Genomic DNA, 112,629 nt, shown 5'->3' on the forward strand with positions numbered 1-112,629 from the left:
GTTCCGTGGGCAACGGATACCTCCGCTTCGCCGCTCTCGGCGACAGCACCACCGTCGGCCTCGGCGATCCGCTCCCGGCCGGCGGCTGGCGGGGCTGGGCCCGGCTCCTGGTCGAGTCGCTGCAGGCGTCGTACGACGTCTCGTTCTGCAACGTCGCTCTCTCGGGGGCGACGGCTGCAGTCGTCCGGGAGCAGCAGCTCGACCAGGCGCTGGCGCACCGGCCCGACCTGGCCTCGCTGCTCGTCGGGGTCAACGACACGCTCCGCTCCAGCTGGGACCCGGACCGGCTGCACGCCGACCTGAGCCACGTCGCCGGTGCGCTGGTCGACGGCGGGGCGACCCTGATGACCGTCCGGTGGCACGACCACGCCGCGCTGCTGGGGCTGCCGCGCGTGCTCGTGCGGCCGATGGCCGAGCGGATCACCCTCGTCAACGAGGTCTACGACGACCTGCACGCGACGTACGGGGGCCTGCGGCTCGACCTCGCGCTGATGCCCGAGGTGGTCGACCGGACCTGCTGGTCGATCGACCGCTTCCACCCCTCCGAGCTCGGGCACCGAGCGCTGGCCCGGGCATGGGCCGAGCGGCTGCGCGCCGTGGGTCTGGACCTCCCGTTGCCGAGCCTCGAGCTGGGTGGCGGCTGCGAGCCGAGCTGGCGCCGCGACGTCGCCTGGATGGTGACCGAGGGCGCGCCGTGGTTCGGCCGTCGGGCGCGGGACCTGGGGCCCTGGGCAGTGCGGAGGGCCCTCGCCGCCGCTCGGTAGGTTGGGCCCATGACCACCCGCGAGGACGGCCGCGCCGACGACGAGCTGCGGCAGATCAAGATCACCCGGAACTGGCTCGACCACCCCGCCGGCTCGGTGCTGGTCGAGTTCGGCAAGACGCGCGTGCTGTGCGCGGCCTCCGCCTCCGAGGGCGTGCCGCGCTGGCGCAAGGGCTCGGGCCTGGGCTGGGTCACCGCCGAGTACGCCATGCTCCCGGCCTCCACCAACACCCGCTCGGACCGTGAGTCGGTCAAGGGCCGCATCGGTGGCCGCACCCACGAGATCAGCCGCCTGATCGGCCGCTCGCTGCGTGCGGTCATCGACTACAAGGCGCTCGGCGAGAACACCATCCAGCTCGACTGCGACGTCCTCCAGGCCGACGGCGGCACCCGCACCGCCGCCATCACCGGCGCGTACGTCGCCCTCGCCGACGCCTGCGCGAAGCTCAAGGTCCCCGCCGCGCTCACCGGCTCGGTGGCCGCCGTCAGCGTCGGCATCATCGACGGCGTGCCCCGCCTCGACCTGCCCTACGTCGAGGACGTGCGCGCCGAGACCGACATGAACGTCGTGATGACCGGTGACGGCCGGTTCGTCGAGGTCCAGGGCACCGCTGAGGGCGTCGCCTTCGACCGCGCCGAGCTCGACGCGCTGCTCGCTCTCGCCGAGAAGGGCTGCGCCGACCTCACCCGGATGCAGCGCGAGGCGCTCTCGTCGTGAAGGTGCTCGTCGCCTCCCGCAACGCCAAGAAGCTCGAGGAGATGCGCCGCATCCTCGCCGAGCACATGAGCACCGTCGAGGTCGTCGGGCTCGACGACGTCACGCCCTTCGACGAGCCGGTCGAGGACCAGCCGACCTTCGAGGGCAACGCGCTGCTCAAGGCCCGCGCCGGCGTCGCCGCCACCGGCCTGCCCACCCTCGCCGACGACTCCGGCCTCTGCGTCGACGCCCTCAACGGCATGCCCGGTGTCCTCTCCGCCCGCTGGTCGGGCCCTCCGAAGAGCGACGAGCGCAACAACGAGCTCCTCCTCGCCCAGCTCGCCGACGTGCCGGACGAGCGTCGTTCGGCGCACTTCGCCTGCGCCGTCGCCGTGGTCCACCCCGACGGCCGCGAGCTCGTCGTCGAGGGCCGGATGGACGGCAGCGTGATCCGCGAGGTGCGGGGCAGCGGCGGCTTCGGGTACGACGTCCTGTTCGTCGCCACCGAGCGCCCCGGCCTGACCACCGCCGAGCTGTCCCGCGACGACAAGGACGCCATCTCCCACCGCGGCAGGGCGCTGCGCGAGGTCGCGCCGCTGGTGGCTCAGCTGCTGAGCTGAACCACGAACCGTCGATAGTCAAGAAACGCGCAAAGCCCGCCACCGCCGTCGCGGCTGCCCCTAAACTCCGGATCCGATCCGGGTTCCCTCGCTCCAAGGTGGCCGCATGTCCTTCTCGTCCCATCTGTCGCGACGGATGGGCGGCGGCACCCTGCTCGCCGTGGTGCTCGTCGGCAGCCTCGCCGCGTGCTCGGATGATGCCGCCACGGACGCGCCGGTAGCTGTCTCGTCCTCGGATGCGCCCGCCACGACGGCCCAGTCACCGGCCCCGAGCGACTTGCAGGCCCGTCCCGAGGCCCAGGCGGTACAGCGCTGGGCCTCGGCCTTCGCGGAGGTTGTGAACGCCGATCAGGACGACCTCGCGGCCGCCGTACCGACGATGACCGAGGCCGGCCTGGAGCGGATGGCGCTCTACACCCGGCGGGAGCGGGGGCGGTACTTCCCGGGACCGCTTCCCGTGACCGTCGTCGGCATCGCGAAGCCGAACGCCAAGGGCGTGACGCTGGTCCGCGCCTGCGTCTGGATCGCCGGATGGTCGCAGAAGTCCGCCTCCGATCCGCAGCGTGAGCCCCGCGAGGTGATCCCGGTCGTGATCGGAGTCGTGGAGCAGGACGGCGAGTGGCGGGTCGACGGCATGGGCGACCGGGAGAAGGGCAGCTGCGCAGGGGTCGAGGTCTCCGGTCAGGGGTCGGCAGGATGAGCACCGCGACCGCGCGGCGGATCCTGGCGGTCGTCTGCTCGCTCCTGCTGACGCTCGGCCTCGGCGCCTCCCTGAGCGCGCCCGCCGCAGCCGCCGCGGCGCCGGCCGACGTCCCGGGCACGATCTCCGGCACCGTGACCGACGCCGACACCGGCGGGGCGCTCGCCGGCATCCAGGTCATCGCCTGGTGCCACTACGACGACGACGGCGACGGCTATCCGTACTGGGACTGGTGCTGGGACGCGGTCACCGAGGACTCCGTCACGACCTTGACGGGCAGCGACGGCAGCTACCAGCTGGCCGTGCCGGCCGGGACCTACCGGATCGGCTTCGAGGACCCGCAGCAGCGCTACCTCACCAGCTACCACCCGCAGGCCGACCGCGTCGGCGAGGCCGACGACCTCCTCGTCGCGGCGGGTGCTCTCGTGCCGGGCATCGACGCCGCCCTGCACCGGGGCGGTCTGATCGCGGGCACGCTCACGAGCTCCGACGGCCAGCCGCTCGCCGAGGCGGACGTCGAGGTCTACCGCGAGAACGACGGCGACCTCGCGTACGACGAGTACTATGGCTACACCGAGGAGGACGGCAGCTACTCGGTCGGTCCGCTGCCGGACGGTGAGTATCGCGTCGGCTTCTTCGCGTGGGATCACGTGAGCGAGTACTACGACGACCGGTCGAGCCTGCAGGCGGCCGATCCGCTCACCGTGGCGGATGCCGCGACGCTGACCGCCGACGCGGTGCTGAGCCCCGGCGCCTCCATCTCCGGCGTCGTGACCGACGAGACGGCTGCGCCGCTGGAGGACATCCAGGTGCGGCTCTACGAGTACGACGCGGACTACGACTACTGGGACTGGACCCGCTCGACCTCTACCGACGCCGAGGGCCGCTATGCCCTGCGCCGCCTCACGCCGGGCACGACCTATCGTGTCGGCTTCTCGGCTTACGACGGCGCGCACGTGCGCGAGTTCTACGACGACGAGCAGAGCGTCGAGCAGGCCACCGACATCGTGCTCGCCGACGAGCAGCAGTTCACGGCGAGCGCCGCGCTCGCGCGCGGTGGCCGGATCTCCGGTCAGGTCTCCGGCGCCGACGGGGAGCCGTTGTCGGATATCAGCGTCGAGGTCTACCGCGAGGTCTCCGGAGAGGTCGTGGCGGAGGAGTTCTACGGCTACACCGACGAGAACGGCTCCTACGAGGTCGGCGGGCTGCCCGACGGCGACTACCGGGTCGCCTTCCTGCCGTGGGACGACATCCACGCCAGCGAGTACTACGACGACCAGCCCACCCTCGCGCAGGCCGAGGTGCTGCACCTGGCCGGTGGCTCGAGCGTCGTCGCGGACGCCGAGCTGGGACTGCGCGGCTCGATCACGGGCCAGGTCACCGACGAGGACGGCACGCCGCTGGGGGGCATCTCGGTGCAACTGCACACCGGCGTCCCCGGGGGCGACGACGGGGGCTCGACGAGCTGCTGCTGGGAGACCGAGGCCGACGGCAGGTACCGGATCCCGGTCGACCCTGGCCGCTACGCACTCGAGTTCGAGGACCACAGCGGCGTCCACGTCAGCGAGTTCTACGACGACCAGCCGAGCCTGGAGCAGGCCACCGGGGTCGTGGTGGCCGGCGACGAGACCGTCGTCGCCGACGCCCGGCTCGCGCTGGGCTCCTCGGTCACCGGCACCGTGACCGCCCAGGGCGGCATGCCGCTCGGCGACACCTCCGTGACCGTCTACCGCTACGAGCCCGTCTACGACTACTGGTACTGGTGGGACAGCACCCACACCGACGCGCAAGGGCACTACGCGATCGGCGACCTCACCCCCAGCACGCCCTACCGGTTGCGCTTCCACGCCACCGACGGCCAGCACGTCGACGAGTACTTCGACGACCGGACCAGTCTCGAGGAGGCCACCGACATCGTGCTCGGCGAGCACGAGACGTTCACCGCGGACGCCGAGCTGAGCACGGCGGGGCGGGTCACCGGCACCATCCGGGACGAGGCCGGCGACCTGCTCGGCGATGTCTCGGTCTCCGTCTACCGACAGGCCACGACCGGCGACGACTGGTCGTGGGCGGGCAACGCCTGGAGCTCGGACGGCAACTATGCGGTCGGTGGTCTCGGCTCGGGTACCTACCGGGTCGAGTTCGCGCCCAGCGACGGGCTCCACGGCACCGAGCAGTACGACGACGTGAGCGTCGTCGTGGGTCAGGACACCACGGTCGACGCCGTGCTCGAGCTGCGGTACGGCGCGATCTCGGGCGTCGTGTCCGACGACAGCGGACCGCTCGCCGGCATCTGGGTGAGCGCCCAGTCGTCCGGCGCCTACCGCTCGGCGCTGACCGACGAGGACGGGCGGTACCGGATCGACCAGCTGCCGCCTGCCGACTACCTGCTGTACTTCGACGTCAGCAACGAGGACTTCCACAGCCCGGAGTACTACGACGACGCGGAGGGCTACGACCAGGCCACGCCGGTCGCCGTCACGCTCGGCGCGACCGCCACGGCCGACGCGAGCCTGGCGGTCGTCGGCGGCGCCCTCGCCGGGACCGTTCGCGATCCCGACGGCACACCCCTGCGCGGCGCCACGGCGATCCTCTACCGCGACGACGGCGGCTCGTGGAACTCCGTGGCCTGGAGCTCGACCGACTTCGAGGGCCGCTACCGCTTCCGCCGGCAGCCCGAGGGCACCTACCGCGTCGGGCTCGCCCCGAACGACGACGTCCACCTGGCCGCCTTCCACGGTGGCGCGGACCTGGCCGGGGCCAGTGACGTGGTGCTGCGGCTCGGTGAGGTGACGACCATCGAGACCAGCCTCCCGGTCGGCGCGGCGATCAGCGGCGTCGTGACCGGCTCCGCGAGCGAGCCACTCGAGGATGTGGGTGTCACCGCCTACCGGGTCGACCCTGACACCGGCGCTCCTGAGGCGTTGCTCACCAGGTACACGTCGGCGGACGGCACCTTCCGGATCGGCGCGCTGCCCGCCGGCACGTACCGGGTCGGCTACCGGCTCGAGGAGACCCACGCCGCCGAGTACTTCGACGACGCCGGCTCTCTCGGTGACGCCGAGGACCTGGTGCTCGCCCTGGGACAGACGGGCACCGCGAACGCGGTCCTCGCGCCCCGGATCGAGAACCTCACGCCGCCGACGATCCAGGGCGTCGCGCGGATCGGCGAGCCGCTGAGCGTCGACGTCGGCACCTGGAGCTACCCGGACGCGAGCTACACCTACCAGTGGTACCGGAACGGGTCCGTGCTGTCGTCGGCGACCGGCTCGACGTACACACCCACCAATGACAACGCCTGGTTCTACGGCACCGACCTCGACGCCCAGATCAGCGTCCGGGTCACCGCGACCAAGCTCGGCCACCTCCCGCGCGAGGCCTGGGCGGCGGCGGTCGGACCGGTGCAGAAGGGCATCATCACCCACCTCACGCCGCCCGCGATCAGCGGCACGGTCCGGGTGGGGGAGACGCTGAGCGTCGCAGGCGACACCTGGCAGCCGGGATCGGTGAGCCGGAGCTACACCTGGCTGCGCGACGGCCAGCCCACCGGCGTCACCGGGACCAGCTACCCGCTCGCGGCCGCCGACCTCGGCGCACGGATCTCGGTGCGGACCACGGTCGCCAAGGACGCGTACGTCACCACCTCGCAGGACAGCGCCGAGACCGACCCGGTGGCCCTCGGCGTCATCGACAACCTGAGCCCGGCGACGGTCACCGGGATCCCGCGGTCCGGCGAGACCCTGACCGCGGACGTCGGCAGCTGGCGTCCCGCCGAGGTCACGCCGGAGTACCGGTGGCTGCGCGACGGCGAGCCGGTCGCCGGCGCGACCGGACCGACGTACCTGCTCACCGAGGCCGACGCGACCCACCGGGTCGCGGTCGAGGTCACCGCGACCAAGACGGCGTACGCGCCCACCAGCTCGACCTCTCCACAGAGCGCACGAGTGACCCACGGCCTGATCGCCGCCACGACGAGCCCGTCCGTCAGCGGCGTGACCCGGGTCGGCGAGGAGCTCAGCGTCGACCCCGGCACCTGGAACACCGCCGACCTCAGCCTGGCCTATCAGTGGCTGCGCGACGGCGAGCCGATCGGCGCGACCGGGGCGACCTACCGGCTCCGGGCGGCCGACCTCGAGCACCGGATCTCGGTCCGGATCGACGCCACCCGTGCCGACTACGACCCCGGCTTCGCGACCACGGCCGAGGTCGGCCCGATCGCGCCCGGACAGTTCACCAGCGTGGCCGCGCCCGCGGTCGAAGGCACCCCGCAGGTCGGGGTCCGGCTGACCATCGCCGGCAATGGCTGGGACCCGACGCCGGAGGAGACCGCCTACCAGTGGCTGCGTGACGGGACGCCGATAGCCGGGGCCACCGGCACGTCGTACGTGCCCGGGCCCGTGGACGTCGACGGCCGGATCGCGGTCGAGGTCAGCGTGAGCAGCGATGCCTACGAGCCGGCCGTGCTGCGCAGTGTCGAGTCGGCTCCGGTGGCGCTCGGCGCGCTCGACAACACCGCCGTGCCCGAGGTCAGCGGCACCGCGCGGGTCGGCGAGACGCTGAGCGCGACGGCCGGCGGCTGGGCTCCGGACGGCGTCACGACGACCTACCAGTGGCGCCGTGACGGCGCGCCGATCCCCGGCGCCACCGCGGCGACGTACCCCTTGGTCCCGGCCGACGCGAACGCCCGGATCACGGTGGCGGTCACCGCCACCCTGGCCGGATATGCGCCCGCGGAGTCGGCGAGCGCCGCGACCGCGCCGGTCACCTACGATGTCGTCGCCAATGTCACCCGCCCGACGGTCACCGGCACCGCGCGCGTCGGCGAGACGCTGAGTGCCACCGACGGCACCTGGACCCCGACCGGCACCACGCCGGCCTTCCAGTGGCTGCGTGACGGCACCCCGATCCCGGGGGCCACCGCCCGTACCCGGGTGCTGCGCGCTGCGGACCTCGGCGCCCGGATCAGCGTCGAGGTGACCGCGTCGCGGGACCAGTACGACCCGGCCCGGGCCACCTCCGAGGAGACCGTCGCCGTGACGCCCGGTGCGCTGGCCAATGTGACCGCGCCCACGATCCTCGGCAGCACCCGGGTGGAGCGGACCCTGACCGTCGACCCCGGGACCTGGGCGCCAGTCTCGGTCGAGGGCTATGCCTACCAGTGGCTGCGCGACGGCAGCGCGATCGACGGCGCCACCGACGCGACCTACGTCCTCACCGACGACGACCTGGACGCCGAGATCGGCCTGCGGGTCACCGCGTCGAAGGCCGGCTACGACTCCGCAACGGCGACCGCGCCGCCGACGTCCGCGATCCGGCCGGCCGACCACGCCCCGACCGTCGAGGTGACGGTTGCGCCCGGACTGACCGGGGCGGCGCCGTACGCAGCCCGGATCGAGATCGCCGCCGACGACCCGGAGCACGACCCGTTGACCTACCGGGTCGAGCCGGGGGACGGCAGCGGCGCGCTGACCGGCGGCATCGTGGAGCCGGTGCAGGCTGTCGACCACGTCTTCGCGACCGTCGGCTCCTTCGCGGTCCGGGTGCTGGTCAGCGATGGTGAGAACACCACGACCCGGATCGTGAGGGTCACCTCGCTGTTGCCCGAGCCGCTCGTGGCGGTCGGGGGTGAGCCGGTCGCCGCGGTTGCCGGAACGCCGGTCACCCTGGACGCGGGCGCCTCCCGGCCGGCCGCGCTGATCGACTCCTACGAGTGGGACTTCGGCGACGGCGCCCATGGCAGCGGCGTCGCCGCACGGCACACCTACGCGAGCGCGGGCACCTTCCCGGTCACCCTCACCGTGACGGCCGGCACTGAGGTCGCCACCGCCACCACGACGGTGACGGTCAGCAAGACACCGGTCACGCCGGGACTCCAGGTCACGATCCGGGACGGCGACGCCCTGCTGTCGGGGGCCCAGGCCTCGGTGCGGATGCCCGACGGCACCCGGATCAGCGGCGTCACCGACGGCTCCGGGGGCATGACCCTGCACGGCCTGCCCGACGGGTCGACGGCCGTCGACGTCTGGGCGCCGGGCTACCTGCCCGCGACAGTCACGGCGACGCTGAGCGACGGTGGCGGCAGCCTCGACGTCTCCCTGGTCCGCGGGGACGTCGGCTCGGCGGTGCTCGAGTCCCACCCGCTGACCCTCGACGAGCTCTGGGACCGCGGCATCGACCTGGACGCCGCGGAGAACCAGCACATCTTCGAGGCCGAGATCCGGCTCCACTTCGTCGTGGAGGAGCCCGACGAGCCCGGCACCTACCAGCCGCAGTCCCTGCCGGTCACGCTCACGGCGGTCGAGGGCGGCGGCTACTACCTGGGCTGCTCGGGCGGCTGCCCGGGCGGTGGCGGCGGTGGCGGTGGCTCGCTGGTGCTGGGCGGCTCGACGTACACGCCGCGGATCACCGTCGTCGAGGGCGCCCCGATCATCGAGTGGCTGGTGATCCCGGTGCGGGGATCGTGGGCCAAGGAGTTCTTCGACGTCTCGATGATCGTGCAGAACCTCGGGACCGGCGGAGCCACCTTCCGTCCCGGCCTGGCGACCCTCGACCTCCCGTCCGGGCTCGCTCTCGCGACCACCTGGGACGGCCAGCAGCAGACCCTGACCCGCACGGTTCCGGCCATTCCGGCCGGCGGCAGCCAGACGATCAGCTGGACCGTGCGCGGCGACGAGGAGGGGTTCTACGACCTCGAGGCGACCTACGACTCGGTGCTGGACCCGTTCGACGCGCCGCTCACCCTGGTCGCCCGCAGTGAGCATCCGCTGCACGTGTGGGCGGGATCCGCCCTGACGCTCAGCGTCACGGTCGACGGCGAGGTGGAGCGCTGGATGCCGTACCGGGTCACCACGACCCTGACCAACAGCACCTGCGCCGCGATCGGCCCCGGTTGCGACGAGGTCGGGCCGACGCTCTACAACGTGCGACTCGCCCTCGGAGAGCGACCCGAGAACGCCCCGGCCGACCAGGCCCGCTACGTGTACGGACCGAACGAGCAGACCCAGGACGCCGCGATGATCCTGCCGCCCGGGGCGTCCGTCCAGGTCGACACGATCGTCATGCCCGGTATCGGCACCGACGACGACGATCCCGCCGGAGCGCCCATCGGCGACGTCGAGGCGATCAAGGAGAAGGTCGTGCGGGTGATGCAGCTCGACACGGCGCAGAGCATGCTGACTCAGACCGCTGGCACCCCGATCAACATCGATGACGAGATCCATGTCCACGACGGCCTGACGCCGCACACCCGCCTCGACATCGACAAGGTCGACGACGGCGCCGAGGAGCGGATCGAGCTCGACTGGGACCCGGTGAGCCTGCCGGGGAAGACGGTGACCGGCTACCGCGTCTACACCCGCGACTCGCTCACCGGCGGATCCTGGCGGGTGCTGCCCGCGGGCGTCAGCTCGACGACCTGGCCCGCCGGGACCACGCAGGCGTCGTATCCGTTGGGGACGCCGGGCCTGGGCGGCTACTTCACCGTCATCGCGGTCTACGCCGGCGGCACCCTGGCCACGCACCGGCTGGTGTTCGGGCCCGCGAAGTACGTCGCCCTGGGCGACTCCTTCAGTGCGGGCGAGGGCGTGCCCGAGTTCAGTGCGGGCTCGGCCACCGACATCGACTCCACGGGCGGGCCCGCGACCTGGGAGAAGGCCTGGGCGCTGGTCACCGGCGACCAGGCGGGCAACACCTGCCACCGCTCCAGCCGTGGCTCCTACTCCCGGCTGCTGTCCGCCGAACCCGAGCTCTCGTCGTGGCTGGCGCCGGCGCGGTTCGCGGCTTGCAGCGGCGCGGTCACCAAGGACCTCGTGGAGCCGAACCCCGACAACGAGAACGAGCCTGCGCAGACCGACTCCCTCAGCGAGGCCACCCGCGCGGTGACGATGACCATGGGAGGCAACGACGCCGACTTCGGCGGCATCATCAAGGCCTGCCTGAACCCCCTGCAGTCGTGCGCGGCAGACCTGTACGGCAACTCCGGCGTGCGCTGGGAGTGGCTGGCGCGCACCGAGGTCGAGCTGAACAAGGGCTTTGACGTGGTCACCAGCGCGGCCGACGTGCTGGCGGAGTGCCCGCTCGAGACGGCGAGCGTCATCGGCATGGCCAAGTGCGGCATGGCGATCCGTGACTACTACCTCGCCCTCAAGCGGGCCACGGGCGACCGCGACCGGGACGCGTCGGCCCTGTTCGTGTACGCCGACGTGTTGCGCAAGAGGCTCGAGGCGTCGTACGAGAAGGTCCTCGCGGAGGCGCCCAACGCCACCCTCTACGTCGCCGACTATCCCAGGCAGCTGAGCGCGGGCCGCGCGTCGAAGGCGTGCGAGGTGACGCCCTTCGGCGATCTGAGCGTGATCGACCCGGTCGAGGGCGTGCTGCTCAACGGCTTCGTGGACCAGCTCAACGAGGAGATCGCGGAGGCGCTCGAGAACGTGCGCGCGCGACACCCGGACCGGTCGGTGATCTACGTGCCCGTGGCGGAGGAGTTCGCCGGCCACGAGCTGTGCGTCGACGGCGAGCTGAACCCCGACAGCGCCTTCAACCCGCTGATCAACGACGTGCTGAGCTGGCCCGACGCGTACGGCAAGGTCGCCTACTCCTTCCACCCCAACGCGCTCGGTCAGGAGCTGTATCGCGATGCGTTCCGGCAGGCGATGACCGGTCAGACCCGCAAGCTGGTCGAGATGGAGACGTCCTCGATCACCCCGGCGCAGAGCGAGGTGCCGCCCTTCACCGACGGTGTCGTCGCCCGGGTCCGCCATGCCGAGGTGACGCCGGTCGCGATCTCGCTGCTCGGCCCCGACGGCCAGGTCGTCCACGCGGGTGACCCCGGCACCACCTCGGGTGACGAGAACGGCGTCACCTGGCTCCGGCTGGCGGACCCGGCGCCCGGACTGTGGCGGGTCGAGGTCGAGCTCGCGGACCCGGCCCCGGCGGCGAAGGGGGCGAGCGAGCGCGGCCTGCTCGCGACTGCCCTCGCCGCGGACGAGCCGGTGGCACCCACGCTGGTCGAGGTCGAGCTGTCGGTCGAGGCGTCGCCGGACGCTCCGGTCGCGTCGGCGACCCTCACCGGGCCGACGAGCGGGAGCTACCGCTTCGACGCCTCGGGCTCCCACGGCCGCGGCGACGAGCAGCTGAGCGTCGACTGGTTGTTCGCCGACGGCGCCACCGCCACGGGCCGCGTCGTCGACCACGCCTTCGCCGCCGGCATCGAGCCCTCGGCCCTGCTCACCGTCACCACCGCCGACGGTCGGTCGGCCTCGGTCGACGTCACCCTTGCCCCACCCCCGGCGCCCGCGCTGGTGCCCGTGGGCGACCCGTCGGTGACGGCCGACGTGGCGGAGGGCGACCCGGTCGTTCCCGGTGTCGTGCTCACCGCTTCGGGCGACTGGATCCCGCAACCCGCCGGCACGACCTTCCGCTGGCTGCGCGACGGCGACCCGATCTCCGGAGCCACGGCGTCCACCTACCGGGTCACCGCCCAAGATGCCGGCCATGCCCTGCGGGTCGAGATCACGGCCAGCCGTGAGGGCTTCGAGCCGGGCGAGGCCCGGAGCGCGGCGCTCGCCGTACCCGAGGAGCCGGTCGAGCCGACCGTCACCAACACCGTCCTGCCGGTCATCAGCGGCACTCCAGCTGTCGGGCAGACCCTGACCGTGTCGCCGGGCTCCTGGACGCCGGCGGACGTCGTACTCAGCTATGCCTGGTTCGCGGGCGCGTCCCCGATCCCGGGCGCCAGCGGACCCACCGCCACCAGCCTGCTGCTCACCGCGGCGCAGCAGGACGCGGTGATCACGGTGCGGGTCACGGCGACCGTCGGCGACGTGTCCCAGGCCGTGACGACGGTGGGCACGCCGGCGGTGCGCGCGGCGGGTGGTGGCGGCGGTGGCGTTGGGCCCACCGCCGGCCCGGGCAGCGCGGCGTGCACGGCGGCGACCCAAGCCCTGAGCACCGCACAGGCCGTCCTCGCCGACGTCAGTCAGCGGCTCAAGAGCGCCAAGGCCAAGCTCAAGAAGGCCAGGAAGGCGCGCAGGACAGCGCAGGTGACCAAGTTGAAGAAGAAGGTCGCGAAGCTGAAGAAGAGCCGGACAGCCGCCCACGCGACGGTCACAACCGCCCTCGGATCGGTGGGCTCGGCCTGCTGAGGCGGGCCGAGCCTCGTGCCGAAGGCGGGACTCGAACCCGCACACCCGAAGGCACGGCATCCTAAGTGCCGCGTGTCTGCCAGTTCCACCACTCCGGCGTGAGCGGGACGAGTCTAGGGTGCGGACATGCCGACTGACCTCGACGCCCTCGTCGCGACCTACGAGGACCTGCACCGCCACCCCGAGCTCGGCCGGCAGGAGCACCGCACGTCCGGGATCGTGGCCGAGCAGTTGCGCGCCCTCGGGTACGACGTCACGACCGGTGTCGGCGGCACCGGCGTCGTGGGCGTGCTCGAGCGGGGCCAGGGGAGCACGGTGCTGCTGCGGGCCGACATGGACGCGTTGCCGGTGCTCGAGGACACCGGGCTGGCGTACGCCAGCACGGCGACGGCGACCAACGCCGCCGACGAGACGGTGCCGGTGATGCACGCCTGCGGGCACGACATCCACACGACGTGCCTGCTGGGTGCGGCGGCCGAGCTGGCCGGTGACGAGGGATGGCAGGGCCGGCTGCTCCTGGTGTTCCAGCCCGACGAGGAGGGTGGGGGCGGGGCGCAGGCGATGGTCGACGACGGCCTGTTCGAGCGGTTCGGTACGCCGGACGTGGTGCTCGGGCAGCACGTGGCGCCCGTCCCGGTCGGGGTGCTCGGCGTACGCCCCGGCCCGGCGTTCGCCGCGTCCGACGCGCTGCGGATCACCCTGTACGGCTCGGGCGGGCACGGCTCGCGGCCCGAGGCCACCATCGATCCGATCGTGATGGGGGCCGGGCTCGTGCAGCGGTTGCAGACGGTGGTCTCGCGCGAGGTCGCGGCCACCGACACCGTGGTCGTCACGGTCGGCTCCTTCCACGCGGGGTCCGCGCCCAACGTCATCCCCGACAGCGCGGTGCTCGGGCTGAGCGTGCGCACCGCCGACGAGCGGGTGCGCGCGAAGGTGCTGGCCACGATCGAGCGGATGATCCGGGCCGAGGTGGTGGCGGCAGGGGCGACCCGGGAGCCCGAGATCGAGGCGCTCACGTCGTTCCCGCCCGTCGTCAACGACGAGGCGGCGTGCGAGCGGGTCCGGGAGGCGTTCGGCGCCGCGGCCCGCTGGGTCGTGGTCGACCCGGGACCGGTCACCGGCAGCGAGGACGTCGGGATCCTGGCCGAGGCCGCGGGGTCGCCCTGCGCCTACTGGCTGCTCGGCGGCGCCGACCCGGCCCTGTTCGCGGGCGCGACGAGCGTCGAGCAGATCCGCGGCCTGGTCGCTGACCTGCCTTCGAACCACTCGCCGCGCTATGCCCCGCTCGCCGGTCCCACGCTGGAGTCCGGCGTCGCCGCACTGGTGACCGCGGCCCGTTCCTGGCTGTCCTGAGCGCGCGCCACCGCGGCGGCGTACGCGTAGACGCACATCAGCGCCACGAACGGCCACACCACGCCGAGCACCACCGAGGGCACGGTGTTGAGCACGACGAACGGCACCGGCACCACCACGAACAACAGCGCCGCGACCACCGCGCCGATGGTCGTGAGCAGCAGCAGGCCGAGCGCCAGGACCGGCACCAACGTGGCGAAGGAGTGCCGGATCAGCCGGACGCTGCGGGGCAGGCCGGCGAAGCCGCGCCGCCGCTCCAGCACGACCACCGGCACCAGCAGCACCCCGGCCGTCAGCACCACCAGCGCCAGCGGCGCGAGCACGATCGAGGTCGTGAGGCCGACCACGAGCAGCGCGGTCACCAGCAGCGCGGGCAGGCCTGCGCCGAGCCGCCGCAGACTGGTGCGGTAAGCCGCGCGCAGGTTCACCCGCGCCCCGAGGCCCTCCTCGTCGAGGACCTGCACCACCGCCGCCAGCGCGCCGGCCGACACCGGCAGTGAGGCGGTGCCGATCAGCACAGCCAGGGCACCGACCCAGCCCGGGACGGGGCTGGAGACGGTGACGCCCTGGAGCACCGCAGCGAGCACGTTGAACAGTGCCGGGGGAGCCATCGCCAGCGCGAACAGCCCGGGCCGCTCGCGCAGCACGTCGAGCGACGCGGCGACCACCTGCCCGGCCGAGCGGCGGATCCGCAGCGGCAGCGCGGTCGTCGCCCACGACGTACGACGCACCAGCCAGCCGACCGCGAGCAGCGCGGCGACCAGCACGACCAGGCCGCGCCACGGGTCGTCGACGTACCCGCGGAACAGGTCGCTGCCCTTGCCGACCAGGTCGCAGTAGGTCTCGGCGACCGCACTGCTGGTGGCGCCGCCGCCGGGCACCTCGATCGAGGAGTCGCGCGCCTTGGCCGACCACGAGAACGGCTTCGCCCAGGACTGCTTGCGGTTCGGCCCGGTCGGCCCGGCGTAGAACCGCTTCGGCCCGACCTCGCCGTAGTGGCCCTCGTAGGAGATCCACGGGTACGCCGACCGGGCCAGTGCCGGGTCGGACGGGATCGAGCGCACCTCCGCTCGTACGGCGTCGTGCTCGCCGGCCGTGGTGTCGCACCCGAACCCGGTGTTGGCGGTGTTGCCCATGAACACACCGGCGGAGAACTGGTTGGCGTGCGAGCCGGCCGAGACGTAGACCACCGGGTGGGTCGCGTCGTCGACCTCGAGCTTCTCCTCGCCCCAGCGGGCCTTCTCCGAGCCGTAGTGCTGGGAGTAGACGACCAGGTCGGGGTCGAGGTCCTCGGCCAGCGCGGACGCGGCGTCAGGCGCCGCGAACTCGAGCTGGATCCGCTCCCAGTCGGTCTCGTGCTTGTTGTTGTAGTCGTTGAACGCGTAGAAGAAGAAGTACTGCAGCGCGATCCGGTCCCCGATGCCCTTCTGGGTCGCGACGTGCGCATAGATGGTCGGCTTCGTGCCGCGCCACTGCCGCTCGGCCCAGCGCTCGTAGTCGCAGCCCGGCGTCAGCGGGTTGCCCGGCAGGTCGAGCTCGTAGCCCGGCAGCCCGGCCGACACGTCCTCGGCCGACGGGCCGACCTTCACGAGGTCACGCGAGGTCCACGGCCCGCGCAGCGCGACCGTCGGGTTGTCGAAGAGCACCTCGACGGCGCTGGGGGAGTAGGGCTCGCCCGGACCGCAGGCATGGTCCTGGCGCACCAGCATCAGGACCGGCGCGAACCTCTCCGCCAGCGCCTGCTCCGCGGCGGGGTCGTCGTCCGCGTCGGCGCGGGCGGGCGCTGCCGCGAACAGCAGGGTGAGCACCGGCGCGGCCAGCAGGCAGCGGAGCAGCCGCCGACCCCGCGGGCTCACCTCAGCCCGACCCTGAGCCCGGCCCTCAGTCCGTCCACGTCCAGGCGCTGAGGATGTCGTCGAACTTGGTGAGCACGTCGTCGTCGCCGTCCTTGAGGGAGACGGTGATGGAGTACGCCGTGTCGCCGCTGATCACGAGGTAGGACCGCTGCGAGACGTCGATGCCGTTGTCGTTGGTCCGGCTGATGTCGACGCCGAGCGCCGTCTCGCCACCGATGGTGGTGTCGTCGATGTCGTTGGTGGTGGCGGTGTCGTCGTCGGCGACCAGCGCCGTCTTCCAGTCGTCGGCGAGGTCGGAGGGGTCGGTGCTGCCGTACGACGACTGGGTCTCCACGATCACGTTGCCGCGGGCGGTGTTGAAGGTCGAGCCCCAGATGAACACCCGGTCGAGCGTGCTCAGGCCGGGGTTCTGCGACGTGAAGTCGTCGGTGCCGTCGATCCAGCCGGAGGGCAGCTCGGTCTCGTAGCCGGTGCCGGTGGCGACGTTGCCGCTCGGCTCGTCGGTCGTGTCGTCGGTCGGGTCCGCGGAGGCGCTGGTGGCCTCGGTCGACTTGCTCTTCGTGTCGTCGGCCTTCTTGTCGCTCCCGCTGTTCGCGACCGCGATGATGCCGATGATGCCGGCCACGACGACGACCAGCGCCACCGCGATCGCGCCGACGATGAACCCGGTGCCGGACTTCTTCGGCGGCGTCGGCTGGCTCCAGGAGGTCGCTCCGGGCGCGCCGTACGACGGCTGCACGGGCTGGTGCGGCGGCGACATGATCGGCTGCTGCTGCGCGGGAGCCGCGAAGGGCTGCTGGACCGGCGAGGTGACCGGCGGCTGGCTGGGCGCGGTGCCGCCGGGTCCGTGGCTCGGCGGGGCCGCCGTACCGGCCTCGGGGTCGAGCCCGGTCACCAGCGACTCGGGCACCTTGCCCAGCGCGAAGCCGAGGACCGCGATCGCCCACTGGCAGCCGCGCACGTCGGCGCTGCCGCGGTCGCGGGCCAGGCGCTGACCGGCGGACTCGACGGCGTCGCCCGGGCGGGCTCCGCTCTCGAGCATGGTGACCAGGCCGTCCAGCGCGCCGAGCCGGACCGCGTCGGTGAGCAGGTTGATGGTGCCGCTGGACGCCTGGCCCTCGTCGAGGTAGTCGTCGAGGGAACCGCGGAACGCGGTCGCGTCGCGGAACAGCGCGGTGCCGTGGTCGCGGGCGAGCTCGGCGAGGGACTGGTGCAGCTTCATCGGGTGTCCTTCAGGTACGGGCAGGTGCGGGGAGATCAGGCGGGCGGGACCGGGAGCCCGAGGTCGCGGCGCAGCTTGGCCACGTGCCCGGTCGCCTTGACGTTGTACTGGGCGAGCTCGACGGTGCCGTCGGTGTCGATGACGAAGGTCGAGCGGATGACGCCCTCGACGAGCTTGCCGTAGAGCTTCTTCTCGCCATAGGCGCCGTAGGCGCGGTGCACCGCCAGCTCGGGGTCGGCGAGCAGGGTGATGGTGAGGCCGTCGCGCTCGCGGAACTTCGCCAGCTTGGTGGTGGTGTCCTTCGAGATGCCGACCACCGTGTAGCCGGCACCCTGGAGGGCGTCGAGGGAGTCGGTGAAGTCGCAGGCCTGCTTGGTGCACCCGGGGGTCATCGCGGCCGGGTAGAAGTAGACGATCACCTTCCTGCCCTGCTCGAGGAGCTCGTACAGGTTGACCTCGCCACCCTGGTCGGAGGCGAGGGAGAAGTCCGGTGCGCGGTCGCCCGCTGCCAGCCTGGCCTGGTCACTCAAAGGGGTGGCTCCTCTCCTGATGGGCAGGTGCTGTTGCAACTGCCATGCAATAAGGTGGTCGTGCTCGTGACCATCTAACTACCCCGGTGCCGGGCGACCGAACACCGGATCGAGGCAGGTTCATCCATGCACGTCCCTGACGGCTTCCTCGACGCCCCGACCTCGGTCGCGACCGGCGTCGTCGCCGCGGCCGGTGTCGGCCTCGCGCTGCGCAAGGCACGCGCCGAGCTCGACGACCGCACCGCGCCGATGGCCGGTCTCGTGGCCGCGTTCGTGTTCGCGGGCCAGATGATCAACTTCCCGGTCGGTGCCGGCACCAGCGGGCACCTTCTCGGCGGCGCGCTCGCCGCCGTCCTGGTCGGGCCGTGGACCGGGGCGCTGTGCATCAGCGTGGTCCTGCTCGTCCAGGGCCTGTTCATGGCCGACGGCGGATTGACCGCGCTCGGCACCAACATCACCCTGATGGGCCTGGTCGGCGTCTTCGTCGGGTACGGCGTCTTCCGCCTCGCGCTCGCCGTGCTGCCGAGCAAGCTCGGCTCGGTGCCGGTCGCGGCAGGGCTCGGCGCCCTGATCTCGGTCCCCGCCGCCGCGACGGTGTTCAGCGTGCTGTTCGCGATCGGCGGCACCGCCGACATCGCCGCCGGCAAGGTGTTCGCGGCGATGATCGGCTGGCACACCGTGATCGGCGTCGGCGAGGCCCTCATCACCGGGCTGGTCGTCAGTGCCGTCGTCGCCTCCCGTCCCGACCTCGTCCACGGCGCGCGCGGGCTCGCCGGCCGTCGTCCGCTGCTCGACCAGGAGGTCGCCGCGTGAAGACCAGCACGAAGACCAGCACGAACAGCCGCCGCTTCCTCGTGATCGGCTTGTTCGTCGCCCTCCTCGTCGCGGGCATCGGCAGCTACTACGCCAGCAGCCACCCCGACGGGCTCGAGTACGTCGCCGGCAAGACCGGCTTCATCGACTCCGCGGAGGAGCCCGTCGACACCGGCAGCCCCTTCGCGGACTATGGGACCAAGGGCGTCGAGAACGAGCGCCTCAGCGGCGGCATCGCTGGCGTGGCCGGCGTGGGCATCACCCTCCTCCTCGGTGGCGGACTCTTCTGGGCGCTGCGCCGGCGCACCCCGGCCGAGCAGCAGGCCTGACGAGATGGGCGCGGGCCACGGCCACCGGCTGCACTTCCACGGGCACTCCGTGGTGCACCGCGCCCCGGCCCACCTGAAGATCCTGTTCCTGCTCGGGTTCGTGCTGACCGTCGTCGCCACCCCGCGCGAGTGGTACCCGGTCTTCGGCGGCTACCTCGCCCTCCTGCTGGGCGTGGTGCTGCTGGCCCGGGTGCCGCTGACCTACCTGCTGCCACGGATGGTGGTCGAGGTCCCGTTCCTGGTCTTCGCCGCGCTGATGCCGTTCGTCGCGGAGGGCCCGCGGGTCGGCGTACCCGTCGGGGGGTGGGAGGTCTCCCTCTCCGAGTCGGGCCTGCTGGCGGCCTGGGGCCTGGTCGTCAAGGGCACGCTGGGCGTGCTGGCCTCGCTCACCCTGGCCGCCACGACCGAGCCGGCGGACGTGCTGCGCGGCCTGCAGCGGCTGCGGATGCCCGACCTGATCGTGCAGATCATGGGCTTCATGATCCGCTACCTCGACGTCGTCACCGGCGACCTCGGGCGGATGATCACCGCGATGCGCTCGCGCGGCGTCGACCCACGCTCGCCGCGGCACTGGCCGGCGCTGGCGCGTACGCTCGGCGCGCTGTTCGTGAGGTCGTACGAGAGGGGTGAGCGGGTGCATCTGGCGATGTTGTCCCGGGGGTACGACGGAAGGCTCCCCGAGGCCGCGGGGCCTGTGGAGGCCGTGCGATGACGCCGGTCCTCGACGTCCAGCGCCTCGCGTTCGCCTACCCCGACGGGCAGCAGGCCCTGTTCGGGGTCGACCTGCACGTCCATCGGGGGGAGCGGGTCGCGCTGCTCGGGCCCAACGGCGCGGGCAAGACCACCCTCGTGCTCCACCTCAACGGCATCCTGTCCGGTGAGACCGGACACGGTGAGGGCAGTGTCGCGGTCAGCGGGCTGCCGGTGACGAAGAAGAACCTGGGTGAGATCCGGCGCCGGGTCGGCATCGTCTTCCAGGACCCCGACGACCAGCTGTTCATGGGCTCGGTTCGTGCCGACGTGGCGTTCGGGCCGGCCAACCTCGGCATCAGGGGCGCCGCCCTCGACAAGCGGGTGATGGACGCGCTCGAGCAGGTCGGGATGGCCGACTTCGCCGACCGGCCGCCCCATCACCTCTCCTTCGGCCAGCGGCGCCGGGTCGCGGTCGCGACCGTGCTGGCCATGGAGCCGGAGATCCTGGTGCTCGACGAGCCGAGCTCGAACCTCGACCCCGCCTCGCGCCGCGAGCTGGCCGACATCCTTCGCAGCCTCGACGTGACCCTGCTGATGGTCACCCACGACCTGCCCTACGCGCTCGAGCTCTGCCCCCGGTCGGTGGTGCTCAGCGACGGCCGGGTGGTGGCCGACGGGACGACGTACGACGTGCTCACCGACGAGGCCCTCATGCACGCCCACCGGCTGGAACTCCCATGGGGGTTCGACCCGCGCACCATCAGCATTGATAGCCTGCCCAGGTGAGTGAGACTCCCTCTGACATCGAGCGCGAGATCGAGGAGACCCGTGAGCGCCTCGCGGGCACGATCGACCAGCTGCTGTACCGCTCGCACCCCAAGACCATCGTGAGCCGCGAGGTCGCCCAGGTGAAGGCGTACTACGTCGACACCGCGACGGGGGAGCCGCGCACCGACAACATCCTCAAGACGGTCGGTGGCGTGGTCGGCGTGATCGCGCTGTTCGTCGTGCTGCGCAAGATCACCCACTGACCCTGCCCTGCAGGTGAGCACTCCCGTGTCCGACAAGACCCCCATCAAGATGCTGCACGACCGCATCCTGTGTGAGGCCGACAGCGAGGCCGGCGAGCGCCGGTCCTCCGGCGGCATCGTCATCCCCGCGACCGCCGCGATGGGCGCCCGGCGCCTGGCCTGGTCGCGCGTGGTCGCGGTCGGCCCGCACTGCCGCGCCGTCGTCGCCGGTGACAAGGTGCTCTACGACCCCGAGGACAAGGCCGAGGTCGAGGTCTCCGGCGAGGTCTACGTCGTCATGCGCGAGCGTGACATCCACGCGGTCGCCGCCGAGCGGCTCGGCGACGAGTCGGCCGGCCTCTACCTGTGAGCGCGCGCCAGTTTCACCGGTCAGCCGGTGAAACTGGCGCTTGGACGAGGAAGTTTCATCGTCCAAGCGGGAGTTCCACCGGTCGGCCGGTGAAACTCCCGCCGGCCCTGTGACGTAACTCACTCAGGTGGAACGCGTTGCACCTGACGTGCGCTCCCCACGTGTCCTGAGCCTGCTCGCCGCCGCCCTGGTCCTGCCAGCGCTCGCCGCGGCAGGTCCCGCCGACGCCGGGCCGGCGCCCGACACGGCCACGGCGGCCGCGGACCCGTCGTACCACGCCACGATCGCGATCACCGAGCACGGCATCCCGCACATCACCGCCGACGACTGGGGCTCCCTGGGCTACGGCAGCGGGTACGCCACCGCGCGCTCGTCGATCTGCAACCTCGCCGACACGGTGCTCACCGCGCGCGGCGAGCGCTCGCGCTACCTCGGCGCGAACGGCCGCTACCTCGACGGGGTCTCGCTCGACGCCTCGAACCTCCAGGTCGACGCCTTCGTCACCGACCTGCACAACCGCAAGGTCGTCGAGGGCCTGCTCGCCTCGCCCGCCGGCCCCAGCGCCCGGGCGCGCGAGATGGTCAAGGGCTACACCGCCGGCATCAACCGCTGGCTGCGCGACAACACGATCACCGACCCGGCCTGCGCCGACGCGACCTGGCTGAAGCCCGACGCCACCGAGCTCGACCTCTGGTACGGCGTCTACATGGCCAACCTGATCGCCTCCTCGGGCAACTTCGTCAAGGAGATCGTCGAGGCCGACCCGCCCACCCTGCAGGACCCGGGCCTGCCGGACCTCGGTCTGACGCTGCCGCTGCCGACGACCAAGGAGGAGGTGCCGGCGTACGCCGCGCAGCTCAGCGCCGACCAGCGCGAGGAACTGCTGCGCTCCCTGGGCCAGGACAGCGCGTTCGGCTCCAACGCCACCGCGATCGGCGGCGACGCCAGCTCGACCGGGCGCGGGTTGCTGCTCGGCAACCCGCACTTCCCGTGGGGCGGGCGCTACAAGTTCACCCAGCAGCAGCTGACCATCCCGGGTGTCTACGACGTCGCCGGCGCCTCGCTGATCGGCTCTCCGGTGGTCAACATCGGCTGGAACAAGGACGTCGCCTGGAGCCACACGGTGTCCACGGCCTACCGCTTCACGCCCTACGAGTACTTCACCCTCGGCCCCGGCCCGCTCTACCTCAGCGCCAACGGGCTGATCCGCAAGGCCGAGCGACGCTGGGTCGACGTCGAGGTCTTGCAGCCCGACGGCTCCGTGACGAACGTCCGCGAGGACCTCTGGCGCACCCCGCAGGGCTACGTCATCGACAGTCCCTCGCAGTTCATGGGCTGGTCGCCCCTCAGCTTCTGGGCGATCCGCGACGCCAACGCCGAGCACCTGCGCACCATCGACACCTTCCTCGGCATGGGCGAGGCGACCAGCGCGAGCGACCTGCTGCGCCGCCAGGATGCCGGCGGCGGCATGCCGTGGGTCAACACGACCGCGGCCGACCGCAACGGCGAGGTCCTGTACGCCGACCACAGCGTGGTGCCCAACGTCAGCAACGCGATGGTGACCCGGTGCCTGACCCCGGTCGGCCTGCTGCTCAAGTCGGTCGCCGGGCTGCCCGGCCTCAACGGCCTGCTCGCCGACGGTGCCTGCGCGTGGGGCACGGACTCCGACGCCCAGCGGCCCGGCATCTTCGGGCCCGGCAACCTGCCGGCCGTCGTACGCCGCGACTGGGTGATGAACGCCAACGACTCGTACTGGACGCCCAACGACAAGGTCCGCCTCGAGGGCTACGCCGGCATCATCGGCTGCGAGAGGTGCGCGCGGACCATGCGGACGCGGATGGTGCAGCAGTACGTCATCGACCAGCTGGCGGGCGGCGGCTCGGAGACGCCGGAGTCGCTGCGCGGGCACGAGTACGAGAACCGGGTCCGGGCCGCCGAGGTGATGCGCCAGGACGGCAGGCTGGACCAGGTCTGCGCGCAGACCGGCGAGACCGCGGCCTGCGCCGTGCTCGCCGCCTGGGACGGGCACTCCGACGTCGACTCGGTCGGCACCCACCTCTTCGAGGCCTTCGTCGAGCGCGCGCCGACCGGCGCCAACCTGTGGACCGTGCCGTTCAATGCAGCCGACCCGATCAACACGCCGCGCGGCCTGCGGACCGGGCCCGAGGTGGTCAAGGCGATGAAGGCGGCCATCGAGTCCGTGCGGGCGGCCGGGGTGCCGTTCGACGCGCCGTGGGGCTCGCTGCAGGTCGCGGGCGACCGGGGCGCGCCGGCATACCCTCTCGGCGGCGGTGACGGCGACCTCGCCGGCAACGCCAACGCCCTGGCCTCGCGGCACCCCGCGGGCAACACCGGCGCCTACAAGCCGGTCAGCTACGGCTCCTCGCACATCCAGGCGGTGTCCTACCTCGCCGACGGCAGCGTGGACGCGCGCACGATCCTCACCTACAGCCAGGACGAGGACCCGGCGTCACCGTGGTCGAGCGACCAGACCGCGCTGTTCTCGCAGGAGAAATGGGTGCGCTTCGCGTGGACGCCGCAGCAGATCGCGCAGGACCTGGTGCGGACCATCGACCTCGCGGGTTCGTGAACCCCCTAACCTCGGGGGCATGTCCGTCGAGGTGGAGAAGCGCGGTCCCGTCACCGTCGTGACGCTGTCACGTCCCGAGGTGCGCAACGCGGTCGACGCGGAGCACGCCCGCCTGCTGACCGAGGCGTTCACGGCCTTCGACGCCGACGACAGCGCCTCGGTCGCCGTCCTGCACGGAGCCGGCGGGGTCTTCTGCGCCGGGGCCGACCTCAAGGCGGTGTCCGAGGGCCGCGTCGACGTGGGCGCACCCGGCGACGGAGCGGACGCCGGCCCGGCGGGGATGGGGCCGACCCGGATGCTGCTGTCGAAGCCGGTCGTCGCAGCCGTGGAGGGTTACGCCGTCGCCGGCGGCCTCGAGCTCGCGGTGTGGTGCGACCTGCGGGTCGTCGACCCGGCCGCCGCGTTCGGCGTGTTCTGCCGACGCTGGGGCGTGCCGCTCATCGACGGCGGCACCATCCGGCTGCCACGCCTGATCGGCCACTCCCACGCCCTCGACCTCATCCTCACCGGCCGCGAGGTCGGCGCCGAGGAGGCGCTGCGGATGGGCCTGGCCAACCGGGTCTCGGCCCCCGGCGCAGCGTTGGCCGAGGCCGTGACCCTGGCCGAGCAGCTCGCCGGGTTCCCGCAGACCTGCCTGCGCGAGGACCGGCTGTCGTCGTACGGACAGCACGGCCTGGACCTCGACGACGCGCTGGCGCTGGAGTGGAAACACGGACTCCGCTCGCTGAGCGCGGATACCCTCGCGGGGGCGACGCGCTTCGCCGGCGGGGCGGGCCGGCACGGCGCGTTCGACGGCTGACGGGGCACGACAGGGGACAGGGGGACAGCGGTGGCGAACGGCCCGGGACGGGACCAGCGCGGACCGATGGAGCGGCTGGTGCGGATCGCCGCGATGCTGCAGGCGAACCCGCAGCAGGGGGTGAGCGCCGAGCGGCTCAACGCGGTGGCCGGCTTCCCCGACACGCCCGGCCACGACCAGCTCAAGCGCGACATCCGCCACCTCGAGCACCAGGGCTGGCGCATCGAGAACGTCGCACCGCCGGGCCAGCCGGCCTGGTACCGGATGACCACCGTCGACAACCGGCTGCGGGTGCGGCTCTCGCTCGGCCAGCAGGCGGCGTTGCGCCGGGCGATGCTGCTCGCCGACGACGGCGACCTGGTGCAACGCCTCGGTCTGGCGGCCGCGACCGGCGCGGGGGAGACCGCCGGCGCCACGCTCCATCTCCCCGTCCCCGACTCGCTGCGGCTCGTCGTCGACGCCGTCCGCGACCAGAGGCTGCTCCGGTTCGGCTACAAGGGGATCGAGCGCGTCGTGCATCCCGAGTCGGTCCGGACCGAGAACGGCGTGTGGTACCTGCGCGGGGTCGAGGACGCCGAGCGCGCCGAGGCTCCGCTGAAGACCTTCGTGGTGTCGCGGATGCTCGACGTCGACGTCGAGGACCCCGGCTCCGCGCGGCCCGTGCCGCCGACGCGGCACGTGGCGCTGCACCCGATGTCGTGGGAGATCGACCCGCCCGTCGAGGTCACCCTGCGTGCCGCGGCCGACTTCGAGCCCGACGTACGCCGGTGGCTCGGCGAGCCGGTCGCGGTCGAGACCGACGGCGACGACGTGCTGCTGCGCTACCGGGTCACGCACCGCGCCGCCCTGCACGCCCGGCTGGTCGAGCTCGACGACCGGGTGCGGGTCGAGGGCCCCGCGCAGGCCCGGGCCGACCTGGTCGCCTTCCTGGCGGCCGCACGCGGCGAGGAGGCCGGAGCATGAGCAACGTCCCGAAGTACGTCGTCCGGATCGCCCGGCTGCCCGAGGTGTTCGCCCGGCTCGCGGCCCACCCCGACGGGCTCTCCCTGCCCGACCTGGCCGAGGAGTTCGACACCACCGAGGCCGAGCTCCGCGAGGACCTGCTGGCCTTCTACACCGCCGACGTCGGCGGCGTGTGGGGGCTCTCACGGCCCGAGGTGCTGGAGTTCCTCGGCTCCGACGGGGTCACCGAGGACCCCGGGACCGCCGACATCGTGCGGCTGGTCTCCGAGAGCCCGATCGACCTCGGTGTCGAGTACGTCGACGCCGGCGAGCTCGGCCGCGTCCACGCCGCCGCCCAGGCGCTGCTCGACATCGAGCCCGACAACGCCGAGCTCGCCGAGGCACTCGACGTGCTCGCCCGCACCATGTTCGGCGAGGCGGCCCCCGACGACGCCGAGGTGCCCCGGGTCGCCGCCTGGAACCGCCTGCTGCCCGAACTCCGCCGTGCCCAGGACGAGCACCGGGCCGTCCGGATCGTCTACTCCCGGGCCTGGGAGCCTGGTGTCACCGAGCGCGAGATCGAGCCCTACCGGCTGGTGCAGACCCGCCGCGGTTGGGAGGTCGACGCCGGACCGGTCGACGACCAGGGCCGGATCCGCACCTACCTGCTCTCCAACATCCGCTCGGTCGACCTGCTCGACCGGACCTTCGCCGTACCCGACGACCTCGCCGACCACCTGGGCCGCCAGCGCGCGACCACCCGCGTGCGGGTGCTGCTGCCCCAGCAGTCGCGGTGGGTGGCGGACTTCTACGCCGAGCAGGTCACCTTCGTCGAGGACGACGAGCGCGACGTCGTGGTCGACCTGGACCTGCTCCCGCCCGTCGAGGACCGGGTCGGCCGGCTGCTGCTCACCGCCGGCCCCACCGCCACCGTCCTCGACCCGCCCTCGCTCGACACCGCCGGCGTGGTGCTCGCCGAGGAGCTGCTGGTGCACCACACGTCGTGAGGCGGCGCGGTCGCTTGTAACTAAGTGTTACGTCGCGAAAATCGCAGCAACAGTGCCCGGGTAGTGGCCACAGCACCGTGGTAGTCGGTGAGACGGCATGGAAGTGCAGGGCGCCGGCCGATGGCTCATCTACCTCGGTGCTCTGGCCACTACCTCGGAGCTGTGGTGCCCGATTCGGCGATGTAACACTTAGTTACAAGGCGGTCTGGCCCGTCAACCGCGCTCGACGTGCTCCTTGAGCTGGCGCAGCACGTTGGTCCAGTTCTCCCGCGACGGTGCCTCCTGCTCGCCCTCGGTGAGCGACTGCTCGACCGTGACGTCGGTGTGGTCGCCGCCGTCCCGCAGCGTCCACGTGACGTGGTGGTAGCTCTCGGGACGGTCCGGCTTGCCCGTCAGCGGGCTGAAGTGGGTGACGACGAGACGCCGTCCCTCATCGACCTCCAGCACCTCGCCCTTGTCCTCGAACGGGCGGCCGTCGTACTCGCCCCGCCAGGTGATCGGGGTGCCGGGCTCCCAGGTGGTGTCGACCTCGGCGCCGAAGAGGTAGGCGCGGATCTGCTCGGGCTCGGTGAGCGCCTGCCAGACCTGGGCGGGCGACGCGGAGACCTGGACGTGGGCAGTTGCGGTCGTGGTGTCCATGGCCCCGCGTTACCCGGACCGCGGTCCGGCAACCGGCCCCCACCGGCCTACCGGTAGCGTGGACACCGCAGCTCAGGACGCGGGCTGCGCCGGGGGTCGCTCGACCCCTCCGCGCAGCAGGAGCCCGCATGTCCGAGCAGGTCGAGGTCCAGGTCAGCGTCGACGGTCCACCCGTGCCCGGGCTGGTGCTCAAGTGGGACAGCCAGCGGCTCAAGGCGCTCGTCACCTACGAGGCCGAGGGGCACGTCCAGACCCAGTGGTTCCCGTCCGAGCAGGTGCTCCAGGTCGACTGAGCGATCCTCACCCGCCCTCCGGCGGCGGTACGGCGAAGTCCCGGTTCGCCGAGTCGACCACCTCCTGGGCGATGGCGCGCAGCTTGACGTTGCCGGTGCTGCTCGCGCGCACCAGGAACTGGAACGCGCGGTCCTCGGGGATGCGGTAGCGCTCCATGATGATGCCGACCGCGGTCCCGATCGCCTGCCGCGTGGTCACCGACTCGTTGAGCTGGTGCTCGTGCCGGGCCCGGCCGAGGGCGATCGAGGCGTGCGCGGCGAACAGCTCGGCGAGCTGGATCGCGTCCGGGTCGATCCCGGGGTTCGCCGAGTAGAAGTTCAGGCCGCCGAGCGTGCTCTCGTCGTTGTAGAGCTGGAGGCCCATCTGGGCGCTGAGGCCGAACCGGGCCGCCTCCTCGACGTACCGCGGCCAGCGCTGCTCGGCCGCGATGTCGTCCATGGTCGTGACCCCGCCCGACGTGATCGCGTCGTAGCAGGGACCCTCACCGAGCTTGTACTGCAGCTCGTCGATGTCCCAGACCAGCCGCCCGGTCCCCGACCGGGTCTCGATGCGACCGCCGCCGTGCGTGATCGAGATGCCGACGTGCTCGAAGCCGGGCACCGTCTGCTGGGCCGCCCGGACGATGGCGTCGAGCGTGTCGTCCAGCGAACGGTGGCTGTCGATCGAGCGGGCCGCCTCGGTGAGGGCGGACGCGATCCGGGTGCTGTCGTGGAGCACGGGTACCTCCTGGGAATCGGGCCTGGAGGTACCCGCCGGACCGGAGGTCAGCCCGGGCTCAGGAGGTCAGCCGGGCCAGGCACGCGAACCAGCGCTGGCCCTGGAGGAACGCCGTGCCGCTCGGTGGCAGCACGAACACGTCGTAGCTGCCCTTCGGGCGGGTGCCGCCGGTGTCGGCGTCGTAGCCGCGCAGCGTGTCGGCGGTGCAGGTGGCCGCGGCCTCGCTGTCCGCGTCGACGGCGTCGGTCGTCACGTCGTTCGTCGTCGCGGCGAGCTCCCCGACCGCGAAGGTGAACCAGTTGTCCTCGGCGCACTCGCCCTTGGTGGCGCTCAGCGCCTGGCCGATCTGCTGGACGCCGCTGTAGCAGGAGCCGAGCTCCGGGGCGCCGGTCAGCGGGTCGATCCCGGGGTCCTCGGCGACCGTCTCCGCATCCGGCGCCTGTCCGCGTGCCGTCGGCCCGGTGCCGTCGGTGGCGTCGGTGGCGTCGGGGGCGAGCAGGTAGCCGCCGAGGCCCCCGAGCCCGAGGCCGACGACGGCGGCCGCCAGGGAGATCGGCCACCGGCGCCGGGCCGGCGGGGGAGCGACCGCACGGGGGGCGGGAGCCGGTGGCCGCAGCTGGGTGAAGGCGGCCTCGGGTCCGCCCACCACGATCCCGTCCGTGTCGGTCGCGCCCCCGGGCCGGATCGCGCGCAGCGCCTCGTGGAGCTCGCGGGCCGTGGGGTAGCGGTGCGCGGCGTCGTACGCCGTCGCGGTGCGGATCACCTGCATCAGCGCCTCGCTGCCCGGCACACCCGGGTCGGGCAGCTCGGCGTGCAGGTTCGCGAGCAGTTGGTCGATCGGGACCGGGCTGCCGTCGACGGACCGGCGCGGCGAGGCGCCGCAGATCATGGCATGCAGCGTCGCGCCCATGGAGAACACGTCGGACTGCGGCGCCGGCGGCGAGAAGGAGAACGCCTCCGGGGACGCGTACGCCGGGGTCAGCGCCTCGAGGCTCACCGACGGGTCCTGGCCGGGCTGGGGAAGCGCGGCCAGCCCGAAGTCGGAGAGCCGGGGCGTGCCCCAGGCGTCGATCAGGATGTTGCCGGGCTTGATGTCGCGGTGCAGGATCCCGGCCTCGTGGGCGGCGGCGAGCGCGCTGGTGACCGCGAGCCCGACCTCGACCGCCTCGCCGGGCGTCATCGGCCCGTGCTGGGCGAGGTAGGTCGCGAGGCTGCCGTTCGTGCACAGCTCCATGACCAGGTACGGCCGGTTGTCGCGGGTCACGCCGACGTCGATGAGCGACACCACGTGCGGGTGCCCGCTGATCCGGCTCACCGCCGTGGCCTCGCGTACGAACCGCCGCCGGTTGGCGTCGTCGTCGAGGACCCGGTCGTCGATCTTCACCGCGACGTCGCGCTCGACCGCGAGCTGCCGCCCCCGCCACACCTTGGCGAAGCCGCCGCGACCGATCTCCTCGATCAGCTCGACGCCGGGCAGGAGGAGGGCACGCTGGGTCGGTTCCACGCCGGGAAGCGTAGGTGAGGCCGGGTGCGGGAGGGACGCCAGGCTCAGTCCGCGACGGGCTGGCGCCGGTGCCACCAGCGGACCAGGCCGGCCGTGCGGTCGGTGCTGCCGCTGTCGACTCCGGCACGCACGTAGCGCAGCCAGTCGGTGGGCCGGTTCGACACCTGCCCGAGGACGTGGAGCCCCGCGGTCCGCATCTGCCGGACCAGCCGCGGGGTCACGAACCGCGGGTCGAGGGACACCCCGTCGGCCGTCCTGCGGACCTGGCGGACGCTCGGCCGGAAGCGGTGGGCGATCCAGATCGTCGGTACGTCGGGCAGCGCCTTCGCGGCGCGGTGCAGCAGCGCGGGCCTGAACGACAGCAGTCGGGCGTCGACGTCGGCCAGGGTGTCGCGCAGGTAGTGCCAGGTCTTCCTGCGCCAGCCGGGCGCCAGCTTGAGCTCGACGAGCAGCCCGACCCCGAGTCGCCGCGCCTCGGCGGCGTACGACTCCAGTGAGGGGACCTCGCCGCCGTCGCGCAGCCGGCAGGACCTCTGGATCCGGGCCAGGGTCCGGGCGATGACCCGGCCACGGCAGTCGGTCGTGCGGTCCAGGCGGGCGTCGTGCATCACGACCAGGCGCCCGTCCGCCGTCGGGCGTACGTCGAGCTCGGCCCGGTCGGCGCCGAGGGCTGCGGCATGGCGCAGGGCGCGCAGGCCGTTCTCGGTGCGGAGGCGTCCGATCGCGCCCCGGTGGGCGACCACCTCGAAGGTGCGGACACCGGCCGGCGACGTGCCGGTCGGCGCGGGTGTCTCGTCGGCCCGGGCCGCCGTCGGGGCCGAGCCGAGGATGCCGAGGGCCAGCAGGGCGGCGACGAGCAGCGAGGTGGTGCGCACGGCTCTCCTGGGTCGATCGGGACGGGCACGCAGAAGGGGCCCGGTCTTGCGACCGGGCCCCTTCTGTTCGGTACGCCATCAGGGACTCGAACCCCGAACCCGCTGATTAAGAGTCAGCTGCTCTGCCAATTGAGCTAATGGCGCCTTGCGTCTGAACGCGAGATGGAACATTACCAGCGTAGTGCGATCCGGGTGAAATCGCCGATGGCTCATCCGGCGTCCTCCGCGTCCGTCAGCACCTCCCGCACCCGCCGGAGCAGGTCGACGGCAGCCTCGAGCTCGTCGGCCGTCGCGACCTCGGACGTGCGCTCGGCCCAGGCGATGCGCCGCGGCCGGATCCGCTCGAGGGCGCGGCGTCCCTCGTCGGTGAGGTGGACCAACGGCGCCCGGGCGTCGGTGGGGTCCGGGGCGCGGACGACCAGGCCGGCGGCCTCGAGCTGGGCCACGGACTCGTTGGCGGACTGGCGGCGCATGCCGCGGCGCCGCGCGATGCCGGCGACGCTGAGGGGGCCGTGGGCCACGGCGCCGAGGGTCAGCCAGCGCGACGCGGTCAGGCCGTCCTCCGCGACGATCCGGTCGCCCGCCCTCGTGAAGGCGTCGGCGAGCCGGAACACCTCGTCGACCAGCTCGACCAGCGACCTCGCGGCGGTCATGCGCTCTCGCTCAGGCACACCAGGTGCCCGTCGGCGTCGCGGAGCACGGCCATCCGCTCGCCCCACGGCTGCGGGGCGGCGGGATCGGCGACGGCACCGCCGGCCGCGACCCAGCGCGTGACGGTGTCGTCCAGGGCCGTGGTCGCGAAGCCCACGGCGACAGCCGTGTCCGACGCGGTGGCGGGCCGTTCGTGCAGCATCAGCTCGACCCCGTCGGCGCTCGTCAGCCAGGCGAGGCCCGGGGCTCTGCGCGCCACCTCGAGGCCGAGGGCGTCGGCGTAGACGGCGAGCGCCCGCTCGATGCTGGTCACGGAGACGACGATGCGCCGCAGGGTCACGGTCGGGGTCATGGTCCGATCGTGGGCGATTGACAGGCTCCTGTCAATCTCGCCGCCCGGTGGCCTCGAGCACCGCGTGCGCGGCGTTGTGGCCGCCCAGTCCGGACACCGCGCCGCCGCGGCGGGCGCCCGACCCGCACAGGAGCACGCCGGGGTGGCCGGTCTGCACGCCCCACCGCTCGCCGGGAGTCTCGAGCCGGGCCCGGGCGGGTGCCCACGGCCACTCGAGGTCGCCGTGGAAGATGTGGCCGCCCGGCATGGCGAGGTCGGCCTCGATGTCCTGCGGGATCTTCGCCTCGATGCAGGGCTCGCCGGCCGGCGTACGCAGCACGACGGAGTCGATCGGGTCCTCGAGCACGGCGTCGAGCGACGCGATCGCCCGGCGCAGCGCCTCGGCGCGCATCCCGTCCGGGTCGGCGGCGAACAGCCGGGCGGGCGTGTGGAGGCCGAAGTAGGTCAGGGTGTGGGTGCCGGGCGGTACGTCGCCGAGGATCGACGGGTCGGTCAGCGAGTGGCAGTAGACCTCGCCGGGCAGCGGGTCGGGCAGCTCGCCGCGCTGGGCGGCCGCCCAGGCCACCTCGAGGTCGGCGGCGGTCTCGGCGAGGTGCAGGGTGCCGGCGAAGGCGACCTCGGGGTCGATGCCGGAGCGCAGCCGCGGCAGCCGCGAGAGCAGCAGGTTGACCTTGAGCTGGGCGCCCTCCGGCTTGGTCGCGGGGTCCTCGTCCTCGCCGAGCAGGATACGCAGCACCCAAGGCGCCACGTTGGCCAGCACGTGCGCGGCCTCCAGCGTGTGCTCCCGGGCCCCGTCGTGCCAGGTCACCGTGGCCGGGTCGCCGGGCCGGATCGCGCTCACGCCGGCACCGGTGACCAGCTCGGCCCCGGCGTCGGCAGCCGCACGCGCCAGCGCGTCGGTGACCGCGCCCATCCCGCCCACGGGCACCCGCCACTCGCCGGTCCCGTTGCCGATCAGGTGGTAGAGGAAGCACCGGTTCTGGACCAGCGACCGGTCGTGCAGCGAGGCGAAGGTGCCGATGAGCGCATCGGTGCCGACGACGCCGCGGACCAGGTCGTCGCGGAACCGGCGCCCGATCGCCGCGCCGATCGGCTGCTCGACGACGTCGCGCCAGATGTCCGGGTCCACCTGCGCGCGGAGCGCGGCGTCGGTCGCGAGCGGCTCGGTCAGGGTGGGCGCGACGGCCCGCGCCAGCCCGGAGACGCCGTCGTAGAACGCCCGCCAGGCGGCGTACTCGTCGTCGGACCCGGTCAGCTCCCGGAAGGACGCCCGCGTGGCCTCGCCCTCGGCCCGCTCGACGAGCAGCCCGGTGGCACGACCCTCGCGCACCGTCGGGGAGTACGACGCCGTCGGCCGGCTCACCAGCCGCAGGTCGAGCCCCAGGTCGGCCACCACTCGCTCGGGCAGCAGCGAGACCAGGTAGGAGTAGCGCGAGAGCCGGGTCGGGAAGCCGGGGAACGCCTGCGCGGAGACCGCTGCACCGCCCACGTGGGCGAGCCGCTCGAGCACCAGCACCGAGAGTCCGGCCCGCGCGAGGTAGGCCGCCGCGGTCAGGCCGTTGTGGCCGGCGCCCACGACGACGACGTCGTACTTCCCCCTGGTCATGGCTCGCACTCTAGGGGTGCGGGAATGCCCCACGGTGCGTTATGGTTGACATGGCAACCAACCCGACCAGCCACCTGGAGGTGGATGCGATGCCCGCCATCACCGTCGACGACCTGACTGTCCTGCCGCGCCTGAGGACGCCGGGCCTCGGCGACCAGCCGCGCCCGGTCTGGCAGGTGACCACCGCTCCGCAGGGCTACGAGGGGGAGGGCTTCCCGGTGCGGCGCGCGTTCGCCGGTATCGACATGAAGCACCTCGACCCGTTCATCATGATGGACCAGATGGGCGAGGTGGAGTACGCGCCGGGTGAGCCGAAGGGCACGCCCTGGCACCCGCACCGCGGCTTCGAGACCGTCACCTACATCATCGACGGCGTCTTCGACCACCAGGACAGCCACGGCGGTGGCGGCAGCATCACCAACGGCGACACCCAGTGGATGACCGCCGGCAGCGGGCTGCTGCACATCGAGACGCCGCCGGAGTGGCTGGTCCAGGCCGGCGGCCTGTTCCACGGCATCCAGCTGTGGGTCAACCTGCCGAAGACCGACAAGATGAACGACCCGCGCTACCAGGACATCCGCTCCGGCGAGGTCGCGCTGCTCGCCAGCGACGACGCGGGATCGCTGGTCCGGGTCATCGCCGGCAACGTGGACGGACACGCCGGCCCGGGCTCGACGTACAGCCCGATGACGCTCGTGCACGCCACCATCGAGCCCGGCGCCCGGCTCGACCTGCCGTGGCAGGTCGACTACAACGCGCTGGTCTACGTCCTCAACGGCTCAGGCACCGTCGGTGCCACCGAGCCGAGCCCGATGCACACCGGCCAGACCGCTGTCCTCGGTGCCGGCGACTACCTCACGATCACCGCCGACGGCCGGCAGGAGAGCCGCTCGCCCAAGCTCGACGTCATCGTCGTCGGCGGCCAGCCGATCCGCGAGCCGATCGCGTGGGCCGGTCCGTTCGTGATGAACACCAAGGCCGAGGTGATGGCCGCCTACGAGGACTTCCAGAAGGGCCGGTTCGGGCTTCCGATCGGCGGCTGACCCAGGCCGTGCCTACAGCGCCTTGGCGAAGAACGCCTCGGCGTACGGGTTGTCGTTGTAGCGCTCCACCCGCGCGTAGCCGGAGCGCTCGTACATCGCGATCGCCTCGCGCAGGGTCCCGTTCGTGTCGAGCACGACGCGGCGGTGGCCCTGTGCGGCGGCGAGCGACTCCAGGTGGCGCAGCATCCGCGCGCCCAGCCCGGCCCCGCGCCAGTCGGCGTGAACCCACATCCGCTTGATCTCGGCCGTCTCGTCGTCGAGCACCGGGCGGATCCCGCCGTACGCGACCGGCTCGCCGTCCGAGGTCGCGATGACGTACGTCGCGCCCGGCTCGCGGGCGTCCGGCCCGCCCGGGTCGAAGCCGTCGGGGAACCGTGCGTCGAGCTCGGCGACGTAGCGCCGGGTCGCGTCCCGGGCCAGCGGGTGGTCGGTCGGCACCTCGTCGAGCCGGACGGTCGCCGCGCGCACCAGCAGGTCGGCGGTGCGCAGTGCCTCGGCCAGTCGCTCCTGCTGGCGCGGGGTCAGCGGTGCGACCAGGCTGGCGGCGCGTTCCTCCGAGCGGCGCTCGAGGTCGTCGTACGCCGCCTCGCCGGCGGGCGTGAGGCGCACGACCCGGCGGCGGCGGTCGTCCGGGTCGGGCTCGGTCGCGACCAGGCCCTCGGCCTCGAGGCGGCGCAGCAGCCTCGACAGGTGGCCGGAGTCGAGGTCGAGCCGGTCACGCAGTGCCCGCACGCTCACCGCGGGGGAGCGGCCGACCTCGAACAGCAGCCGCGACACCGCGAGCGGCCGGCCGGTGCCGAGGAAGGACTCGTCGAGCACGCCGATGCGTTGGGTGTAGGTCCGGTTGAAGCGGCGCAGCACGTCCGTGAGCATTCTCTGACTTTAGTCAGACAATGGCCGTGGGCCAACGGTGGGTGCGCCGAAAAGCGGTCCGACCCCGGTTCCAGCGGAACCGGGGCCGACCTCGTTGGGGTGAGTAACGGGACTTGAACCCGCGACATCTGCGACCACAACGCAGCGCTCTACCAGCTGAGCTATACCCACCATCGACTCTTGCGAGCCGGGGACGAGTGTAGAGGGTAGCGCTGCCGAATCAGGAATCGGTGCCGGAAACGTGGCCACCGAGGCCGGTGATCGAGCCGCCGTGCCGTGCGGCCGCGTCCTTGGCCGCGTCGGAGTCGGGGCCGGGCAGGGGAACGAAGACCGTGTCGCGGTAGTAGCGCAGCTCCTCGATGCTCTCCTGGATGTCGGCCAGGGCGCGGTGGTTGCCGCGCTTGGTGGGCGCGTTGAAGTACGCGCGGGGGAACCAGCGCTTCGAGAGCTCCTTGATCGACGACACGTCGACGATCCGGTAGTGCAGGAAGGCGTCGAGCTCGGCCATGTCGCGGGCCACGAAGCCGCGGTCGGTCGCCACCGAGTTGCCGGCGAGCGGGGGACGGCTGTCGGGGCCGCACTGCTCGCGCAGGTAGGTCATCACCTGCTCCTCGGCCTCCCGCAGCGTCACGCCCCGGTCGAGCTCGGCGAGCAGGCCCGAGGTCTCGTGCATGTTCCGGACGAACTCGATCATCTGGTCGAGTGCCTCCGCGGGCGGCTTGATGATGACGTCGACGCCGTCGCCGAGGACGTTGAGGTCGAAGTCCGTCACCAGTGCCGCCACCTCGATGAGGGCGTCGGCCCCCAGGTCGAGCCCGGTCATCTCGCAGTCGATCCACACGAGTCGTTCGTTCACGAGGGAGGACACTACGCGCTCGGCAACGCACCCGGGGCGTTCTCAGGAGCCGCTCAGCGGACCCGGCTAGCCTCACCGGCATGAGGGACACCGGTCGATCGACGCTGGCCTGGGCGGGTCTGGCGGCTCGTCTGGTGACCGGCGTCGTGTGGATCGTGGCCGGTGGGCTGAAGATCACCGAGCCGACCGCGAGCATCAACGCGGTGCGTGCCTACCAGCTGCTGCCGTCCTCGGTCGCCGAGGCGGTCGGGATCGCGCTGCCCGCCGTCGAGCTGGTCGTCGGGCTGGCGCTCGTGCTCGGTGTGTTCACGCGGGGCGCCGCGGTGATCTCGGCGCTGTTGTTCCTGGCGTTCGTGGTCGGCATCTCCTCGGTGTGGGCGCGCGGCATCGAGATCGACTGCGGCTGCTTCGGTGGCGGCGGGACCAAGGCGGGTGCGACGTCGGCGTACCCCTGGGAGATCGCGCGCGACGTCGCGTTGCTGGCCGCGTCCCTGCTCGTCGCGTCCCTGCGCCGGACCCGGCTGTCCCTCGACGCCCTGTTGTTCGTCCACCGGCCCGAGGAGCGGGCCACCGAAGGAGCTGTGAGCTGATGTCGTCCAACTCGAAGGCCAGTGCGCGCGTGCAGAAGGCCGCCGAGCTGCGGGCCGCCCAGAAGAAGAGGGAGGCCCGGCGCCGGATCCTCACGATCGGTGGTGTCGCGCTGGCGATGATCCTGATCGTGGGCGGGGCGATCGCCGTCAGCCTGTGGCAGCAGGACAAGGACCAGAAGAAGCTCGAGCAGGCGGTCAGTGCCGAGAGCGACTACGGCGTCGCGATCGGGCCGTCGGACGCGCCGCACGACGTCGTGATCTACGAGGACTTCCTGTGCCCGTTCTGCGGCCAGCTCGAGAAGGCGACCCGGGACGACCTCGCCCGGCTCGCCGCCGACGGCAAGGTGCGCGTCGAGTACCGACCCTTCGACCTGCTCAGCCGGCTCGGCGACTACCCGATCCGCGCGACCAACGCCTTCGCGCTGGTCCTGGAGAAGTCGGGAGCCGACGTCGCGAAGAAGTTCCACGACCTGCTCTACGAGAACCAGCCGTCCGAGGAGGACCCGGGCGCGGTGACGAACGACGACCTGGTGAACCTCGCCGTCGAGGCCGGGGCCACCGAGAGCGACGTCCGCGACGGCATCGAGAACCTCTCCAAGAAGAGCTGGGTCGACGAGGCGACCGCCGAGGCGTCCAAGGCCGGTGTCACCGGTACGCCGACGATCCTGCTCGACGGCAAGGTCTTCCAGGACGGCCGCACCGTGCAGGAGCTCGCCACCAACCTGGTCTCCGAGCTGGAGTGAGCCGACCCGGGTGACCGGGAGCGGTTCCGGCTGGCAGGATCGGCGCGTGCTGAGCAACTTCGTCGCGGGCCTGCCCAAGGCCGAGCTCCACGTCCACCACGTCGGCTCCGCCTCACCGCGGATCGTGTCCGAGCTGGCCGCGCGCCATCCGGGCACGGTCCCCTCGGACCCGGACCTGCTGCGCGACTTCTTCGCGTTCCGCGACTTCGCCCACTTCATCGAGGTCTACCTCGCGGTCGTCGACCTGGTCCGCACGCCCGAGGACGTCCGCTACCTCACCTACGAGATCGCCCGCGAGCTCCACGAGGGGCAGTCGGTCCGGTACGCCGAGCTCACCTGCACGCCGTACACCTCCGTGCTGCCCGACGATCCCGACCGCGGGATGCCGATCGAGGCCTACACCGAGGCGATCGAGGACGCGCGGGTCGCCGCGGAGCGTGACTTCGGCCTGGTGCTGCGCTGGATCTACGACGTCCCGGGGGAGTCGGGGGTCCCGGCCGCCGACGCGACCCTGGGCTTCGCGCTCGACCACGCGCCCGAGGGCCTGGTGGCGTTCGGGCTCGGCGGGCCCGAGATCGGAGTGCCGCGCGACTGGTTCGTCCCGCACTTCGAGGCGGCCCGGGCCGCCGGGCTGCACTCGGTCCCGCACGCCGGCGAGACCACGGGCCCGGAGACGATCTGGACCTCGCTGCGCGACCTCGGCGCCGAGCGGATCGGGCACGGCACCTCCGCGGCCGCCGATCCCGCGCTCCTGGCCCACCTCGCCGAGCACAGGATCCCGCTCGAGGTCTGCCCGTCCTCCAATGTCGCCACCCGTGCGGTCGCCTCGCTCGCCGAGCACCCGCTGCCGGCGTTCGTCGAGGCCGGTGTCGTGGTGACGATCAACTCCGACGACCCGCCGATGTTCGGCACCACCCTCAACCGCGAGTACGAGATCGCCGCCGACCTGCTCGGCCTCGACGAGTCCGGCCTGGTCGACCTCGCGCTCGCCGGGGTGGACGCGTCCTTCGCCCCCGACGACGTGAAGGGGCGGCTCCGGGCCGAGGTCGCGTCGTACGCCGCAGGTGCGCGATGAGCCGGTCGCCGTTCGAGCTGTTCGACATCGACTCCCTCCTGTCCGAGGAGGAGGTCGCGATGCGCGCCACCGTGCGCGCGTTCGTGGAGGCGAAGGTGCGCCCCCACGTCGCCGACTGGTACGAGTCGGCCACCATCCCCGCGCGGGACCTGGCGCTCGAGCTCGGCGGGCTCGGGGTGCTGGGGATGCACCTTGAGGGCTACGGCTGCGCGGGGACCAGTGCGACGGCGTACGGCCTCGCGTGCCTCGAGCTCGAGGCGGCCGACTCCGGCCTGCGCTCGCTGGTCTCGGTGCAGGGCTCGCTGGCGATGTTCGCGATCTGGAAGTGGGGATCGGACGAGCAGAAGGAGACCTGGCTGCCGCGGATGGCGAGAGGCGAGGCGATCGGCTGCTTCGGGCTGACCGAGCCCGACTTCGGCTCCAACCCGGCGGGGATGCGGACCCGCGCGGTGCGCGACGGCGACGGCTGGGTGCTGAGCGGCAACAAGATGTGGATCACCAACGGCTCGGTCGCCGACGTCGCGGTGGTGTGGGCGCAGACCGAGGAGGGGATCCGCGGGTTCGTCGTACCGACGTCGACGGAGGGCTTCTCGGCGCCGGAGATCAAGAAGAAGATGTCGTTGCGGGCGTCGGTGACCTCCGAGCTGGTGCTCGAGGACGTCCGGCTGCCCGGCTCGGCGGTGTTCCCCGACGTGCGCGGCCTGCGCGGCCCGCTGTCGTGCCTGGACGAGGCGCGGTTCGGGATCGTGTTCGGTGCGCTCGGTGCGGCGCGCGACTGCCTGGACACGGCGATCTCGTACGCGAAGGACCGGGAGATCTTCGACAAGCCGCTGGCGTCGTACCAGCTCACGCAGGCCAAGCTCGCCGACCTGTCGCTCGAGCTCGGCAAGGGGATGCTGCTGGCGCTGCACCTGGGCCGGCTCAAGGACTCCGGGCGCCTGGCGGCCGAGCAGGTCAGCCTCGGCAAGCTCAACAACGTGCGCGAGGCGATCGCGATCGCGCGGGAGTGTCGCACGATCCTCGGGGCGGCCGGGATCACGCTGGAGTACCCGGTCATGAGGCATGCCAACAACCTCGAGTCGGTGCTGACCTACGAGGGCACCAGCGAGGTCCACCAGCTCGTCATCGGCCGCGCGCTGACCGGCGAGGCGGCGTTCCGGTAAGCCTGGATCCGTGGACGGGCGCCGTAGCGAGCGGCGCTACGGGTGCGGGCTGGCAAGGCGCAGGCACGAGGGCAGTCTGGTTGCACTGTCGAGTGTCTGCAACGCCGCCAGGGCGTGCCCGTGGGGCCGCGTAGTAGGTGGCCGTTCGCGGATCCAGGCTAAGGACGAACGAGCCCCACGGGGCTCATACCTCCCGCGGGGCTGGTTCCTTTGTACGTCGGGCGCCGGGTCAGCCGGGGGAGGCGCGCCGCAGTCTCCGGGCGGTCGCGTACGAGTGCTCGCGCAGCTGCTCCACCCACGAGTACTGCTGCAGTCCCGGCAGCGGGTTGACCACCGGGTCGAACGAGACCTCGTCCTCGGGCGGCAGGGCCGTCTCCAGGGTCAGGTCGGCGAAGCGGTGCCACTCCCGGCCGACGGTGGCCCAGGACAGGTGGTAGCCGCGGACGTCGACAGGTTGCGCACCGATCACCAGCGGTCCCGCCGGGCTGCGGTAGGGCAGCAGCGAGGTGAGCGGCGTGTGCGCGCTCCATGCCGGTAGCAGCAGGTGGCGGGTCACCGGGTTCCAGCCGGTGCTGGCGAGCAGCAGGTCGCCGGACCCGGTCGGGCCCTCGCGCAGCCGCAGCGCGAGACCCTGGACGTCCGGCACCCGGCCGGGCAGCCCGACCGCCCGCGACACTCGGACCGTCACCTCGTCCTCGCCGGCCTGGTCGATCCACGGCACGCCGATCGGGGAGTCGGACCCGGCCCGGACCAGGCGGCCGGCGTACATCTTGCCCTCGGGATGCAGCGGCTTCTCCGACGGGGGGCGGAGCGCGGCGACTCCGCGGGTGAGGGTGGACAGGGCGTGGCCGGCCAGGTCGGCTGCGGCGTTGATCACGGAGCTCATGACCGGGGCGGTACCCGGTCGTGGGCTGCTCAGCGATCGCTATGCGCTGTGCAGGCGGGCCGGCGGCAGCGCCCGGGCACGCCAGCGGCCGCCGTCGTGGTCGACCTCGATCGGGTGCTCGAAGGTGCGGGTGATCGTCTCGGTCGTCACCGTCTCGGCGACCGGGCCGGCCGCGACGACCTGGCCGTGCGCGAGCAGCAGCGCGTGGGTCGTGGTGGTCGGCAGCTCCTCGAGGTGGTGGGTGACCAGCACCGAGGCCACCTCCGGCGCGGTGTGAGCCAGCCGGTCGAGGACCGTCAGCAGCTGTTCGCGGGCCGCCACGTCGAGGCCGGTCGTCGGCTCGTCGAGCAGCAGGAGCTGCGGCTGCGCGAGGAGCGCTCGGGCGATGAGAGCCCGGCCGCGCTCACCCTGCGAGAGGTGCGGCCAGCGGGCGTCGCGGCGGTGGGCGAGGCCGACCTCGGCGATCAGCTCGTCGGCAGTGCGGGCCTGCTCGTCGGTCGGCGCCCAGCGCATCGGCAGCTCGACGGTGCCGGTGATCCCGGTGAGCACGACCTGGTGCACGGTGAGAGCGGTCTGCAGCGGGTGGCGCGGGTTGACGTGCCCGATGTGGCGACGCAGCTCCTGCAGCTCGACCCGGCCCAGGCGCTTGCCGAGCACGTCGACCGTCCCGGACGTCGGGTGCACCTGCGCGCTGCAGAACCCGAGCAGCGTGCTCTTCCCCGCGCCGTTCGGGCCGAGCAGTGCCCAGTGCTCGCCCGCGCGGACGGTGAGGTCGACACCGTGCAGGATCTCGCTGCCGCCGCGGCGGAAGACGACGTCGGTGAGGTCGAGGACGGTGCTGCTCATGTCAGGCTCTCCTTGAGCGAGGTGAGGTGGGTGCGGCTCAGCAGGGCCGCGGACGCGGCGTCGCGTTCGGCGATCGCCCGGCACAGCTGGTCGTGCGCGTCGTGGTCGGTGACGTGGTCGAAGCCCGGTCGCAGCCGCAGCATCTCGACCATCGCGGCCCGGCTGCGCGGCACGAAGCCGTCGAACAGCTCGACCAGGACGGGGTTGTGGGCCGCCACCACGACGGCCCGGTGGAAGGCCATGTCGGCGTCGACGTGGGCCTCGATGTCGGTACGGCGCTCGGCCCGGTCGGCCAGAGCTCGCCGGATCGCGCGCAGCTCGGTCGGCGTACGCCGCTCGGCTGCCAGCGCGGCCGCCTCGGCCTCGATCGCGGTGCGCGCCTCGATCACCGTGACGATGTCGGCCCGCCGCAGCACGAGGTCCCAGTCCTCGCGCACGTCGAGCGCGGTGAGGAAGACCCCCGCGCCCTGGCGCGTGGTGAGCAGGCCGCGTCCCGCCAGCTGCCGGATCGCCTCCCGCACCGTCGAGCGCCCCACGCCCAGCTGCGGCGCCAGCGTGGTCTCCCCGGGCAGCCGCTGCCCGAGCCGCCACTCGCCCGCGCGGATCCGCGCGAGGAGCAGCTCCGCCGCCTGGTCGGCGAGCGGCTCGCGTCGTACCTGTGCGGGCATGGGCTGCAGCCTTGTCTACTTGTCTGAGGAGTGGCTGCGGAAAGGATACTCGACTTCGCCTGGCGTCGGGCGGGTGAGAGTGACCCAGCGGTCACCCTCGCCCACCCGACTCCTCGCTGGCGCCCCCGGCAGGATTCGAACCTGCGACCCAGGAATTAGAAGGCCCTTGCTCTATCCAGCTGAGCTACGGAGGCAGAGCGACGAGGGTACCGCTGTGACCGGGCGGGATCGGAATGCCGATTGCGGAATACCCCTAGGGGGTATTAGGTTCGCTCTTGTGAGGTCACACGGAACGGAGCAGCCATGAACCCCCGCAACGCCATCGCCGCCAGCGCCACCCTGCACTGCCTGACCGGTTGCGCGATCGGGGAGATCGCCGGCCTGATGATCGGCGCGGCGGTCGGCCTGTCGAACCTGCAGACCATGGCGCTGGCGATCGGCCTGGCGTTCGTGTTCGGCTACGCGCTCTCGTCGCTGCCGCTGGTCGGTGCCGGCATGGGCCTGGGCAAGGCGCTCAAGCTGGTCCTGGCCGCCGACACGATCTCGATCATCGTGATGGAGATCGTCGACAACGCGGTGATGGCCGCGATCCCCGGCGCGATGGACGCGGGTCTGGTCGACCCGGTCTTCTGGCTCGGGATGATGATCGCCCTCTCGGCGGCGTTCCTGGCCGCCTTCCCGGTCAACCGCTACCTCATCGACCGCGGCAAGGGCCACGCCCTCCACCACGGCGCCCACGGCACCCACGGCGCCGACGGCCACGCAGACCACCACGCAGACCACCACGCCCACGGATCGGAGCACCACGCATGAACGTCACCACCCTCGCCGCCGGCGTGATCGGCTTCCTGCTCGGCGGCCTGGTCGTCTCGACCGCCGCCGAGCTGGAGAAGGACGACGGGCCGGCCCACGGAGTGGACCGCCCCGCCGTCGTGCAGGTGCGCTGACCCGGCTCAGTGCCCGGCGATCGCCGCCGCCACCGCGTGGTGCACCTCGGGGTGGAACACCGACGGCATGATGAACGACGCGTTCAGCTCCTCGTCGCGCACGACGTGCGCGATGGCCGCCGCGGCCCGCAGCATCATCTCCATGGTCACCTCGGAGGCCCGGGCGTCGAGGAGGCCCCGGAACACGCCCGGGAAGGCGAGCACGTTGTTGATCTGGTTGGGGAAGTCGGAGCGGCCCGAGGCCACGACCGCCGCGAACCTGGCGGCGGCGGCCGGGTCGACCTCGGGGTCGGGGTTCGCGAGGGCGAACACGACCGGGTCGGCGGCCATGGACTGGATCCACTCGGGCTTGAGGATGCCGGGGGCGCTCACGCCGATGAACACGTCGGCGCCCTCGAGCACCTGCTGCAACCCGCCGGTACGACGGTCCCGGTTGGTCAGCGCGGCCAGCTCCTGGTGCGCCTCGGACAACCCGGCGTCACCCTCGACCAGCGCGCCGTGCCGGTCGATCACGACGACGTCGTGCGCGCCGGCGGCGAGCAGTAGCTTGACGATCGCGGTGCCGGCCGCGCCGCCGCCGGAGACGACGACGCGCGCCGTACCGATCTCCTTCTTGACCACGCGCAGCGCGTTGGTGAGAGCGGCGAGGACCACGATCGCGGTGCCGTGCTGGTCGTCGTGGAAGACGGGGATGTCGAGGCTCTCGCGCAGCCGGGCCTCGATCTCGAAGCAGCGCGGGGCGGCGATGTCCTCGAGGTTGATGCCGCCGAACCCGGGCGCGATCAGCTCGACCGCGCGCACGATCTCGTCGGTGTCCTGGGTGTCGAGGCAGATCGGCCAGGCATCGATCTCGCCGAAGCGCTTGAACAGCGCGGCCTTGCCCTCCATCACCGGCAGCGCGGCGCCGGGGCCGATGTTGCCGAGGCCGAGCACCGCCGAGCCGTCGGTGACGACGGCGACGGCGTTGCCCTTGATGGTCAGGCGGCGTACGTCGTCGGGGTTCTCGTAGATCGCCATCGACACCCGGCCCACGCCGGGGGTGTAGGCCAGTGACATGTCGTCGCGGGTGCGCAGCGGCACCTTGGAGGCGACCTCGATCTTGCCGCCGAGGTGGATCAGGAAGGTCCGGTCCGAGACCTTGTGGACCTCGACGCCCTCGACCGCGGCGACGGCGGCCTGGAGCTCGGCCGCGTGCTCGGCGTCGGCGGCCGAGCAGGTGACGTCGACGGTGAGGCGGTGCGCGCTCGAGTCGGCGACGTCGATCGCGGTCACCATCCCGCCCGCGCTGGCGATGGCTGTGGCGACCTCGCCCACGACACCGTGGTCGACGGTGGTGTGCAGGCGCATCGTGATGGAGTACGACGAGGCAGTGGCGGTCTTGGAGGGCACGGTCCCAGTCTCGACCCGCCCCGGGGTTACTCGGAAGTCGCAGGCAACCCCGGGCCGACGTCCCGGACTACTTCTGGTGCGTGTGGGCGACGTACACGTCGCAGGAGGCGTGCGCCGCGACGTCGCGCGCGATGCTGCCGAGCACCCGCCCCGCGATGCCCTGGACCCGCTTGTTGCCGACCACGATCAGGTCCGCGCCCAGGGCCTCGGCGGTCGCGACCAGCGCCTCACCGGGCTTGCCCTCCGCGGCGCCGCTCGTGATCTGGACGTCCGGGTACGCCGCACGCAGGGTCGTGGTGATCTTGGCGGCGACGTCCTCGGCATCCTTCTCGGAGCTGAGGTACATCGTGTCGCTGCCGATCTTCACGGTCTCCTGCTCGAACTTCCCGTAGGCGGAGACCACGTGCAGCCGCGCGCCCAGGGCACCGGCGAGCACGGCCGCCCGCTCGGCCGCCGCCGTCGCGGTCTCGCTGCCGTCCACCCCTGTCACGATCGTCTTGTCCGCCATCGCTCTCTCCTGTTCGCGTCTGCTGGGGGCACAACCTAGCGTGACGGGGGTCACATCACCCGCGCAGGGTGCCCATCCACTCCTCGATGGCGTCCGGCGTGCGGGGGAGGGCGGACGAGAGGTTCGCGACGCCGTCGGCGGTGACCACGACGTCGTCCTCGATCCGGATGCCGATCCCGCGCAGCTCCTCGGGGACGAGCAGGTCGTCGGCCTGGAAGTAGAGGCCGGGCTCGACGGTCAGCACCATGCCCTCCACCAGCTCCGCCTCGCGGTACGCCTCGGGCGCGGCCTGGCCGCAGTCGTGGACGTCCATGCCGAGCATGTGGCTCACGCCGTGCAGCGTCCAGCGGGCGTAGACCCGGGAGTCGGGGGAGAGCGCCTCGTCGACCGACACGGGAAGCAGTCCGAGGTCGTCGAGCCCGTGGGCGAGCACGTCCATGGCGGCGTCGTGCCCGGCGAGGAAGCGCTCGCCGGGGCGCAGCGCGGCCAGCGCGGCGTCCTGCGAGCGCAGCACCAGCGAGTAGAGGTCGCGCTGCAGCGGCGTGAAGGTGCCGCTGACCGGCAGGGTGCGGGTGACGTCGGCGGTGTAGAGGTTCGCGCCCTCGACACCCATGTCGAGCAGGATCAGCTCACCGGGTACGACGGCACCGGAGTTCTCGATCCAGTGCAGGGTCGTGGCGTGGGAGCCGTTGGCGACGATCGAGTCGTAGCCGAGGTCGTTGCCCATGGTGCGCGCGCGCCGGAAGAAGGTGCCCTCGAGCCAGCGCTCGCCGTGCTCGATCACGCGGTCCCACTCGCGCACGCAGTCCTCGAAGCCGAGCGCGGTGGCGTCGACCGCGGCCTGCAGCTCGGCGACCTCCCAGGCGTCCTTGACCAGGCGCATCTCGGAGGCGACCCGGGCCAACTCGGCATCGCGGGCCTCGTCGCCGGCGACCAGGCGGTCGACGCCGGCCGAGACGCCACGGTGCACGCGGGTCTTCGTGCCCTGTGCCAGGTCGGCCTCGAGCTGGTCGATGTGCTTGACGGTCAGCCCGAGCGCGGCCTCCAGCTCAGCGGCCGAGGGGCGCTTGCCGGCCCACAGCGCGCCGTACTGCCGGTCGCGGAAGAACTCGTCGCTGTCGCGCCCCGAGCGCGGCCGCGCGTAGAGCACCGACGAGCCGTCGGGCTCGACGACCAGCACGGCGTCGGAGGTGTGGTTGCCCGAGAAGTAGGAATGGGCCGTGTCGGCGCGGAAGCGGTAGTCGGTGTCGTAGGCGCGCACCTTGTAGCCGCCGCCCGGCAGCACCAGGCGCTCACCAGGGAACGCCTCGGCCAGCCGGGAGCGGCGTACGGCGGCCAGGTCGGCGACCGGGTGACGGGTGACGTCGTCCTCGCGCTCGTCCCAGCCGGTCCGCATGAAGGCGGCGTAGGCCTCGGGGACGGCCGGGTCGTGCTGCTCGGTCTTGGGGGCGTTCTGGGGGGTGTCGTTGGGGGTGTCCGCACTCACACCCCTCAATGTACGCTCGCTCACCTCACCGGCGATCGGGGGCGCGGGGACCGCTCCGGATAGGGTTCCCCCATGCCCGCAGTCCGCCGCAACAGCCTTGCCTTCACGGTCGTCGTGACCGTGGCGGTGGTGCTCGGCGCCCTGCTCACGCTGCTGATCCTCGCGCTGTCCGGCGCCCCGCGCATCACCCTGCTCGCCACCGCGCTGGCCGCGCTGCCGGTCGGGCCGGTGCTGGCGGCGTACCTCTGGCTGGACCGCTACGAGCCCGAGCCGCGCACGCTGCTCGTCGCCGGCCTCGGGTGGGGCGCCTTCGTGGCGACCATGGCCGCGATCGTCGTCCAGGGCCTCGGCGGCCTGCTGGTGGGCTTCACCGACACCCTCTCCCTGGCGTTCGTCGCGCCGGTGATCGAGGAGGCCAGCAAGGGCCTGTTCCTGGTGCTGCTGCTGTGGTGGCGCCGCGCGGAGGTCGACGGGATCCTCGACGGCATCGTCTATGCCGGCATGGTCGGCGTCGGCTTCGCGTTCACCGAGAACATCCTCTATCTCGCCGCGGCCTGGAACGGCACCGACGGGATGGGGCCCGGCGGCATCGAGGCGATCACCGGCACCTTCGTGGTGCGCTGCATCTTCAGCCCGTTCGCGCACCCGCTCTTCACCGCGTTCACCGGCGTCGGGATCGGCCTGGCCGTCTCCACCCGCCGCCCGGCGCTGCGCTGGCTGGCCCCGATCGGCGGCTACCTGCTGGCCGTCCTCGCCCACGCGACCTGGAACGGCTCCACGGTGTTCGGCTTCGGCAGCTTCGCGATCGTGTACGTCGTGATCATGGCGCCCGCGTTCATCGGCATGATCGCGCTCGCCTGGTGGGCGCGCGAGACCGAGGCGCACCTGCTGCGGGTCGCGCTCACCGACGCCGCCCAGCGCGGGCTGCTGCCCGCCACCGACATCGGCTGGGTCGTGAACCTGCGGGGCCGCCGCGAGGCCCGCCGCTTCGCCCGCCAGGCCGGCGGGCCCGACGCCGAGCGGGCGATGCGCGACTACCAGCAGGCCGCCATCGAGCTCGGCTTCCTGCACCACCGGCTGCTGCGCGGCACCGCGCCGGCCGACTGGCAGGTGCGCGGACAGGACTTCCTCGGTCGGATCCAGGCGGCCCGACCGCGGATCGCATTTCCCGGACAGGTGGTACCCCAGCGATGACCCTCGGCGCCGATCTCAACGAGACCTTCCTCGGGAGCAGGATGCTCACCGAGGTGGTCCGGCTGCACGGATCCCTCCTCAACGCGCCGCTGCCGCTCGACCTGCCCGGGGTCGGCGCGCTGCGCGTGGGCCGCGAGCACATCATCGAGCAGCTCGAGGACTACATCATCCCGCGGCTCACCGAGATCGACGCGCCCCTGCTCGTCGTCGTCGGCGGCTCGACCGGCGCCGGCAAGTCCACGCTGGTCAACACCCTCGTCGGCAGCCGGGTCACCGTCCCCGGCCTGCTGCGGCCCACGACCCGCTCTCCCGTCGTGGTCCACCACCCCGAGGACGGCCGTTGGTTCGGCGCCGACCGGCTGCTGCCCGAGCTGGCCCGGGTGAGCCAGCCGACCAACGACCAGTTCGCGATCCAGCTGGTCCCCAGCGCCGCCGTACCCCGTGGGCTGGCGATCCTCGACGCCCCCGACGTCGACTCGGTCGACGAGCGCAACCGTGAGCTGTCCTCCCAGCTGCTCGCCGCCGCCGACCTGTGGCTGTTCGTCACGTCCGCGGCGCGCTACTCCGACCAGGTCCCGTGGGACCACCTCAAGAACGCCGTCGACCGCAACACGGCCGTGGCGCTCGTCCTGAGCCGTACGTCGGCCGACGACGTCGCGACCGTCTCGGTCCACCTCGCCCGGATGATGGCCGCCCGCGGTCTCAAGGACAGCCCGCTGTTCGCCGTACCGCAGGGCGAAGTGAGCGAGGAGGGGCTGCTGCCGGCGTCGTACGGCACCGAGATCAACGGCTGGCTCGCCGCGCTCGCCTCCGACGCCGCCGCCAAGCGCGACGTCGTCAACCAGACCGTCGCCGGCGCGGTGCGCACCGTGACCCGCAAGGCGTTTCCGATCGCCGACGCCGTCGCGCTCCAGGTCGACGCGGTGGGCGAGTTGCTCACCCTGGCCGACCAGGTGTACGACGACGCACAGGCCGCGCTCCTGTCCGCTGCCGGCGACGGCACGCTGCTGCGCGGCGACCTGCTGGCCCGCTGGCAGGAGTTCGTCGGCAGTGGCGAGCTGACCCGCACCCTGGAGGCCAAGGTCGGCTTCGTGCGCGAGCGCCTGGTCAACGCGATCAAGGGCAAGCCGCAGCAGGCCGAGCGGGTGGGCGTCGCGATCGAGATGGGCCTCGAGGCGCTCGTCGCAGACCACGCCGAGCGCGCCGCGGCGACCGCGGCCGCCGCCTGGCGCGAGCGGTCCTACGGCGAGGCGCTGCTGAAGTCGACGACCGACGACCTCGCCCGGGCCGGACGCGGGCTGCGCTCGCAGGCCGAGCAGGAGATCCGCGCCTGGCACGACGAGCTCCAGGAGCTGGTCAAGCACGAGGCAGGCGACGCGCGGCACAGCGCCCGCTTCCTCGCCCTCGGCGCCCGCGGCCTCGCGGTCACCCTCGGTGTCGTGGCCCTCGCCGGACCCGACACCCCCGGCGCCTCCGGCGCCGCAGCCGAGTCGGTCCGGCTGGGCCGCACCCTGCTGGAGAGCACGATCGGCGAGTCCGGCGCGGCCCGCGTGGTCGACCAGGCCCGCGGCACGCTGGTGCGCCGGCTGACGACGTTGATGGGCGCCGAGCGTGCCCGCTACCTCGCGCCGGCCGCCCAGTGGGAGCTCAAGCCCGACGCGCCGGACCAGCTGCGCCAGGCGGCACGACGAGTCGACGACCTGCGGTTCGCCGCGGCCAAGAAGGGGACGGGTGGACACCTGTGACGGCACCGCAGACTGAGGAGACCGACGGCGGGATCCCCGGCGACCTCGCGACCCGGGGGACGCCGATCGCGGCGCGCGTCGACGGGCTCGGCGCGGCGGTCGAGGCCGCGCGCGGCCGGGTGGCCGACGCGCTGCTCGACGACGTCGCCGCAGCCGTCGAGAAGTCCACCGGCCGACTGCGCCTCTCGGCCCGCCACACGGTCGTCGCCATCGCCGGCGCCACCGGCTCCGGCAAGTCGTCGACGTACAACGCGCTGACCGGGCTCGAGCTCTCCTCGGTCGGCATCCGCCGTCCCACGACCTCGTGGGCCACCGCCGTCGTGTGGGGCAGCCAGGGCGCCGGCGAGCTGCTCGACTGGCTCGGCATCCCGCCGCGTCACCAGACGATGCGCGACTCGATGCTCGACACCCCCTCGGAGTCCGAGCTCGACGGCGTCGTCCTCCTCGACCTGCCCGACCACGACTCCACCGAGGTCGCCCACCACCTCGAGGTCGACCGGCTCGTGGCCGTCTCCGACCTGATGGTGTGGATCCTGGACCCGCAGAAGTACGCGGACGCGGCCGTCCACGACCGCTACTTCAAGCCGATGAGCACCCACCAGGACGTGATGCTGGTCGCGCTCAACCACATCGACACGGTGCCGGTCGAGCGCCGCCAGGCGATGGTCGACGACGTCCGGCGGCTGCTCGCCGAGGACGGCCTCCCCAACGTCCAGGTGCTGCCGATCTCGGCCCGGGAGGGCATCGGCATGGCCGAGCTCCGCGCCGAGATCCTGCGCCGGGTGCACGACAAGCGCAGCACCACCCTGCGCGTCGAGGCCGACATCGCCGCCGCGGCCGCTCGCCTGGAGCAGGCCGGCGGTACGACCCCCGTCCGGGAGCTTCCCGCCCGGCGGATCGAGGAGGTCGAGGACCGGGTCGCCGACGCCGCCGGTGTCTCCGCGGTCGTCGAGGGCATCGAGCGCACCGTGGGGGAGCGGGCGCGGGGCGCGGTCACCTGGCCGCCGCTCGCGCTGCTCGGCCGCGGCGACGACGAGGTACCGCGCGGCGAGCCCGCCGTCGCGCCGCTGGACCGGGCGGCGGTCGACACCACCGTCCGCGCCCTGGCCGACGAGGCGTCCGAGGGCGTCGGGCCGGCCTGGGCCCCGCGCCTGCGCGGCGCCATCGGGTCCGGGCTGGCCGCCACCGGCGACAAGCTCGAGAAGGGCCTGCAGGGCGTCGACCTCGGCGGCAGGCTGCCAGCCTGGGTGAGCCTGGTCCGCCTGCTCCACTGGCTGCTGCTCCTCACCGCCGTCGGCGGCTTCGCGTGGTGGATCGTCGCCGCCGTCCAGGGCGCGACCGGCGACCTCACGAAGGTCGCCGGCCTCCCGCTCCCGGCCGTGCTCGGCATCGGCGGGCTGGTGCTCGGCCTGGTGCTCGCGGTCGTCGGCCGGATGCTCGTGCGCGGCCTCGCCCGGCAGCGTGCCGACCAGGCCGACGAGCGGCTGCGCGGAGTCGTGCACCAGGTCCTCGACAGCGACGTGGTGCAGCCGCTGCGCACCGAGGTCGCGTCGTACACCGCCTTCCGGCGTGGTGTGGAGACCGCCCGCGGCTGACCACAGGCGTCCCTGCGGCCCCCGTCCGGGCCCTCGGTCATCCACAGCCGTCCCTCGCCGCATCTCCTGTCCACAGCCCGTGCCGGCGCCCGGGACCATCGTCGGGGCCGTGGCGTGGACTGTCCTCGACCGGCCGCTCCCGCGACCGGCACCGACGAAGGGAGATCCGATGAACCAGACCATGGTCACCGTGCAGGGCTGGATCGGCACGACGCCGATGCTCAGGGAGGTCGCCGGCGTGCCGGTGCTCAACTTCCGGCTGGGCTGCACCCCGCGCCACTTCAACCGCACCACCGGCTCGTGGGCCGACAGCGAGACCCAGTGGTACGGCGTCAGCGCCTGGCGCCGTCTCGCCAGCAACGCGGAGCCGTCGTTGCGCCAGGGCGACCCCGTCGTCGTGCACGGCAGGCTCGACCACCGGACCTACGTCAACAAGGCCGGGATCGAGGTCGTCGCGCTCGAGATCGACGCCGTCACCATCGGTCACGACCTCACCCGCGGCACGGCGAGCTTCGTCAAGGTGGCGGCTCCCGGCTCGGCCAGTGACCCCGAGCGCGACGGCGAGGTCGCCGCTGCGTAGATTTGGGGCGTGGCTGAATACGTCCTCTCCCTTCGCAACGTTCGCAAGGCCCACGGCGACAAGGTGGTCCTCGACAACGTCACGCTGTCGTTCCTGCACGGCGCGAAGATCGGCGTCGTCGGCCCCAACGGCATGGGCAAGTCCTCGCTGCTCAAGCTGATGGCCGGGCTCGACGTCCCCAACAACGGCGACATCGTCCGCGACCCCGACGCGACGGTCGGCATGCTCCAGCAGGAGCCGCCGCTGACCGAGGGCAAGACGGTGCTCGAGAACGTCGAGGAGGCGGTCGCCGACACGAAGGCCAAGATGAAGCGCCTCGAGGACGCCTACATGGAGATGGGCGACCCCGACGCCGACCAGGACGCGCTCATGGCAGAGACCGGCGAGCTGCAGACCGAGCTCGACAACATGAACGCGTGGGACCTCGACAGCCGCCTCGAGCAGGCGATGGACGCGCTGCGCTGCCCGCCGTCCGACGCGCTGGTCGACAACCTGTCCGGTGGTGAGCGCCGCCGGGTGGCGCTGTGCAAGCTGCTCCTCCAGCAGCCCGACCTGCTGCTCCTCGACGAGCCCACCAACCACCTCGACGCCGAGTCGGTCCAGTGGCTCGAGGGTCACCTCAAGAGCTACCCGGGCGCCGTCCTGGCGGTGACCCACGACCGCTACTTCCTCGACAACGTCGCCCAGTGGATCGCCGAGGTCGACCGCGGCTCGATCCACGGCTACGAGGGCAACTACTCGACGTACCTCGAGACCAAGAAGGAGCGGCTCAAGGTCGAGGGCGCCAAGGACGCCAAGCGCGCCAAGATGCTGGAGAAGGAGCTGGAGTGGGTCCGCTCCAACGCCAAGGCTCGCCAGACCAAGTCCAAGTCGCGTCTGGCCCGCTACGAGGAGCTGGCCGCCGAGGCCGACAAGGCGCGCAAGATCGACGCCGCCGACATCAACATCCCGCCGGGCCCGCGGCTCGGTGACGTCGTCCTCGAGGCCGAGCACCTCACCAAGGGGTTCGAGGACCGGATCTTGTGGAACGACATCTCCTTCACGCTGCCGCGCGCCGGCATCGTGGGCGTCGTCGGCCCCAACGGCGTCGGCAAGACGACGCTGTTCCGGATGATCACCGGCGGCGAGGAGCCCGACTCCGGCAAGCTCACCGTCGGTCAGACCGTGAAGATCTCCTACGTCGACCAGAGCCGCGGTGGCATCGACCCCAACAAGAACGTCTGGGAGGTCGTCTCCGACGGCCTGGACTTCATCAAGGTCGCCAACTTCGAGATGAACAGCCGCGCCTACGTCGCCTCGTTCGGATTCAAGGGGCCCGACCAGCAGAAGAAGGCCGGGGTGCTCTCCGGTGGTGAGCGCAACCGCCTCAACCTGGCGCTCACCCTCAAGCAGGGCGGCAACATGCTGCTCCTCGACGAGCCGACCAACGACCTCGACGTCGAGACGCTGTCCTCCCTCGAGGATGCGCTGCTCGACTTCCCCGGCTGCGCCGTGGTCACCTCCCACGACCGCTGGTTCCTCGACCGGATCGCGACCCACATCCTCGCCTGGGAGGGCACCGAGGAGAACGAGGGCGAGTGGTTCTGGTTCGAGGGCAACTTCGCGTCCTACGAGGAGAACAAGATCGAGCGCCTCGGCCTCGAGGCGGCCCGTCCGCACCGTGTGACGCACCGCCGCCTCACCCGCGACTGATCGACCGGTGACCACGGGCGGGGCGGCGGCCGGTCGCCCCTGCTAGGTTGGCCCCGATGGCGATGGGGCTCGCCGACAACCGCAGCACCTGCTGCTGACAGTCCCTACCTCTGCGACCGTGCCCTGCCCGGGCCCGACGAAGGTAGGCGACCCATGACGCAGCACCACCCCGAGCCCGTCGATCCCGATGTCGACCTCGGCTCAGCCGAACAGCGCACCGAGCTCGCCGCCCACCACCTGACCCTGGTGGTGATCGCGCTGGGCGGCATGCTCGGTGCGGCGGCGCGCCACGGGCTCGAGCTGGCCTGGCCGACCGGTCCGAGCGGCTTCCCGTGGGCGACCTTCGCGACCAATGTCGCCGGCTCCCTGCTGCTGGGCGCGCTGATGGTGGTGGTGCAGGAGACCCGGTCCGCGCACCCGCTGCTCCGGCCGTTCGTGGGGGTGGGGATCCTCGGCGGTTTCACCACGTTCTCGACCTACTCCGTGCAGGTCCGCGACCTGCTGGCCGGCGCCGATCCGCATCCGGGGCTGGCCCTGGCCTATCTGTTCGGCAGCGTCGCCGCCGCCCTCGTGGCGGTGGCCGCCGGGCTGGGGCTCGCGCGGCTGGCGGTCCGCTCCAGCGGCGGCGAGGAGGTGCGGTCGTGACGGCCTGGCTGCTGGTAGCGCTGGGCGCCGCGGCCGGGGCTCCGGCGAGGTATCTGCTCGACCGCCTCGTGCAGTCGCGGCACACCGCGCTCACACCGTGGGGGACGCTGACGATCAACCTGTCGGGTTCGTTCCTGCTGGGCGGCCTGTACGGCGGCGCGGCCGGTGCCGACCTGCTGCTCCTGCTCGGGACGGGCTTCTGCGGCGCGTTCACGACGTTCAGCACGTTCGCCTTCGAGACGGTGCGCCTGGCTGAGGACCGCGCGGTCGGCGCCGCGCTCGGCAACCTCGCCGTCACGCTCCTCGGCGGCCTCGGCGCCGCCTTCGTGGGCTTCGCACTGACCGCCTCGTGGTGAGCGCCTCGCTGAGGCGGCGCCGGGTCAGTGCCGGAGCTCGCGCTCCGGGTGGGCGCAGATCAGCTGGTCGCACACGGCGTTCATGACCCGGCCCAGCGCCCGGAGGTCGTCGGCGTCGACCAGGTCGACCAGCGAGCGGCGTACGGTCTCGACGTGGTCGGGCGCGGCCGTGCGGAGCACGTCGAGCCCGGCGTCGGTCAACCGGCAGTCGACACCGCGGCCGTCCTCGGGCGACTCCTCGCGCACGACCAGCCCGGCGGTCTCCATCCGCTTGACCGTGTGGGTCACCCGGCTGCGGCTGTGGGCGAGGGCGGCAGCGAGCTGGGCCATCCGCAGTGTGCCGCCGGCCTCGGAGAGGCGGACCAGGATCTCGTACTCGACCGCGGACAGACCGTGCTCGCGGCGCAGGTCCTCGTCGAGGCGGTCCAGGAGCAGGGTGGTGCCGAGCAGGAACGAGCGCCAGGTCCGCTGCTGGTCCTCGTCGAGCCACCGCGGCTCGTGGCCGGTCGCCAGGCGAGCAGCGGTCCCATCAGTCACCGGGTCAGTCTAAGTCCCGGCGCATCAGCACCCGCGGGTGTCCGCTGAGCACCGAGGTCGTGTCGGCGGCGTGGTGGAAGCCGGCGGCCTCGAAGTTGGCCCGCAGCCCGGCGTACGCCATCGTCAGGTCGACCTTGGCGCCGCCGTTGTCGAGCGGGTACGCCTCGATCGCCGGCGCACCCTGCTCGCGCGCGAAGGCGACCGCGCCCTCGATGAGGTGGTGGGAGATGCCCTTGCCCCGGTGTCCGGGCCGGACCCGGATGCACCACACGGACCACACGGGGAGGTCGTCGACGTGGGGGATCTTGCGGTTGCGGGCGAAGGTCGTGGCCGAGCGGGGTGCGACCGCGGCCCAGCCGACGGGGGTGTCGCCGTCGTAGGCGAGCACGCCGAGCGGTCCCTCCTCGAGCAGCTTGGCGACGAACTCGCCGCGCTCCTGCCCGCGCATCGGGTTGTTGATCGTCGATGGGATCCGGTAGCTCAGGCACCAGCACACGCTGGCGTCCGCCCGCTTCGGCCCGACCAGCGCCTTCACGTCCTCGAAGACGGTGGCGGGCCGTACGTCGATGCTCATGCCACCGGACCCTACGACTCCCCACCGACGCCGACCCGGCCCGGAGTGGCTCTGGATTCCCGCCGACCCGTCCCGGAGTGCCTCACAAATGGCGCCGACCCGGCAGAAAGTATCCGCAGGGAGGGGCACTTTCTGCCGGGTCGGCGCGGATCCCGCGTCACCTTCTGCCGGGTCGGCGCGGATCCGGGGCTACTTCGGGCCGGGTCGGCGGATCAGCTGAGGCGCTCCAGGATCATCGCCATGCCCTGGCCGCCACCGACGCACATGGTGATCAGGCCGGTGGACTTGTCGTGCCACTGCAGCGAGTTGATCAGCGTGTTCTGCAGGCGGGCGCCGGTCATGCCGAACGGGTGGCCGACCGCGATCGCGCCACCGTTGACGTTGAGCTTCTCGATCGGGATGCCCAGGTCCTCGGCGGACGGCAGCACCTGCGCGGCGAAGGCCTCGTTGATCTCGGCGAGGTCGATGTCGTCGATGGTCATGCCGGCATGCTTGAGCGCGTTGCGGGTCGCCTCGACCGGGCCGAGGCCCATGATCTCGGGGGACAGGCCGGAGACGCCGGTCGACACGATCCGGGCGAGCGGGGTCAGGCCCAGCTCGGCGGCCTTGGTGTCGGACATGATCACGACCGCGGCAGCGCCGTCGTTGAGCGCGCAGCAGTTGCCGGCGGTGACCACGCCGTCGGGGCGGAAGACCGGCTTCAGCTCGGAGAGCGCCTCGTAGGTGACGCCGGCGCGCGGGCCGTCGTCGGTGCTGACGACGGTGCCGTCGGCGAGGGTCACCGGGGTGATCTCGCGCTGCCAGAAGCCGTCGGCGATCGCCTTCTCGGCGAGGTTCTGCGAGCGTACGCCGAACTGGTCGAGGTCTTCGCGCTTGAGGCCGCGGATGCTCGCGACGTTCTCGGCGGTCTGGCCCATCGCGATGTAGATGTCGGGCAGCAGGCCGTCCTCGCGCGGGTCGTGCCACACCTGGCCGCCCTCGGCGTACTTCTCGGTGCGCTGCTGCGCGTCGGCGAACAGCGGGTTCTTGGTGTTGGGGATGTGGTCGGAGGTGCCGAACTGGAAGCGCGACACCGTCTCGACACCGGCGGAGATGAACACGTCGCCCTCACCGGCCTTGATCGCGTGGAAGGCCATCCGCGAGGTCTGCACCGACGAGGAGCAGTAGCGGGTGATCGTGGCGCCGGGGATCTCGGTGCCCATCAAGGTGGTGACGATCCGGGCCATGTTGTTGCCGGCCTCGCCACCGGGCAGGCCGACGCCGAGGTAGAAGTCGTCGACGTCCGTCGGGTCGAGCGCGGGGATCTTGTCGAGCGCCGTCTGCGCGATGAACGCGGTCAGGTCGTCGGGGCGGAAGTCCTTGAGCGAGCCCTTGTTGGCACGCCCGATCGGGGTGCGGGCGGCGGAAACGATCACGGCCTCGGGCATGGAGACTCCTCGGTACAGGTAGGGGTGGAACGCGCACAGCGTAGTGGCCCGGAACTGCAACCTGTTCCGGTCGTGGCGGACGCCACAAGCCCGTCCCTGCATGCGGAGCCCCGCCCCGCGCGGCGGCGCGGTCTGGAAGCATGACGGGGGTGCGGCACCGCTACGACTGCCCCCTGCGCTGGGGTGACATCGACCAGCTGAACCACGTCAACAACGTGAAGTACGTCGACTACCTCCAGGAGGCGCGCGGCGCGCTGCTGCACGCCTGCCGGACGGCCGCGGGCGTCGAGCACCACCACAACGACGCCTATGTCGTACGACGACACGAGGTCACCTTCCGCGCGCCGCTGCGGTTCCGGTTCCAGTCGGTCTCGATTGAGTCGTGGGTCAGCGAGATCCGCACGGCGAGCTTCACGCTCGACCACGAGATCTTCGAGGAGCAGCCCGACGGCACCCGCACCGTCTACCTGCGTGCCCGCACCGTCCTGGCGCCGTTCGTGCTCGCGACGGGTCAGCCGCGGCGCCTCGACGATCAGGAGCGCGCCGCACTGGCGCCGTACGCCGAGCTCGGCGACACCCGCTCGCGCCCGGTGCAGGTCGACGTGCCCCGCGAGCGGGCCGCGCACCACCCGGTCCAGGTCCGCTTCTCCGACCTCGACATCTACCGCCACGTCAACAACGTGAAGTACTTCGAGTTCTTCCAGGAGGCCCGGATCGCCTCGCTCGGGCGGTTGCGGCAGGGCCTCAAGGAGTTCCCGCGGATCGCGAGCGTGATCGCGCAGGCCGATGTCGAGTACGTCGCCCCGATCGTGCTGCGGCCGCAGTCCTACGACTGCTGGACGGTCGTGTCCCACATCGGCACCAAGTCGATGGTGCTCGAGTCCGAGATCACCGACGGCACCGGCGGCTCGGGGGAGGGCGCGGTGCTCGCGCGCTCGAAGGTGGCGCTGGTCTTCTTCGACACCGAGACCCAGCGCTCGGTGACCCCGGTCGACGGCTTCCGCGAGGCGATGATCGGCGTGCTCGGCGACATGGTCACGACAGCCGGGTGAAGTCCGGCTCCCGCCCCTCGGCGAAGGCGGCCAGCGCCTCGAGGTTGGCGGGACCGCCCATCAGCTCGGCGAACGCGGCGTTCTCACGGTCCCGGGCCGCGCGGATCGCGTCGCGGTGCGGCTCGGTCATGGTGCGCTTGACGGCGACCAGCGAGGAGATCGGCTTCGCGGCGAGCACCTCGGCGTGCCGGCGCGCGGTCGCCATCAGCTCGTCGGGTGCGCAGACCTCCTTCACCAGGCCCATGTCGCGCGCCTCGGCCGCGCTGATCCACTCCGAGGACAGCAACGCCCACGCGGCGTGCTGACGACCCACCAGCGCCGGGAAGAGGTACGACGAAGCCGCCTCCGGCGCGACGCCGAGCGAGGTGAACGGGCACTTGAGCCGGGCATCGTCGGACATGAAGCCGAGGTCGGCGAACCCGAGGATGGTCGCGCCGATCCCGAGCCCCAGTCCGTTGACCGCGACCACGAGTGGCTTGGGGAAGTCGACGAGCGCGTCGACCAGGCCGATGAACCCGTGCTTGCCGCGCGGGAAGTCGGGGTTCGTGGCGAGCTGGTGCATCTCGAGGAGGTCGGTCCCGGCGCTGAACGCGCGCCCGGCCCCGGTCAGCATCACCACCGCGACCGTGGGGTCCTGCGCCGCGGCGAGGAGCGCCTCCGCCGTGGCGTCGTACAGCTCCTCGTTGAAGGCGTTGAGCGCCTCGGGGCGGTCGAGGGTGAGGGTGCGGACCCGGCGGTCGTCGGACACGAGCAGCGTCATGCGCCCAGAATAGAATGCGTTCTATTCTGCCGGGCTACTCCGGGGCGAGATGGGTGCGCAGCCGCTTGAGCCCGCGGTGCCGGGCGACCCGTACGGCCACCGCCGTCATGCCGAGCGCCGCGGCGGTCGAGCTCACGTCGAGGTCGAGCACCTCGGTGCAGGCGATGACGTCACGCTCGCGGGGCGGCAGTGCGGCCAGGGCCTGGCGAACCCACTCGTCGGCGAGGATGCCGGTCTCGGGCCCGGCCACGGTCCGCTCGGCGTCCGCGGCCAGGGTGTCGAAGCCCTTGACCCGGGTCGCCGTACGACGCCCCGCGTTGGCCTTGTGCTTGCGTGCGATGCCGAACAGCCAGCCGCCGAAGTCGGACCCGGTGCCGTGGAAGTCGGCGATCTTCTCGGCGGCGACCAGCCAGGTGGCGGCGGCGATGTCGTCGGGTGCCTCGCCGCCGGGCGAGGAGCGGGCCTCGAGCCAGAGCAGCAGCCGACCGGCGTGGTCGCGATAGAGCTCGCGCCACGCTGCGGCGTCACCGCTCTTCGCGGCAGTGACGAGCTCGTCGTCGGCCCGCACCGGACGTGTCCCCACCCCTGTTGTTCTGGCGTGGTCCGGACCTTGCCCCGGACCGCGCGTCCCATTGTCCCGCTTGCGAGCCTGAAGCGGGACATTTCCTCGCGGTCAGTGCGTCGGTCGTTGCTGATCGTCCTGCCGGTCACCCTGTTGGTCACCCTGCTGGTCGTCCTGCTGGTCGTCCTGCTGGTCGTCCTGCCGGTCGCCGTCGCGGCCCTGGCTGCCCTCGCCGGGCGCCCGGTCGTGGCCCTTGGCCTTGCCCTGGGCCTTGTCCTTGTCGTGGCCCTTGGCCTTGCCCTTGCCGGCGGGCTTGTCCTTCAGGTGACCCTGGCCGGTCGCGTGGTCGGACTGGTCGCCGCGGGCCCGGTTCTCGTCGGCGTCGCCAGGGTCGACGGCGTGGTCGGACGAGGAAGAGCTGCCCGGCAGCCCCGGGGACAGGGGGCTGCCGGGCGTGGTGGTTACGTCGGAGTGTGGGGTTCCGACGTCTCCGGGACTCGGTGTGCCGGACGGTCCGATCTGGGACGGGCTGTCGGCGGGGGAGTGTGGGCCCCCTCCGCCGGTGGGAACGCCCGCTGCCCAGGTGGCGGCCGCGATGACGGCAACGGAGCCGGTCGCGAGCACCAGTCGGAATCCGGCCGACCGAGTCGATCGGGGGGCAGTCGCCTGCGACGTCGCACTCAGGTGGGCGAGCATGCCCAGGAACGCCGGGTCGGGCTCGAGCGTCGGTACGTCGACGCGGAGCCGGTCGGTGGCGCGTTCGGGGGTCATGGCCTGCTCTGCTGGTGGGGAAGAGGGGGAGACTGCTCTCACCGGGAACATGTCGCCACCCGAGCCCGGTGTTACATCGGTCCGGAAAAACCTCAGCCGGGGGTGTTCACCATGAACGTCGCCGCATGCGTGACGTACTCCCAGAACCGCGCGTCCTGCTCCGGGGTGAGGTCCACGCTGTCGAGGCCGGCCCGGAAGTGGCCCAGCCAGCGGTCCCGCGCCTCGAGGTCCACCGCGAACGGCGCGTGTCGCATCCGCAGCCGCGGGTGACCGCGGTTCTCGGAATAGGTGGTGGGGCCGCCCCAGTACTGCACGAGGAAGAGCAGGAAGCGCTCCTCGGCGGGCCCGAGGTCCGCCTCCGGGTACATCGGGCGCAGCACCTCGTCGGCGGCCACGCCCTCGTAGAACGTCGCGACGATCCGGCGGAAGGTCTCGAACCCGCCGATCTCGTCGTAGAAGCTCGTCTCGTCGCTGCCCGTGCTCACGTCGCCCATCATCCCTCGTCGGCCGTGGTGCCGCGGGCAGCGGCCCCCTCGCGCTCGTCGCGGTGCCACACGACCTGCTGGGCGTAGGGCACCTTGATGCCCTCGTGGTCGAAGCGCGCCTTGATCCGCTGGCGCAGCGCCCGCGCCACTCCCCACTGCTCGAGCGGTGCGGTCTTGACCATCACCCGGATCGTGACCGAGTCGGGCTCCATCATCTCCACACCGGTGACCTCGGGCTCCTCGATCACGACGTGGCTGTACTCGTCGTCGTCCCACAGGTCGTGGGCCACCTCGCGCAGGATCCGCTGCACCCGGGCCAGGTCCTCGTCGTACCCGACCCGGACGTCGACGACCGCGCGCGACCAGTTCTGGCTCTTGTTGCCGACCCGCAGGATCTCGCCGTTGGGGACGTACCAGACGGTGCCCTCGATGTCGCGCAACCGGGTCATCCGCAGCGTCACCGCCTCGACCGTGCCGTTGGCGTCGCCGACGTCGACGACGTCACCGACGCCGTACTGGTCCTCGATGAAGATGAAGATGCCGGCCAGGAAGTCCTTGACCAGCGACTGGGCGCCGAAGCCGAGCGCGATGCCGATGATGCCGGCGCTCGCGATGATCGGCGCGATGTCGACCCCGACCTCGCTGAGCACCATCGTGCCGACGATCGCCACGACGATGAACGTGATGATGCTCTTCAGGACGCCGGCCATGGTCGCCGCCCGCTGCTTGCGGCGGGCGGTCACGGCGCTCTCGACCCGCTCCGGGAGCACACCGCGCTCGGCGCGCCGCGCGATCCGGTCGACGACCCGGTGCAGGAGCCAGGCGATCACCAGGCCGAGCAGGACCAGGCCGATGATCGCGAGCGGCTTGCCGATGAGGACGTCGGACCACTCGGCGAGGCGGCGGTTCCCGGTCACGTCCCAGGTCAGGTCGCAGACCGTCTCTCCGTCGGCGCAGGGGCTGGTCGGATCGGCGATGGACAGGGGGAGGGCGAGCATCCGCCCAGTGTCCCAAAGCGACCTGAGCCCCCGTGCGGACACCACTACCGCACGGGGAAGCGGGAGCCGATAGCATGCGGCTCGTGACCAGCACTGCCGTACGCCGCCTGCTCGCCGTGTGCTCCCTCGTCGGGGTGAGCGCCCTGCTCGTCGTCGCCGGAGCGGGCTCCGCGTCGGCCGACACCCCGGAGCCGCGTCCCGGCAACGGGGCGGCCGGCTGGCAGGCCAAGCCCGACATCGACGTGCTGCACGCCTGGCTCTACCTGGGCGGTGTCCCGCTGCTGGTCTTCGTCGTCATCACGCTGCTCTTCGTCGCCCCGGCCCTGGCCCGCGGCGAGGACCTCAGCCTCGACGCCCTGGAGCCCGAGAACCAGTGGCTCGGCGGCCCGCGCAAGGCGGCCGGCGAGCTCGCCGCTCCCGACTCCGACGACTCCAAGGCCGGCGGCGCCGGCGGCAGCTGGTAGTCCGCGACCATGAGCACCACCGCCCTGACGGCGTCCCAGCGCGCTGCGCTCGACGTCACGATCCGCAACGCCGAGCAGCTGTGCCGTGCGGAGATCTCGGTCTTCGTCGGTGCCGCGAGCGGCGAGCCGCGCGACTTCGCGACCAGCCTGCACAACACCCTCGTGCTGCCCTCGCGCAGCATCCTGATCATGGTCGACCCCGACCGTCGCGTCGTCGAGGTCGTCACCGGCGGTCACGCCCGTGAGCGGTTCACCGACGACGAGTCGGCGCAGGTCGTGGCCGCGATGACCGCGACCTTCGCGACCGGCGACCTCGCCGGTGGCCTCACCCGCGGCATCGAGCTGCTGGGCGAGCTGGCCAAGGACTGACTCGGCCCGAAGTGGCCCCGGAATTGCGCTGACCCGGCAGAACTTTCTGCCGGGTCAGCGCGTCTTGCGAGCCAGTTCGAGCCGGGTCGGCGTCAGGCCCGGGCGTCGCGGGCCTGGGCGGCGATCGCCCGGGCGACGTCGGCGCGACCCTCGCGGACGTACCGGATCGCACCCGGGTTGACCGACTCGGCGTTCGCGGCCAGCCAGGCGTCGACGGTGGCGAGCGTGGCCGGGGTGGCGATCAGGCGCGGGAAGATGTGCTCCAGCGCGACCGAGGCCTTGTGGCTGCCGAGCCGCTCCCAGGTGCCGGCGACCTCGGCGAGGTAGCGCTCGACGTACGGCGCGAGCACGGCCTCCTGGCCGGCCTGCCAGAACGCGAGGACCACGCTGCGCTGGGTCTCGTTGGGCACCGACGGGTCGAGCAGTGCCTGGGTCCAGGCCCGCTCCTTGGCCTCGGCCGTGCCCTGCGCGGCGCGCGCGGCGGCGGACTTCTCCTGGCCGGAGATGGTGTTGTCGTCGGCCAGCTCGGCGTCGATGCGGGCGTCGTCGGCGCGGCCGACCCGGGCCAGCGCGGTGAGCAGTGCCCAGCGCAGGTCCTGGTCGACGGCGAGACCGTCGAAGGTGAGGGAGCCGTCGAGGATCGCCTCCACCTCGGCGACCGCCCCCTCGCTGGCCGCGGCGGCCGCGTAGCAGCGCGCGAAGGTCAGCTGGTGGTCGGTGCCGGGCTCGGCCGCGGCGAGCAGGCCGCGCAGGCCCTGCTCCCAGCGCGCCGCGAGGTCGGTACGACGAGCCGGGTCGCTGTAGAGCGTGACCGCCTGGGCGGCGTACACGGGGATCCGGCTGACGCCCCAGGCGTCGGTCTCCTGGCCGATGTTGCCGAGGACGAGCTCGACGAAGTCGGTCGCGGACAGCTCGGCGTCGCGGGTCATGTCCCAGGCGGCGCTCCAGATCAGCGCGCGGGCCAGCGAGTCGTCGAGGTCGGACAGGCGGGCGATGGCGGTGGCCCGCGAGCGCTCGTCGAGGCGGATCTTGGCGAACGCCAGGTCCTGGTCGTTGAGCAGCAGCAGCTCGGGCTGCGCCTTGCCGACCAGCTCGGCGAGCTCGGTGCGGGCGCCGTCGACGTCGACCTCGACGTAGTCGGTGCGCACCAGCCGGCCCTCGGGCGAGGAGTTGTAGAACCCGATGCCGACCCGGTGCCGGCGCAGCGTCGGGTGGTCGGCCGGCGCGGTCTGGTTGATCGCGAACGAGGCGTAGCTGCCGTCGGCGGCCAGCTCGAACGCGGGGGAGAGGGTGTTGGTGCCGGCGGTCTGCAGCCACTCCTGGGCCCAGCCGGTCAGCTCGCGGCCCGACGCCTTCTCGAGGGCGGTCAGCAGGTCGGAGAACTCCGTGTTGCCGAACGCGTGGTCGTGGAAGTACTGCTTGAGACCGGCCAGGAAGGGGTCCAGGCCCACCCAGGCGACGAGCTGCTTGAGCACCGAGGCGCCCTTGGCGTAGGTGATCATGTCGAAGTTGACCTCGACCGCGTGCAGGTCGACGTTGTCGGCCGCGATCGGGTGCGTCGAGGGCAGCGAGTCGGCGCGGTAGCCGGTCTGCTTGCGGGCGTTGGTGAAGCCGGTCCAGGCGTCGTCGTACGACGTCGCGAGGGCCTCGGCGTGGTAGCAGGCCCACTCGGCGAACGACTCGTTGAGCCACAGGTCGTCCCACCACTTCATGGTCACGAGGTCGCCGAACCACATGTGCGCCATCTCGTGCAGGATCACCGAGGCGCGGAACTCGTAGAACGAGCGCGGCTGGCGCGAGCGAGGGAGGTACTCGTCGCGCAGGGTCACGCACCCGGCGTTCTCCATCGCGCCCATGTTGTACTCCGGCACGTAGAGCTGGTCGTACTTGCCGAACGGGTACGGGTAGCCGAAGGCCTCCTCGAAGAACGCGAAGCCCTGCTTGGTCAGGGTGACGATCTCCTCGCGGTCACGCTCGAGGTAGTCCTTGAGCGACTGACGGCAGTAGTGGCCGAGCGGGATGGTGCCGCGGGCGCCCTCGTAGACGTCCTGCACCTCGTAGTAGTCGCCGGCCACGATCGCGGTGATGTACGTCGACATCGGCTTGGTCGCCGGAAAGCGCCAGATCGCGACACCGTCGGAGACCGGGGACGGCTCCGGGGTCGGGGCGTTGGAGACGACCTTCCAGTGCGCCGGAGCGGTCACGTTGAACGTGAACGGTGCCTTGAGGTCGGGCTGCTCGAAGGTCGTGTACACGCGGCGCGCGTCGGGGACCTCGAACTGCGAGTAGAGGTAGACCCTGCCGTCGGCCGGGTCCACGAAGTGGTGGAGGCCCTCGCCGGTGTGGGAGTAGGTGCAGTCGGCCTTGACGACGAGCACGTTCTCGGCCTGCAGGTCGGGCAGCGCGATCCGGCTGTCGACGTACGCCGTGGCGGGGTCGAGCGGTGCGCCGTTGAGGGTGATCTCGTGGATGGTCGCGTCGACCAGGTCGGCGAAGGTGGCCGATCCGGGCTGGCGACAGGTGAAGGTCAGCGTGGTCGTCGACCCGAAGGTCTCCACGCCCTCCTCGGTCGCGCCGGAGAGGTCGAGGTCGATCACATAGGACGTCACGTCGACGAGGGCGGCGCGGGTAGCCGCCTCGTCGCGGGTGAGGTTGGTGCCGGGCATGGCAGCCATCCTTGCACCCGGGTGAAGTTGTCGGACAATCGGAGTGAGGGGCGCGAACTACAACGCTGTAACTCGGGAAAGTCAACGCGACACGCCAGTGAATGGAGAGATTTTCGAGGTTTTTGTTGCGTTCTGGTGCTGTTGTGCCCGATGGTGTTCGGCATGCGCACACCAGGCCGGGCCGCGCGCTGGGGGACCACCACTGCCGCCAGCGCGATGTTGGCGTCGTACCTCGTCCTCGCCGGACCGTCGTCCGGCCCCCTGCAGCCGCCACTGCTCCCATCGGCAGGCACCACCTACCTCTGCAGCGGTTACGCCGACTGCGTCCGCGCCGGCTACTCCGACTCGGGGTACGGCGCCGCGAACGGCACGATGTACTGGCGGATGTACGCCGGCCACAACTGCACGAACTACGCCGCCTACCGGATGATCCAGGCCGGCATGCCGAACGTGCGGCCCTGGACGGGCGAGGGCAATGCCAGCCAGTGGGGACTGTCCATGGCCTCCATCACCGACCAGACGCCCAATGTCGGCGCCATCGCCTGGTGGGGCAAGTACTCCAACGGAGCCGGCTCCGCCGGCCACGTCGCGTACGTCGAGCGTGTGGTTTCGGCCGACGAGATCATCGTGTCCGAGGACGCGTGGGGCGGGACCTTCCACTGGCGCTCGATCACCCGGACGAGCGGGCGGTGGCCGACCGGGTTCATCCACTTCGTCGACCGGCCCGCCCCGACGCCGACGCCGACCCCCACGCCGACGCCGACCGGGAACGTCTTCACGCAGACCGCGACCCCGGTCGTGGCCGCCCCGCTCGTCGTCAACACCACGGTGAGCGCGACCGCCGGCGGCTGGTCCCCGACGCCGGCGGAGAACCGCTGGCGCTGGTTCGCCGACGGCGTGCGGATCGGCGACATCGTCACGCCCGACCTCGCGCTGACCCCCGACCTGGTCGGCAAGACGCTGAGCATGCGGGTGGTCGCGAAGTCGGACGGGTTCACGACCTACGTCTCGCCCTTCTACACGCTCGGCCCGGTCCTCGCCGGGATCGTCCACGCGACCGCGCCGGCCACCCTGAGCGGCACGCCCGCGCTCGGCCAGGTGCTGACGGCGGCGCCCGGGACCTACGACCAGCCGGACGCGGCGCCGGCGTACCAGTGGCTGCGCAACGGGGTCGCCATCCCCGGCGCCACCGCGGCGACGTACCAGCTCGCGGCGGAGGACGTCGGCTCGAGCGTCAGCGTCGAGGTGAGCGGCACCAAGGCGCAGTACGCGCCGGCGGTCGAGACCCTCACCGCATCCGGGCCCGTGACCAGTCCGGCCAATGTCATCCTCAAGACCAAGTCGAAGCACGGGCGCGCGATCGTCCGGGTGCGCGTGACCGCAGCGGGGAAGCTGCCGGTCACGGGCAAGGTGCTGGTCCGGATCGGCTCCTGGAAGCGCGAGGTCAGGCTGAGCGACGGCATCGTGAAGGTCAAGGTGCCGATGGCGCGCGGGACGAAGAAGGTGCGGGTCCGCTACCTCGGCTCGGCAGCCGTACCGGCGGCGCCGAAGGTGGTCGGGACCGTCCAGGTGCGCTGAGCCCTGTGCCGGCCGGGGAATGTCGGCGGCGGCGCGTAGGTTGGTGAAGCATGGCCGAGAACTCCACCCCCCACGTCGCCGACTTCTGGTTCGACCCGCTGTGCCCGTTCGCCTGGATCTCCTCGCGCTGGATCCTCGAGGTCGAGCAGGTCCGTGACATCGAGGTCCGCTGGCACGTCATGAGCCTCGCCTACCTCAACCAGGACCGGGACATCCCCGACGACTACCGCGAGATGCTGGCACCGGCGTGGGGGCCGGTGCGGGTGCTGATCGCCGCCCAGGAGCAGTACGGCGACAAGGTGCTCCGTCCTCTCTACGACGCCTTCGGGCAGCGGATCCACCTCGAGGGCCGCAAGCTGCACGAGCAGCCCGACGGCGGCCTCGCGCTGATCGCCGAGGTGCTCGACGAGGTCGGCCTCGACGCCGGCCTGGTCGAGGCGGCCACGGACGCGTCGTACGACGCCAAGGTGGCGGCCTCGCACCACGAGGGCATGGACGCGGTCGGCGACGACGTCGGCACGCCCACCATCCACATCGACGGCGCCGCCTTCTTCGGACCGGTGCTCTCGAGGATCCCGCGCGGCGACGACGCCGGGCGGCTGTGGGACGGCTGCGTGGCCGTCGCGTCGTTCCCCTACTTCTACGAGCTCAAGCGGACCCGCACGGGAGACCTCGACTTCTCCTGATCGGCGACACGCGGCGGCGGCGCTTCCGGGCGCCGGGGTCGATGACGCATGCTCGGGAGTCATGACGTTCTCGGACCCGTCCCTGCGCCGCCGCGACCTCGCCACGCTCGGGGCCGCGGCCGCGGTGCTGCCGCTGGTCGGGTTGAGCGCGGCCCCGGCCGCGGCGCGCCCCGACGGCCGGCTGCGGCTGCGTCCCGACGAGGGCGGGGTGGGGAGAGCGCTCGACGTCGCGCTCACCCCGGACCCGCAGGTCGCGGCGCGCGGCGCCGTGCTCCGGACGGCGGAGCAGCGCACCGACCGCTTCGCCCTGCTCGGCGTCACGTGGGCGGCGGGGTCCGGCCAGGTCCGGGTCCGGGTGCGTGGGGCCGACGGCTCGTGGAGCCCGTGGCGCGGGGTGCCCGCGCTGCGCGACCTCCCCGACCGCGGTACGACCGAGGCCCGGTCCGCCCCGGCCGGCACCGAGCCGCTGTGGGTCGGCGACAGCGACGGCGTCCAGGTCGAGGTGACCGGCGCCGTCGAGCGCCCGGTGCTCACCCTGGTCGACCCCGGTGACCACCCGAACGACCCGGTCGACGCGCGCCCGAAGCGGCACCGCTCGCTGCGTCCTCGCATCCGCAGCCGCCGCTCCTGGGGAGCCAAGGAGCGGTGGGCCACCGGCAAGCCGAAGCGGGTCAAGACCGTCGAGCAGGTCCACGTGCACCACACGGCGACCGGCAACGACTACCGCAAGCGCGACGTGCCCCGGATCCTGCGCGCGATCTACCGCTACCACACGAAGACGCTGGGCTGGTCCGACGTGGGCTACAACTACTTCGTCGACCGGTTCGGCCGGATCTGGGCCGGCCGCCGCGGCGCCGACGGCGACCGCGACACCCGCGGCGCCCACACGCTCGGCTTCAACCACACCTCGGTCGGGATCGCCGTCCTCGGCAGCTACCAGGAGGCCGCGCCCACGCCGAAGGTGCTCGTCGGCGTCGCGAAGATCGCCGCCTGGAAGCTGAGGAAGTACCACCGCGACCCGCTGGCGACCACGCCGGTGCTCTCGCACGGCAGCGACCTCTACCCCAAGGGCACGGTCGTCACGCTGCCCGTCATCGACGGCCACCGCGACACCAACGACACCGAGTGCCCGGGTCAGTACCTCTACGCCGCGCTCCCCGACATCCGGCTGCGGACCGCCCGACGGATCAAGCGGTCTCGCCGGTAGGTGCCGGCTGCTGCGCGACGCGACACACGGGCGCTGGCGGCGTTGGCGTCGCTCGATGGGCGGTCAGGCACGACTTCGCTCCGCCGCCTTGCCATCACCCGCGTCTCGCGCCGCTCGCGACGCCGTCACCCACCGGCGAGATCGCTTGGGTCGCGCCGCTGACAGCAGCCGGAGCGGACGACCCTAGGATTCAGGGCATGACGCACGTCCTCTCCGCTGTCGCCTGGCCCTACGCGAACGGCCCCCGCCACATCGGCCACGTGGCCGGCTTCGGCGTACCGTCCGACGTCTTCAGCCGGTACCAGCGGATGGCGGGCAGCGACGTCCTCATGGTCTCGGGCTCCGACGAGCACGGCACGCCGATCCTGATCGCCGCCGACGAGGCCGGGATGACCCCGCAGGAGCTGGCCGACAAGAACCACCGGCTCATCGTCGAGGACCTGGTCGGGCTCGGCATCAGCTACGACCTCTACACGCGCACCACCACGCGCAACCACCACGCGGTGGTCCAGGAGATGTTCCTGGGGGTCTACGAGAACGGCTACTTCGTCGAGCAGACGACGTACGGCGCCATCTCGCCCTCCACCGGCCGCACCCTGCCCGACCGCTACATCGAGGGCACCTGCCCGATCTGCGGGTACGACGGTGCCCGCGGCGACCAGTGCGACAACTGCGGCAACCAGCTCGACCCGCACGACCTCATCGACCCGCGCTCGAAGATCAACGGCGAGACGCCGGAGTTCATCGAGACCCAGCACTTCTTCCTCGACCTGCCGGCGCTGGCCGACGCGCTGCAGGCCTGGCTCGACGAGCGCGAGGCGACCGGCCTGTGGCGGCCCAACGTCATCCGGTTCTCCAAGAACATCCTCAAGGAGATCCGCCCGCGCGCCATGACGCGCGACATCGACTGGGGCATCGCGATCCCGCTCGAGGGCTGGCAGGACAACCCGACGAAGAAGCTCTACGTCTGGTTCGACGCGGTCATCGGCTACCTCTCGGCCTCGATCGAGTGGGCCCGCCGCAGCGGCGACCCGGACGCGTGGCGCGCCTGGTGGAACGACCCGGAGTCGCTGTCCTACTACTTCATGGGCAAGGACAACATCACCTTCCACTCCCAGATCTGGCCGGCCGAGCTGCTCGCGTACGCCGGCAAGGGGGCGCACGGGGGGAAGCCGCGCCAGTACGGCGAGCTCAACCTCCCGACCGAGGTCGTCTCGAGCGAGTTCCTCACGATGGAGGGCAAGAAGTTCTCCTCCTCGAAGAAGGTCGTCATCTACGTGCGCGACCTGCTCGCCCGCTACCAGCCCGACGCCTTCCGCTACTTCGTCGCCGCCGCCGGCCCGGAGAGCCAGGACTCGGACTTCACGTGGGCCGAGTTCGTGCGTCGTACCAACGACGAGCTGGTCGCCGGCTGGGGCAACCTGGTCAACCGCACCGCCAACCTGATCGCCAAGAACTTCGGCGAGATCCCTGCCGCCGGCCCCCTGTCCGCCGAGGACGAGGCCGTGCTCGCGACCGTCGAGACGTCCTTCGACACCGTCGGCGACCTGATCGGCCGGCACCGGCAGAAGCAGGCGATCGGCGAGGCGATGCGCGCGGTGGCCGAGGTCAACAAGTACGTCTCCGACTCCGAGCCGTGGAAGATCAAGGACGACGAGCAGCGGCTCGCCACGATCCTGCACGTGATGGCGCAGTGCGTCGCCGACCTCAACCTGGTGCTCAGCCCGTTCCTGCCGTTCTCGGCCAACGACGTCGACAGGGCGCTCGGCGGTGCGGGCGCGGTCGCACCGATGCCGGCCATCGAGGAGGTCACCGACCTCGACGACCCCGATCGCGGCTACCCGATCATCACCGGGGACTACGCCGGCTTCCCCTCCTGGGGCAGGCACCCGGTCGAGGTCGGCCGCGCCGTCGCCAAGCCGACCCCGGTCTTCGTCAAGCTCGACCCGACGGTCGTCGAGGAGGAGCTGGCCCGGCTCGAGAGCTGAGTGATGAGCCGTCGTCCCCGAGTGGTCGCCGTCGCCGTCGCGACGACGGTGGTCGTCGCTGCGCTCGGCGGTTTGGCGTGGGTGCGTGCCTCGTCGTCCGACGAGGCGGCCGCCGCAGCGAGGCGTTACGTCGACCTGGTCGCCTCGGGCGACGAGGACGAGCTCGCCGGCCTGGCGGCGATGACGGCGGAGGACACGGCTGCGCTCGACGATGCGGCCGGACTGCTGGCCGCCGCGGACGAGCGGATCGACGTCGTGTCCATCGGTGACCCCGTGGAGAGCGACGACGTGGTCGAGGTGGAGGTGCGCTACCGGCTCGCGGGGGAGGAGCACACCTGGCCACTGCGGCTCGGCAGAGTGGGCGACGACTGGCGCATCTCCTCCCCGATGGTGGGCTCGGTCGCCTGGGACGAGCCGGGCGTGCGGAACGTCGACACCGACATCCGTCTCGGCGGCAACGTGCTCGAGCGGCGGCCGAGGGTGCAGGACGGCGACGGTAGCGGGGAGAGCGTCCAGCCGCTCTACCCGGCCGTCTACGGCGCCGAGAAGCGGATCGACCCCTACTTCACCTCCACGCCCGCGCTCGTGGCGGTGCTGCCCGGTGCTCCCACGGCCGAGCCGTCGCTGCCCCTGGTGGCGACCGACGCCACCCGGCAGGCCCTCGCCGCGGACTTCACCGCGAGTGCGGACGCCTGCGGCGGCCCCGAGGCCTTCGCCCGGTGTCCCTTCTTCGACCTCGTGCAGACGGCTCGCGCCGGTGGTGACCCCTCTGCGCCGGGCTGGTGGCGGGGGCTCGTCGGGACGCCGACGGTCGCGGTCGACTCCGTCCCCGACGGCATCACGGTCACGGGCGCCTTCCGCTATGCCGCCCGCGGTGGAGTGCGCACGATGAGGTTCACCGCGACCGGTCAGATCGGGTTCGAGGCGGTGCGCCGGACGCCGACACTGGCCGGACTCGAGGTGGCGCAGGCCGACTGAGGGCTGCGCTCGCGGGACGTTCCCGGAAATGGGCTTGAGCCGACGCGGTCGCGGACGCGAGGATCGGCCATGCCCATCGAGCACGACGTCTGGTTCACCGAGGACGCGGGGGAGTTCCTCGCCCGGACGGGCGACCACCTCGCCCAGGAGCCGGTGACCGGCACCGTGGTGACGACGATCGCCCAGCGGATCCGTGAGACCGGTCGCGGCGGCCTGGTCCACTGCTGGTTCGCGGTGGTGACCGGCCCGGACGGCGCCATCACGGGGATCGCGATGAGGACGGCGCCGTTCGCGCCGTACCCCGTCTACCTGCTCGCGATGCCCGACGACGCGGTCGCGGCGCTGGCGGCGGCCGTGCTCGAGCGCGGGGAGGACGTAGGAGGAGCCACCGGCCTGCGGCCTGCGGCCGACCTGTTCGCCGCCGCGATCGCGGACGCGACCGGGCGGAGTGTGGCCAACGGCCTGCACCACCGGCTCTTCGAGCTCGGCACCCTCGTCGACCCGCGCCCGGTCCCCGGGCGACTGCGGCCGGTCCGCCCCGACGAGGCGGAGCTGGCGCTCGCGTGGGTCCAGCGGTTCTTCGCCGACGCCGACGAGCAGGCCGGTCGCCCGGCCGGGCACGACGGCGAGGCCGCGGCCTTCGGCATCGACGACGTGCAGCGCAAGCTCGCCGAGGACGTGCTGTGGTTCTGGGAGGACGCCGAGGGCCGGGTGGTGCACCTGATCGGCGCCAACCCGCCGGCGTACGGCGTGAGCCGGATCGGGCCGGTCTACACGCCGAAGGAGGAGCGCGGCCGCGGTTGGGCCGGTGCGGCGGTGGCCGAGGTGTCGCGGCTGCTGCGCGAGCGCGGCGACCGGGTGATCCTGTTCACCGACCAGGCCAACCCGACCTCGAACGCGCTCTACCAGGCGCTCGGCTACGAGCCGGTGGTCGACACCGTGCGGATCGACATCGGCTGAGTGCCCCTAGGTCGTGTCTCCCGCGTCAGCGCCTGCTACGCGGCGTTTCCGACTCGATCTGGCTGCGTTGGCGTCGCTCGACGTGCCATCCGGCACGCCATCGCTCCGCCGCCTTGCCAGATCGGCCGGAAACGCCGCTCGCGACGGCGCTGACGCGGGAGACACGACCTAGGGTGCGGGCATGGCCCTCCACCCCCAGGCCCGCGCGGCGATCGCCAACGCCGCCGGCGAGCTCGCCGTCACCGACCCCGCCTTCGACATCGCCGCCGAGCGCGAGCGGGCCCGGGCCGCCGCTGCCGGTCAGTCGGGGCCCGAGGTCGCCGAGGTGCGCGACGTCGACGCGGGCGGCGTACCGGCCCGGCTCTACCTCCCGGACGGGTACGACGCCGTGGTCGTCCACGCGCATGGAGGAGGGTTCGTGCTCAACGATGTCGAGGTGCACGACGCGGCGGTGCGGCGGTTCGCCGACATCAGCGCGATGGCGGTGCTGAGCGTCGACTACCGGCGACCACCGGAGCATCCGTTCCCCGCGGCGCCCGACGACCTGTCCGCGGCCGTGGCCTGGCTCGACGAGCAACCGGGACTGGCCGGGTTGCCGACCTTCGCCCACGGTGACAGTGCCGGCGGCAACCTCGCCCTGGTCGCCGCGCTGCGCCACCCCGGTCGCTTCGCCGGCGTCGCGCTGGTCTACCCGTTCCTCGACCCGACGGCGTCCTTCGACTCCTACCGCAGCGCCGCCGACGGGTTCGAGCCCGCGGAGGCCGCCTGGTACTGGCAGCAGTACGCCGCAACTCCGGCCGACCTCGAGCACCCCGATCTCGCGCCGCTGCGCTCCGATGCGCTCGGCACGCTGCCGCCGACCCTGGTCACCACGGCCGAGCACGACCCGCTGCGCGACGAGGGCGAGCACCTCGTCCTGCGTCTTGCCGAGGCGGGCGTCGAGGTGGTCGGCACCCGCTACCTGGGCCAGGTCCACGGCTACTGGCGCCACGCCGACGTCTTCGACGCCGCCGAGCCGACCATGTGGCAGGTGGCCGGCTGGATGCGGATGCAGGTCGGGCGGATCAGCCGGGGTCGATGACCTCGAGCGTGCCGTCGTCGCGCTGCCACAGGCTCGCGATGTGCAGCTGCCGGGTCCGGCCGACCTGGTCCCAGGCGTGGTAGATCAGCCGCAGCGACTTGTGGTCCACGAACGCCGACGCGCCGCCCGGACCGAGCCGCCCGGTCGAGGCGCTTGACATCAGCGGCTCGCCGCGGTTCTGGCGCACGCACGGTCCCTCGGGGCCGGCGCAGATCGCGTACCCGGTCGCGTAGTCGGCCCGCTCCCACGAGTTGCCGGAGTAGAAGAGATAGGTGACGCCGCGGAACTGGACCATGCTCGGGTTCTCGATGGTGTCCCCCTCCCACGGCCGGTCGAGGGTGAGCAGCTCCCGGGTCTGCGAGCCGTCGGCGAAGCCGGTGCCGTCGGCGTTGAGCCGGCGGACGAACAGGCCGGCAGGTCGCCGGTTCACGACCCCGGAGAACTTCCACAGCAGCCACGGCACGCCGTGCTCGTCGACGAAGACGTCGGGGTCGATGACGCCGAGCTGGGCCTCCTCGTAGCAGATCGGCTCGCCGACCGGCCGGAACGGACCGGCCGGGGACGGGCCGCGGGTCAGGCCGATGCAGTTGTGCCGCTGGCCGCCCTGGGTGCCCGCCGGTGCGGCGTACGCGGCCGTCCAGCCGTTGCCGACCTTGCCGACCCCCGGCGCCCACAGGTCGCGACCGCCGTCGCCGCTGCGCACCCAGCTCGCCACCTCGATCGGGTCGACCCGGCCGCCGCCGCTCGTCGCCAGCGGCGTCCACGTCGAGAGATCGCGCGAGGTGAGTGTCGGGAGTCGCAGGTGGGAGGTGTTGGTGGCGTAGGCGTACCAGCGGCCGTCGTACCGGACGATGTCGGGATCCGCGAACACCCCGCGGTACGCCGCCCCCGGCTGCCAGCGCGTGCTGCTCCCCGCCACCCGCACCGGCGCCGGCCGCCGTTGCGCCGGCAACTGCTGGGCCAGCCGCTCGGCGAGCTTGGCCAGGTCCTGCATCTCGCCGGCGAGCACGTCGCCGGGTAGCGCGGTCGGCAGCGCACTCGCCTCGGGGATGAGCGGAGCCTCGCTCGGCGTGGGCTTCGCGGCGGGGGAGTCGCCGGCGGCCGAGCACGCCGACAGCGCCAGCATCGCCGCGACCACTGCCGCTGCCAGTCCCCGACGCCCCACGCTTTCCTTCCCTCTCGCTGGTACACCCTAGATGAGTAAGTCCAAGGGATCGTGCAAGCGAGCGGCGCTCAACGCGTGCGCTGGCAAGGCGCAGGCGCGAAGGCATGCTGGGTGCACGTCGAGCGTCTGCAACGCAGCCAGCGTGCGTGGTGAGCGTCGCGCAGCGTGCGAGCCCTTGGACTTACTCATCTAGACTCAGCGACGCCATGAACGAGCCCGTAGCGCGCCCAGCCGAGACCTTCGACGAGGCCGAGGACGCCCTCCTGTCCCGGTGGCCCGAGACCCGGCTGGAGCCCTCGCTCGACCGGATCCGCGCCTTCACCGAGCTGCTCGGCGACCCGCAGCACGCCTACCGCTCGATCCACCTCACCGGCACCAACGGCAAGACGTCGACGTCACGGATGATCGACGCGCTGCTGCGCGCCCTCGACCTGCGCACCGGCCGGTTCACCAGCCCCCACGTCGAGAAGATGAGCGAGCGGATCAGCGTCGACGGGGAGCCGCTCGACGACGAGGCGTTCGTCCGCGCCTACAACGACGTGGCGCCCTACATGCCGCTGGTCGACGCCGCCGAGGCACACCCGCTCAGCTTCTTCGAGGCCGTCGTCGGGATGGCGTACGCCGCCTTCGCCGACGCGCCCGTCGACGTGGCGGTCGTCGAGGTCGGGATGGGCGGCTCCTGGGACGCCACCAACGTGATCGACGCCGACGTCGCCGTGGTGACGCCGATCGCGGTCGACCACGCCAACTACCTCGGCGGCACCGCCGTCGAGATCGCCCGCGAGAAGGCCGGGATCATCAAGCCCGGCGCGGTCGCGGTGCTGGCCCAGCAGAGCGCCGACGTCGCCGCGGTGCTGCTCGAGCGCGCGGCGGAGGTCGGCGCGACGGTCGCCCGCGAGGGCCTCGAGTTCGGCGTGGTCACCCGTGCCGCCGCCGTCGGCGGCCAGGTCGTCACCCTCCAGGGCCTGCGGGGTCGCTACGACGACGTCTTCCTCTCCCTCTACGGCGCCCACCAGGCGCAGAACGCCGCCACCGCCCTGGCCGCGGTCGAGGCGTTCGTCGGCGCCAGAGACGGGCACAGTGAGCCGCTCGGCGACGACATCGTGCGCGGCGCGTTCGGCGAGATCACCTCGCCCGGCCGGCTCGAGGTCGTGCGGCGCAGCCCCACGGTGCTGCTCGACGCCGCCCACAACCCGCACGGCGCCGAGGCCGCCGCGGCCGCGCTGGAGGACTCCTTCCAGTTCGACCCGGTCGTCGGCGTGATCGGCGTGATGGCCGACAAGGACGCCGAGGGCCTGCTGGCGGCGTTCGAGCCGCACCTCGCGCAGGTCGTGGTCACCCAGAACTCCACCGAGCGGGCGATGCCGGCCGACCAGCTCGCCGTCGTCGCGCGGGAGGTGTTCGGCGAGGACCGGGTGAGCGTCGTTCCCGTGCTCGGTGACGCGATCGACGCCGCCGCCGCGCTCGCCGAGTCGGAGAGCACCGACGCGCTCAGCTCGGGCGCGGTGCTGGTGACCGGCTCGGTGGTCACCGTCGGCGAGGCGCGGGTGCTGCTGGGAGGCCGCAAGTGAGCGACGAGCGCGAGAAGTCGCCCCGCCGCGGCATGTGCGCCGCCGTGCTCTCCCTCGAGGCGATCGCGGTCGGCCTGTCCACCCCGGTGATGATCGGCATCTCCGACATCCGGCCCGCCGTCGCGCTGCCGCTCGGCCTGGGCCTGGCCGTCCTGTGCGTCCTGGTCGCCGGGATGCTGCGCCGCGAGTCGGCGTACCTCCTCGGGCACGTCCTGCAGGTCGGCGCTGTCGCGCTGGGCTTCCTCGCGCCGCTCATGTTCGTGGTCGGCGGCATCTTCGCGCTGCTCTGGGGGACCGCCTACGGCCTGGGCCGCAAGATCGAGAACGAGCGGGCGGCGGCCTTCGCCGACTACGACCGGCAGCATCCGAGCCCGTGAACTCTGAGTGCTGGTGACCGCTGGGTAGAGTGGCGGCGTGCCAGTGATCATCGACAAGCTCCTCCGCATCGGAGAGGGCAAGATCCTCCGCCAGCTCGAGGGCATCTCGAAGGCCGTCAACGCCATCGAGGACGACTTCAAGGCGATGTCCGACGACGAGCTGCGGGGCATGACCGACGAGTTCCGCAAGCGTCTCTCCGAGGGCGAGGACCTCGACGACATCATGCCGGAGGCCTTCGCCACGGTCCGCGAGGCCGCGCGCCGCGTCCTGGGTCAGCGTCACTTCGACGTGCAGGTGATGGGCGGTGCGGCACTGCACCTCGGCAACATCGCCGAGATGAAGACCGGTGAGGGCAAGACCCTCGTCTCGACGCTGCCGGCGTACCTCAACGCGCTCGAGGGCAAGGGCGTCCACGTCGTCACGGTCAACGACTACCTGGCCAAGTTCCAGTCCGAGATGATGGGCCGCGTCCACCACTTCCTCGGCCTGACCGTCGGCGTGATCCTGCCGAGCATGCGCCCCGACGAGCGGCGCAAGGCCTACGCCTGCGACATCACCTACGGCACCAACAACGAGCTCGGCTTCGACTACCTGCGCGACAACATGGCCTCCTCGCTCGAGGAGTGCGTGCAGCGCGGCCACAACTTCGCCATCGTCGACGAGGTCGACTCGATCCTCATCGACGAGGCCCGGACCCCGCTGATCATCAGCGGTCCGACCCAGGACGAGGTGAAGTGGTACGGCGAGTTCGCCAAGATCGCGCAGAAGCTCACCAAGGACGTCGACTACGAGGTCGACGAGAAGAAGCGCACCATCTCGGTCCTCGAGGACGGCATCACCAAGGTCGAGGACCACCTCGGCATCGAGAACCTCTACGAGTCGGCCAACACCCCGCTCATCTCCTTCCTGCACAACTCCATCAAGGCCAAGGAGCTGTTCCGCAACGACAAGGAGTACGTCGTCATGGAGGGCGAGGTGCTCATCGTCGACGAGCACACCGGCCGCATGCTGGCGGGACGCCGCTACAACGACGGTCTCCACCAGGCCATCGAGGCCAAGGAGGGCGTGAAGGTCCGCGAGGAGTACCAGACCCTCGCCACCGTCACCCTGCAGAACTACTTCCGCCTCTACGAGAAGCTCTCCGGCATGACCGGTACGGCGCTCACCGAGGCCTCCGAGTTCGACAAGATCTACAAGCTCGGCGTGGTCCCGATCCCGACCAACAAGCCGCTGCTGCGCAAGGACCAGCCCGACCTCGTCTACCGCACCGAGGAGGCCAAGTACGACGCCGTCGTCGACGACATCGTCGAGCGCCACGAGAAGGGCCAGCCGGTCCTGGTCGGCACCGTCTCGGTCGAGAAGTCCGAGTACCTCCACCAGGCGCTCACCAAGCGCGGCGTCGCCCACTCCGTCCTCAACGCGAAGGTCCATGCCGAGGAGGCGAAGATCGTCGCGCTCGCCGGCCACAAGGGCGCGGTCACCGTCGCCACCAACATGGCCGGCCGAGGCACCGACATCATGCTCGGCGGCTCCTACGAGTTCCTCGCCGACGCCGAGCTGCGCAAGCAGGGCCTCGAGCCCACCGGCGAGACTGCCGACGAGTACGACGCCGCCTGGCCCGCGATGGTCGAGCGGATGAAGAAGCAGGTCGAGGCCGAGCACGACGAGGTCAAGGAGCTCGGTGGCCTCTACGTCATCGGCACCGAGCGCCACGAGTCGCGCCGCATCGACAACCAGCTCCGCGGTCGTTCCGGCCGCCAGGGCGACCCGGGCGAGAGCCGCTTCTACCTGTCCTTGCAGGACGAGCTGATGCGGCTGTTCAAGTCCGACTGGGTCGACCGCGTGCTGCTGCTGCTCAAGATCCCCGACGACGTCCCGATCGAGAACAAGCGGGTCACCAACGCGATCGCCAACGCCCAGGGCCAGGTCGAGTCGCAGAACTTCGAGTCCCGCAAGAACGTCCTCAAGTACGACGACGTGATGGACCGCCAGCGCAAGGTCATCTACGGCGAGCGCCGCGAGGTCCTCGAGGGCGTCGACCTCGAGGAGCAGATCCGCACCTTCATCGACGACGTCGTCACCGGCTTCGTCAACGGCTCGCTCGACGAGTTCGCCGAGGAGTGGGACCTCGACCAGCTGTGGACCGACCTCAAGCAGTTCTGGCCGGTCTCGATCTCCTGGAAGGACCTCGTCGAGGAGGCCGGCACCCAGGCCGCGCTCGAGAAGTCGCACCTCATCGACGCCCTCAAGGAGGACGCGCACGCGGCCTACGACCGCCGTGAGGAGGAGGTCGGCGACGAGGTCGCCCGCGAGCTCGAGCGCCGCGTGCTGCTCTCCGTCCTCGACCGCAAGTGGCGCGAGCACCTCTACGAGATGGACTACCTGCGCGAGGGCATCTACCTGCGCGCCTACTCGCAGCGTGACCCGCTGGTCGAGTACCAGCGCGAGGGCTTCGACATGTTCGCCGCCATGATGGACGGCATCAAGGAGGAGACCGTCGGCTTCCTCTTCAACCTGGAGGTCCAGGTCGAGGACGACGACGAGGAGGAGATCCACTACCACGCCGACGGCACCGCCCACGCGGGCCCGATGCACGAGGGCGCGTTCGCCGAGCCGCCCGTCGGCGTCGGTCTCGAGGCCGGCGGCGAGATGGACCTCGCCTCCATTTCCTCCGAGCTGAAGGCGGCTGCTCCCAAGGTCACCGCCAAGGGCCTCGACGCCCCCAAGCAGCCGCAGAACCTCACCTACTCCGCGCCCGACGAGACGGGTCACGAGGAGGTCCGCGGCAGCGGCGCCGCGTCCGCCGGCGACGACGAGTTCGGCGACATCGGCCGCAACGCGCTGTGCCCCTGTGGCTCCGGCAAGAAGTACAAGCGCTGCCACGGCGCGCCCGGAGGTCCGACCGGGATGGCCTTGCGCGGCTGATGCTGGCAGGGAGTTTCACCGGCTGACCGGTGAAACTGGCGCTTGGACGAGGAAGCATCCTCGTCCAAGCGCCAGTTTTGTCGTCCAACCCCCGCCAGTTTCACCGGTCGACCGGTGAAACTGGCGTGAGCTCACTGCAGGCTCGTGCGCGGCTCACCGTTGAGCAGGCCGGTGCCGGTGCGGACGCAGGCCCCGCCCCTCGGCGTACCCGAGTTGTAGGCCTGGCGCACGCACGAGCGCACCGCGAGCTGCCCCCAGTAGTTCGGGTGCAGCGACTCCTGGATGAAGTACGGCGAGTCGCCGGCCGTGGTGACCGTGCGGATCTGGTTCACCCACTCCGTGCGGTCCACCGCCCCGGCGCTGGTCCAGCTCGCCAGGCCGACCTCCTCGTAGAGCCCGACGCCGGACTCGCACAGCCGGCGGCCGTTGAAGGTGCCGGCCAGGTCGAGCACCTTCGCGTTGGTGATGCCCGCCTGCGTGATCGCGCCGGTGACGGTGTTGTTGATCGTCGGCAGCGCCGAGCTGTTGGCCCAGTCGGCGTCGGCGTTCCAGAAGCCGCAGCCACCGGTGTTCTGCCGGGTGTAGCCGCTCTGGCTGTAGCGGAAACCCGCACCGCCCGGGATCGGTGACGGATAGGTCTGGACGAGCATCGTCCACTGGCTGTCGGCGTACCCGGCGTTGCGCATCGCGGTGCGGACGTTGGTCAGCGCCCCGGCGATGCGGGTCCTCACCGCGGCGACGTTGGTGCTGGTGAAGTTGCTGGTGACGCTGCTGTCGTCCTTGCAGTAGTCCTTCCACCACGACGGCGAGAGCAGGAAGTCCTGGACGCACTGCTGCACGATGCCGGCGAAGTTGAAGTCGTTGCCGCCGATCGACACCACGACCATCCTCACGTTGCTGGTCGTCGCCAGGGTCTGCAGCGCCCGCGCCTGCCCGACGCCCTCGCTGCCGCTGTAGAAGTCGAGGCCAGGCTTGAACGTGTCCCCGGTCGCCGTCGCCGTCTTGGCGCCCGAGCAGGCCAGGTTGACGCTCCTGACCCCGCCGCCGATGTGCACCTCGGCGCTCTTCGACCGGTGGCAGCGGTTGATGGTCTCGCCGGTCCCCGAGGCGTTGTCGTCGTAGGCACTCGAGCCGAGCGCGTCGGCTCGCGTGCTGCTGGTGTTGGACGAGCCGGCCCACCGGCCGGCCTCCCCGGAGATGTAGGAGTCGCCGACCGACACCACGGTCGGGGTGCCGACCCCCGGGCCGTCGGCGTGGGCGGGGGATGCGGTGAGCGGTGCGACGAGCGCGGCTCCGGTGAGGGCCAGGGCGGCCGTGAGGGTACGGATCATGGCGGAAACGTAGTGACTCAGATCACATCTGAACAGGGGTCACATTCCGGAGGATCTCTCACGAGAAGTCGAGCGCGGTGCAGATCCACCGCTGGTCGGACCTCTCGAAGCGCGCCGCGACGGCCCGCGAGCGCTCGCCGTGGCGCACGCGCACGCCGCACTCGACCACCTCGTCGGTGATGAAGCACGCGTGCACACTCTGCACCCGCGGCCGGACCGGTTGGACCCGGGCCAGCCCGGGCTGGTGACCCCCGGCGCGGGCGACGAGGAGGGCGCGACGGTGCAGGTCGGCGTACACGTCGCGCGTGGTCCAGCGGACCAGCTGGGAGACCGGGCGGTCACCGCCGACGATCTCGACGGCCGCCTGGACGAAGCGGTGGGTCCACTCCTCGATGGCGTGGCGCAACCGCTGGTCGATCGGTACGACGACCGCCCCCGGCCGCGCGGGCGGCCGGTGTCGCGACCGGGCCGGTGCGCGCGGCGGGGACTGGCGGGGGAGCAGGGCGAGGGCGAGCGTGCCCTGGGTGGGGCTGACCGGGACCGGCACCCGGAGGCCGACGAGCTCGTGCGGGACAGCGGACATGGTTCCTCCTGGGTGGGCGGGTCAGTTGCGCGGCAGGCGGAGCATCTGCCCCGGCTGGATGAGGTCGGGGTCGGGGTCGAGCCGGTCGGTGTTGAGCGCGCGGACCCGCAGCCAGTACGACGCCACGTCGGCCCGCGACGCCGCCGGGCCGAGCCGCCGCTCGGCGATCGTCCACAGCGAGTCGCCGGCGCGGACGGTGACGACGTCGGTGGCGAGGGCGCCGTGCCGTGGGTCGACCGGCCGGTCGGGGAGCGGCAGGCCGGCGAGGGCCTCGGCGCTCAGGGGGGCGCCGGTGCCGACCGGGGTGTCGCTTCCGGCGTGGGCGGGGGCGCTGGTGGTCGCGAGGACGGTGACGCCGCAGGCGGCGAGAAGGGCGAGCCGGACCGGCCCGACGGCCCGGCGCGACGACACGCGGTGGCGCAGCACGTCGCGGACCACCTCGGTGGTCGCCAGCCAGAGCAGCAGGCCGGCCACCGGGGCGGCGGCCGCGCAGGCCTGCACCAAGAGGTCGGCGAAGGTCGGCCCCGGCGCGGTGGCCAGCGCGCGGACCAGGGGCGCCGTCAGTGCGACGAGCCCGGCCTGCGCGGCCGTGACGGTGAGCCAGAGCAGGGTGGCGCGGACGCGCACCCGGCCGGCAGCGGCGAGATCCATCCCGAGAGAACCTTTGCGTTTGCTTCCGTTTGACTCAGGATGTGTTCGTTCAACCTCGATGTCAACCGTGAAGGGCGGAGCCTGTGGACGACGAGCGTGCGAGGCTGGCCCCCATGGGCTGGGAGGACGAGCTGTTCGCGCTCTTCGACGACCTCGAGGACCAGGCCAGCGCTCTCTACTCGGCCGAGCGCGACCTCGAGGTGGCCGACCGCAGCCGGGCGGAGTACCAGCAGGTCACCCTCGCGAGCCGGCTGATGGCGAGCGTCGCGCAGCCCGTGACGCTGGGCGTGCTCGGCGTCGGACCAGTCAGCGGGACTCTCGAGCGGGTCGCCGACGGCTGGCTCCTCCTCGCGGCCGGCGACCACGACTGGATCGTGGCCCACGGGGCCGTGACGACCGTGGCCGGTACCTCGGAGCGGTCGGTTCCCGAGGTCGCCTGGTCACCGCTCACCCGGCTCGGCCTCGCCTCCGCCCTGCGCCGGATCGCCGAGGCCGGCGAGCCGTGCCTGCTCCACCTGCGCGACGGCGGGCGCCACGACGGCCTGCTGCGCCGGGTCGGCGCCGACTTCTGCGAGCTCGCCACCGGCGAGGACCGCCGGACGGTGCTGGTCGCGTTCAGCGCGCTCGCGGCGGCGCAGTCACGCTCGTGACGACCCGCCCGCCAGCCGTAGGACGACCCGCCCGGCGCGCGGGGACAGGGCGAGCCGGCGCGCCGCCGCCGCGGCCGCGCGGGTGCGCTGGCCCGGCCGCAGCCGCGAGCGTGCGTAGCGTCGTACGCCGTCTGGGCCGTCCTCGTTGAGCGCCTCGCCGAGCGCGATCGCATCGACCATCGCCTCGCAGGCGCCCCGGCCGAGGTTCGGTGACATCGCGTGCGCGGCGTCGCCGACCAGGATGAAGCGCCCGCGCACCAGGGACCGGGGGCGGCGGGACTCGAGGATCGTGTTGACCACCATCTGCTCGGGGTCCGCTGCGGCCAGCGTCTCCCGGACCAGGGCGGGCCAGCCGGCGTAGGCCTCGCGTGCCCAGGCCAGCGCGTCGGCGGGTGCCTCCTCGCCGCGTCGTGCGGAGGCGTACCAGTTGGTGCCCATGCCGTGCGGCAGCCGGTTGGGGCCGGTCCCGAAGAGCATCCCGTCGCCCCAGAACTCGCGCATCTGGTCGAGCGGCATGCTCGGCGGCGTCAGCGCCACGCCGCGGATCGCCACGATGCCGGTGTCGCGCGGCTCGTCGCCCCACGCCTGCCGCCGTACGACGCTGCGCGCGCCGTCCGCGGCCACGACGAGATCGCCGTCGAGGGCGGTCGCGTCGGTGACGTGGCTCTGCACGCGCGCCACCGTGTCGGGGACCGCGCCGTCCAGGACCGCGAGCAGCGCCGGGCGGGCGATCGCCCACATCGTGGCACCCTGCCGCGACATCGTGACCGGGCGACGCGCACTGTCGGCGGTGATGACGGCGGAGGTGAGGGCGTAGCCGCCGTCGCGCACCGGCTCGGCGAGCTTGATCCGCTCGAGCGCGTCGAGAGCGAACGGCCAGATCCCGAACACGGTCGGGACCGTGCGGCGGCCGGGCTGTCGCTCGACGAGCGTCACGTCGTACGTCGTGGGGTCGAGGGTCGCCGCGAGGGTGAGGCCGGCGACGCCCCCGCCGACCACGGTGATGGTGAGCATCCTCGGACGGTACTACTACATCTGTAGTTACACAACAGATGTAGTGTCACCGGGTGCCCACCCGTCCTGAGCTCGTCGCCGACGCCGCCGTCACCGTCCTCGCGCGCGACGGGCTGCGGAGCCTGACCCACCGTGCGGTCGACGCCGAGGCCGCCCTGCCCGCCGGCAGCACCTCCAACTGCTTCCGCAGCCGCACCGCCCTCCTGGAGGCGGTCGTGGACCGCCTCGAGGAGCTGGACCGGGCCGCCATCACCGCGGGTCCGCCGCCGGACCCGACCTCGATGCCGGCCCTCGCGGCGTACCTGTCCGGCAACGTGCGGCTGATGACCTCGCGCCGCCACGTCCGCACCACCCGGGCCCGGCTCGTGCTGCTGCTCGACGAGACCGCCGGGCCCGCCATGGAGGAGGGGCACCGTCGCTTCCTCGGGATGCTCGAGGCGATGCTCGCGCAGGGTGGTCATCCCACCCCGGGGCCGACGGCGCGGGCCGTCAGCGACCTGTTGGACGGGGCGCTCATGCACGCCGCGTCGGTCCGATCGCGGACCATTGACGTCGCGGAGCTGTCCGCCGCCGTGGAGCGCCTGCTGGCCTGAGGTTCAGGTGGCCGAGCCGCTTCGCGGCTGGCTCCTCGCTCGCGCTGAGCGCTTCGAGCTCGTTCCTCGCTCGGCGCTCGCGCTCGCTACGTCGCCTCGAAGTCGTACGGCGGCAGCTCGCCCGGCTCCAGCATCCGCACCGGTGCGGGGGAGTCGTCCTCGCCCGCGCTGCGGATGGTGTCCTCGAGGTCGTCGAGCTCGGCCATCGCCTCGGCGATGTGCTTGCGGACGATCGCGCGCGGGTCGAGGTCGGTCAGCTCGAGGTCGGCGTACTCCGGGCCGAGCTCGGAGCGCAGCTCGTCACGCGCGTTGGTGGCGAACTTGCGCAGCTCCCGCATCAGCCGGCCGGCCTGCCGGGCCAGGTCGGGCAGCTTGTCGGGGCCGAACACGAGCACGGCGAGGAACGCGATGACGACGAGCTCGCCGAACCCGATCCCGAACACCCGCCAGCCGCCCCTTCTCCGTCGTAGCCGTGCGGGTCAGAACTTACTGGTCGGGGTCAGTCCCAGCTGCATGCCGGCCAGTCCTCGGCCACGCCCGCCCAGTCGCTCGGCCACCGCGCTGAGCGCGAGAGCGGCGGGCGAGGTGGGGTCGGACTCGACGATCGGCTTGCCGGCGTCGCCACCCTCGCGCAGCGCGACGTCCAGCGGAATCTCGCCGAGCAGCGGCACGTCGTACCCGAAGCGCTCGGACAGCGTCGCGGCCACCCGCTCGCCGCCGCCGGTGCCGAAGATCTCGAGGCGGTGCTCCTTGCCCTCGTCCGCGCAGTGGGGGCAGGGGAGGTAGCTCATGTTCTCGACGACGCCCACGACGCGCTGGTGCATCATCGAGGCCATCGTGCCGGCGCGCTCGGCGACCTCGGCCGCGGCCTCCTGCGGGGTGGTCACCACGACCACCTCGGCGCCGGGCAGGTGCTGGCCGAGCGAGATGGCGATGTCGCCGGTGCCCGGGGGCAGGTCGAGGAGGAGGACGTCGAGGTCGCCCCAGTAGACGTCGGCGAGCATCTGCACGAGGGCGCGGTCGAGCATCGGCCCGCGCCAGGCGACGACCTGGTCGCGCCGCGGCTTGAGCATGCCGATCGAGATCACCGAGACGCCCGACGGGGTCGGGACCGGCATGATCAGGTCGTCGACCTGGGTCGGCCGGGCGTCGGCGACACCGAGCATGGCGGGGATAGAGTGGCCGTAGATGTCGGCGTCGACGAGGCCGACCTTGCGGCCGGCCTGGGCCAGCGCGATCGCCAGGTTCGCGGTCAGCGACGACTTTCCGACGCCGCCCTTGCCGGAGGCGATGGCGAAGACCTTGGTCAGCGAGCCGGGCTGCGCGAACGGGATCTCGCGCTGCGCCTGGCCGCCCCGCAGCGTCTCGTGCAGGCCCGAGCGCTGCTCGGCGCTCATCACGCCGAGCTCGACCTCGACCCCGGTCACCCCGGGCAGGGCGGTCACGGCGGCCGACACGTCGCGGCTGATGGTGTCCTTGAGCGGACAGCCCGCCACCGTCAGCAGCGCCTTGACGGTGACGACCGAGCCGCCGTCGCCGGCCGCGATGTCCACGCCCTCGACCATCCCGAGCTCGGTGATGGGGCGCTTGATCTCGGGGTCGTTGACCTTGCTGAGCGCGGTCATGACCTGCTCGACGGACGGGGACTGCGTGGTAGTCACAACCCCTGAGTCTACGGAGGGGGCGCAGCGACCTCGTCGGCGCCGTCCTCGTGAGACTGCGCACGCTCCTCGGCCCGCTCGTCCAGGTCCGAGAGCAGCGACCGCAGCTCGGAGCGCAGGAAGTCGCGGGTGGCGACCTCGCCGACCGCCATCCGCAGCGAGGCGACCTCACGGGCGAGGAACTCCATGTCGGCGTGCGCGCGGGCGTCGGCCTGCCGGTCCTGCTCGGCGACCACCCGGTCGCGGGCCTCCTGGCGGTTCTGCGCGAGCAGGATCAACGGCGCGGCGTACGACGCCTGCAGGCTCAGCATCAGCGTCAGGAAGATGAACGGGTAGTCGTCGAAGCGCAGGTCGCGGGGTGCGAACAGGTTCCAGCAGATCCAGCCGACCACGAACAGTGTCATGTAGATCAGGAAGGTCGCCGTGCCCATGAACCGGGCGAACTGCTCGGCGAAGACGCCGAACGTGTCGGCGTTGTAGGAGGGCCGCCGGACCAGCTGGCGCCGCTCGTCGCGCGGCGTGTCGAGCCGCTCGCGGCGTGCCTCGCTCACGATCCGCCCTTCCCGCGCTCGCGGGCCCGCTCGCGCCAGTTGGCGGGGAGCATGTGGTCGAGCAGGTCGTCGACGGTGACCGCGCCGATCAGCCGCCGGTCCTCGTCGACGACGGGCGCCGCGACCAGGTTGTACGTCGCCAGGTGGGCGGCCACCTCGTCGATGCTCGCCTCGGGCCGCAGCCACTCCATCGAGTCGTCGAGGGCGCCGGCGACCAGGGTCGAGGGCGGCTCGCGGAGCAGCCGCTGGATGTGGGCGACGCCGAGCAGCTTGCCGGTGGGGGTCTCCAGTGGCGGGCGGCACACGTAGACCAGCGCGGCGAGCGCCGGGGTCAGCTCGGGGTTGCGGACGTGGGCGAGCGCGTCGGCGATGGTCGCGTCCGGACCGAGGATGACCGGCTCGGAGGTCATCATCGCGCCGGCGGTGTTCTCGACGTACGACATCAGGCGGCGCACGTCCTCGGCCTCCTCGGGCTCCATCAGCCCGAGCAGGATCTCGGCGGTCTCGGGCGGCAGGTCGCTCACCAGGTCGGCCGCGTCGTCCGGCGACATCTCCTCGAGGACGTCGGCCGCGCGCTCGGAGTCGAGGCCCTTGAGGATCTCGACCTGGTCGTCCTCGGGCAGCTCCTCGAGGACGTCGGCGAGCCGCTCGTCGTCGAGCGCCAGCGCGACCGCCGTACGACGCTCCGGGGGCAGGTCGTGCAGGATGCTCGCCGCGTCGGCGGGCCGCATCTCGTTGAGGGCCGCGACCAGGTGGGTCGCGCCCTGCCGGTCGTCGGTGCGGGTCAGGCCGACCACGTCACGCCACTCGACCACGTGGGACTGCCCGCGGCGCCGGAAGCCCTTCGACGGCTCGCGCACGGCGACGCGGCTCAGCACCCAGTCCCGGGTGCGGGCGGGCTCCATCGCGACGTCGTACACCGTGCCGGTCACGCCGCTGTCCTTGATGGTGACGGTCCGGTCGAGCATCTGCCCGATGACCAGGGTCTCGGTCGAGCGCTGCTCGAAGCGGCGCATGTTGAGCAGGCCGGTCGTGTAGACGTGGCCGCTGTCGATGTTGGTCACCCGGGTCATCGGCACGAAGATCCGGCGCCGGCCGAACACCTCGGCGACCATCCCGAGCACGCGCGGCTGGGTCCCCTCGGTGCGCAGGGTCACGACCAGGTCGCGGACCTTCCCGACCTGGTCGCCCTGGGGGTCGAAGATCGGGAGCCCGACCAGCCTGGCCGCGAACACGCGGGTAGGGGTGGTGCTCACGAAGCGCAACGCTACCGGTCGCGGCTGCTACTTCATGAACGTCCGCGGGCAGGTCGCGCCGGCGCAGTCCTGCGTCTCCTGCCACAGGTCGCGCAGCTGCTTGCGCACTGCCTTGTAGCGGGGGTCGCCGTAGAGGTTGTAGAGCTGGTACTGGTCGTTCTTCGTGTAGTAGAGCTCCCCGCGCCCCTTGCGTCCGCGGACGTAGGTCCACGGACCCACGATCACCCCGGTGTAGAGCGGCTTGAGGCCGCCCTTCACGGGCCATCCGGAGATCGGGATGACGCGGCGGGTGGCGTCGCTGTCGAGCCACGGCATCACGTCGACCCCGTCCGCGTCGCGGTCCAGCGTCGTGCCCGCCAGGGCGGCGAAGGTCGGCGCCCAGTCGGCGTTGGTGACCGGCGCCTGGGTCGAGGTGCCGGCCGGCAGGCCCGGGCCGCGGATGAACATCGGGATGTTGATGGCGTCGCGGAAGTACCAGAGCTTGCCGTTGAGGTTGTGCTCGCCGACGTAGAAGCCGTTGTCGGAGGTCACCACGACGTAGGTGTTGTCGAGCTGCCCGGTCTGCTTCAAGGTGTCGACGGTGCGCGCGATCGCGCGGTCCACGGCCTGGAGCGCCTCGACCCGCTGCTGGCGCTCCTCGCGCAGCCCGGCCCGGCGCTTCTTCGACCACTTCTGCCGCGCGTTGCGGATCAGCGCCTTGTCGCTCGGGTCGGCCTCGAACATCTCGGGGGTGGTGTCGAGGTCGAGGTCCTTGAACGTGTCGCGGTCGCGCTTGTCGGGGACCGTCGTCGAGATGCCGTCCGGGTCGTCGCTCTCGTGGGGGCTGCCGTGGTGCGGGGCGACGTAGTTGACCCACATGTACCAGGGCTTGTCCTTGTCGGCGCCCTCGGCGTGGTCGGAGATCAGCTGGTTCGACTGGTCGCTGAGCAGCGTCGTCGAGTAGGTGTCGTAGTCCTTGATCCGGCCGTCGACGAGAAGCTGCGGGTGCTCGAAGTTGTACGTCGCGAAGTCGACCGTCGGGCGCCACACGGTCCAGCCCGGCGGCTGGTGGTGGACCTCGTCCTTCGTGTACCCGTTGAGGTACTTGCCGACCATCATCGTGTCGTAGCCGGCCTTCTGGAGGCTGACCGGCATCGTGTCCTCGTCGTGGAAGGCCTTGTAGCCGCCGCCCTCGCCGCTGATTGTGACCGCGCCATGGTTGCGGGAGTACTGGCCCGTGAGCAGCGTGGCCCGGGCCGGCACGCAGATCGGCGTCGGTGCCAGGCCCTGGTCGATGGTCACGCCCTCGCCCGCGATCACCTCCTGGAGGTGCGGCATGAACTGCATGTCCTTCATCGCCGCGTCGTCCATGGTGATCATCAGCAGGTTGGGCTTCTCCGGCGAGGACACCGGGGCCGGCGTCGCCTCGGGCCCGAGGACGGTGTCCTTCTTCGTCGGCGCGGCCACCGAGGCCTGCTCGCCGGGCCGCTCGTACTTCACGATCGGTCCGACCCCGCCGTTGCCGTCGTCACCCCCGCCGGAGCAGGCGGCGAGCACGCTCGCGCTGAGGACGGCGGCAGTGGCCAGGCGGAGGCGGCCGGGGCGAGTCACGCGGGGATCTCCTTCTCGACGGGGCGGTCGGTTGCGGCGTCCGCCGCACATCGGAAGCCGAGGTTCGAGGCCGAGGAGTCCGGCGGAGCCGCTGAGCGGGCGGCGACCCGGTAGCGGTTGCAGTACGAGTCGTGGCACAGGAACGAGCCCCCGCGCATCACGCGGACCGTACCATCCGCGGGCCCCCGCGGATCCTGGCGCGCGCGGTCGGCGTACGCCTTCGGGTCGAACCAGTCCGCGCACCACTCCCAGACGTTTCCGACCATCTGGTGCAGGCCGTATCCGTTGGGTCGGTACGCCGTCACCGGGGCGGTCGTCGTCCAGCCGTCCTCGGCTGTGTTGGTGGTCGGGAAGGTGCCCTGGAAGATGTTGACCTGCCACTCGTCCGCGCCGCCGCTGCGGACCATCAGGTCGTCGCCCCACGGGTAGCGCTTGCCCTCGAGCCCGCCGCGCGCGGCGTACTCCCACTCCGCCTCGGTCGGCAGCCGGCGCCCGGCCCAGCGTGCGAAGGCGAGGGCGTCGTCGTGGGAGACGTGGACGACGGGGTGGTCGGGGCGGTCCGAGATGTCGGAGCGCGGGCCCTCGGGGTGGCGCCAGTCGGCGCCGCGCACCCCGAGCCACCACGGCGTGGTGGGGGAGTGGCCGAGCACGTCGGCCACCGTGGCCGCGACGTCGGTGTGGAACACCGCGGAGTAGCCCTCGACCTCGGCGGTGGTGCGGTGCCCGGTGGCGTCGACGAAGGCCGCGAACGCCGCATTGGTCACCGCAGTGGTGCCGAGCCGGAAGGCCGACACCTCGACCTCGTGGACCGGACGCTCGCCGTCGCCGGCATAGCCGTCGCCGAAGTGGTCGCCCAGGGCCGCCCGCCCGCCGGGGATCGGGGCCAGCGCCGTCGGGTCGGTGCCCCGCACGCCGCTGTCGGCCCGGGCCGGGGAGCCGAGCGTCAGGTCCACCGCGGCCGCGGGGCCGGCGGGGACGCAACAGGGACGCTGGTCCGGGGACGGGGTGGACATCGCGGTCCAGTGTGCCCCAGTGGTCGAAGAAGCCCGGCCGCGAGGTGTGGTCGATTACGATTCCGGACGTGGCGGAGCAGGAGGAGCAGGGCACGCGCGGTGCCCGCGGGGGCAAGCGGCTGGGCCCTGCCGTGTCCTCGGTCGACATGGTCGTCACGGTCGTGGCGGTCGTCGTGGTGCTCGCCGGCCTGAGCGTCTCGCTGATCTTCCCGCCCGACGCCCCCGACACCCCGGTCGCCCACGAGGGGCGCCGGGACGGCACTCCGTCCGCCGCGGTCGCCACCGACCTGCCGCCGGCCCCGACCGCGACCGACACCGGCGGCGTGCTGGTGCCGCCGCTGGCGATGGAGGCCGAGCGCCAGTCCGCGCAGCTCGTGTGCCAGGCGCAGATCGGCACCACCCAGTTCACCGCGCTGTCCTACAACATCAAGTCTGCGCGCGCCGGCAGCCTCGAGCGCCTGCTCGGCGTGATGCAGCAGTCGAAGGCGACCGTCATCCTGCTGCAGGAGGTCGACTACAAGCGGCGCTCCACCGGCAGCGTCGACCAGGCCGGGTGGTTCGCGGATCGGCTCGGCGGCTGGGGCTCGGCGTTCGGCCGCAACGTGACCTTCGGCGACGGCCTCTACGGCACCGCGGTCGTCTCGAAGTACCCGATCGTCTCCTCGGAGAACACCCCGCTCCCCAACAGCGGCAAGGCGCAGCCGCGCGGCCTGCTGCACGTCGTGATCAACGTCGAGGGCGTCGAGGTCAGCATCTACAGCACCCATCTCGACAACACCTCCGCCGGCATCCGCACAGCGCAGGCGAGCCGGATCTCCAGCATGCTGGCGGCCGACCCGCGACCGAAGATCCTCGGCGGCGACATGAACACCTGGCCCAACTCGGGGCCGGAGCGGATCCTCAGCTCGCGGCTCAGCGACAGCTTCGTCGTCGCGGGCAGCGGTGGCGGCGCCACGCACCCGGCCGGTCACCCCCGCACCCGGATCGACTACCTGCTCTACGGCGGCCCCGACCTGACCGCGACGAGCTCGGTCGTGATGCCCGCCGGCGGCTCCGACCACCTCCCGGTCCGGGCCGACTTCACCCTCGGCGGGATCAAGACGGAGAAGTGCAGCGGCGACGCGAAGGCCAAGCCCCGCGACACCGGTGCGGCGTCCGGCGATCCCTCCGGCCCGGCCTCGGGAACGGCGACCGGCGACGCGGGCAAGGTCGACTGACTGCCCGCGCGGACGCGGGTTTCAGCCCCTGTAGGCGGGTATAGTGCCCGCGTCAAGGGTCGAGATTCGCCTGCCTTCTGTGGGGGAAGCCGCGTCGGAGCCCGGTCGATTCTCGGGTGAAGACGGTAGGAGTCAGTACGTGTCGAATGTGTGGGGGACCTCGTCGGTGGCAGCACGGACCCGGGGAATTGCGGCGCTCGCGGCGCTCTTCCTGGCGATGGGCCTGCTGGTCGCCGGCCCAGCCGGCCTGACCCGGGCCGACGCCGTTCCGGCCGCGGCGACCACCCCGGTGGTGGCGAAGAAGGCGAAGAAGCAGCCGAACCCGGCGTACGTCGTGACGCCCGGCATCACCTTCAACCACCCGTTCAAGGCCAAGAAGCGCGGCGCGATCCAGCGCAAGATCATCAAGACGCTGAAGAACGTCGAGCCCGGCCAGACGGTCCGCGTGATGACGTGGAACTTCGACTCGCCGCTGCTCGCCGGCAAGATGATCGCCGCCCACAATCGGGGCGTGTCGGTGCAGATCATCATGGCCCGCGGCCTCGCCCGGGAGCAGGGCTCGCACCGCTCCTACGGTGTGCTGACCCGCGCGCTCAAGAAGGGCAACGCGGACCGGCCCAAGGAGCTGCGCAGCTGGATCCGCACCTGCTCGGCCACCTGCCGCGGCAAGGGCGGCGCGATGCACAACAAGATGATGCTGGTCAGCAAGTCCGGTGCCACCAACTGGATCGTGATGCAGGGCTCGGGCAACTTCACCGGTGCCGCCGCCGTCCAGCAGTTCAACGACTGGACCACCGTCACCGAGAACCAGGCCCTCTACGACGGCTGGATGACGATGTGGAACCAGGCCAAGAAGGACAAGAAGTTCCCGGCCCTGCAGTTCACCGTCCCCAGCACCACCATCCCGGGTGCGACCATCACCACCCAGTTCGCCCCGCACCGTGACCAGGTCGACCCGCCGCTGCGGGTCCTCAACAAGGTCCAGTGCAACGGCGCGGCCAACACCGCCAACGGTCGCACCAAGGTCCGTGTGGCCAACGCCGTGTGGGGTGACGAGCGCGGTGCCCAGATCGCACGCAAGGTCCGCGAGCTGCACTTCCAGGGCTGCGACGTCCGCGTGGTCTTCATGATGATGTCGGGCAAGATCCGCAGCATCCTCGCCCCCGTCCCGGCGAAGCAGATGGTCTACATCACCGGCGCGACGGCCAACAAGTTCAAGGACCGCTACGTCCACCTCAAGGGTCTCGCGGTCCAGGGCAACCTCGACGGGAACCCCAACGGCAGCGCGGTGCTCTCCAGCAGCGAGAACTGGACCCAGCTCGGCTGGTTCTCCGACGAGCACGACATCATCTTCTGGGACGACGCGGCGATGGCGGCGAAGTACTCCGACTGGGCCGACATGATCTTCAACACCGCGCCCCGGTCGCTGGCCAACTACGTCAACTCCGCCGACCCCGACCCGGTCGTCCGGGTCAAGCCCGGCACCGAGTACCTCAGCCCGCAGGACTACCCGTTCCACGAGCTCGAGGCCGAGCTGAACTGACCAAGCGGATCCCGGGCCCGGGTCGCTGCCGAGAGGCGGTGGCCCGGGCTTCGGCCGCTCAGAGAGCGAGAGGGCGTACATGGCTCAGCGGGTGGTGCTGCACGTCGGCACCATGAAGTCCGGCACCAGCTTCCTGCAGAACGTGCTCGGGGAGAACAAGGCGGAGCTGGCAGAGCGGGGCGTGCTGTTCCCCGGCCGGCGGTGGCGCCGCCAGGTCCGGGCGGTCAAGGAGCTGATCGCCCACGGCGGACCCGGACAGCCGCCGATGCCCGCCGACGGCGTGTGGCAGCAGCTGGTCGAGGAGATCCGGGCCTGGCCCGGCACCGCCGTCGTCTCGATGGAGTACCTCGCGCCGCGTGACGAGAAGCAGATCCAGCGGATCCGCAGGACCTTCCCAGACAGCCGCGTCGAAGCGGTGGTGACCTGTCGCGACCTGGCCCGCAACGTGCCCGCGATGTGGCTGGAGTCGGTCCAGAACGGCGGGGTCACGGGATGGGACGACTTCGTCGCCTCCCTCGGCGCCCGCAAGGACCTGACCGGTCCCGCGACCCGGTTCTGGCGGCACCAGGACGTGCCGGCGATCGCCGCCCGATGGGCCAAGGGCCTCGACAAGGGAGCGCTGACCCTGGTGACCGTGCCGCCGGCGGGCGCCCCCGGCGACCTGCTGTGGCGCCGGTTCGCCGAGGTCCTCGGCATCGACCCGCAGGGGATCGCGCTCGACGTGCGCAGCAATCCCAGCATCGACCTGCCGAGCGCGCTGCTGCTGCTCGAGCTCAACCGCCGGTTCCGCCCCGACGGGACCGGCGACCTGCCGCCCTTCTACGACCGGCTGGTCAAGCACCAGCTCGCCAAGCGCGGCCTGTCGCTGCGCGAGGGCGGCGGTCAGCGACTCGGGTACGACGACCCGTGGGCCCGCACCCGGGGCGAGGACCAGGTCGCCCGACTGCGCAAGGCGAAGCACCGCGTCGTCGGCGACCTCGACGAGCTGCGGCCCGTCGCCGTGCCGGGACTGCGGCCGGCCGACGTACCGACCGAGGAGGTGCTCGGCGCGGCCGTCGACGCCCTCCAGGTCGCCCTGACCAAGTGGAGCACCGCCGGACGCGGGCAGGAGGAGCAGGAATGAAGTGGCGCGGACGTCGCGAGACGGGTGCGGCGCCGGGGCCCGGTCCCGCCACCACCGATCGGCCCTCGGGCGACGGCCTACCGCGGGTCGCGGTGATCACCATGACCCGCGACAGCGGGCCGGTGCTGCGGCACTGGGTCGAGCACTACCGGCGCCAGCTCGGCGCCGAGGACGTCTTCGTCATCGACGACCACAGCGCCGACGGGTCGACCGACGACCTGCCCTGCACGGTGTTGCGGCTGCCCTACCTCGACAAGTACTCCTTCGAGCCGTCCCGGATCGGCATCCTGAGCGGCCTGGCGAAGTCCCTGCTCTTCGCCTACGACGCCGTCCTGCTCGCTGACGCGGACGAGTTCGTCGTCGCCGACCCGGCGGTACACGCCTCGCTGCGCCACTTCGCCGCCGCCCGGCAGGGGACCGACGTCGCCGGCGTCCTGGGCTACAACGTGATCCACCGGATCGGAGTCGAGCCGGCCCTCGACTTCGACGCGCCCTCGCTGCTGCGCCAGCGCGAGTTCGCCCGGTTCACGCCGTTGATGTGCAAGCCGGCCCTCAAGTGGGTCGACGCCGACTGGGGTCATGCCTCCCACGGCATCAAGCACCCCTTCGCGCCGGACCCGGAGCTGTTCATGTTCCACTTCAAGTTCGCCGACCTCGGCCAGCTCGAGCTCCTCGCCGAGCACCGCCACCGGGCCGCGGTCGACGAGGGCCGCGCGGTGAAGTCGAGCTGGAGCCGACCGACCGACGAGATCGTCGAGGCGCTACGCACCGCGGCCGCGCAGGTGGAGCAGGCCGTGGCCGCCGACGAGATCGGCAAGTTCCGGCCGGGGCCGAAGCGGCTCGAGTCGATCGTGCAGAACGAGGGCGACCTGTGGCGGGCCACGGGCGCGGGGCAGCACCTCGCGCTGGTGAAGCCGCCGTACGTCCGGATCCCCGATCGCCTGCGCGACCTCTTCTGACAGGGTGACCCCATGACCGAACCGACGGGCCTGGCTGTCACGACCGTCGACACCACGGGCCTGGTGCTCGCCGGCGTCGAGGAGGACCGCGCGCTGGACGTGCTCTTCGACGAGCGCCGGATCTGGTCGTTCTGGTCGGTGCGCGACACCGAGGACGCGCCCTCGGGCGTGCCCGGCGAGCGGCGGGTCGCGTGGCCCGAGCGGATGGTGCGCTTCCTCGACGGCCCGACCCGGCTGCAGGTGCGCGACCACGTGGCCGGCACGGTCGTGCACGACGAGGAGACCACCTTCGGCACCGCCGAGGAGCGGATCGCCTTCGTCAACAAGTCGGGGCTGCCGATCGCTCTCGACAAGTCCGGCCGCTTCCACCCCGAGTTCTCGGTGCGCTCCGGCGACCAGCTCGAGCCGCTCCTCGAGGCGATGCACCGGGTGATCGCGATCCTCGAGGACGAGGGGATCGCGGCGTTCCCGGCGTACGGCACGCTGCTGGGCGCGGTGCGCGAGCAGGACTTCCTCGGTCACGACTCCGACGCCGACCTCGGCTACGTCTCGCGGCACAGCTCGCCCGTCGACGTGGTGCGCGAGTCGTTCCGGCTCCAGCGCGCACTGGCCGCGCACGGCATGGCGACCTTCCGCTACAGCGGCGGTGCGTTCCGCATCGACGTCGAGGAGAGCGACGGGTCGGTGCGCGGCCTCGACCTGTTCGGCGGCTTCTTCGCCGGCGACGGGTTGCTCTACCTGATGGGAGAGGTGGGCGTGGAGTTCCGCGAGGAGTGGATCTTCCCGCTCTCGACGGTGACCCTCGCGGGCCACGAGTTCCCGGCCCCGGCCGTGCCCGAGCGGCTCCTCGTGGCGATGTACGGGCCGCACTGGAAGGTCCCGGACCCCGCGTTCAAGTTCGAGACCTCCACCGAGGTCAAGACCCGGCTCGACAACTGGTTCCGCGGGCTCTCGCCGTACCGTCGCGACTGGCAGACCAACCAGGCCCACCGCAAGGGCGACGTCAACGCGCCCGCCTCCGACCTCGCCCTCCGCCTGGCCGCCGACACCGCCGAGGGCACCCACGTCCTCGACGTCGGCGCGGGACGGGGGAGCGACGCGCTGCACCTGGCCCGTGCGGGCTTCCGCACCACCGCCTACGACTACGTGCCGCTGACGCTGCGCAAGGCCGGCCGGGTCGCCGGGCGCGAGGGCGCCTCGCTCGACGTACGGATGATCAGCCTGACCCAGCTGCGCTCGGTCCTCGGCGAGGGTGCGCGGGTCGCCCGCGAGGACGGGCCGCGGGCGATGCTCGCACGCCACGTGCTGGACGCGACCACCGAACGCGGCCGGGAGGGCCTGCTCCGCTTCGCGGCGATGGCGCTGCGCGGCGGCGGCCGGCTGCACACCGAGTTCGCGACGGGCGAGGGTGAGGCGGGGGAGGGTTTGTATCCTGTCTCCCTCGACGGGGTTCTCGCCTCGATCGGGCGGTTCGGAGGCTCGGTCGTGTCCACGGACGTCGAGCCCGGCGCTCCGGGCCGGGCCGGGCGGGCCGTCGTCGTGGCGGAATGGTGAGAGTCGATGCGTGAAGAAGAGAAGATGACCCAGAATCGCTGGAACCTGTTCGCCACCGTCCGCGCCCAGCGGCTGCGGATCGAGACGCTCGAGACCGAGGTCGCCGAGCTGCAGCGGCACTACGTGCGGATGGCCGAGCTGGTCGACGTCGTCCAGGAGCTGCTGATCCCGATCGCCCAGCGCGACGAGGCCCGCATCGCCGAGGCGATCGAGGCGTTCGACAAGAGCCTCTGAGGCCGGGGACCGTTCACATGGCACGTCGCGTCTTCGTCCACATCGGGCTGCCCAAGACGGCCACCACCTACCTCCAGACCATCGTCTGGGGCTCGCGCGAGCAGCTGCTCGCCGACGGGGTGCTGCTGCCCGGCCTCGGCCGGTTCGACCACCTGTGGACCAGCCGGATCGTCCGTGAGGACCCGCGGCTGCCGAAGGCGTCCGAGGAGCACCGCACCGCCTGGGAGCGGCTGCGGGCCGAGATCGCGAGCCACGACGGCGACGCGCTGGTCACCCACGAGTTCTTCGCCGCCGCGAGTGCCGAGCAGGCGACGCGGATGGCCGAGCAGCTCGCCCCGGCCGAGGTGCACGTCGTGATCACCGCGCGCGACCTGCTCGGGCTGTTCACGGCGAGCTGGCAGGAGAGCCTGAAGAACCGCGGCACCGCGCCGATGGCCGACTACTCGCGCGAGGTCTCCGAGGACCCGCGCGACGTGTGGAACTGGCGCACCCTCGACCTGCACCTGGTGCTCCAGCGCTGGTCCGCGGCCGTGCCCCACGAGCGGATCCACGTCCTGCCGCTCGACACGACCGCCCCGCGCGAGGAGATCTGGCACCGCTTCGCCGGGCTGCTCGGCCTGAGCGCGGACGCCTACGACCTGAGTCAGTCCTTCCCCAACGAGTCGATGGGCGTGGTCGAGGCCGAGGTGCTGCGCCGGGTCAACGAGCACCTGGTCGCCCGCAAGTCGCTCGGCGCCGCCCGCGACCGCGGCATGTTCATCCGCACCTTCCTCGCCGACGAGCGGCTGGTCCCGCGCAAGGGGGAGAAGTTCTGGCCCCAGCCCGACCGCATCGAGGAGTGCCGCGCCCGCAACGACGCCGCACTGGCCTACCTGCGCGAGCACCCCGTCGACGTCGTGGGGGACCTCGCCCGGTTGGAGATCCCCGCCGAGCTGCCGGCGCGTCGTACGCCGGACACGGTGACCGATGCCGAGGTTGCCGACGCCGCCACCGATCTGGTCGCGACGATGCTCGCCGACGTGCGCGAGCTGCGGGTCGGCGCGGGTCCCGAGCCCGCGACCGGCAGGCGCGGCCTGCTCGGCGCGCTGCGCCGCCGCTGATCCTGCGCCTGACCCTGCGCTGATCCTGGCCGACCCGGCTGGCCCTGCGCGACCGCTCAGGTCGGGCTCCGGCACGCCGAAGGGCCGCAGGAATTCGCGCGCATTCCTTTTCCGGGCCCCCGTGTATTCCGGCATGAATTACACGGGTGTGATTAACCGAATTACATCATTGTAGTTATTCGCGCTGTATTGCCATGTTGAAGTTGTTACTGATGTGATTCCTGAGGAAATTGTTCGCTCGGTGCATTTCGCACCGTGAATCGGGAGGTCCCATGCGCACGCTGAGCTCGCTTCGATGGCTTCGTGCCCTACCGGCGACGGTCACGGCGCTCGCGGTCCTCGCGACCCTCCTCGTCCTCGCCGCGGCAGGCACCGGCGGCGGCAGGGGTGGCCTCGAGAAGACGGCCGCCGAGGCCGACCCGGGCACCGGCGGGGTGCGCCTGGTCCAGGCCAACATCAAGTCCGGCATGTCACTGGACCGCACTGCGTCCGACCTCGGCCAGGTGTTCGCCCAGCTCCCGGACTTCATCACCTACAACGAGGTCTCCAGTCGCCCCGACGCGATGCTGGCTCCTCCGGGCTATGCCATCCAGCGCACGCCCGGCACCTACACGGGCGCCACCGCCGTCGTGTGGGACACGGCGCGGTGGACCAAGATCGCGGCCGGCACCTACAACATCAGCAACGTGTGGGGGAAGTCGAAGAAGCAGAAGGTCCACTGGGGCGTGCGCTACGCGAACTGGGCCACGCTGCGCAACGCCGAGGGCCGCACGGTCTCGGTCGTCGCGGTGCACTTCGCGCCCGTGACGGCGTACACGCCGGGGATCACGCTGCCGTCGTACCAGCGGATGGCGGCGCTCGCGCAGACGCTGTCGGCCAGCGGTCCCGTGCTCATGGCCGGAGACGTGAACGTGAACTTCCGCAGCACCGCCTACCCGCGCAACGAGATCGCGGCGATGGGCCTGGTCAACGCCTTCGACCTGTTCGGCGTCGCGCCGGCGACCCACGACAGCGGCGCGGTGATCGACCACGCGTACCTCTACCAGGGCGACCCGCTGCTGCCGGTCACGAACCTGACCACGACCGAGCTGTACTCGGACCACAAGATGCTCACCGTCGACCTCGGCAACGTCGGGCCGCGTGCCGGTGCGTTCGCGCCGGGCTGGATGTCCAACAAGGACGACAAGAAGGCGACCATGCGCCTGGTGCGCAGCGCCATCAACCAGGCGCCTCCGGGCTCCGCGCTGCACCTCGCGACCAAGAAGCTCAGCGGCAAGAGCGTCTACCGCGCGATCGTGAACGCCCGGGCCCGCGGCGTCGAGGTCCAGATCATCACCGGCAACAGCAGGGCCACCGACCTCGACCGCAAGCTCGCCAAGCTGCTCGGCACCAAGAAGAAGCACAAGTCGTGGGCCAAGCGGAAGACGGCCTGGAGCCACTACGGCATGCCGAAGGCGCTCGTGCTCGCCAGCACCTCGGGCGGCACCCGTGCGGTGCGCATCGACTTCAACCGCGTCTGGGTGACCAAGGAGCAGAAGCGTGCCGGCTCGGCGGCGCAGGTCCGCTCGGACCAGTTCGGCTACGACGAGATGTTCATCCGGTTCTTCGCGGCGGTGGGCCGCACCATCTGAGCCGCACCGGCTGAGCCGGCCCGGCCGGGCTCAACGGGGGAGGGATCCCAGTCGACGGGGTCGTGGGGCGTGAGGCCGCCCTACGGCCCCGTCACCGTCTTCGCGGCCGCCACGCCCCGCTTGACCGCCGCCGAGGCGACCTGAGAGGCGAGCTGACCGGCGACCTTGAGCTGGTCGCCGACCTGCTGCGTGGCCGCGAGCGGCGCGAGGAGCTTGTCGGCGCGGGTGAGCAGGCCGTCGGCCCGCTCGACCACCCGGTCGAGGTCGGCGACGGCGGCGGTGAAGGCCGCGACGGAGGTGCTGAACTCGCGCAGCGCGGCGGTGAGGTCGGCGTCGGGCTGGGTGGCCGGGGCGTCGTACTCGCTCATGACGACAAGGCTAGGTTCCCGGCCGGGGAGCGGGTTTCCGTCGCTGCGGTGACATGTCTCACGTCGCCGGTCTCGCCCCCCGTTCGTAGGGTCGGGGGATGCCTACCCGCCGGTACAGTGCGGTCCGGCACCACCAGCGAAAGGGAACCCGATGACCCGGCTTTGTCAGACCGAAGGCCTCACCGAGGACCAGTCCGAGATCCTGAAGGCCGTGCGCGTCTTCGTGGACGAGCAGATCATCCCGGTCGCCCAGGAGCTCGAGCACTCCGACACCTACCCGCAGGAGATCGTCGACGGTCTCAAGGAGCTGGGCGTCTTCGGCCTGACCATCCCCGAGGAGTTCGGCGGCCTGGGCGAGTCCCTGCTGACCTACGCCCTGGTGGTCGAGGAGATCGCCCGCGGCTGGATGAGCGTGTCGGGCGTCATCAACACCCACTTCATCGTGGCCTACCTGCTCATGCAGCACGGCACCGAGGAGCAGAAGCAGAAGTACCTGCCCCGCATGGCGACCGGCGAGGTCCGCGGCGCGTTCTCGATGTCCGAGCCCGGCCTGGGCTCCGACGTGTCGGCCGTGTCGACCAAGGCCACCAAGCAGGCCGACGGCTCGTACTCCATCACCGGCCAGAAGATGTGGCTGACCAACGGCGCCAGCTCCACGCTGGTCGCGCTGCTCGTCAAGACCGACGAGGGCGCCGACAGTGTCTACAAGAACATGACCACCTTCCTCGTCGAGAAGGAGGCCGGGTTCGGCGAGACCGCCCAGGGCGTCACCGTGCCCGGCAAGATCGACAAGATGGGCTACAAGGGCGTCGAGACGACCGAGCTCATCCTCGAGGGCCACCAGATCGCCGCCGACCAGATCCTCGGCGGCGAGCCGGGCAAGGGCTTCTTCCAGATGATGGACGGCGTCGAGGTCGGCCGGGTCAACGTCGCCGCCCGTGCGTGCGGCCTGGCCTGGCGCGGCTTCGAGCTCGGTGTGGCCTACGCCCAGCAGCGCAAGACCTTCGGCAAGGTCATCGCCGAGCACCAGGCGGTGCTGTTCCGGATCGCCGAGATGGCGACCAAGGTCGAGGTCGCGCACAACATGATGGTCCGCGCCGCTCGTCTCAAGGACACCGGCAAGCGGATGGACGTCGAGGCCGGCATGGCCAAGATGGTCGCCTCGGAGTACGCCAACGAGGTCGTCGAGGACTCCTTCCGGATCCACGGCGGCTACGGCTACTCCAAGGAGTACGAGATCGAGCGGCTGATGCGCGAGGTCAAGTTCATGCTCATCGGCGAGGGCACCTCCGACATCCAGAAGATGATCATCGGCCGCCAGCTCCTCAAGGAGTACAAGCTCAAGTGAGTGGAGCGACTGCGGTGAGCAAGACGAACCCGGGCAACTTCTTCGAGGACTTCACGCTCGGGCAGGTCATCCGGCACGCCACGCCGCGCACCGTCACCGAGGGTGACCGGGCCGTCTACGGCTCGATCTACCCGACCCGGTTCGCCGTGCCGTCCTCGGCGGTGTTCGCCGCGTCGGTCGGGCTGGACCAGCATCCGGTCGAGGAGCTGATCGCGTTCCACATCGCGTTCGGCAAGACCGTCCCGGACGTGTCGTTGAACGCGGTCGCGAACCTGGGCTACGCCGAGTGCCGGTTCCACCGCCCGGTCGTGCCCGGTGACACCCTGAGCACGACCTCGGAGGTGATCGGGCTCAAGCAGAACTCGAACGGCAAGAGCGGCGTGGTCTACGTCCGCTCCACCGCGGTCGACCAGCGTGAGCGGGTCGTGCTGGAGTGGGCGCGCTGGGTGATGGTCCACAAGCGGGACCTCGATGCGCCGGCGCCGACCGCCGTCGTACCCGAGCTCGCGTCGGTCGTGGCGCCCGCGGACCTGGTGGTGCCCGAGGGGCTGGACTTCTCCGAGTACGACTTCGGCGCGGCCGGTGAGCCGCACCGCTTCGGCGACTACGTCGTGGGGGAGAGGATCGACCACGTCGACGGTGTCACGCTGACCGAGTCGGAGCACCAGCAGGCCACCCGGCTGTGGCAGAACACCGCGAAGGTGCACTTCAACACCGAGGCGCGCCCGGACGGGCGCAACCTGGTGTACGGCGGCCACATCATCTCGATGGCCCGGGCGCTGTCCTTCAACGGCCTGGCCAACGCGCAGCTGGTCGCTGCGATCAACGCGGGTGCGCACACCGCGCCGGCGTTCGCGGGCGACACGGTCTATGCGTGGTCCGAGGTGCTGGACAAGGCCGAGACCGCGGCGCCGGGGGTGGGTGCGCTGCGGCTGCGGCTGGTGGCGACCAAGGGGCGTGACGAGTCGATGACGCTGCGTGGTGAGGACGGGAAGTACGCCCCGGGCGTGCTGCTCGACCTCGACTACTGGGCCCTCGTCCCGCGCTGACCGGGGTACCGGTCAGCCCTGCGGGACCACGGTGGTCTGCACGTCCTTGATCGTGTAGGTCACCTCGTCGTCGACCCCCTGCGCGATCCGGTCGATCATGACCGAGCTCGGGTGGTCCTGGCCGTCGGGCCACTCGATCTTCTTCTTGGCGATCCCGGGGGCATGGGCCTGCTCGAGGATGTCGTTGATGGTCAGCCGCGCGAACTCCGGCGCGGGCGAGCCGGCGAGCGGTCCGTCGACCGAGGTCGCCTGCTCGACCTCGCCGTCGTGCACCACGACCTCGACGGTGCCGGTCTGCGGGCAGAAGCAGAGCACCTCGAGGTGGTAGGAGTAGTCCTGCGCCGCGAAGGTCGGGTATGTCGGCGCGGCACTCGCGCTCCCGGTCGCGGTGCCGGAGCTGCCCGGCGCCGTCGCGGTCGTCCGGTCGGCGGCCCGGTCGGACTCGTGGCTGCAGGCGGACAGCGCCAGCAGCAGCGGCACGGTGAGGGCGGCGGTGACGGCGGCGGAAGGCGGTCGCATGGTGCTCATGATGCCTCGGACGGCCCGCGCGGCCCGATGGTTCCCCGGCGTACGGGCGCCTGACCGGGACGAAACTGTAACAAGTTTCATTTTGGCCGTGACCTGGGTCACAGAAGGCTCGTTGGTCGGTCATGCCTCGACCCCCGCATGTGCGGCGTCTTCTCGGTGTGTCCGTCGTCGTCCTCGCCCTGTCCGCGTGCGGGTCGCAGCTGGACCCCGCGACCGTGGCGAAGGTGAACGGCCAGTCCGGTGGCGGTGGCACCGACCAGACGAGCGGCGTGGCGGCCCCGGCCGGCGGCTCCGACGCCGGTGCGCCGACGCCGGGCGGCGACGTCCCCGGCGGTGGTGCCGCGGCTCCCGCCGCGGGCTCACCCGCTGCCGGCGGTGACGCCGGAGCCACCCCCGGCGCGGGGAGCGCGAAGGGCGGCGGCAAGTCCAAGGGCAAGGGCTCGCCGACCGGCACCGCGAAGGCGGCCTCGTGCGACGGGTTCAAGAACCAGACCGGGATCACCGACACCACCATCACCCTTGCGAACGTCGCCGACATCTCGGGTCCGGTCCCGGGCATCTTCGAGGCCTCCCAACAGGCCGCCCGGGCCTACGTGGAGTACTTCAACTCGCAGAACACGATCTGCGGGCGCAAGCTCGCGATCACCAACCTCGACAGCCGTGCCGACGCTGGCGCCGACCAGCAGGCCTACACCAAGGCGTGCAGCTCGGCGTTCGCCGCGGTCGGCTCGATGGGCGCCTTCGACTCCGGCGGCGCCTCGACCGCGCAGGGCTGCGGCCTCCCGGACATCCGGGCGGCGATGACGACCTCCGAGCGGGCGGCCTGCTCGACCTGCTTCGGCGTCTACTCGGTGCGGCCCAACCTGATCGCCGACTCCGGCCCGAAGTGGCTGGCGGCCCAGTACCCCGACGCGGTCAAGAACGTCGGAATGCTCTACATCAACGCCGGTGCCGCCGTCGGCAACGCGAAGAGCCAGGCCGCGGCCTGGGGGAAGATGGGCTGGTCGGTCAACTACCTCCAGGGCATCGACGTCGCGGAGTTCAACTTCGCGCCCTACGTCCAGCAGATGAAGGACAAGGGCATCAAGATGGTGGTCTATCTCGGTCCCTACCAGAACACCGTCAAGCTGCAGCAGGCCATGCAGCAGCAGGGCTTCAAGCCCGACGTGTTCATGCAGGACCCGACGATCTACGACCAGCGCTACGTCCAGCAGGCCGGCGCGCTCGCCGAGGGCACCTTCGTCTACTCCACCATCGACCTGTTCGAGAACAAGGCCAACCCGGAGATCCAGCTGTACCTGTCCTGGCTTAACCAGGTGAAGCCCGGCGCGGTGCCGAACTTCTACGGCCTGTTCGCCTGGTCGGCGATGCGCCTGTTCGTCGAGCAGGCGACCGCGCTCGGCGGCAAGCTGACCCGCGAGTCACTGGTGGCGGCGGTCCGCAAGGTCAACGACTGGACCGGCAACGGCGCCCATGCGGCGATGCGGGTGGGCACCGCGGAGACCCCGCCGTGCCAGAAGATCATCCAATACAAGGGCGGCCGCTGGCAGCAGGTGTCACCCGGCACCTGGCTGTGCGGGAACGTCGTCAACTCGGGGATCAGCGGATGACGGGCACCCGGAGCCGGGTCCGCCGCACGGCCGCGGTCGCGCTCGCGCTGCTGGCCCTGACGGCCTGCGGGTCCCAGCTCGACCCGGCCACCGTCGCGAGAGCCAGTGGCCAGGACGGTACGGCGGGCGACACCACGAGCACCGGCGGCGACACCGGACTCCCGGCCGGCGAGGCACCGGCCGCGGGCGACGTACCGGCTGCGGGCGAGGCACCCGCAGCCGGTACCGCCGGTGACGCGCCGGCGGCCGGGGCGACCGGCGGCGCCGCGGACGGTGGCGGAGGAGGCAAGTCGAAGGGCAAGGGCGCGCCGACCGGCACGGCGAAGGCGGGCTCGTGCGACGGGTTCAAGAACCAGACCGGCATCACCGACAGCACCATCACCCTCGCCAACGTCTCCGACATCTCCGGACCGGTACCGGGCATCTTCGAGTCGGCACAGCAAGCGACGCGGGCCTACGTCGAGTACTTCAACTCGCAGAACGACATCTGCGGGCGCAAGCTCGCGCTGGTCAACCTCGACAGCCGCGCCGACGCCGGCGCCGACCAGCAGGCCTACGTCAAGGCCTGCAGCGACGCCTTCGCCGCGGTCGGCTCCATGTCGGCCTTCGACTCCGGCGGCGCCGCCACGGCCGACGCCTGCGGGATCCCCGACATCCGCTCGACGATCGTCAACCCGGAGCGACAGGCCTGCAAGACCTGCCTCGGCACCTACTCGATCCGCACCAACCTGATCTCCGACCCGGCCGCGAAGTGGCTGGCCGCGAAGTACCCGGACGCGGTGAAGAACGCGGCCTTCCTCTACATCAACGCCGGTGCCGCCCCGGTCAACGCCAAGAGCCTCGCTGCCGGCTACGAGAAGGCGGCCGGGTGGTCGGCGAAGTACGTGCAGGGCATCGACGTCGCGGAGTTCAACTTCGCGCCGTACGTCCAGCAGATGAAGGACAAGGGAATCCGCGCGGTCATCTACTACGGGCCCTACCAGAACACCGTGAAGCTCCAGCAGGCCATGCAGCAGCAGGGCTTCAAGCCGGACTTCTACCTGCAGGACCCGACGATCTACGACAAGCGCTACGTCCAGCAGGCGGGCGCCGTCGCCGAGGGCACCTACGTGTTCTCGCCCAACGACCTGTTCGAGAACAAGGCCAACGCCGAGATCCAGCTGTACCTCTCGTGGCTGCAGCAGGTGAAGCCCGGCGCGATCCCCAACTACTACGGCCTGTTCGCCTGGTCGGCGACCCGGCTGTTCGTGGAGAAGGCGACGGCGCTCGGCGGCAAGCTGACGCGCGCCTCGCTCGTCGACGCCGTCCGTGCCACCACGGCCTGGACCGGGAACGGAGCCCACACCGCGATGAACCTCTCGACCGGGGCGACCCCGCCCTGCCTGAAGATGATCCAGTTCAGCGGCGGCCAGTGGTCGCAGGTCTCGTCCGGCACCTACCTGTGCGGCACCGTCGTCGACTCCGGGATCGGAGGCTGATCGTGGGCTCCCTCTTCGCCTTCACGCTGCTGGGCCTGTTCACGGGCGCGGCGTACGCCATCATGGCCAGCGGCCTGGTGCTGACCTACACGACCACCCGGGTGTTCAACATCGCCCACGGTGCGTTCGGCATGTTCCTGTCCTTCGTGTTCTGGGACTTCACCCAGCGCCAGGGGATGCCGACCGTGCTCTCGCTGATCCTGGTGCTCGGCGTGGTGGCGCCGGCGATCGGCTGGTTCATCCAGCGCTTCGTCACCCGCGGGCTGGGGGAGGGGCCGGTCTCCGTCGCCCTGGTCGTCACCGTCGGCCTCCTCGTCGGCCTGATCGGGCTGGCCCAGCAGATCTGGCCGCCGGAGCCCCGGGTGCTGCTGCCGTTCTGGTCCGGCACCGGCTGGCAGCTCGGCGACACCTTCGTCACCGCCCACCAGCTGGTCACCCTGGTGTGTGCGGTCGCCGTCGCGTTCGGGCTCTACCTGTTGCTCAGCCGGACCCGGATCGGTACGGCGATGCGGGCCTCGGTCGACAACCCCGAGCTGCTCAAGCTGTTCGGCGGCAAGCCCGACCGGGTCGCGGCGCTGTCGTGGTCGATCGGGATCTCGCTGGCCGCCCTCGGCGGCATCCTGCTGACGCCGGTCGTCCTGCTCGACTACTACGCGCTCACCTTGCTGGTGATCAACGCGTACGCCGCCGCGATGCTCGGGCGGCTCAAGAGCCTGCCGATGACCTTCGCCGGCGCCATGATCCTCGGCGTCCTCGAGTCGTGGGCCGTCGGCTACCTGCCGACCGACGGGTTCCTGGCGTCCTTCCGCCCGGTCATCCCGGCGCTGTTCCTCTTCGCGATCGTGGTGCTCATGCCCCAGGCCCAGCTGCGGATCGGCCAGGTCAAGGGCATCGTCACCGCGGCGGTGCCGTCGATGCGCCTCTCGATCGGCTCCGGCACCGGCCTGCTGCTGGTGACCCTGCTGTTGGTCAACGTCGTCGCGCCGAACCAGGTGCTGCTGATCGGGGTCGCGGCGACGTACGCGATGGTGATGCTCTCGCTCGTCCTGCTGACCGGGTACGGCGGTCACGTCTCCCTCGCCCAGTTCACCTTCGCCGGCGTCGGCGCGCTCGCCTACGCCAAGCTCGACGAGCCCAACCTGCTCGGGCTGCTGCTCTCGGCGCTGATCGCGGCCGCCGTCGGCGCGCTGGTCGCGCTGCCGGTGCTGCGGCTGACCGGCCTCTACCTCGCGCTGTCGACGATGGCGTTCGCGGTGCTCATGGACAAGGTGGTCTTCAACGCCGAGTTCGCGTTCAAGTTCAACGGCACCCTGGCCGCCGAGCGGCTCTCGATCCTCGGGCTCCGGATCGGCTCGGACACGGCGTACGTGTGGTTCATGGTGCTCGCCTTCGTGCTGCTCGCGCTGGGCCTGCTGGTGCTGCGCCGCGGCGCGCTGGGCCGGCTGCTGATCGCGATGCGCGACAGCCCGTCGGCCTGCGGCACCCTCGGCCTGGACATGCGCTGGTTCCGGGTCGGCCTGTTCGCCCTGTCCGCCGGCATCGCCGGCTTCGCGGGCGGCCTGTTCGCCGGCCTGCGCGGCACGGTCGGCGCCGCGGACTTCCTCTACTTCCAGTCGCTGCTGGTGCTCCTGCTCGCCGTCGTCTTCGGCGCCACCTCGGTCACCGGGGCACTGCTGGGCGGGGTCGCGCTGATGCTGCTGCCCGAGCTCCAGGCGGCCTCGCCGGGCATGGCCGGCCTGCTGTTCGCGGTCATCGGGTTCGGGGCGGTGCTCCTGGGCCGCGACCCCAACGGCCTGGCGAACCACCTGTTCCGGATCGGGCGCTGGCTGCGGGCGCGGCTCGCGCCGGCGCTGGGTGGTCGGCTGGAGGGCCGGTTGCAGGGACTGCTGCCCCGCGGCGGAAGCCCGGGAGGGACGGACGGCGCGGTCGACGTACCGCTGGTCGACATGGCTGTCGACGTGGCTGTCGACGTGGAGAAGGTGGGCTGACGTGGCACTGCTCGAGGTCGACGACGTCGTGGTCCGGTTCGGGGGCGTGACCGCCGTGAACCGGGCGACCTTCACCGCGGACCGGGGCGTGATCACCGGCCTGATCGGACCCAACGGTGCGGGCAAGACCACCTGCTTCAACGTGATCACCGGCCTGCAGCGGCCCACCAAGGGACGGGTCCGCTACCGCGACAAGGACGTCACCGGCTGGCCGGTGCACCGCCGGGCGCGGCACGGCGTGGGCCGCACCTTCCAGCGGCTCGAGGCCTTCGGCTCGCTGTCGGTGCGTGACAACGTCCGGGTGGCCCAGGAGATCCACGGCGGGCCGCTGGCCTGGTTCGGTGGCCGGCGGGGCGCCGTCGGCGTCGAGATGCTGCTCGACCGGGTCGGCATCACCGAGTATGCCGACGAGCGGGCCGACTCGATCCCGACCGGCACCGCGCGGCTGCTGGAGCTGGCGCGCTGCCTGGCCAGCGATCCCCAGCTGCTGCTGCTCGACGAGCCGTCCTCGGGCCTCGACGAGACCGAGACCGACGCCTTCGGCGAGCTCCTCGTCGACCTCGCGGCCGAGGGCTGCTCGATCCTCATGGTCGAGCACGACATGGACCTGGTGATGAGCGTGTGCCACGACATCCACGTGCTCGACTTCGGCGAGATCATCGCTTCGGGCGCCCCGGCCGAGATCCGCACCGACCCCGACGTCCAGCGGGCCTACCTCGGCTACGCGGAGAGCGACGGCGACACCGCGGTCCTGGAGGTGACCTCGTGAGCGTCCCGATCCTCGACGTGATCGACCTGCACGCGGCGTACGGCCGGATCGAGGTGCTGCGGGGCGTCGACCTGTCCGTGCCGCGCGGCGCGGTGATGGCGCTGCTCGGACCCAACGGCGCCGGCAAGTCGACGCTGGTGAAGGTGATCAGCGGTCAGAAGGAGGCGACGTCCGGGGACATCCACCTGGCCGGCGTCCACGTGCAGGGCGCCGCGTCCGACGCGCTGGCCCGGGTCGGGCTGTGCACGATCCCCGAGGGTCGCTCGGTGTTCCCGAACCTGACCGTCGAGGAGAACCTGGTCCTGATGTCGTACGCCGGCGTCCCGGCCTCGGCCGTCCTCGACACCGCCTACGCGTACTTCCCCCGGCTGCACGAGCGGCGCCACCAGCTCGCGGGCACCATGTCCGGCGGTGAGCAGCAGATGCTGGCGATGTCGCGGGCCCTGGCCTCCGACCCGGCGCTGCTGCTGCTCGACGAGCTGTCGATGGGACTGGCGCCGCTGATCGTCGACGAGCTCTACGAGACCGTCGCCCGGATCGCCGAGTCCGGCGTGTCCATCCTCTGCATCGAGCAGTTCGCGCGGACCGCGCTGCGGGTCGCCGACTACGCCGCCGTGATGAGCGGCGGGCGCATCGTGGCCACCGGTGAGCCCGGGGAGATCCTCGAGACCATGGCCGACGTCATCCTGGGAGGGGCAGCATGACCAGCACACGCAGCACGCTCCGGGTCGCCGTCACGGGAGGGATGGTCGGCTGCCTGGCGCTGCTGGCCGCAGGTCCCACTGCGACGCCGGCCTCCGCCGACGACGACGGCGGCGGCGCGACGTCGTACGGCGGCTACACCACCACGGCCTGGTCGGCACCGATCCGGGTCGAGGTGTTCGAGCCGAGCATCCCGATCCCCGTCGACGCCGGGCAGGCCCAGGTCGAGTTCGACATGGGCTACAGCAAGGTCAAGGCGGACTCGGGTGAGTCCAAGGGACGCGCCAGCCTGTTCTGGCCGGGCGACCCGGTGGGCGAGGGCCTGAAGACCTTCGGCGAGCAGCTGGGGCTGCCGCCGACGCCGCTCACCGAGAACGGCTACCCGATGCAGGTCAACTCGCAGTACCCCGGCGACGTGCCGACGCAGAAGGACGAGTCGATCCCCGGCGCGATCATGACCACCACCTCCGGCGAGGGTACGGCGAGCGCGGAGACCGGCTTCTCGCCGGACGGCACCGTGCTCGGCCCGGACGGCGCGAGTGCCGACCCGTCGCAGAAGTCGGGCCTGATGGACCTGCTGACCGGTCTCACCGGGATGCTCACCGGCGGTGGGCTCGGTGGCCTCCCGGGGGCGGCTCCGACCGGCACGGCGACCAGCCCGACCGCCCCGACCGCGCCGGCGGCGGCGCCGGGGCTGCCGCCCCAGCTCGCCGCGCTCATCGACGTCGACGGCTACGTGTCGACCTCGAAGATGGAGGCCAAGGACAGCAAGGTGGTCGGGGTCTCGCGGGCCACGCTCGGCGAGGTCCGGCTGCTCGGCGGCCTGATCACCCTGGGCGGCGTCGAGACGGTCGCGAAGGCCACCTCCGACGGCGCCACCGGCACCGCGACCGGTACCGCCATCTGGGGCAAGATGGCGATCGCCGGCCAGGAGTTCGGGATCGGCCCCGACGGCGCGATCGTGCCCAGTGGTGGGGGCACCACCCCGATCCCGGGTCTCAACCAGCTGCCGCTCGACGCGCTCAAGGCGCTCGGCGTGACCATCGAGATCCCGCAGCAGGTCCGCACCGTCGACGGCGACGCCGGCACCAGCATGTCGCAGGGCCTGCGGATCACCATCGACACCCAGCTGCTCTCGCCGCTGCTCAAGGCGCTGCCGACCAACGTGCTCGGCGAGCTGATCCCGGCCCAGGCCGGCCCGCTCAAGGGCGTGGTGTCGGGCCTGTCCAACCTGGCGCCCAAGGTGGTCGTCACCCTCGGCGTCGCGAGGGCCGAGGTCGACACGGTGCCGCCGATCGACTTCGCCGCGCCGCCGGCGGCAGCCGACGCCGCCCCACCGGCCGCGGAAGCCCCGGCGCCCGCGCCGGCCGCCGGCTCCGTCGGCGTACCCTCGGCCGCGACCCCGGTCCCGGTCGGCACCGTGCCCACCGCGGGTGCGGCGCCCACGGGCGACCTCGTCGACGCTGCCCCGACCAGCGCCGGCCTGCCCGAGCTGTTCTCGATCCCCGGCATGCTCCTCGTCGCCGCCTTCGCCCTCGCGGCGGTCGCCGGCTCGTGGTTCCGGCGACTCGGTGCCGCTGCCCTCGGCATCGGCGCGTCCTGTCCCCACGGCCTCGACAGCGGCCTCCCCGACCTCCGAAAGGCCTGAGCCCATGACCACCGCAGCCACCCCCTCCGGGCGTGCCGGCAGCCTTCCCCGTGCAGGGGAGTCGACCCGCTCCGGGATCGCGCCGCTGAAGGACAACCACTACGCCCTGCTCCAGGTCGTGCTGTTCTGGGCGGGCGCGATCATGCTCCCGCTCGGGATCGTGGTGATCATCCTGGGCTGGTACGGCGCCGCCAACACGCCGTACCAGTGGGACCAGATGTCCTACGTCGTCTCCGGCGGCATGCTCGGCCTCGGCCTGACCTTCGTCGGCGGCTTCCTCTACTTCGGGGCCTGGCTGGCGCGGATCGCCGCCGACGGCCGCGAGTCGTCCAAGCGCCTCGCCGACACCCTGCTCGTGCTCGCCGAGGTCACCGCGACCTCGGCCCGCACCGACGACCAGGGCCACGACATCGGCGCCATCCCGGTCGTCGCCGGCGGCGGCACCACCATGCACCGCCGTGACTGCGCGCTGATCGCGCACCGCGACGACCTCACCCCGGTGGGTGAGGACAATGCGCACCTGGCGACGTGCCGGGTGTGCCGGCCGACCGCCCGGCGCTGACGTCGGCCCCCTCGCCCGCCCGGTTGCCGAACCAGCGAGCCAGGGGGAGCAGGGTCAGCACCAGCACCATGGGGACGACGAACCCGAACCGCAGCTCGTCCTTCCCGACCACGCCCGTCAGCACCGCGCCGAGGAGCCCGCCGACGTAGTTGAACTGGTTGAACCGCGCGATCACCGCATCGACCCGCTCCACCGAGCCGCCGGCGATGCGGGCTGCCGCGGAGAAGCTCAGCGGCGCGACCACGGAGATCCCGGCGCCGGTCAGCGTGAACCCGAGCACCGCGACCGGCCAGGTCGGGGCGGCGGTGACCACCACGAGTCCGCCGCAGGCGACCACGGCACCGATGCGCAGCACCGGGGTGACGCCGTACCGCTCCACGATCGAGTCGCCGGCGAGACGGACCAGGAGGCTGGCGACCAGGTAGGGGAGGGTCGCGAGGGCGACCCAGCGTGACGGGGCCTCGACGACCTCGTCGAGGTAGACCGCGCCCCACGTCTGCGCGGCGGTGTCGACCATGTAGAAGACGACCATGCCGAGGCCCACCATCAGGATCGGGCGCCACGGGATCGCCAGCTCGGCGCTGCCGGTGGCGGCACCGGTGTCGCGGGGGAGGAAGCTCGCGGCCGCGACGACGAGCGGGAGCACGGTGATCAGCGCGGTCCACGGCAGGTCGACGTCGGCGGTGGCGAGCGTGACGGCCGCACCCAGCAGGCCGCCGAAGGTCCACGCGCCGTGGAAGCTCGGCAGGATCGTGCGCCCGTAGCGGCGCTCCAGCGCGACCGCCTGCATGTTGGTGGTCGCGTCGACCATGCCCAGCCCGACGCCGTAGACCCCCACCCCGACGAGGTACGCCGCCCACACCGGCGCCGCGAGCATCAGTGCCGCGCCACCCGCGACGAGCACCAGCCCGGCCCGCAGCACCCGGGCGCTGGCCGCCCGCACCGACAGCCTCTCCGCGAGCACCGAGCCGGCGCCGGCGAGCAGCACGATCGCCAGCAGCACCCCGGAGATCCCGAGCTCGGACAGGTCCCACCGGTCCTTGATGTCGGGCAGCCGGGTGGTCAGGCCGATGAAGACGAAGCCCTGGGTGGCGAACCCGGCCGCGATCGCGAGCCGGTAGCGGTGGAGGGTGGTGGGCATGCGGGGGATCCTGCCACTGCTCGGGGGTGGCTGGCAGGATGTCGGCAT

The 112,629-nt window shown here is 72.0% G+C and carries 105 protein-coding genes, 4 tRNA genes and 1 riboswitch (1 of these 110 running past the window's edge); of the genes, 64 read left to right on the forward strand and 45 right to left on the reverse strand.

What is annotated here, in order from left to right; genetic code table 11:
* The first annotated feature begins 5 nt into the window (after positions 1–5).
* The 5 genes from FBY23_RS09040 to FBY23_RS09060 all read left to right on the forward strand — a co-directional run bounded on the left by FBY23_RS09040 (position 6) and on the right by FBY23_RS09060 (position 12,922).
* Positions 6–764 (forward strand): SGNH/GDSL hydrolase family protein, encoded by a 759-nt coding sequence (locus FBY23_RS09040; RefSeq protein WP_141797847.1) that lies wholly within the window; start codon positions 6–8, stop codon positions 762–764.
* A gap of 9 nt (positions 765–773) precedes the next feature.
* A complete protein-coding gene (rph, locus tag FBY23_RS09045; protein ID WP_141797848.1) occupies positions 774–1,481 on the forward strand; it encodes a ribonuclease PH in 708 nt (235 codons plus the stop codon).
* Positions 1,478–2,080: an RdgB/HAM1 family non-canonical purine NTP pyrophosphatase gene (gene rdgB, locus FBY23_RS09050; RefSeq protein WP_260805843.1), complete on the forward strand. Its 603-nt coding sequence runs from the start codon at positions 1,478–1,480 to the stop codon at positions 2,078–2,080. Before rph ends, rdgB begins: the two co-directional genes overlap by 4 nt.
* A 106-nt stretch (positions 2,081–2,186) precedes the next feature.
* Positions 2,187–2,780 carry a hypothetical protein gene (locus FBY23_RS09055; RefSeq protein WP_141797849.1) on the forward strand — a complete coding sequence of 198 codons (594 nt, stop codon included), beginning with the start codon at positions 2,187–2,189 and terminating at the stop codon, positions 2,778–2,780.
* Positions 2,777–12,922, forward strand: a complete 10,146-nt coding sequence (locus FBY23_RS09060) for a carboxypeptidase regulatory-like domain-containing protein (RefSeq protein WP_141797850.1) — start codon at positions 2,777–2,779, stop codon at positions 12,920–12,922. The genes FBY23_RS09055 and FBY23_RS09060 overlap by 4 nt, the downstream gene beginning before the upstream one ends.
* Positions 12,923–12,938: 16 nt before the next feature.
* On the opposite strand, the gene FBY23_RS09065 is transcribed toward FBY23_RS09060, so the two are convergent.
* A tRNA-Leu gene (locus tag FBY23_RS09065) sits at positions 12,939–13,020 on the reverse strand.
* Positions 13,021–13,048: 28 nt separating this feature from the next.
* Between FBY23_RS09065 and FBY23_RS09070 the strand changes: the two genes are divergently transcribed.
* Positions 13,049–14,275, forward strand: coding sequence for an amidohydrolase (locus tag FBY23_RS09070; protein WP_141797851.1), 1,227 nt, complete (start codon positions 13,049–13,051; stop codon positions 14,273–14,275).
* On the opposite strand, the gene FBY23_RS09075 is transcribed toward FBY23_RS09070, so the two are convergent.
* The 3 genes from FBY23_RS09075 to bcp are packed head-to-tail and all read right to left on the reverse strand — an operon-like array spanning position 14,197 to position 17,883.
* Positions 14,197–16,131: a hypothetical protein gene (locus tag FBY23_RS09075; RefSeq protein WP_141797852.1), complete on the reverse strand. Its 1,935-nt coding sequence runs from the start codon at positions 16,129–16,131 to the stop codon at positions 14,197–14,199. The genes FBY23_RS09070 and FBY23_RS09075 overlap by 79 nt on opposite strands.
* Before the next feature lie 25 nt (positions 16,132–16,156).
* The gene (locus FBY23_RS09080) at positions 16,157–17,353 is read right to left on the reverse strand and encodes a hypothetical protein (RefSeq protein WP_141797853.1); all 1,197 of its coding nucleotides are present in this window, start codon (positions 17,351–17,353) and stop codon (positions 16,157–16,159) included.
* Positions 17,354–17,388: 35 nt separating this feature from the next.
* A complete protein-coding gene (gene bcp / locus FBY23_RS09085) occupies positions 17,389–17,883 on the reverse strand; it encodes a thioredoxin-dependent thiol peroxidase (RefSeq protein WP_141797854.1) in 495 nt (164 codons plus the stop codon).
* A gap of 126 nt (positions 17,884–18,009) precedes the next feature.
* On the opposite strand from bcp, the gene FBY23_RS09090 reads away from it, so the two are divergent.
* From FBY23_RS09090 to FBY23_RS09130, 10 genes are all read left to right on the forward strand, one after another.
* The gene (locus tag FBY23_RS09090) at positions 18,010–18,696 is read left to right on the forward strand and encodes an energy-coupling factor ABC transporter permease (protein WP_174245195.1); all 687 of its coding nucleotides are present in this window, start codon (positions 18,010–18,012) and stop codon (positions 18,694–18,696) included.
* Positions 18,693–19,025 (forward strand): PDGLE domain-containing protein, encoded by a 333-nt coding sequence (locus FBY23_RS26170; protein ID WP_174245196.1) that lies wholly within the window; start codon positions 18,693–18,695, stop codon positions 19,023–19,025. The genes FBY23_RS09090 and FBY23_RS26170 overlap by 4 nt, the downstream gene beginning before the upstream one ends.
* A gap of 4 nt (positions 19,026–19,029) precedes the next feature.
* Positions 19,030–19,737 carry a cobalt ECF transporter T component CbiQ gene (gene cbiQ / locus FBY23_RS09095; protein WP_141797855.1) on the forward strand — a complete coding sequence of 236 codons (708 nt, stop codon included), beginning with the start codon at positions 19,030–19,032 and terminating at the stop codon, positions 19,735–19,737.
* The gene (locus FBY23_RS09100; RefSeq protein ID WP_141797856.1) at positions 19,734–20,504 is read left to right on the forward strand and encodes an energy-coupling factor ABC transporter ATP-binding protein; all 771 of its coding nucleotides are present in this window, start codon (positions 19,734–19,736) and stop codon (positions 20,502–20,504) included. Before cbiQ ends, FBY23_RS09100 begins: the two co-directional genes overlap by 4 nt.
* Positions 20,501–20,749, forward strand: a complete 249-nt coding sequence (locus FBY23_RS09105; protein ID WP_141797857.1) for a DUF3618 domain-containing protein — start codon at positions 20,501–20,503, stop codon at positions 20,747–20,749. Before FBY23_RS09100 ends, FBY23_RS09105 begins: the two co-directional genes overlap by 4 nt.
* A 49-nt stretch (positions 20,750–20,798) precedes the next feature.
* Positions 20,799–21,098 (forward strand): co-chaperone GroES, encoded by a 300-nt coding sequence (locus tag FBY23_RS09110; protein WP_141800947.1) that lies wholly within the window; start codon positions 20,799–20,801, stop codon positions 21,096–21,098.
* A gap of 148 nt (positions 21,099–21,246) precedes the next feature.
* Positions 21,247–23,688 carry a penicillin acylase family protein gene (locus FBY23_RS09115; RefSeq protein ID WP_260805845.1) on the forward strand — a complete coding sequence of 814 codons (2,442 nt, stop codon included), beginning with the start codon at positions 21,247–21,249 and terminating at the stop codon, positions 23,686–23,688.
* A 19-nt stretch (positions 23,689–23,707) separates the two neighbouring features.
* On the forward strand, positions 23,708–24,487 hold the full coding sequence (locus tag FBY23_RS09120) for a crotonase/enoyl-CoA hydratase family protein (RefSeq protein WP_141797858.1): 780 nt from the start codon (positions 23,708–23,710) through the stop codon (positions 24,485–24,487).
* A gap of 30 nt (positions 24,488–24,517) precedes the next feature.
* On the forward strand, positions 24,518–25,450 hold the full coding sequence (locus tag FBY23_RS09125) for a WYL domain-containing protein (protein ID WP_141797859.1): 933 nt from the start codon (positions 24,518–24,520) through the stop codon (positions 25,448–25,450).
* A complete protein-coding gene (locus tag FBY23_RS09130; protein WP_141797860.1) occupies positions 25,447–26,436 on the forward strand; it encodes a YafY family protein in 990 nt (329 codons plus the stop codon). The genes FBY23_RS09125 and FBY23_RS09130 overlap by 4 nt, the downstream gene beginning before the upstream one ends.
* A 213-nt stretch (positions 26,437–26,649) precedes the next feature.
* Here FBY23_RS09130 and FBY23_RS09135 read toward each other — a convergent pair whose 3' ends face one another.
* Positions 26,650–27,075: an SRPBCC domain-containing protein gene (locus FBY23_RS09135; RefSeq protein ID WP_141797861.1), complete on the reverse strand. Its 426-nt coding sequence runs from the start codon at positions 27,073–27,075 to the stop codon at positions 26,650–26,652.
* 128 nt (positions 27,076–27,203) lie between these two features.
* Between FBY23_RS09135 and FBY23_RS25915 the strand changes: the two genes are divergently transcribed.
* The gene (locus tag FBY23_RS25915; protein ID WP_160158195.1) at positions 27,204–27,368 is read left to right on the forward strand and encodes a hypothetical protein; all 165 of its coding nucleotides are present in this window, start codon (positions 27,204–27,206) and stop codon (positions 27,366–27,368) included.
* Between the two features lie 7 nt (positions 27,369–27,375).
* Here the strand turns inward: FBY23_RS25915 and FBY23_RS09140 are convergent, their stop codons facing one another.
* The 7 genes from FBY23_RS09140 to FBY23_RS09165 form a co-directional block, all read right to left on the reverse strand.
* The gene (locus FBY23_RS09140) at positions 27,376–28,086 is read right to left on the reverse strand and encodes a GAF and ANTAR domain-containing protein (RefSeq protein WP_141797862.1); all 711 of its coding nucleotides are present in this window, start codon (positions 28,084–28,086) and stop codon (positions 27,376–27,378) included.
* Positions 28,087–28,144: 58 nt separating this feature from the next.
* A complete protein-coding gene (locus FBY23_RS25920) occupies positions 28,145–29,590 on the reverse strand; it encodes a serine/threonine-protein kinase (RefSeq protein ID WP_160158196.1) in 1,446 nt (481 codons plus the stop codon).
* A gap of 44 nt (positions 29,591–29,634) precedes the next feature.
* Positions 29,635–30,465, reverse strand: coding sequence for a glycerophosphodiester phosphodiesterase family protein (locus FBY23_RS25925; RefSeq protein ID WP_160158197.1), 831 nt, complete (start codon positions 30,463–30,465; stop codon positions 29,635–29,637).
* A 71-nt stretch (positions 30,466–30,536) separates the two neighbouring features.
* Positions 30,537–30,609 (reverse strand) — tRNA-Lys (locus FBY23_RS09150).
* A gap of 65 nt (positions 30,610–30,674) precedes the next feature.
* A complete protein-coding gene (locus tag FBY23_RS09155; protein ID WP_141797864.1) occupies positions 30,675–31,118 on the reverse strand; it encodes a MarR family winged helix-turn-helix transcriptional regulator in 444 nt (147 codons plus the stop codon).
* A complete protein-coding gene (locus FBY23_RS09160; RefSeq protein WP_141797865.1) occupies positions 31,115–31,468 on the reverse strand; it encodes a VOC family protein in 354 nt (117 codons plus the stop codon). Before FBY23_RS09160 ends, FBY23_RS09155 begins: the two co-directional genes overlap by 4 nt.
* Before the next feature lie 31 nt (positions 31,469–31,499).
* On the reverse strand, positions 31,500–33,074 hold the full coding sequence (locus tag FBY23_RS09165) for an NAD(P)/FAD-dependent oxidoreductase (RefSeq protein WP_141797866.1): 1,575 nt from the start codon (positions 33,072–33,074) through the stop codon (positions 31,500–31,502).
* An 89-nt stretch (positions 33,075–33,163) separates the two neighbouring features.
* On the opposite strand from FBY23_RS09165, the gene FBY23_RS09170 reads away from it, so the two are divergent.
* Entirely contained in the window at positions 33,164–34,117 is a 954-nt protein-coding gene (locus tag FBY23_RS09170) for a pirin family protein (protein ID WP_141797867.1), read from the forward strand.
* Positions 34,118–34,129: 12 nt separating this feature from the next.
* Here the strand turns inward: FBY23_RS09170 and FBY23_RS09175 are convergent, their stop codons facing one another.
* The 3 genes from FBY23_RS09175 to orn form a co-directional block, all read right to left on the reverse strand.
* Positions 34,130–34,990 carry a helix-turn-helix domain-containing GNAT family N-acetyltransferase gene (locus FBY23_RS09175; RefSeq protein ID WP_141797868.1) on the reverse strand — a complete coding sequence of 287 codons (861 nt, stop codon included), beginning with the start codon at positions 34,988–34,990 and terminating at the stop codon, positions 34,130–34,132.
* A 95-nt stretch (positions 34,991–35,085) separates the two neighbouring features.
* Positions 35,086–35,161, reverse strand: a tRNA-His gene (locus FBY23_RS09180).
* Positions 35,162–35,210: 49 nt separating this feature from the next.
* The gene (gene orn, locus FBY23_RS09185; protein WP_141797869.1) at positions 35,211–35,846 is read right to left on the reverse strand and encodes an oligoribonuclease; all 636 of its coding nucleotides are present in this window, start codon (positions 35,844–35,846) and stop codon (positions 35,211–35,213) included.
* An 80-nt stretch (positions 35,847–35,926) separates the two neighbouring features.
* On the opposite strand from orn, the gene FBY23_RS09190 reads away from it, so the two are divergent.
* The 4 genes from FBY23_RS09190 to FBY23_RS09205 are packed head-to-tail and all read left to right on the forward strand — an operon-like array spanning position 35,927 to position 39,417.
* Positions 35,927–36,436, forward strand: coding sequence for a MauE/DoxX family redox-associated membrane protein (locus tag FBY23_RS09190; RefSeq protein WP_141797870.1), 510 nt, complete (start codon positions 35,927–35,929; stop codon positions 36,434–36,436).
* Positions 36,436–37,179 carry a thioredoxin domain-containing protein gene (locus FBY23_RS09195; RefSeq protein WP_141797871.1) on the forward strand — a complete coding sequence of 248 codons (744 nt, stop codon included), beginning with the start codon at positions 36,436–36,438 and terminating at the stop codon, positions 37,177–37,179. Before FBY23_RS09190 ends, FBY23_RS09195 begins: the two co-directional genes overlap by 1 nt.
* Before the next feature lie 46 nt (positions 37,180–37,225).
* Positions 37,226–38,254, forward strand: a complete 1,029-nt coding sequence (locus FBY23_RS09200) for an adenosine deaminase (protein WP_260805847.1) — start codon at positions 37,226–37,228, stop codon at positions 38,252–38,254.
* Positions 38,251–39,417, forward strand: coding sequence for an acyl-CoA dehydrogenase family protein (locus tag FBY23_RS09205; RefSeq protein ID WP_141797872.1), 1,167 nt, complete (start codon positions 38,251–38,253; stop codon positions 39,415–39,417). The genes FBY23_RS09200 and FBY23_RS09205 overlap by 4 nt, the downstream gene beginning before the upstream one ends.
* A gap of 229 nt (positions 39,418–39,646) precedes the next feature.
* Here the strand turns inward: FBY23_RS09205 and FBY23_RS09210 are convergent, their stop codons facing one another.
* The 4 genes from FBY23_RS09210 to FBY23_RS09225 form a co-directional block, all read right to left on the reverse strand.
* Positions 39,647–40,303 carry a hypothetical protein gene (locus FBY23_RS09210; RefSeq protein WP_141797873.1) on the reverse strand — a complete coding sequence of 219 codons (657 nt, stop codon included), beginning with the start codon at positions 40,301–40,303 and terminating at the stop codon, positions 39,647–39,649.
* 39 nt (positions 40,304–40,342) lie between these two features.
* Entirely contained in the window at positions 40,343–41,149 is an 807-nt protein-coding gene (locus tag FBY23_RS09215) for an ABC transporter ATP-binding protein (RefSeq protein WP_141797874.1), read from the reverse strand.
* Positions 41,146–41,817, reverse strand: a complete 672-nt coding sequence (locus FBY23_RS09220) for a FadR/GntR family transcriptional regulator (RefSeq protein ID WP_141797875.1) — start codon at positions 41,815–41,817, stop codon at positions 41,146–41,148. Before FBY23_RS09220 ends, FBY23_RS09215 begins: the two co-directional genes overlap by 4 nt.
* A 117-nt stretch (positions 41,818–41,934) precedes the next feature.
* Positions 41,935–42,011 (reverse strand) — tRNA-Arg (locus tag FBY23_RS09225).
* 109 nt (positions 42,012–42,120) lie between these two features.
* Between FBY23_RS09225 and FBY23_RS09230 the strand changes: the two genes are divergently transcribed.
* The gene (locus FBY23_RS09230) at positions 42,121–42,630 is read left to right on the forward strand and encodes a DUF4396 domain-containing protein (RefSeq protein ID WP_174245197.1); all 510 of its coding nucleotides are present in this window, start codon (positions 42,121–42,123) and stop codon (positions 42,628–42,630) included.
* Positions 42,627–42,764 carry a hypothetical protein gene (locus tag FBY23_RS25930; protein ID WP_160158198.1) on the forward strand — a complete coding sequence of 46 codons (138 nt, stop codon included), beginning with the start codon at positions 42,627–42,629 and terminating at the stop codon, positions 42,762–42,764. Before FBY23_RS09230 ends, FBY23_RS25930 begins: the two co-directional genes overlap by 4 nt.
* Positions 42,765–42,770: 6 nt before the next feature.
* Here FBY23_RS25930 and FBY23_RS09235 read toward each other — a convergent pair whose 3' ends face one another.
* From FBY23_RS09235 to FBY23_RS09245, 3 genes are all read right to left on the reverse strand, one after another.
* Positions 42,771–44,111, reverse strand: a complete 1,341-nt coding sequence (locus tag FBY23_RS09235; RefSeq protein ID WP_141800951.1) for an NAD-dependent malic enzyme — start codon at positions 44,109–44,111, stop codon at positions 42,771–42,773.
* 109 nt (positions 44,112–44,220) lie between these two features.
* Positions 44,221–44,661, reverse strand: coding sequence for a universal stress protein (locus FBY23_RS09240; RefSeq protein WP_141797876.1), 441 nt, complete (start codon positions 44,659–44,661; stop codon positions 44,221–44,223).
* A gap of 55 nt (positions 44,662–44,716) precedes the next feature.
* Positions 44,717–46,147 (reverse strand): aminopeptidase P family protein, encoded by a 1,431-nt coding sequence (locus tag FBY23_RS09245; RefSeq protein ID WP_260805848.1) that lies wholly within the window; start codon positions 46,145–46,147, stop codon positions 44,717–44,719.
* A 72-nt stretch (positions 46,148–46,219) separates the two neighbouring features.
* Between FBY23_RS09245 and FBY23_RS09250 the strand changes: the two genes are divergently transcribed.
* From FBY23_RS09250 to crcB, 7 genes are all read left to right on the forward strand, one after another.
* Complete coding sequence (locus FBY23_RS09250) at positions 46,220–47,341, forward strand: PrsW family intramembrane metalloprotease (RefSeq protein WP_141797877.1); 1,122 nt, start codon at positions 46,220–46,222, stop codon at positions 47,339–47,341.
* Positions 47,338–49,086 (forward strand): dynamin family protein, encoded by a 1,749-nt coding sequence (locus FBY23_RS09255; protein WP_141797878.1) that lies wholly within the window; start codon positions 47,338–47,340, stop codon positions 49,084–49,086. Before FBY23_RS09250 ends, FBY23_RS09255 begins: the two co-directional genes overlap by 4 nt.
* Positions 49,083–50,681, forward strand: coding sequence for a GTPase (locus FBY23_RS09260; RefSeq protein ID WP_260805849.1), 1,599 nt, complete (start codon positions 49,083–49,085; stop codon positions 50,679–50,681). The genes FBY23_RS09255 and FBY23_RS09260 overlap by 4 nt, the downstream gene beginning before the upstream one ends.
* 169 nt (positions 50,682–50,850) lie before the next feature.
* Positions 50,851–51,261: a single-stranded DNA-binding protein gene (locus FBY23_RS09265; protein ID WP_141797879.1), complete on the forward strand. Its 411-nt coding sequence runs from the start codon at positions 50,851–50,853 to the stop codon at positions 51,259–51,261.
* Between the two features lie 9 nt (positions 51,262–51,270).
* On the forward strand, positions 51,271–52,953 hold the full coding sequence (gene ettA, locus FBY23_RS09270) for an energy-dependent translational throttle protein EttA (protein ID WP_141797880.1): 1,683 nt from the start codon (positions 51,271–51,273) through the stop codon (positions 52,951–52,953).
* Positions 52,954–53,002: 49 nt separating this feature from the next.
* Positions 53,003–53,067: riboswitch (Fluoride riboswitch) on the forward strand.
* A gap of 39 nt (positions 53,068–53,106) precedes the next feature.
* Positions 53,107–53,598: a CrcB family protein gene (locus FBY23_RS09275; protein WP_141797881.1), complete on the forward strand. Its 492-nt coding sequence runs from the start codon at positions 53,107–53,109 to the stop codon at positions 53,596–53,598.
* A complete protein-coding gene (gene crcB / locus FBY23_RS09280) occupies positions 53,595–53,954 on the forward strand; it encodes a fluoride efflux transporter CrcB (RefSeq protein ID WP_141797882.1) in 360 nt (119 codons plus the stop codon). The genes FBY23_RS09275 and crcB overlap by 4 nt, the downstream gene beginning before the upstream one ends.
* Positions 53,955–53,978: 24 nt before the next feature.
* Here crcB and FBY23_RS09285 read toward each other — a convergent pair whose 3' ends face one another.
* The 3 genes from FBY23_RS09285 to FBY23_RS09295 all read right to left on the reverse strand — a co-directional run bounded on the left by FBY23_RS09285 (position 53,979) and on the right by FBY23_RS09295 (position 56,492).
* Positions 53,979–54,491: a MarR family winged helix-turn-helix transcriptional regulator gene (locus FBY23_RS09285; RefSeq protein ID WP_260805850.1), complete on the reverse strand. Its 513-nt coding sequence runs from the start codon at positions 54,489–54,491 to the stop codon at positions 53,979–53,981.
* 4 nt (positions 54,492–54,495) lie between these two features.
* Positions 54,496–55,065 carry a GNAT family N-acetyltransferase gene (locus FBY23_RS09290; protein WP_141797883.1) on the reverse strand — a complete coding sequence of 190 codons (570 nt, stop codon included), beginning with the start codon at positions 55,063–55,065 and terminating at the stop codon, positions 54,496–54,498.
* A gap of 212 nt (positions 55,066–55,277) precedes the next feature.
* Positions 55,278–56,492 (reverse strand): acetyl-CoA C-acetyltransferase, encoded by a 1,215-nt coding sequence (locus FBY23_RS09295; RefSeq protein WP_141797884.1) that lies wholly within the window; start codon positions 56,490–56,492, stop codon positions 55,278–55,280.
* 140 nt (positions 56,493–56,632) lie between these two features.
* Here FBY23_RS09295 and FBY23_RS09300 point away from each other — a divergent pair, with 140 nt between their 5' ends.
* A complete protein-coding gene (locus FBY23_RS09300; protein ID WP_260805852.1) occupies positions 56,633–57,544 on the forward strand; it encodes a thioesterase family protein in 912 nt (303 codons plus the stop codon).
* Here FBY23_RS09300 and FBY23_RS09305 read toward each other — a convergent pair.
* The 5 genes from FBY23_RS09305 to FBY23_RS09325 form a co-directional block, all read right to left on the reverse strand.
* Positions 57,528–58,304 (reverse strand): enoyl-CoA hydratase/isomerase family protein, encoded by a 777-nt coding sequence (locus tag FBY23_RS09305; RefSeq protein WP_141797885.1) that lies wholly within the window; start codon positions 58,302–58,304, stop codon positions 57,528–57,530. The genes FBY23_RS09300 and FBY23_RS09305 overlap by 17 nt on opposite strands.
* A 34-nt stretch (positions 58,305–58,338) precedes the next feature.
* Positions 58,339–58,887, reverse strand: coding sequence for an RNA polymerase sigma factor (locus tag FBY23_RS09310; protein ID WP_141797886.1), 549 nt, complete (start codon positions 58,885–58,887; stop codon positions 58,339–58,341).
* 90 nt (positions 58,888–58,977) lie between these two features.
* A complete protein-coding gene (locus FBY23_RS09315) occupies positions 58,978–59,637 on the reverse strand; it encodes a hypothetical protein (RefSeq protein WP_141797887.1) in 660 nt (219 codons plus the stop codon).
* A 92-nt stretch (positions 59,638–59,729) separates the two neighbouring features.
* A complete protein-coding gene (locus FBY23_RS09320) occupies positions 59,730–60,122 on the reverse strand; it encodes a globin (protein WP_260805854.1) in 393 nt (130 codons plus the stop codon).
* A gap of 8 nt (positions 60,123–60,130) precedes the next feature.
* Complete coding sequence (locus FBY23_RS09325) at positions 60,131–61,120, reverse strand: mechanosensitive ion channel family protein (RefSeq protein ID WP_141797889.1); 990 nt, start codon at positions 61,118–61,120, stop codon at positions 60,131–60,133.
* Positions 61,121–61,203: 83 nt separating this feature from the next.
* On the opposite strand from FBY23_RS09325, the gene FBY23_RS09330 reads away from it, so the two are divergent.
* Entirely contained in the window at positions 61,204–61,584 is a 381-nt protein-coding gene (locus FBY23_RS09330) for a hypothetical protein (RefSeq protein ID WP_141797890.1), read from the forward strand.
* A 9-nt stretch (positions 61,585–61,593) separates the two neighbouring features.
* Positions 61,594–61,953 (forward strand): DUF5130 family protein, encoded by a 360-nt coding sequence (locus FBY23_RS09335; protein ID WP_141797891.1) that lies wholly within the window; start codon positions 61,594–61,596, stop codon positions 61,951–61,953.
* 92 nt (positions 61,954–62,045) lie between these two features.
* On the opposite strand, the gene pepN is transcribed toward FBY23_RS09335, so the two are convergent.
* Entirely contained in the window at positions 62,046–64,619 is a 2,574-nt protein-coding gene (pepN, locus tag FBY23_RS09340; protein WP_141797892.1) for an aminopeptidase N, read from the reverse strand.
* A 162-nt stretch (positions 64,620–64,781) separates the two neighbouring features.
* Between pepN and FBY23_RS09345 the strand changes: the two genes are divergently transcribed.
* The 7 genes from FBY23_RS09345 to FBY23_RS09375 all read left to right on the forward strand — a co-directional run bounded on the left by FBY23_RS09345 (position 64,782) and on the right by FBY23_RS09375 (position 73,097).
* Positions 64,782–66,197: a CHAP domain-containing protein gene (locus tag FBY23_RS09345; RefSeq protein WP_160158199.1), complete on the forward strand. Its 1,416-nt coding sequence runs from the start codon at positions 64,782–64,784 to the stop codon at positions 66,195–66,197.
* A gap of 50 nt (positions 66,198–66,247) precedes the next feature.
* On the forward strand, positions 66,248–66,883 hold the full coding sequence (locus FBY23_RS09350) for a DsbA family protein (RefSeq protein WP_141797894.1): 636 nt from the start codon (positions 66,248–66,250) through the stop codon (positions 66,881–66,883).
* A gap of 61 nt (positions 66,884–66,944) precedes the next feature.
* The gene (locus FBY23_RS09355; protein WP_141797895.1) at positions 66,945–68,090 is read left to right on the forward strand and encodes an N-acetylmuramoyl-L-alanine amidase; all 1,146 of its coding nucleotides are present in this window, start codon (positions 66,945–66,947) and stop codon (positions 68,088–68,090) included.
* A gap of 197 nt (positions 68,091–68,287) precedes the next feature.
* A complete protein-coding gene (gene metG, locus FBY23_RS09360) occupies positions 68,288–70,078 on the forward strand; it encodes a methionine--tRNA ligase (RefSeq protein ID WP_141797896.1) in 1,791 nt (596 codons plus the stop codon).
* 3 nt (positions 70,079–70,081) lie between these two features.
* Positions 70,082–71,056 (forward strand): hypothetical protein, encoded by a 975-nt coding sequence (locus FBY23_RS09365; protein ID WP_141797897.1) that lies wholly within the window; start codon positions 70,082–70,084, stop codon positions 71,054–71,056.
* Positions 71,057–71,125: 69 nt separating this feature from the next.
* The gene (locus FBY23_RS09370; RefSeq protein WP_141797898.1) at positions 71,126–72,016 is read left to right on the forward strand and encodes a GNAT family N-acetyltransferase; all 891 of its coding nucleotides are present in this window, start codon (positions 71,126–71,128) and stop codon (positions 72,014–72,016) included.
* A 181-nt stretch (positions 72,017–72,197) separates the two neighbouring features.
* Positions 72,198–73,097 carry an alpha/beta hydrolase gene (locus FBY23_RS09375; RefSeq protein WP_141797899.1) on the forward strand — a complete coding sequence of 300 codons (900 nt, stop codon included), beginning with the start codon at positions 72,198–72,200 and terminating at the stop codon, positions 73,095–73,097.
* Here FBY23_RS09375 and FBY23_RS09380 read toward each other — a convergent pair.
* Positions 73,081–74,262: a glycoside hydrolase family 43 protein gene (locus tag FBY23_RS09380; RefSeq protein ID WP_141797900.1), complete on the reverse strand. Its 1,182-nt coding sequence runs from the start codon at positions 74,260–74,262 to the stop codon at positions 73,081–73,083. The two genes, FBY23_RS09375 and FBY23_RS09380, sit on opposite strands and share 17 nt — an antisense overlap.
* A 206-nt stretch (positions 74,263–74,468) precedes the next feature.
* Between FBY23_RS09380 and FBY23_RS09385 the strand changes: the two genes are divergently transcribed.
* The 3 genes from FBY23_RS09385 to secA are packed head-to-tail and all read left to right on the forward strand — an operon-like array spanning position 74,469 to position 79,136.
* Positions 74,469–75,833 (forward strand): folylpolyglutamate synthase/dihydrofolate synthase family protein, encoded by a 1,365-nt coding sequence (locus FBY23_RS09385; protein ID WP_141797901.1) that lies wholly within the window; start codon positions 74,469–74,471, stop codon positions 75,831–75,833.
* The gene (locus FBY23_RS09390) at positions 75,830–76,210 is read left to right on the forward strand and encodes a DUF4233 domain-containing protein (RefSeq protein WP_260805855.1); all 381 of its coding nucleotides are present in this window, start codon (positions 75,830–75,832) and stop codon (positions 76,208–76,210) included. The genes FBY23_RS09385 and FBY23_RS09390 overlap by 4 nt, the downstream gene beginning before the upstream one ends.
* A 37-nt stretch (positions 76,211–76,247) precedes the next feature.
* A complete protein-coding gene (gene secA / locus FBY23_RS09395; protein WP_141797902.1) occupies positions 76,248–79,136 on the forward strand; it encodes a preprotein translocase subunit SecA in 2,889 nt (962 codons plus the stop codon).
* Between the two features lie 131 nt (positions 79,137–79,267).
* Here secA and FBY23_RS09400 read toward each other — a convergent pair whose 3' ends face one another.
* The 3 genes from FBY23_RS09400 to FBY23_RS09410 are packed head-to-tail and all read right to left on the reverse strand — an operon-like array spanning position 79,268 to position 81,701.
* Complete coding sequence (locus FBY23_RS09400) at positions 79,268–80,467, reverse strand: hypothetical protein (protein ID WP_141797903.1); 1,200 nt, start codon at positions 80,465–80,467, stop codon at positions 79,268–79,270.
* Between the two features lie 58 nt (positions 80,468–80,525).
* Complete coding sequence (locus FBY23_RS09405) at positions 80,526–81,050, reverse strand: Rv3235 family protein (protein ID WP_141797904.1); 525 nt, start codon at positions 81,048–81,050, stop codon at positions 80,526–80,528.
* A gap of 21 nt (positions 81,051–81,071) precedes the next feature.
* Complete coding sequence (locus FBY23_RS09410; protein ID WP_141797905.1) at positions 81,072–81,701, reverse strand: LysM peptidoglycan-binding domain-containing protein; 630 nt, start codon at positions 81,699–81,701, stop codon at positions 81,072–81,074.
* Between the two features lie 113 nt (positions 81,702–81,814).
* On the opposite strand from FBY23_RS09410, the gene FBY23_RS09415 reads away from it, so the two are divergent.
* Entirely contained in the window at positions 81,815–82,351 is a 537-nt protein-coding gene (locus FBY23_RS09415) for a hypothetical protein (RefSeq protein WP_141797906.1), read from the forward strand.
* Here FBY23_RS09415 and FBY23_RS09420 read toward each other — a convergent pair.
* Positions 82,340–83,365 carry an FAD-dependent monooxygenase gene (locus tag FBY23_RS09420; RefSeq protein WP_141797907.1) on the reverse strand — a complete coding sequence of 342 codons (1,026 nt, stop codon included), beginning with the start codon at positions 83,363–83,365 and terminating at the stop codon, positions 82,340–82,342. The genes FBY23_RS09415 and FBY23_RS09420 overlap by 12 nt on opposite strands.
* A 53-nt stretch (positions 83,366–83,418) precedes the next feature.
* Here FBY23_RS09420 and FBY23_RS09425 point away from each other — a divergent pair, with 53 nt between their 5' ends.
* The gene (locus tag FBY23_RS09425; protein WP_141797908.1) at positions 83,419–83,958 is read left to right on the forward strand and encodes a TetR/AcrR family transcriptional regulator; all 540 of its coding nucleotides are present in this window, start codon (positions 83,419–83,421) and stop codon (positions 83,956–83,958) included.
* Positions 83,959–84,044: 86 nt separating this feature from the next.
* Here the strand turns inward: FBY23_RS09425 and FBY23_RS09430 are convergent, their stop codons facing one another.
* Genes FBY23_RS09430 through FBY23_RS09455 form a run of 6 tightly spaced genes read right to left on the reverse strand, consistent with a single transcriptional unit; the run spans position 84,045 to position 90,029 of the window.
* Positions 84,045–84,401 (reverse strand): sec-independent translocase, encoded by a 357-nt coding sequence (locus FBY23_RS09430; protein WP_141797909.1) that lies wholly within the window; start codon positions 84,399–84,401, stop codon positions 84,045–84,047.
* 36 nt (positions 84,402–84,437) lie between these two features.
* Positions 84,438–85,583, reverse strand: coding sequence for an Mrp/NBP35 family ATP-binding protein (locus tag FBY23_RS09435; RefSeq protein ID WP_141800957.1), 1,146 nt, complete (start codon positions 85,581–85,583; stop codon positions 84,438–84,440).
* Positions 85,584–85,630: 47 nt separating this feature from the next.
* Positions 85,631–86,170 (reverse strand): DUF1003 domain-containing protein, encoded by a 540-nt coding sequence (locus FBY23_RS09440; RefSeq protein ID WP_141797910.1) that lies wholly within the window; start codon positions 86,168–86,170, stop codon positions 85,631–85,633.
* Complete coding sequence (locus FBY23_RS09445) at positions 86,167–87,426, reverse strand: magnesium transporter MgtE N-terminal domain-containing protein (protein ID WP_141797911.1); 1,260 nt, start codon at positions 87,424–87,426, stop codon at positions 86,167–86,169. Before FBY23_RS09445 ends, FBY23_RS09440 begins: the two co-directional genes overlap by 4 nt.
* 27 nt (positions 87,427–87,453) lie before the next feature.
* Positions 87,454–89,016, reverse strand: a complete 1,563-nt coding sequence (locus tag FBY23_RS09450; protein ID WP_160158200.1) for a sulfatase — start codon at positions 89,014–89,016, stop codon at positions 87,454–87,456.
* Positions 89,013–90,029, reverse strand: a complete 1,017-nt coding sequence (locus tag FBY23_RS09455; RefSeq protein ID WP_141797913.1) for a formylglycine-generating enzyme family protein — start codon at positions 90,027–90,029, stop codon at positions 89,013–89,015. Before FBY23_RS09455 ends, FBY23_RS09450 begins: the two co-directional genes overlap by 4 nt.
* A gap of 68 nt (positions 90,030–90,097) precedes the next feature.
* Between FBY23_RS09455 and FBY23_RS09460 the strand changes: the two genes are divergently transcribed.
* The 8 genes from FBY23_RS09460 to FBY23_RS09490 all read left to right on the forward strand — a co-directional run bounded on the left by FBY23_RS09460 (position 90,098) and on the right by FBY23_RS09490 (position 99,390).
* A complete protein-coding gene (locus tag FBY23_RS09460) occupies positions 90,098–91,246 on the forward strand; it encodes an endonuclease/exonuclease/phosphatase family protein (protein WP_141797914.1) in 1,149 nt (382 codons plus the stop codon).
* Positions 91,247–91,385: 139 nt separating this feature from the next.
* A complete protein-coding gene (locus FBY23_RS09465; RefSeq protein ID WP_141797915.1) occupies positions 91,386–92,789 on the forward strand; it encodes a phospholipase D-like domain-containing protein in 1,404 nt (467 codons plus the stop codon).
* 79 nt (positions 92,790–92,868) lie between these two features.
* Positions 92,869–93,912: a hypothetical protein gene (locus FBY23_RS25935; RefSeq protein ID WP_160158201.1), complete on the forward strand. Its 1,044-nt coding sequence runs from the start codon at positions 92,869–92,871 to the stop codon at positions 93,910–93,912.
* Positions 93,909–94,871, forward strand: coding sequence for a glycosyltransferase family 2 protein (locus tag FBY23_RS25940; protein WP_160158202.1), 963 nt, complete (start codon positions 93,909–93,911; stop codon positions 94,869–94,871). The genes FBY23_RS25935 and FBY23_RS25940 overlap by 4 nt, the downstream gene beginning before the upstream one ends.
* A gap of 12 nt (positions 94,872–94,883) precedes the next feature.
* The gene (locus FBY23_RS09475; protein ID WP_141797916.1) at positions 94,884–96,425 is read left to right on the forward strand and encodes a hypothetical protein; all 1,542 of its coding nucleotides are present in this window, start codon (positions 94,884–94,886) and stop codon (positions 96,423–96,425) included.
* Between the two features lie 24 nt (positions 96,426–96,449).
* The gene (locus FBY23_RS09480) at positions 96,450–96,659 is read left to right on the forward strand and encodes a DUF6752 domain-containing protein (RefSeq protein ID WP_141797917.1); all 210 of its coding nucleotides are present in this window, start codon (positions 96,450–96,452) and stop codon (positions 96,657–96,659) included.
* A gap of 17 nt (positions 96,660–96,676) precedes the next feature.
* Complete coding sequence (locus FBY23_RS09485) at positions 96,677–97,759, forward strand: hypothetical protein (protein ID WP_141797918.1); 1,083 nt, start codon at positions 96,677–96,679, stop codon at positions 97,757–97,759.
* Between the two features lie 272 nt (positions 97,760–98,031).
* On the forward strand, positions 98,032–99,390 hold the full coding sequence (locus tag FBY23_RS09490; RefSeq protein ID WP_141797919.1) for a hypothetical protein: 1,359 nt from the start codon (positions 98,032–98,034) through the stop codon (positions 99,388–99,390).
* Between the two features lie 80 nt (positions 99,391–99,470).
* Here FBY23_RS09490 and FBY23_RS09495 read toward each other — a convergent pair whose 3' ends face one another.
* Positions 99,471–99,758 (reverse strand): hypothetical protein, encoded by a 288-nt coding sequence (locus FBY23_RS09495; RefSeq protein ID WP_141797920.1) that lies wholly within the window; start codon positions 99,756–99,758, stop codon positions 99,471–99,473.
* A 151-nt stretch (positions 99,759–99,909) separates the two neighbouring features.
* Between FBY23_RS09495 and FBY23_RS09500 the strand changes: the two genes are divergently transcribed.
* Both FBY23_RS09500 and FBY23_RS09505 read left to right on the forward strand, forming a co-directional pair.
* Positions 99,910–101,106, forward strand: a complete 1,197-nt coding sequence (locus tag FBY23_RS09500; protein WP_141797921.1) for an acyl-CoA dehydrogenase family protein — start codon at positions 99,910–99,912, stop codon at positions 101,104–101,106.
* 14 nt (positions 101,107–101,120) lie between these two features.
* Positions 101,121–102,155, forward strand: coding sequence for a MaoC family dehydratase (locus FBY23_RS09505; protein ID WP_141797922.1), 1,035 nt, complete (start codon positions 101,121–101,123; stop codon positions 102,153–102,155).
* A 12-nt stretch (positions 102,156–102,167) separates the two neighbouring features.
* On the opposite strand, the gene FBY23_RS09510 is transcribed toward FBY23_RS09505, so the two are convergent.
* Positions 102,168–102,674, reverse strand: coding sequence for a DUF6174 domain-containing protein (locus FBY23_RS09510; RefSeq protein WP_141797923.1), 507 nt, complete (start codon positions 102,672–102,674; stop codon positions 102,168–102,170).
* Positions 102,675–102,841: 167 nt separating this feature from the next.
* Here FBY23_RS09510 and FBY23_RS09515 point away from each other — a divergent pair, with 167 nt between their 5' ends.
* Genes FBY23_RS09515 through FBY23_RS09545 form a run of 7 tightly spaced genes read left to right on the forward strand, consistent with a single transcriptional unit; the run spans position 102,842 to position 111,440 of the window.
* Positions 102,842–104,293 (forward strand): ABC transporter substrate-binding protein, encoded by a 1,452-nt coding sequence (locus FBY23_RS09515; protein ID WP_141797924.1) that lies wholly within the window; start codon positions 102,842–102,844, stop codon positions 104,291–104,293.
* Positions 104,290–105,771 carry an ABC transporter substrate-binding protein gene (locus FBY23_RS09520; RefSeq protein WP_141797925.1) on the forward strand — a complete coding sequence of 494 codons (1,482 nt, stop codon included), beginning with the start codon at positions 104,290–104,292 and terminating at the stop codon, positions 105,769–105,771. Before FBY23_RS09515 ends, FBY23_RS09520 begins: the two co-directional genes overlap by 4 nt.
* 2 nt (positions 105,772–105,773) lie before the next feature.
* Positions 105,774–107,759: an ABC transporter permease gene (locus tag FBY23_RS09525; protein WP_260805859.1), complete on the forward strand. Its 1,986-nt coding sequence runs from the start codon at positions 105,774–105,776 to the stop codon at positions 107,757–107,759.
* 1 nt (position 107,760) lies between these two features.
* Positions 107,761–108,528, forward strand: a complete 768-nt coding sequence (locus FBY23_RS09530) for an ABC transporter ATP-binding protein (RefSeq protein WP_141797926.1) — start codon at positions 107,761–107,763, stop codon at positions 108,526–108,528.
* Positions 108,525–109,232: an ABC transporter ATP-binding protein gene (locus tag FBY23_RS09535; protein ID WP_141797927.1), complete on the forward strand. Its 708-nt coding sequence runs from the start codon at positions 108,525–108,527 to the stop codon at positions 109,230–109,232. Before FBY23_RS09530 ends, FBY23_RS09535 begins: the two co-directional genes overlap by 4 nt.
* Entirely contained in the window at positions 109,229–110,878 is a 1,650-nt protein-coding gene (locus FBY23_RS09540; RefSeq protein ID WP_141797928.1) for a hypothetical protein, read from the forward strand. The genes FBY23_RS09535 and FBY23_RS09540 overlap by 4 nt, the downstream gene beginning before the upstream one ends.
* Positions 110,879–110,882: 4 nt before the next feature.
* On the forward strand, positions 110,883–111,440 hold the full coding sequence (locus FBY23_RS09545) for a hypothetical protein (protein WP_141797929.1): 558 nt from the start codon (positions 110,883–110,885) through the stop codon (positions 111,438–111,440).
* Here FBY23_RS09545 and FBY23_RS09550 read toward each other — a convergent pair.
* On the reverse strand, positions 111,370–112,581 hold the full coding sequence (locus tag FBY23_RS09550) for an MFS transporter (RefSeq protein ID WP_186348224.1): 1,212 nt from the start codon (positions 112,579–112,581) through the stop codon (positions 111,370–111,372). The genes FBY23_RS09545 and FBY23_RS09550 overlap by 71 nt on opposite strands.
* 46 nt (positions 112,582–112,627) lie before the next feature.
* Between FBY23_RS09550 and FBY23_RS09555 the strand changes: the two genes are divergently transcribed.
* Positions 112,628–112,629, forward strand: partial view of a histidine phosphatase family protein gene (locus FBY23_RS09555; RefSeq protein ID WP_141797930.1) — a 2-nt sliver only. 559 nt of this gene lie beyond the right edge of the window; just 2 of its 561 coding nucleotides fall inside the window; the start codon is cut by the window's right edge — 2 of its three bases fall inside, at positions 112,628–112,629; its stop codon lies off the right edge, out of view.

It is taken from the genome of Nocardioides sp. SLBN-35, from assembly GCF_006715725.1.
Classification (GTDB): Bacteria; Actinomycetota; Actinomycetes; order Propionibacteriales; family Nocardioidaceae; genus Nocardioides.

Excerpts from the sequence above, each read along its gene's own strand:
- rph (WP_141797848.1), top strand. The coding sequence starts at position 774 with ATGACCACCCGCGAGGACGGCCGCGCCGACGACGAGCTGCGGCAGATC.
- FBY23_RS09055 (WP_141797849.1), top strand. The coding sequence starts at position 2,187 with ATGTCCTTCTCGTCCCATCTGTCGCGACGGATGGGCGGCGGCACCCTG.
- FBY23_RS09060 (WP_141797850.1), top strand. The coding sequence starts at position 2,777 with ATGAGCACCGCGACCGCGCGGCGGATCCTGGCGGTCGTCTGCTCGCTC.
- FBY23_RS09070 (WP_141797851.1), top strand. The coding sequence starts at position 13,049 with ATGCCGACTGACCTCGACGCCCTCGTCGCGACCTACGAGGACCTGCAC.
- FBY23_RS09080 (WP_141797853.1), bottom strand. The coding sequence starts at position 17,353 with ATGAAGCTGCACCAGTCCCTCGCCGAGCTCGCCCGCGACCACGGCACC.
- FBY23_RS09090 (WP_174245195.1), top strand. The coding sequence starts at position 18,010 with ATGCACGTCCCTGACGGCTTCCTCGACGCCCCGACCTCGGTCGCGACC.
- cbiQ (WP_141797855.1), top strand. The coding sequence starts at position 19,030 with ATGGGCGCGGGCCACGGCCACCGGCTGCACTTCCACGGGCACTCCGTG.
- FBY23_RS09100 (WP_141797856.1), top strand. The coding sequence starts at position 19,734 with ATGACGCCGGTCCTCGACGTCCAGCGCCTCGCGTTCGCCTACCCCGAC.
- FBY23_RS09110 (WP_141800947.1), top strand. The coding sequence starts at position 20,799 with ATGCTGCACGACCGCATCCTGTGTGAGGCCGACAGCGAGGCCGGCGAG.
- FBY23_RS09120 (WP_141797858.1), top strand. The coding sequence starts at position 23,708 with ATGTCCGTCGAGGTGGAGAAGCGCGGTCCCGTCACCGTCGTGACGCTG.
- FBY23_RS09130 (WP_141797860.1), top strand. The coding sequence starts at position 25,447 with ATGAGCAACGTCCCGAAGTACGTCGTCCGGATCGCCCGGCTGCCCGAG.
- FBY23_RS09135 (WP_141797861.1), bottom strand. The coding sequence starts at position 27,075 with ATGGACACCACGACCGCAACTGCCCACGTCCAGGTCTCCGCGTCGCCC.
- FBY23_RS25915 (WP_160158195.1), top strand. The coding sequence starts at position 27,204 with ATGTCCGAGCAGGTCGAGGTCCAGGTCAGCGTCGACGGTCCACCCGTG.
- FBY23_RS09155 (WP_141797864.1), bottom strand. The coding sequence starts at position 31,118 with ATGACCGCCGCGAGGTCGCTGGTCGAGCTGGTCGACGAGGTGTTCCGG.
- FBY23_RS09160 (WP_141797865.1), bottom strand. The coding sequence starts at position 31,468 with ATGACCCCGACCGTGACCCTGCGGCGCATCGTCGTCTCCGTGACCAGC.
- FBY23_RS09165 (WP_141797866.1), bottom strand. The coding sequence starts at position 33,074 with ATGACCAGGGGGAAGTACGACGTCGTCGTCGTGGGCGCCGGCCACAAC.
- FBY23_RS09170 (WP_141797867.1), top strand. The coding sequence starts at position 33,164 with ATGCCCGCCATCACCGTCGACGACCTGACTGTCCTGCCGCGCCTGAGG.
- FBY23_RS09175 (WP_141797868.1), bottom strand. The coding sequence starts at position 34,990 with ATGCTCACGGACGTGCTGCGCCGCTTCAACCGGACCTACACCCAACGC.
- FBY23_RS09190 (WP_141797870.1), top strand. The coding sequence starts at position 35,927 with ATGAGGGACACCGGTCGATCGACGCTGGCCTGGGCGGGTCTGGCGGCT.
- FBY23_RS09195 (WP_141797871.1), top strand. The coding sequence starts at position 36,436 with ATGTCGTCCAACTCGAAGGCCAGTGCGCGCGTGCAGAAGGCCGCCGAG.
- FBY23_RS09205 (WP_141797872.1), top strand. The coding sequence starts at position 38,251 with ATGAGCCGGTCGCCGTTCGAGCTGTTCGACATCGACTCCCTCCTGTCC.
- FBY23_RS09210 (WP_141797873.1), bottom strand. The coding sequence starts at position 40,303 with ATGAGCTCCGTGATCAACGCCGCAGCCGACCTGGCCGGCCACGCCCTG.
- FBY23_RS09215 (WP_141797874.1), bottom strand. The coding sequence starts at position 41,149 with ATGAGCAGCACCGTCCTCGACCTCACCGACGTCGTCTTCCGCCGCGGC.
- FBY23_RS09220 (WP_141797875.1), bottom strand. The coding sequence starts at position 41,817 with ATGCCCGCACAGGTACGACGCGAGCCGCTCGCCGACCAGGCGGCGGAG.
- FBY23_RS09230 (WP_174245197.1), top strand. The coding sequence starts at position 42,121 with ATGAACCCCCGCAACGCCATCGCCGCCAGCGCCACCCTGCACTGCCTG.
- FBY23_RS25930 (WP_160158198.1), top strand. The coding sequence starts at position 42,627 with ATGAACGTCACCACCCTCGCCGCCGGCGTGATCGGCTTCCTGCTCGGC.
- FBY23_RS09235 (WP_141800951.1), bottom strand. The coding sequence starts at position 44,111 with ATGCGCCTGCACACCACCGTCGACCACGGTGTCGTGGGCGAGGTCGCC.
- FBY23_RS09240 (WP_141797876.1), bottom strand. The coding sequence starts at position 44,661 with ATGGCGGACAAGACGATCGTGACAGGGGTGGACGGCAGCGAGACCGCG.
- FBY23_RS09250 (WP_141797877.1), top strand. The coding sequence starts at position 46,220 with ATGCCCGCAGTCCGCCGCAACAGCCTTGCCTTCACGGTCGTCGTGACC.
- FBY23_RS09255 (WP_141797878.1), top strand. The coding sequence starts at position 47,338 with ATGACCCTCGGCGCCGATCTCAACGAGACCTTCCTCGGGAGCAGGATG.
- FBY23_RS09265 (WP_141797879.1), top strand. The coding sequence starts at position 50,851 with ATGAACCAGACCATGGTCACCGTGCAGGGCTGGATCGGCACGACGCCG.
- FBY23_RS09275 (WP_141797881.1), top strand. The coding sequence starts at position 53,107 with ATGACGCAGCACCACCCCGAGCCCGTCGATCCCGATGTCGACCTCGGC.
- FBY23_RS09290 (WP_141797883.1), bottom strand. The coding sequence starts at position 55,065 with ATGAGCATCGACGTACGGCCCGCCACCGTCTTCGAGGACGTGAAGGCG.
- FBY23_RS09295 (WP_141797884.1), bottom strand. The coding sequence starts at position 56,492 with ATGCCCGAGGCCGTGATCGTTTCCGCCGCCCGCACCCCGATCGGGCGT.
- FBY23_RS09300 (WP_260805852.1), top strand. The coding sequence starts at position 56,633 with ATGACGGGGGTGCGGCACCGCTACGACTGCCCCCTGCGCTGGGGTGAC.
- FBY23_RS09305 (WP_141797885.1), bottom strand. The coding sequence starts at position 58,304 with ATGACGCTGCTCGTGTCCGACGACCGCCGGGTCCGCACCCTCACCCTC.
- FBY23_RS09315 (WP_141797887.1), bottom strand. The coding sequence starts at position 59,637 with ATGACCCCCGAACGCGCCACCGACCGGCTCCGCGTCGACGTACCGACG.
- FBY23_RS09325 (WP_141797889.1), bottom strand. The coding sequence starts at position 61,120 with ATGCTCGCCCTCCCCCTGTCCATCGCCGATCCGACCAGCCCCTGCGCC.
- FBY23_RS09335 (WP_141797891.1), top strand. The coding sequence starts at position 61,594 with ATGAGCACCACCGCCCTGACGGCGTCCCAGCGCGCTGCGCTCGACGTC.
- pepN (WP_141797892.1), bottom strand. The coding sequence starts at position 64,619 with ATGCCCGGCACCAACCTCACCCGCGACGAGGCGGCTACCCGCGCCGCC.
- FBY23_RS09345 (WP_160158199.1), top strand. The coding sequence starts at position 64,782 with ATGCGCACACCAGGCCGGGCCGCGCGCTGGGGGACCACCACTGCCGCC.
- FBY23_RS09350 (WP_141797894.1), top strand. The coding sequence starts at position 66,248 with ATGGCCGAGAACTCCACCCCCCACGTCGCCGACTTCTGGTTCGACCCG.
- FBY23_RS09355 (WP_141797895.1), top strand. The coding sequence starts at position 66,945 with ATGACGTTCTCGGACCCGTCCCTGCGCCGCCGCGACCTCGCCACGCTC.
- metG (WP_141797896.1), top strand. The coding sequence starts at position 68,288 with ATGACGCACGTCCTCTCCGCTGTCGCCTGGCCCTACGCGAACGGCCCC.
- FBY23_RS09365 (WP_141797897.1), top strand. The coding sequence starts at position 70,082 with ATGAGCCGTCGTCCCCGAGTGGTCGCCGTCGCCGTCGCGACGACGGTG.
- FBY23_RS09370 (WP_141797898.1), top strand. The coding sequence starts at position 71,126 with ATGCCCATCGAGCACGACGTCTGGTTCACCGAGGACGCGGGGGAGTTC.
- FBY23_RS09375 (WP_141797899.1), top strand. The coding sequence starts at position 72,198 with ATGGCCCTCCACCCCCAGGCCCGCGCGGCGATCGCCAACGCCGCCGGC.
- FBY23_RS09385 (WP_141797901.1), top strand. The coding sequence starts at position 74,469 with ATGAACGAGCCCGTAGCGCGCCCAGCCGAGACCTTCGACGAGGCCGAG.
- FBY23_RS09400 (WP_141797903.1), bottom strand. The coding sequence starts at position 80,467 with ATGATCCGTACCCTCACGGCCGCCCTGGCCCTCACCGGAGCCGCGCTC.
- FBY23_RS09405 (WP_141797904.1), bottom strand. The coding sequence starts at position 81,050 with ATGTCCGCTGTCCCGCACGAGCTCGTCGGCCTCCGGGTGCCGGTCCCG.
- FBY23_RS09410 (WP_141797905.1), bottom strand. The coding sequence starts at position 81,701 with ATGGATCTCGCCGCTGCCGGCCGGGTGCGCGTCCGCGCCACCCTGCTC.
- FBY23_RS09415 (WP_141797906.1), top strand. The coding sequence starts at position 81,815 with ATGGGCTGGGAGGACGAGCTGTTCGCGCTCTTCGACGACCTCGAGGAC.
- FBY23_RS09420 (WP_141797907.1), bottom strand. The coding sequence starts at position 83,365 with ATGCTCACCATCACCGTGGTCGGCGGGGGCGTCGCCGGCCTCACCCTC.
- FBY23_RS09435 (WP_141800957.1), bottom strand. The coding sequence starts at position 85,583 with ATGACCGCGCTCAGCAAGGTCAACGACCCCGAGATCAAGCGCCCCATC.
- FBY23_RS09455 (WP_141797913.1), bottom strand. The coding sequence starts at position 90,029 with ATGTCCACCCCGTCCCCGGACCAGCGTCCCTGTTGCGTCCCCGCCGGC.
- FBY23_RS25935 (WP_160158201.1), top strand. The coding sequence starts at position 92,869 with ATGGCTCAGCGGGTGGTGCTGCACGTCGGCACCATGAAGTCCGGCACC.
- FBY23_RS25940 (WP_160158202.1), top strand. The coding sequence starts at position 93,909 with ATGAAGTGGCGCGGACGTCGCGAGACGGGTGCGGCGCCGGGGCCCGGT.
- FBY23_RS09475 (WP_141797916.1), top strand. The coding sequence starts at position 94,884 with ATGACCGAACCGACGGGCCTGGCTGTCACGACCGTCGACACCACGGGC.
- FBY23_RS09480 (WP_141797917.1), top strand. The coding sequence starts at position 96,450 with ATGACCCAGAATCGCTGGAACCTGTTCGCCACCGTCCGCGCCCAGCGG.
- FBY23_RS09485 (WP_141797918.1), top strand. The coding sequence starts at position 96,677 with ATGGCACGTCGCGTCTTCGTCCACATCGGGCTGCCCAAGACGGCCACC.
- FBY23_RS09490 (WP_141797919.1), top strand. The coding sequence starts at position 98,032 with ATGCGCACGCTGAGCTCGCTTCGATGGCTTCGTGCCCTACCGGCGACG.
- FBY23_RS09495 (WP_141797920.1), bottom strand. The coding sequence starts at position 99,758 with ATGAGCGAGTACGACGCCCCGGCCACCCAGCCCGACGCCGACCTCACC.
- FBY23_RS09500 (WP_141797921.1), top strand. The coding sequence starts at position 99,910 with ATGACCCGGCTTTGTCAGACCGAAGGCCTCACCGAGGACCAGTCCGAG.
- FBY23_RS09510 (WP_141797923.1), bottom strand. The coding sequence starts at position 102,674 with ATGCGACCGCCTTCCGCCGCCGTCACCGCCGCCCTCACCGTGCCGCTG.
- FBY23_RS09520 (WP_141797925.1), top strand. The coding sequence starts at position 104,290 with ATGACGGGCACCCGGAGCCGGGTCCGCCGCACGGCCGCGGTCGCGCTC.
- FBY23_RS09540 (WP_141797928.1), top strand. The coding sequence starts at position 109,229 with ATGACCAGCACACGCAGCACGCTCCGGGTCGCCGTCACGGGAGGGATG.
- FBY23_RS09545 (WP_141797929.1), top strand. The coding sequence starts at position 110,883 with ATGACCACCGCAGCCACCCCCTCCGGGCGTGCCGGCAGCCTTCCCCGT.
- FBY23_RS09550 (WP_186348224.1), bottom strand. The coding sequence starts at position 112,581 with ATGCCCACCACCCTCCACCGCTACCGGCTCGCGATCGCGGCCGGGTTC.